This is a genomic window from Pedobacter jeongneungensis (genome assembly GCF_000633455.1).
GTDB lineage: Bacteria > Bacteroidota > Bacteroidia > Sphingobacteriales > Sphingobacteriaceae > Pedobacter > Pedobacter jeongneungensis_A.
Genome location: NZ_AYMG01000003.1, coordinates 57,672 through 173,014 on the forward strand (window position 1 = coordinate 57,672; position 115,343 = coordinate 173,014).

Sequence of the window (115,343 nt, forward strand, 5' to 3'; positions counted from 1 at the left end):
GATACCAGCAAAGCAATAGAATGTTCAATCGCACTATCGGCCGATAGTAAAGATGCAGTGAACGAAATGGTAGATAAAGCCGTGGCTGCAGGTGCAACCATACCAAACCCGGCTACAGATTATGGATTTATGTACCAGCACAGTTTTGATGACCTGGATGGCCACCATTGGGAATATGTATGGATGGATCCGAACGGCATGCCAGAGCATCAGGGGTAAGCTGTATATTAAATTATAAAGGGCAAGTAGCGGATTTTCGTGCTTGCCCTTTGATTTTCTATTTTGATACCAGCAACAGGCTGGCACCAGTAAAAGATCACTTGCGCTTAATAAATAAGAATTTTATTCCCTCTGAATTAATCAGGATTAAATTATTGTGATCTGATTTAACCATTTTATAAGCCTCCGTGCGCGGTGGTTCAATCATGGTACGCTGTGGCTTAAAATCAACAAATACATCGCTTCTCTTTTGTCGAAATCTACTAAAAGGGATGATTACACGGTTATAACCTATAAAATCGACAGTGAAATATTGGATTTTTTCAGCTTTATCCACCCGCAAACTAGTTTTCCCTTCCGACATCGAGTCTGCGGCAAAAACAATATTAAATTCTCCATCCCTTAAAGCAACCTGTACGCCATTCATCGGCGTTTTACCATCAAACGCCTGAACAAAGATATAGGTGTATTCGTAAAGCTCCTCACTGGTGGTGATTTTATAGGTAGATGAATCTTTATCCTCTAACTTAAAATAGTTCAGGTAAAGATGATCATTATCCATTCTAAATGATCCCTCACCATACTTGTCGCTCACATGGCCAGTTGATTGATCTCTGAAACCCGAGCCATTAAAAGTCAGTGTCCGTGTGCCAGCATCTACGCCCGCGGAATAAACGTAAGTGCCTTTTATTTGGGCAAATGAGATTCCTGTCGTTAAAAACAGGATAACAGTAAGCATATATCTGTTGAGCATATTACCTTTTTATGATTTTAATAAGAATGTGCTGAATTTGACCTTAGCCTCTCGCTAAAACAGTTTCTTATTGCGAGAATTTAATCTTCTTAAAGTAGGCTTTCTTAATTTCAATCAGTATCACGCCATTGGCGCCTCTGGCGCCATATATTGCTGTTGCTTTTGCATCTTTTAAAATTTCTATTTTCTCGATCCAATCAGGCGATAGTTCATTCATCCTTAAAGCATCAAGTATACAGCCTTTTTTACCAGCATAAACATAATAAAGTGGTGTTTGATCTAGCGAAATTGTCGAGATACCTCCCAGCATTATCCTGCGCTCCGCAATTAACTTAACCACAATTTTGTCATTGATGTAAGTCTCTACCTTAGAAAAACCCGGCAAATTAAAGATGAACTTATTAAGCATGTCCTTATCATTCAAGCTGAGTTCAAATCTACCGTTTGAGTCTGTTATGGCCAGCACTTTTTCATCTCCCTTTATTCTGATCTCCACACCATTTAAGGGATTTCCTTTTAAATTATCCACTACTTTACCTGCGATAATGGTTTTTAAAGGAGGCAGGTTGTTTGCTTCTTCAACGGATAAGGACAAAGATTTAGGATGTTGCTCGCTGGGCACTACAACTGGTTTTAAATTTTGCGCCTGGGCTTGGCTAATTATAGATGCGCCTAAAGCAAACGGCACCAGCCAGTGCCAGCTAAGCCTTGGAGAAGGCAAAACAAGCTCCCGGTTTAGCTGACTGGCCAATACCCGCCCACATATATTGTCATTTTTATTTTTGAAGAACTGAATTAGTTCCTTATCGGATTTAGCTGATAGATCAAGAATGTTTTTATTACAACTGCTACAATGATGGTTTCCATCTGCTCGCTCAATCTCACTCCATTGCTTTGTACAGGGATTGGTTAATACTAATTGTAGACTTTTCATGCTTTAGGTTTTAGAGAAGATGCAATAGCATATAATATTCCATAACACTGCCTTATTATGTAATCGAAATTTATAACTAATTAAACACAATTTTCAACAGAAAAAACAATCCCCTTGTCACACTAAGATTTTTTCTGTGTCTTTTATCAATATGAATAAAGCCATACTTTTTGCAACCCTTTTATGCGCTTCCATCACTCAGAGTATTTGGGCGCAACAAACCGTAAACCTGATCACCACGGATGTAGATCATTTCTGGCAGGCTTACGATAAAATCAATGCCACTAAAGATACGAGTGCACAGTACGCGTATCTTAATAAGTTGTTTCTGGAGCAAGCTACACCCGGCCAAAAGGCAATGATACAGGCAAGGAATTATACCCCCAAAGATTATCTGAATGCCATTACCCAAAAGCAAACTTATTTTAATTCCATCCGCTCCAATACGTTAAAGGCAAAAGATTATGCAGCCGCCATTGCGAAAAAAATCGACAGGCTGAAACAACTTTATCCTGGTTTAAAACCGGCAGAAATCTATTTCACGGTAGGTGCTTTTAGAAGCGGCGGAACCACTACGGGTAAAATGGTACTGATTGGAAGTGAAATTGCCATGGCTAGCGAGCATCTTGACAATTTGGTTTTCACCAACGTTCACGAATATGTACATACCCAGCAAAAAACAAACATCGGCGATAATTTATTGGCGCAATGTGTAATGGAAGGGGTTGCCGAATTTGTTTCCGAAAAAGTGATGGCCATTCCTTCTACCCTTCCTGCGCTTACCTATGGAAAAGCACATACCGAAAGCATTAAGCAGGTGTTTGCCCTTCAAATGTTCAATACCGGAAATGGATTTTGGTTATATAGTAATGCAGAAAACCAATTTGGTGTAAGGGATCTTGGATATTATGTAGGTTATGCCATTGCCGACCAATATTATACAAAAGCAACAGATAAGGTTAAAGCGATTAGCGACATGATTGAACTCGACTATAACAATACGAAAGCCCTGGCTGCCTATGTAGATCAGTCAGGTTATTTCAATCGAACGGTCAAGCAATTAAACGACGAATATGAAAAGAACCGTCCACTTGTGGTTAGTGCCACACCCGAAAAATCGGCAGATTCAGGTGATACTTTGAACTATAAATTTAAAGTCATTTTTTCAAAACCTATGGATAAACGCTTCAGAAACTTTGATTTTGGGCCTTTGGGTAAAGATAACGCCATGTTTATTAAAAACTTTATTGGATTTTCGGCAGATGGCATCACTGCCGAATTCGAAGTTCAGTTAAAACCGAACAGACAATATCAGCTAGTACTTGGAGAAAGTTTCAGGGATTTGAATGGTGCAGGGATCAAACCTTACCTGATTGATTTTAAAACCGGGGAAAAATAGTTTCCCCAACAGACGCTACACCATTATATGAATTCATTTAGACCACTACAAACAACAGGTATTGGCAATAAAATCAGTAAGGAAGCGGGTTTTTAATTGTTAAAATCAATAACTTAGTTTTATAATCTATACATATGAAACTCGTAATCACCTTATTACTTTTTGTGGCCGCTTTTGCTTGCCAGGCCCAAACCTCAAAAGAACTTATCGGAAAATGGAAGCTTGTAAAACAGACCAAAGATGGTGTGGTAACTACACCAACTGATGTTTACCAGGTTTTTGAGGAGGGCGGAGTATTTCAGGGCATCAATGGCAATAGTTCCCGCAAAGGAAAATGGAAATTATCAGCCGATAACAAAAAACTAACCGTTAAAATCAGTATTATTTCTATTGCTTTTACGGTAGATTATTTCGACAGTAAAAAGAGGACGATTAGTAGCGACCAAACAGGTACTTTAGAATATGAAAAAGTAGAGTAACCTTGCCAGCGCTCAGAATAAACTTCCCGCCCAGCCTAAAACAAAAAAAGCGAATAACTTTCGTTATTCGCTTTAAAGCTCCCTCTGCTGGGCTCGAACCAGCGACCCTCTGATTAACAGTCAGATGCTCTAACCAGCTGAGCTAAGAAGGAGTGCTGGTTGTTTCCTAAAACGTGATAATATATACTTTTCAGTAAACTTTATCCTTGTTCGTTTTGGGAGTGCAATATTAGCGCTTTTAAATTATTTATGCAAAAAATAAATCAAATATTATTTAAGAAAATGTTCCTCCGTTTAAGACGGAAGAACATCTCTTTATTTTCAAACTGAATATCAGATTGTTATAAATTTCTATTTAACAATCCAGGGCGCCAGGTTAATATCATCTACACCGTTATACTGGCGTTGCAATGCCACTTTAAGGTTATCGCCATTAGTCGTTCTTTCGATGGTGGTGTACTGAAAACGTTTCGGGATTCTTTGGCTGTTACCTGTACCCGGCCCCACTTGGAAAGCAGGGATACCTGTTCTGCGGTACTGGTAGTAGGCTTCGAAACCTGAATTACGGAAATAAGCCAGGTATTTTTGGGTAAGGATCTGTTTTAAACCATCAGCTGTATTACCAGCATATTTAACCGCAGCCTGTGCATAATAATCGCTTTCGAACGAGAAATTGATATTATAAGTCTCGAACTCGCCAAGCTTGCCATCCTTTTTAAGGAAGGTAACTACATTACTTCCATCTTTAATGCCATAAAAGGCGATAGAAGCCTGAATGCCTTTTTTATACCAGCTTTCGGCATCGCCATTGGCCCAACCACGGTTAATACCTTCGGCTTTGATGAAACACAATTCCGGGTAAGAAATAATGAAAGTATTTTCGGCGGTATAACCACTGTAATACCTGTAGCGACCAATAAGCGAATACAAACCTTTCTGTACTTTATCCAACATCACGCCCTGATCTTCGCCCGAGCTTGCACCAACAAAATTGCGGTAATCGGTAATGGCATATCCGTTAGCTTCAGCTATTCCCCTTGCCGGTTCAGCCACCATGTAAGCGCGAGGATCTTTCAGGCCAGAAAGCGTATTTAAATAAGTTCCCGCCATGTTATAACGCAAAGCATCATTACCAAAATTGTCCTTATTGTTAGGGTATTTGTTAAAACTTTCGTTGTACACAAACTGAAGGTTATCAGCCATGCTGTCCATTACAGGGTATTTGGTAGGATTATCCAATACGGCAGCAAACTGTTGTTTCACCTGCAAATCAGCATCATCAACCCTGCTGCTTAAATGGATCAACACCCTTAATTTAAAGGTATTGATCACTTTTTGCCAGGCCACCAAGTCGTTTTTAAGGTAAATATCACCCTTTAGCTCTTTATTGCCCGCAGCAATTAAAGTGCTCAGGTTTTGATTAGCTTCTTCTAACCACACCAACGATTGCTTAAAAACATCTTTTTGGGTATCGTATTTTGGCGTAAGGTTGGCTACACCTTTCAGAGCCTCCGTCATAGGGATATCGCCAACCTTTAAACTCATTTTCACAAAGAAATAAGCTTTAAAGAATTTGGCCAGGGCCAGGTAAGGTTTGCCTACTTCGCCACCTAAACGGTTGGCTTCTTCTTCCATTTTACCCACGTTTTTTAATGTGGTATAATCTAATGAAGCTCCTGTCCAATCGTAATTGTTGGTTGCATAATAAAAATAATTTGCCGCGGTGTACTGATTCCATCTTTCTGAACCCGAAAAAGGTGCTTCGTACATATCGTATAAAATACCATTCAGCACTAAGTTGGGTGGCACACTTTCAGCCTGATTTGGGTTTTTAAAGTTGTCTTCAAATTCTTTCTTACATCCGCCGCAAACTGCAACCATGATGAAGAGGAACAAAATTTTATATATCGTTTTCATAATCTTTTGTGCTAACGGTTAAAAAGTAACATTCAGGTTAAAGCCCACACTTCTGGTGGTTGGCGTTTGCAGGGTAGAAGTGCCTTCTCTGCCCGAATACTGATCTACATCCACATCGTTGTAGGTAGAATTAATGACGTACAGGAGGTTACGTCCCACTACCGAAATATTGGCCGAGCGGATAAAGGTTCCTTCCAACAATTTTTTAGGCAATTGATAACCAAAGGTTACTTCGCGCAATTTTGCATAAGTACGGCTCATCATCGTATTTTCTTTAGCACCGTAAAACACACCTAAATAATCCTGCAATAAAACAGGGGTATTATTTGGAGCGAAAGAAAGATCGCCATAATTGGTAATTACACCCGTAACCGGATCAAAATTAAGTTTACCGTTATTGGCAACCACTACCCCATCGCCTACCCATGTACCTTTATAGTTTGGATCGTTTACGTGGATATAATCCTGATACCTGGCTTCGCCCATTTTACCCTGGATGGTTTCGATCTGACGACCGCCCTGAAACGATTTCAACCTTACATAATCCTGCATTACGCCACCAACCTTACCATCTAACTGGAAGCTGAATGAGAAATTTTCGTACCTGAATTTATTGCCGATACTCCATACCCAGTTCGGATCTGCGTGCCCTAACAACTGGTTAACTGGTAACGAAATTGGTGTTCCGCTTGCGGTATGGATAACCTGTCCGCCTGGTGTTTTGGCCAGCACAGAACCATAAATGTTATCGATGCGGTCGCCTGTTTTGAAAAACTGATCAACCGATGTTTCACCAGGTGCCAGTTCCTTGTAAACCTGTTTATAGGTAGACCAGTTGATCATGACATCCCAACCAAATTTATCGGTCATGATAGGCGAACCTGATAAGCTCAGCTCTACCCCGCTGTTCTGTGTTTTACGACCGTTAATAGTATTTACATCATATCCGGAAGCTTGCGGAATACTTTGTTTAATAATTTTTGGCCCGTCGATGTACCTGAAATAAGTAGCCTCGAAACCTAACCTGTTTTTCAGGAATTTAAGATCGATACCCCCTTCGTAATTGGTTCTGCTTTGCGCCCTGATGTTATTCAGATCGATCAGGCTATTGGTATAATAAGCACCGGTTTGGTTGTTATAAGTCTGTCTGATGGTGTATGGAGAAGAAAGACCATAAACCGGCCCGCCGTAAGAAGAGCTGTATTCGGCACCATATCCTATCGGATAACTCTGCAATGGTGTTGCACCGATATAATCTTGTGTACCTAAACCAGGATCTTTAACATTGGCATACGATGCCCTTACTTTTGCAAAAGAGATAAACTCAGGCATTTTTACGTAATCAGAAATTACTGAGCTTAAGGAAACTGAAGGATAGAAAGCTGCATTATTCTTTGGCGGCAGCGCAGAGTTTTTATCTACCCGGCCAGTAGTATTGATGTTCAGGTATTTTTTAAAACTTAAATCGACCGAATAAAAAGCACTTAACACCAACATTTTGGAATTAAAATCGAAAGCTTTTACCGGATTTTTAGAGTTAGAGAAGTTATATACATTCGGAACGTTCAGGTAATCGGTAGTGGTAAAACTAGAGTTGTAACTGAAGTTACGGGCATTACCGCCACCAAAAGCACTGATTTCGAATAAATCGCCCACATTTTTGTTGTATTTTAAGATTAACTGCGTATTGTTTTCGAACATGCTGCGGCGGTCTTCCCTGTAATCGCCCAAACCTTCTTCACGACCGTATGGGTGAGCAGAAAAAGGCATTTTCTCTGTCCTTAGCTGATCGTATGTAGAAATCTGTGTTTTTAATAACACGTCCAGGCCTTTGCTTACATTATAGTTTAATGAGGCATAACCGTTAATATCGTTCTTTTTATGTCCGCGTAACCATTCGTACGACATAAAATAAGGATTATGATAACGTTGGTATTCTGCATAGATAGATTGGATGCCTTCTTTACCAGGCTGCCAGTAATTTTTCATATCGTCGATATTCCAGTCTGCACCGCCCCAAAGCGTCATGTTGTAAATCACACTGTTCGGACCATAGTTTACATCAGGAATATTATCAGAAAACTGACGGCTGTAATTGATATAGGTTTCGGCCCTTAACTTCGGAGTGATGTTATAAGAACCGCTTACGTTAAAGTTATTGATGTTTAACTGTGTATTTGGTATAATTCCTTTCTGGTAATTGTTAGAAATGGAAACCCTTAAATTGTACTTATCAGTTGCTGAAGATAACGCCACATTATTGGCAGAAAGTAAGCCTGTTTCGATAAAACGCTTTAAGTTATCCTTTCCACGGGCTACCCATGGTGTACCCTGGCGTACGCCATTTACTACGGGGCTATCGTATTGAGGAATTAACTGACCTTCAAATTTAGGGCCCCAGATGTCATAATCGCCATCATTTAAACCACCGCCTTTACCATCGCCAAAGGCATAAGCACTGTGTTCACCTGGTCCGTATTCGTCCTGGCTTTTTGGCAAAGCGATAAATCCCTTGTTAAACTGGGTGCTTGAGTTGAGTTCTACCGTAAAGCCTTTGTCGCTCAGTTTACCTCTTTTAGTGGTAATTAATAAAGCACCGTTATAAGCCTGGTAACCGTAAAGTGCAGCAGCAGCTGGGCCCTTAAGCACCGTATAGGTATCAATATCATCAGGATTGATGTTCCAGGTATCCGAATTGATCGGCACCCCATCTACCACCACCAGGTTTACATCATTTCCACGCAGGTAAAGTGATGAACGGCCCAAAAGTTCGGATGATACACCCACAGTTAAACCTGCAACTTTACCTACTAAACCGTTTACGGGGTTGGCTTCTCTGGCTTTTACCAGATCGGCACCTTTAACCTCCTGAATGGCATAACCCAGGTTCCGTTTTTCTTTACGGATACCGAGGGCGGTAACCACCACTTCGTTCAGGTTTTTGGAATCTGTTTTTAAGGTGATGTTCAGGTTTGCACCAGTAACCTGCACTTCTTGTGATAGAAAGCCGATTGAACTTACTACCAGTATTTCGCCTGTTTTGGCATCGAGGGTAAAACGGCCTGATAAATCGGTAGAAGTGGCTTTTTTGGTGCCTTTTATCAATACACTTACACCGGGAATCGGCTGCTGTGCATCATCTTTAACCATACCGGCTATTTTTGTTTGCGCCCATGTAAAACAGGGCGTGAGGCATAATAACAATAAAGCTATCATGCACATCTTCATCTTGTAGAGATGTTTCATTTATCTATAAAATTTTTATGGTTTATAGATGCAATGATAAGATGTACATGTTAGCCTAATGCCAACTTTTAGTTAACAAAACAGCCTATTTTTGTTTAGTATTTGTTAACACAATATTTTCTTAATACTTTCTGCTGCATAACCGGCGCTTGCAGTCATTCCTTTACCGCCAATAGCCGTACGGATATGGATGCAATCATCCAGATCGTAGGTAACAATGTGTTTGGTAGGGTGCTGAGGATAAAATCCAGCCCAGGTAGTTTGCAGTTTACGCACGTCGAAATCAACAATGCGGGCAGCTTCTTCCAGCATGAGTTCGTTAATATGGGTACTTAAATCAAAACCCAGATCATCAAAATGGTTTACATCAGCATATACGTGCGAATCGCCGATAATGATGGTATTATCTGCTGCTTTTTTAAACAGGATATGGATACCCCATTTTTTAAGTTCCTCGTAATGTTCGGGTGTTTTTATACTTTTAAACGAAGGACAATAGTGCTCAAAACTTTCATAACGGCGGGTAGTTAAACCGGTTAAAATATTGCCTTCTAATTTTACATCAGGCATTGGGATGCTGCGCATCATCTGTAATTTGCTCACCACAATGCCACTTTCGCTAAAAAGTTCGGGATACAGCAATTTAAACTCATAACCATTGCAGATGATTGCTTTCTCCGCAGTAAAAACTTCGGTTTTGTTTTTCAGCCCTACTTCTACACCTGTTCCTTTGCTCTCGCATGCGGTAACCGGACTATTATATTTAAGGGTGTATTTTTCAAATTTCGTTTGCATAAACTGATGCAAGCGGTGGATCATTTGATCAGGTGCAACGCTGATTTCCTGCGGGAAAAATATAGCTTCTTTGGCGTAAGAAGATTTAATTGCAGGGTATTTTTTTAAAACAGCTTGCTGATTAAGCAATTCTGTGGTATAACCGATGGTATCGTAATGTGCTTTCAACTCGTGGATCAGGGTACATTCATCATCATCTGAAGCAATGTACACGCTGCCGTTCTGCTGTACAGAAATATCAAATTCCTGCTGGATGGATTTATAAATTTCCAAACCAGCCACACCATACTCAAACCATTCGGCTTCCATGCCCGATGGCACCACCTGACCAAAGTTACGTACCGTAGCACCTACGGGAAAATTGTCTTTTTCGAGCTGCAATACCGATTTACCTAAAAGTAGGGCATGATAAGCGTGGAAAGTACCTAAAATACCTCCGCCAACTACAATAAGATCGAAATGTTTATTCATGTTTATTTATTTTTTGTATGAGATACTTTAAATGGCACCTTCACCGATGTTAATATATTTTAAAAATTATCCGTCATCCGATAGCTATCGGGTTGGGAATGACGAAACTGTTTATAAAAGCCACCTCAACTTCGTTACCATTAACAAATTCCAAATAAAAAAGTCGTCATTGTGAAGAGGAACGACGAAGCAATCATTCATGCTCTACGACCACAATAAAGATTGCTTCGTCGGCTGAAAAAGCCTTCTCGCAATGACGATAAATCTAGGATCATCACGTCCCCAACCTTTAACCATATAAGTAATGTAAGACACATATAAGCCTTAATTGCCCTTATATGTCTTAAATGGTAAAATGACAGCAGATATAAACCCATGCTTATTTCTCTGTCAAAACCAAGCCCTCCGCTTTCTGTAGCTTTTTATTTGTAACCAATGTTTTCCTCCTGAAATAAATTAGTGAGAGCACACTGCAAACCCCACCAATTAATGGAACCGCAAACAAACACTGTTTAAAGAAATGCATCCAGCTGATGTCGGTTTCTCCGAACTCGTGGAGCATCAAAACTGAAAAACTACCTACATAACCTATAGAATCGGCCACATACATAATAAAACCAATATTACTTTTGTAGTGGAAATTGGCAATCATCCGTTCAAAGAAAATCGCATTATACGGAATATAGGCCATGTATAGTCCCATCCCCAATAAAGCCATCCAGGTAATTGGTCCCAAATACCCCCGGTCAAAAAAGAAAGTACTTACACCGATCAACAGGCAACCCGCAATAATCATGATATGGATCACAGTAAAGGCTTTGAGGTTATCTTTAATCAGGATTAAAAGCCCCATCATCACCAGTACCACCACCGAAATCAGCGTGTCAATCTGGGTATAAATGTGGTTGTTATGAATCCCCAGGCCATTCCAGATTTCTACCTCAAAATTATCGCGCATATCGCGGATACAGGTTAGCAATACATAAATGATAATGGTAAGAATGATACCTGGCAAAAATGTGGTGATAAAAGCCTTCCGCTGTTTTGCATCCATCGGTACCCGCTTGGTTCGCAATGCCTGATCTTCTTTTGAAGGCGGCGGGATTACTTCCAAACAGAAAACAAACAGCAGCAGGGCAGGCAAAAATACAAGGCCAGTTAAAAAAGGCATCCAATAATCGCTCACCGATGCAAACAACATCAGGGAGCGGGCCACCGTTTTAACAAAACCCGAAGCAAAAATTAAACTGATGGACATTAACGCGCCCATAAACTCCGTTGTTTTCCTGCCTTCGAGGTAACTGAACACCAAACCCCAGATCATGCCCAATGGAAAGCCGTTAAGAAAGAGGAATACAATATTGTAAGGAGCAGGTATCAGTGCAAAACCGAGCAGCGCAAGCCACGAAAAAAGAATCAGAAAAATGATACTCCTGGCGCGGTTGCTTTTCCCAGATTCGGAAATAAAACGGATACCATAAAACTTACTAAGGGTATAGCCCACCATTTGTGCAATAACCAGCCAAACCTTATAATCGATGTGCAGAAATTCCTGATGCTCGAAAGTAGCAGATGCAAAGGCTTTCCTAAACGCATACATACTGGTGTAACAACCAAAGGCCGCAACCCCACCAATTACTGTAACCAACCAATAGGGCCAGTGCAATGCTTTTTTGCGGGCAAGATGAAGCAAACTCATTACACTATTGGGTTATTAATTTTAAATCCCCCTGCTATATTGTTGCTGGATGTTAATTTACCTAACACGATTAACCTGATTTCCATAATTACTAATATTAAAAAACAATAGTAAACAATGTTTATTATTTGTAAACAAATGATATATTATCAAATTGTTAAATCTGCCAGGCCTTGACCGCTTATTTGCTAAATGCTTCTGACACTGGTTTTCCTCTCCAGCTTTGCGGTTGTTGCAGTCCCATTAGCCAGGCAAGTGTGGCTGCAGTATCGTAAGTAATGATAACATCTTTTAATTCGTGGTTTTTGCGTACACCAGGACCAGAAATAATCCATGGAATCTGCACTTCATCAAGCGATTTACCTCCATGACCTTTACCCGTTCCCCCGTGATCAGCAGTTACTAAAATAATGGTTTCATCGGCAATACCTGCATCATTAACTGCTTTTACAATTTTACCAATGCGCTGATCTACCAGTTCTAATTGTTTGTAATAGGCTGGAGTACGGTGACCGATGGAATGCCCGGTACCATCAGGCTCATCTAAATGAAGAAAGGTAAAAAAGGGTTTTTCCTTTTTAATAATTGCCGCTGCCGTGTCGGTACAAAAATCATCTTTTTCTTTTCCGTCAACGATAATGCTCACCGCTTCTTTTTCGAACAGGTAACCAATGCCATTCCAGCTGTAAATAATTGCGGTTTTAGCGGTCTTTTTCTGATCTCTGATTACACTGAATATTGTGGGGAATATGCCGTAAGAAGTTTTGGTTACTGAAGGGATTTCGGGCACCTTGCTATCCCATTCGGTATAACCATGTTCGGTTGGGCCGGCGCCCATTAATAAAGAAGCCCAGTTAACCGCACTTGATGAGGGCAGTACGCAACGTGCCTTATCGGTCCATGAGCCATTGGCCATTAAAGCTTTAAGGTTAGGCATATTGGCTTGCTGCAGGGCATAGCCCCCAAAGCCATCGCAACCGATCAGGATTACATGTTTAATTTTTTTTGGCTGTGCCTGTGTGCACACAGCAATGCAAAGCAGTAAAATGGTGCTTTTAAGAAATTTGTTCATATTTATAATTTGCCTGCTAATATAGGCTTGGTTTATAAAGATGAAGATAAAAATTTGTTAAGTATAAATAAACTTTGTTTACTAAATTGTTACTCGAAAAAATAAATCACCAGCATCAATGCCTTGGTATCGCCAATGTTAACAGGAGTATGCGAAAGTCTTCCGTCAAAAAGCATGGAATCGCCTTTTTCGAGTATCACTTTCTTTTTCGCAAACTGGTATTCTACCCTGCCTTCAATCATGTACTTAAACTCAAAAGCTTCGGTTTTTACCATCGGGCGATGTGAATTTACTTCAAGCTCGAGCAGCACAAAATCGGCAGTAGAAAACTTGATGTTTTTGGTTAAAATACGCGAGTAATTAAAGCCAACGGCTTGTTCTTTTTCGAATTTCTGATAATTGTCTTTTCGCTTTACGAGTACGGGGGCATCTTTTTTATGAAAATTGATGTCTTTAAAAAAGCTGTTTAAATCAATCTCCAGGCTTTTAATAATATCCATCAATACCATAAGTGATGGGATGGTTCTGCTGTTTTCAATCTGAGAAATAAGGCCTTTACTTACTTCTGCCTTATCTGCAAGTTCCTGAACGGTGATGCCAAGTTCTTTACGTCTTTCTTTAATTTTACCGCTTATCTGTAAAAGAATTTCTTCCTGCATTGTTAAAATAGAGATTAATACTGCTAATGTATTATTTTATTCCTGTATTCTAAATGAAACATCATATTAGTTACACCTCACCTTGTTTAAGGAAGTGGATTTACCTGAAATAGTGCATCCTTCTCCAAATGGAGAAGGAAAGCACAGACTTTGCATTTAACCCAGCTGTTAAGCATGAGTTTAAGAAAATCGAAAGGATAAACTAGCGGTAATGGCCATGTACCCAATGGCGGCCGCCATGAGGGCCAACAACATAATAACCGGGTACCCAGTGGGCACGTGGCGCACGTGCACTCACTACGCATGCACTAAAATTTAACGCCAAAACCAATAAGAGCAACGCATTTACAATCTTTTTCATAACCTAACCTTTTAAGTAAAAAATAAATCAAGCTTTACGCTGTGTGTATAATTTGGACAGGAGGAGAATAGGAAAGGTTTAATCAGTTATTTAAGAAAGATTTTCGGTGTTTCATGGCTTCTATGGCTATCATTCGACTCCGCTACCATTGAATCCAATAACATGCCCGTCATTCCCGCGCAGGCAGGAATCTTAAAGGGCCAACATTAAGATGAAGCTGTATCATAAGTTGTAGTTCACTTCGAATTTGTCACGTTGAGCTTCCCGATAAAAAATCGGGACAAGTAGTCGAAACGCTTTGTAAGGCACTTAAAACAAGTCCTTCGACAAGGTCAGGACAACAATTCTATCTTTATGATACAAACCTCATGACGATTCCTCGCAGCCTATCATTTCTCCTAAAATCCCAGGTCATTTATCTTCATGAAATCAATACACCTTCATCATTTGAAAATGAAAGCTGGTATTTCATCGGTAGCCGTAGTCCTTCTTTCCGTTACAAGTTCGCACTCGTGCCTCGCTTACGGGCTTTTCACTACAATAAGGTTTATAGTTTACAGCTTTTGCAGTAAATAAAATTATTACTATGGGTACTCACCGCTAAACAAAAAACGGCCTGACCTTTATCAGGCCAGACCGTTATATATTTATTTAAAAAAAGATTAGAAGCTATATCTCAATCCCAATTGCATCTGATAACGTGATGCAAAGAAATCTTTTGAATAAGAGGTTACATCTTTTTGAGCAAAGGTATAAACCGGATAAGCTGTTGGTGTACCTGCCGTTTGAACTTTGATACCCACACTGGCCATAGAGTTATAAGTATTAGGAGAAAAATACTGAATTCCCCAATCTTTATTCACCAAATTGGTCAGGTTAATGATATCGTAAGTTAAAGTTAAAACATGTGGATGTTTTCCTCTTGCCACCTGAATATCCTGAGAGAAACGGAAATCAGCCTGAACATTCCAAGGAGTACGTGCACCATTACGCTCTGTAAAATCGCCACGACGGGTACTTAGGTATTTATCACCGTTGATATAGTTATCAAAAGCTGCAGCCTGTGCAATTCCATCTGGTGTATTAGCAAAGAATTTCTGTGTTTCGCCTACAGCTGGCACATACATTAAACTTACTGTTTGTCCGGTGCCGTTGATTCTGGTGTTCACTAAGCCCAATGAGTATGGCGAACCCGACTGACCGCTGAAGAACAACGAGAAGTTAGATACATATTTACCATTTTTGGCCCAATCTAACCTGTAATTGATGGTCGAGATAATCCTGTTGCGGATATCAAAGTTAGAATAAGCCAAACCTGGGTTATTTGGATTAAGCGCCTGATTTAACTGCCAGTTAGACTCCATCGAGTTACGGATACCATTGGCAATATCTTTCGATCTTCCGTAGGTATAAGCCACCATCATATCTAAGCCGATAGGAAGTGATTTACTTACCTGTGCTGTTAAACTGTATTTGTATCCTTTATCTGTATTTGATAAAAGGTAGGCATTGGTATATAAAGGATTAATTTTGGTACCTGAATAAATTGGCATCTGTTTCTGTGTATCATAAACCATGTATTTTGGATTATCTACATAGTTGATCTGTTGAAACTGCACATCTTTGATCACCTGGCTAAAAATTCCCTCAACTGTAAATTTCCACTGGTCATCAGTTTTATAGTCGAAAGCTAAATTACTTCTCCATGCTTTTGGCATTTTAAAGTTATTGTCAACTAAATCTACCTGCGTAGCGCCACTTGCATCTTTAACATTTACGCCCTGGTTAGCTACATAACCTGCTTCGCCATTACCAGTTAAAGCATCTTTAATCGGATCGGAACCCGCAGCTGGTTTCACGATTTTAGTCGGATCTGTACTTGTATAAACGTACGATTTATCGAAAGCACCATAGTTTACACCATTATTGTAATAAGCATAACCGATCCATGCAAAAGGAACACGACTGGTAAATAAACCGGTACCACCACGCATAACCAAACTTTGGTTACCCAATACATCGAAGTTAAAACCAACACGAGGAGAAATCTGGATTTTGTTCAGGAATTTTCCGGTAATTGATGATGGCTGCGTGTAGGTATAAGTTGTACCATAGTTGGGATCAACAGGAGAGTTTGTTGTTTTTGAACTCAATGATGGCATATCTGGCAAGTTTGCCATATCAAAACGTAAACCCGGTGTTAATTTAAAACGGTCGCCAATGCGGATTTCATCCTGACCGTAAACACTGTACATGTTCACATTAAATTCTGCAGTTGGGTTGGCAATAATGTTATCGCGGCTGTTATCATCATAGTTGTAGCTGGTACGCACCCTGTTTGGCTGGTTAGCCAGGAAATCGGCAATACTGCTATAAGCCACACGGCCATTCCATGAATTTACAAAACCGTAGTTGATTTTATAAAATTCGTTATGTGTACCAACGGTAAAAGTATGGTTACCGGTGCTGTAAGTAAAGTTATCGGTAAATTCGAAAGTGTTCTGTTTCATGTTGAAGATACTGGCCTCACGGTCTGTACCTAAAAACAATGTTCCACCGTTTGAAGCAATCTCAATCTGTGGCAAAGCCGGATTAGAAAGCGGATCACGGTAATCGTGAACGGTAGAATAACCTACAATTAAGTTGTTGGTAGCTGAATTACCAAAACGGGTTTTCAGATCGGCAACAGTTGAAGTTTGGTTGTTGTTCTGTTTGAAATCGATACCGCCAAACCTGAAGTTAGACTGATCTCTTTCTAAGTTTGTTGCTTTCGAAATAATGGTGTTATTTCTGATGGTTAACTGGGTGCTTTCGCTGATGTTCCAATCTAAACGGTTAAAGAATTTGTTAGATTGTGAATAGATATTGTAATCACCGAACGAACCTGCATCAACACCATAAGCATTTTTCATGCGATCTGAAATCTGTTGTGCTTCTGCCAAAGTGAGCAATTTCATATCTGATGATCCTGCTCCTAAAATTACCGGATCCTGACGGCGGGTAATCTCCTCATTAGTGAAGAAGAACAATTTATCTTTAATAATCGGGAAACCTACACGGAAACCAGTTTGATAATCGTGAAAAGCAGAAGGCTCTTTGCTGTTATCGCCAATTTTGTTTCTCCCGATCAGCGAAGCGTTACGGCCATAACCATAAACCGATCCCACTACTTCGTTGGTACCACCACGTGTAACCGCGTTGATGCTGCCACCTAAAAAGTTACCCACTTTAACATCGTAAGGAGAAAGTAACACAGTAACATCCTGGATCGCATCAAGCGAAACCGGGTTAGTACGTGTACTGCTTCCAGGCATGCCCGAACTTCCGCTCTGGCCACCTAATGAAGGACTGAAACCAATGGCATCATTATTAATCGCACCATCGATAGTTACGTTATTGTACCTGAAGTTGGTACCACCAAAGGTATTATCTTTACTGCCCTGAGGTGTTACACGGGTAACGTCCTGTAAGCTGCGGTTCATGGTTGGTAAGGTTTTAATCTGACCTTCACCAATGCTTGTACCTGCACCAGATTTTGTTCCGCCTTTTTGGCCTTTAACACTTACTTCTGCCAACTGGTTGCCCTGCTCCTGAAGATCGATATCGAGTTTTACGTCATTACCAAGGGTTAAATAAATATTTTCTTTTACTACCGGACTATAACCAACAAAGGTTACGGTAATTTTGTATGGTCCGCCCGGGTTTAAGTTACCAATGCGGTAAAGGCCGTTTTCGTTTGACGAACCTTTAGAAACTGTACCGGTAGGAACGTGCACCATAACGATGGTTGCACCTGGGATGATACCTTTGTTATCCTTAATCTTTCCATTAATGCTAGATGTTGTAACCTGTGCCTGAGCAAATGTGACCAGGAGCACAAAAATACTTACTAGGGATAGTATACGTGATTTCATTTTCTGTTATTTTATTTTGGTACAAAACAACAGCCTTAATGTTAATTCAATATTAAGAGCAGATTAAGTTTAACCTTGAATTAACACTATGAAAATGAGAATTAAATAATAGGAAAACAATTCCTTAACAGCCTTTCTGAGGCCGGAATATGATGAAGAGCGATATGCTCAAATATCAAACTGAAAGATGAAGATTTGATGAAGATTTGATGAAGATTTAAAACAGTCCGAAGTCTTTAGTCTGAAGTCCATAGTCGATAACCGATTTAAAAAATTACCAATGAACAATTTTCAATTGGCAGTTTCTATATCTGCTAACCAACAAACAAATGACCGATGAACAACTGAACCAATAAACCTATCTATTATCTTTGCTCCATGACAATAAGATTAGCCGTTACAAAAGATATCCCTCAAATTATGCAGCTTGTAAAGAAGGTTGTACCCTTAATGCGTGCCGCCGGAAATTTCCAGTGGGGAGATGATTATCCAAATCCTGAAGTTTTTGCCAGGGATATTACTATCGGTCAGTTATGGGTAGCAGAATTGGAAAATCAGATAGTCGGGGTTTCGGCTATTACCAACGATCAGGATCCTGAATATGAAGATGCCGGTTGGGACATTACTGAAAAAGCGATTGTTACACACCGTTTGGCTGTAGATCCCGATTGCCAGGGCAAAGGCATTGCCAAAGCCTTAATGCAACAGGCAGAGGTGGTTGCCAAAGCAAATGGCATCAACATTTTGAGGGTAGATACAAATAGCGAGAATAAAGCCACTCAGGCGCTTTTCCCTAAATTAGGTTATACTTTTAGTGGCGAAATTGGTTTGGCCAAACGCCCTGGATTGCGGTTTTTCTGCTATGAAAAGCTATTATAAAATTACACCCTAAGCAAACCGCGGAAAGCCCTTGCGGCATAATATGATTGTGCACCGTTATGGTAAACAAATACATGATCATAACGGCGATCGCCAAATAAGGCACCGCCATGTTTTCTGATTGCGGACGGGGTAACTAACCAGCTTGAAGTTTTAGTATCGAATTTTCCGAGTTGTTGTAAATAACGGTATTGTTCTTCTGTTAACAGTTCGATCCCCATTGCAGCGGCCATATCAACCGCATTATTTTCGGGCTGGTGTTCTTTTCTCGATTCAAGCCCTTCACGATCGTAACAAACACTTCTGCGGCCTTTAGGGCTTTCGGCCGAGCAATCGTAAAAAATATATTCATCAGTAGCTTCATCATACTCCACCACATCAGGTTCGCCGCCGCTAATTTCCATTTCATCAAGCACCCACAATTTTTCTGGTTTGGCTGTTAACCTTTCCTGTACTTTATTCCATTCTAAAGTTTTGTGCCGGTTTATGTTTTGCTCGAAACGGAGTTTTAAAATATGGAGCAGATCTGATGTTTGTACTGCGGATAGTTCTTTTTTATTTGTTTTGCTCATATTGGTATTAAATTTATTGCCACGTTTTTGAAAAATATCAATTTTTATTTGGAGCGCAATGCCTGTTCAACACATTAAATGTCTTCCCGTTTTCCGCTTTTACGCTTCGCTTACTCATACCTCGTTGCTGCAGGGTAACGCTTCAACCGGGGCTAATTGGCCAAAACAGCTTTCCATTTTTGAGGTTGCAGGGTGCACAAACCCTTATTTTTAAACCCGACAGCAGCGGCAGCCTCCGATTTTTTCTATCGGAGCTATAGCGAATGGCGGGACTCAAAACCGCCAAGAACCACAAACCATCCATTTCCCAATAAAAAAATTAACCATGTAAGGAATATAAGGGGCACATAAGCTTATATTTCTTTAAAAGTCCACCCCCTAAATCAAACTTATTTTTTAAACTGAATTAATGTATCATCAATCAAATGTGCTATCGATAGAAAATTATTGGCTAATGATATAATTTCATTTTGAAAATCATTCACATCGCATTTTACCCAACCCTCCATTAAAGTTAGCGGACCAAACTTTACACTCACATTTGACCATTGCTGTTCAAAAACCTTAAAATCAGCTCTGAAGGCATCTGCAAACTGCCTGCTTTGTATTGCGTAACCTTTAAGGTGCCGCAGTTTAAATGCATGGATGTTATAATAAATCTTTTGTTCTTTAATTATGTCATCATTTACCCAAATGGAAAAAAATATCCTTGATTTGGCGGTTAAAGGATCTTGCTCCTCACTCGCCCACGATTTTTTATAGAGTTTTAAAAATACCGAATACATAATCACTCCAACAGCGGCCTCGATTTCTTTTTCGCGAAGCAGTTTTTGATCCAGCTGATCGGCTGCTTTTTGAAATTTTGCTAAGTAAGATGCAGTATCCATATTGTTGTTTTGGAATAAATTTAGCAAAAATTTGGAGCAGACTGATTCCATTACATTTATTGTGCAATCAGATGTTACCATCTGACTGTAGTCTAATTCACAAAATGGAAATTAATTAAATAGAAATGCAATGGTGTCAGATGGTAACATCTAACACCACAAATAAAACTAATCATCCAATCCTTTACCACTCAAAATCTTTGGCATATATTTCTCCACCCTTGCTTCGCGGGTTTTCGATTGTTTCGGTGCCGAAAAATGTAAAAGGTATCCCCTTTGCCTTCCAGGAGTTAAGGCCTCAAAAGCTGCTTTTAGATCTGGAATATGATCCAGTTTATTTTGGAACTCAGCAGGAATACTGTATTCCGTTGTTTTTTTCAGTTCTACTTTTAATCCTGCCTTTTCTACCTCGATGGCCTGCAAAATGAAGGACTTTAAGGTTGCTTTCATTTCTACAATCTGTAATGCATTGGTAAAACGGATCTGCCTTGCCGATTGCACGTTTTCCGTTTGCTGAATCAAGATACCTTCGCGATCTTTTAATAAAGCACCTTTGAAGAATAAAAAGGCACAATATTCTTTAAAATCGTGGATTAAAACAATGTTGTTTCCATCCAACGTATAACACGGGCAACCCCATTTTAACTCTTCGGTTAGTCCACAATCAAGTGCAATCGCTCTTAATAAATTTACTGCTTCCTGCCATTTTTTGGCTTTATTAAAATAAAAATCAACTTTAGGGTTCATCATATTATAGATTAGTTGAAACAATTTTTCTTTCTGCAGGCCTGAAATACCACGAAAGCACTATTAATACCAACAATAACATCGGCCCGAAATATCCCGAAAAGCTATGGTCAGCTACCGCAATATGCGAAAAAACAGCACCAGACATCGCAAAGAAAAAACCTGCATAAGCCCATTCTTTTAGTAAAGTAAATTTAGGAATAAGGATAGCAATAACACCTAAAACTTTCCAGATGCCCAATAAAGTGAGGAAATAGATCGGATAGCCCAATTGGGTAAAAAGCGCTACCTCTCCTTTTACTTTTAATAACTGCACAATGCCTGTAGACAGCATGCCCAGGGAAAGCCAAACCGTGGCGATCCAATAGATAATTTTGTTTCTCTTTGTCATGATCTGTTATTTTAATTGACTTACAATATTTTCCAAACGGTTATGTGCCATATTAATACCCTGAGCAAAAGGTAAGGCCAGGATCTGATCCCTTAAACCGACCGATTTGTATATCACGTGCATGGTGAGTTTGCTCCTGTCATCCGTCAGTTTTTCGAAGGTTAAAAATTCAAGCTGGGCGGCAAAAGGCGTATTTTCCATTTCAAATGTCCGTGTAATTTTCTCTTCAGGCACAAATTCGTGGATTACACCACTGGCTACAAAGGCTACATTTCCTTTGTTATCTGAAGTTTCGAAAGCGTAACTACCATGTTTTTTATTTTCGAGTTTAAGTACCTTAGTGCCCATCCATTGTGCTACAATTTCGGGCTCTACATAAGCTTTAAATAGCAATTCAACAGGAAGATCAAACTCCCTCGTAATTACGATTTCCTGTTTGCCATTTTCGGCATCAATTTTTGTTTTCTGCTCCATTTGGTTCTATTTGGTTGGTTTATAATTTTTCATAATATCTTCCAGTTTGTTAAACCGATCATCCCACATCTGGCGGAAAGGTTCGATAAAATCAGCTATTTCTTTCATCTTTTTGGCATTGGTATGGTAATGCACTTCCCTCCCGTTCTGTTTCTGCTCCAGCAATTCGCACTCGGTCAGGATCTGCAGGTGTTTGGAAACTGTTGGTCTGGCGGTATCGAAATTGGCCGCTATAGCACCAGCTGTCATCGATTGTGTGGCTACCAACACCAATATGGCCCTACGTGTTGGGTCGGCAATGGCCTGAAATACATCTCTTCTTAAATTCATTATGTAGCTATTTGACTACAAATATAAATGTAGTCATTTAACTACGCAAATTTTTAGGAAGTTTTTTTTAATCGATTAAATTATAGATACGTCATTTCGGCCGTAACCTGTCCCAACTATTCGGGACTGCACTCCAGTCGAGATGACGACCTGACTTTGAAAGCAGTGGAAAAATTTTATAAAAAAAGTGATCTGTTAAAAAACAGCCTATGAGAGTTTTGATGTTTCGCTATTGAATACAACAAAGGATCAGCCGAATTTATCAATCATATAAGAAATATAAGGCCATGTAAGCTTATATGCACCTTCAATGCCTTATATGGTAAGCCTCTCATTTGGAAAGCAGTGGAAAAATTTTATAAAAAAAGTGGTCTGTTAAAAAAACAGACCACCAGAGTTTTGATGTTTCCGTCCGTGGAGACACGGACCGAGGCTTGAAGTAATAAGTTTGTATTATTTAAAATCCGGTATTGGGAATAAATATCCACCGAACAGGATGTACGACCACAACAGCGTCCAGAAGATGTTGAAAATCTGAGCGGTTACAAAAGTAAATGCCGGCCGGCCTCCTTGTAATTTAACGAGTGACGAAAACTTAGCTTCCATACCGATAGAAATAAAAGCAATAGCGAACCATACGGTACGCAAGCCATTTAATCTTGGCGCAACACTTTTTGCAGTTGCAGGCGATAATAAGAAAGAGAACACCAATGATGCGGCAACAAATCCCAATACAAATTTCGGAAAACGCTCCCATACAATTTTAAGTCCGGGGCTTTTAGCTTTAGGCAAAACTTCGCCAGCTTCTCCTTTTGGTTTTTTATAGGCCCACCATATTGCAATAAAAAATGCCGCGACACCGATAAATACATTCTGAGAGAATTTCGCAATTACACCAGCTTTAACAGCAATCGGTCCAACCAAATCGCCTGCAGCGGTAACCGTTGCAGTGGTATCTAACGTTCCGCCCAACCAGGCGCCGCCAATTACTTCGGGGATGTGAAAATACCTTACCGCCCAGGGTTGGATGATCATCATCGGGATGGCCATAATCAACACCAATGTGGTCACGTAAGATAGTTTACGTTTGTCGCCATTAATTGCCCCTGCTGCAACAATAGCTGCAGAAACACCACAGATGGATACAGCAGAGGCTAAAATCACACCAAATTCATCATCTACTTTTAATTTACGGCTTAGCCATAATGAGAAAAACCAAACGGCCGTTACTACGATAACCGCCTGTACAATTCCCGGCAAACCTGCTTTGATCAAATCGGCTGACAAAATCGTGGTTCCTAAAATTACGAGGCCGGTTTTAATATAAAATTCAGATCGTACGGCTTCTTTTAACCATTCGGGCAGTTTTACCACGTTACCCAACAGGATACCGATCAACAAAGCAAAAACCACATATTCCAGTCCGAAATAAGATACGTTTTTGTTGCCGCCAATAATAAAGGAGATGATTGCAAAAAAGTAGATCAGCGAAAAACCGGCAGCAAACCTGGCTACATTACCACCCGAAAGGCCGATGGCTATGGATGCAAGCGCCAGAAAAACCGCTCCTGTTTCTAAAATGAGTAATAAATTTGAGCCTGAAAGAATTTTACCAAACAAATCTTCCGAAGTAGCCCATTTATAAGCGGGTAAAGTAATTGTTGTACCGTTATTGGTTAAATAAAGTACTGTGGCAATAATAATTGTTCCTAAAATTACCGCCCACCAATCTTCGGTAAGCGATTGTAAAAATGTTTTTTTGTCGGGCGTTATCCCTGCATCTGTTAAAGCTCCTGTAGTTCCCGAAGCATTGTTTTGTGTTGACATCGTTTTTTATTTGTGGTTATCTGATTTTTATGTTGAAAATATCTTTTAATACTCTTTTGCCGGCATTGTAGCCGCACATTCCGTGTACGCCACCTCCCGGCGGAGTTGATGAAGAGCAGATGTACAATCCCTTGGCGGAGGTTTTATATGGCGACCACCTTAAAGCCGGACGGGTAAATAATTGTCCGAGATCTAATATGCCCCCGTTAATATCGCCGCCGATATAGTTGCGGTTATGCGCTTCCATCTGTTCGGTATTCATGGTATGTTTGGCCAAAATCCGATCTTTAAATCCAGGGGCAAATCTTTCTACCTGGTTTTCGATTATGGCTGTCATATCCTGTTTTGAACCATTGGGAACGTGGCAGTAAGCCCATGCTGTTTGTTTCCCTTCAGGTGCACGCGAAGGGTCGAACAAACTCTGCTGTGCAAGCAATACAAAAGGCTTTTCTGAGTGTTGGCCTTTACTGGTCATCAGTTCGCCTGCGGCTATTTCTTCGAAAGTATTGCCTAAATGTATGGTACCCGCGCCCCTGCACTCTTCAGCGGTAAACGGAATAGGCCCATCTAATGCCCAATCTACCTTAAAAACGCCCATACCGTAACGGTAACGTTCGAGCTGCCATTTGTAAATATTGGAGAATTTATGCCCTGCGATTTGTAATAGTTGTTTTGGGGTAACATCAAAAAGCACCGCATGGGCAGAAGGCAATTGATCTAAGGAGCTAACAAAAGTCCCTGTTTCGATTTTTCCTCCAAGCGATTTAAAATAACCCGCCAATGCCCCAGCAATAAATTTTGACCCGCCTTTGGGTATCGGCCAGCCTTTAAGGTGCCCGGTGGCCATCAATACCAAACCAATGGCCGTGGTGCTTAAATTGCTTAGCGGTTGTATGGCATGTGCAGCCATTCCGGCAAAAAGTCCGCGGGCGTGTTGTTCTTTAAAACGTTTAACAAAACCTATTGCACTGCTCAATGCTTTCAGACCAAAACCCGCCATCGCCAATGGATGTTTGGGGAAACGTAATGGCCCTAACGCATCTTCATCGATCAGTGGCCATGCCGCCGTAATGTTTTCCATCAACGAAGTATAAGTTTTAGCATCGGCCCCCAAATATTCAGCGGTTTTCTGGATAGAATGATCTAGTATCGCGGCAGTTCCATCATCAAAAGGATGTGCTGCGGCCAAAACGGGTTGCAGGTACTCCAATCCAAAATCTGCCAGGGGCAAAGTTTTAAAAAACGGCGAAGCCAGTGCCATCGGGTGGATGGCCGAACAAACATCATGTGTAAAGCCGGGCAAAGTGAGTTCGGCAGAGCTTAATCCGCCCCCGATCACATCTTTGCCTTCTATAATTAAAACGGAAAGTCCTTGTTGCTGCAAAAGGATGGCCGCAGCCAGTCCATTTGGACCCGACCCTACTACAATTGCATCATAATCCCGTTTTTCTGGTTTCATCTGGTTATTTTATGGTTTCCGGTTTAAATAAAACGGTTCCGTCGTTTTTAATCTGCCATGCAGTAATGGGATTCATGTGGTACCCCCCAAGGTTTGCGCCACGGGCCTCTACCAATTGTGTCAAAGTTGGCTGTAAATAGCCGGTTTCATCAGTAACGCGGCTTAATATTTCAGTTGCCTCACCTTTCCAGTCCCACAGATACCTGAAATAAGTATGTGCTTTACTCAGTACAGGTTCCTGTAAATTGGCTAACTGCCATGTTTTTCCGGCATCGGTGCTTACCTCTACTTTTTCTACCTTTCCCCTGCCGCTCCAGGCAATTCCACGTATTTCTACCCAGCCTTTATTAACCTTTTGGGGATAAGATGGATAAGTGATAATGGAACGCGCATCCAACTCAAAGCTAAACATTCTGATTTTATCTTTTACAGGGTAAGTATATTTTGACGTTTCTTCCCTGGTCATGTAGGGCTCTTCCGAAAGTTCGATGCGCCTTAACCATTTGATATTCATGTTACCTTCAAAACCGGGCAAAAGTAACCTGATGGGATAACCCTGTTCTGGACGTATGGCTTCACCGTTCTGTGCGTAAACAATCATGGCGTCATCCCAGGCTTTTGCGATAGGGATGGTACGGGTCATTACGGCAGCATCCGAACCTTCAGCCAGAAACCATTTGGCTTTATCGCTGATGCCTACTTCATTAAATATTGTAGAGAGCATTACACCTGTCCACTCGCTTTGACTGGTGAGCCCAAGAATATCCTGAGGGGTCATTTCGGCTTTTCCGGTACGAAAATTACCGGCGCATTCGATAAAACAGGTACGGGTAACGGATGGAAACCTTTTAATGTCGGCAAGGGTAAATTTCATCGGATTTTCGACCAGGCCGTGAATGAGCAATTCATGTTTTGCAGGATCAATGCTTGGAATGCCTGCATGGTGGCGTTCGAAATGCAGATCGGCCGGAGTAATCGTACTATGCATATCCTGCAAAGGTGTGCGCGAAGAAATATCGGAAGCTTTGCGTACGGGTTGCTCAAATGGAGAGCGTTTCCCCAGCGGACCAGGCCCGGGACCAACGATTTTAGTTGGATCATCTGTAATTTCAGGAATAATCGGCTTTTCATTCGGTATTTCATCAGCAAATAAAGATTGTACAGGTAAAACTGCAGCAGCAATTACCCCTCCCAATAAAGTTCGCCGGCTGATTTTGCCTGTTGCTCTTTTCTGATCTTTGTTTCCGAGTTTTTTCATTATTTTATTTCAGGTCCTCCTTTACGATCGTCCATAATAAATAGTTTTTCCGCCGGCATTACCACTTTGTACAGGTTTTTGGCATCGAGTACCACATCTGCTTTTATAATTTTGTTGGCATTGAGCAGATAGGCCGTTATGCTGTATACTTCATCGTTGCTTAAAGAACCCGGAAGATTGTAAGGCATGGCACGGCGCATATAATCGAATAAAGTAGTGGCATATGGCCAGTAATTACCAATGGTTTTCGGTTTACTGGTGGCCGACGTATCGCCAACCAAAGCATTTCCAGGAAGTTTGACACCCGGTTTTTCGGTACCATCCACACCATGGCACATCGCACATTTTTGAGCGTAAAGTACCCTGCCTTTTTTCACATCCCCCTGCCCTGCGGGCAAGCCTTTCCCATCGGGACGAACATCAATATCCCATGCTGCAATTTCCTGAGCGGTAGCCGGTCGGCCAAAACCAAATTTAGCCGGCCGCTTTAAGCTATCCGTTAATGGCAATTGAACCTGAATGGGTACAAATGCCGTTTTTAGCGACATCAATAACAACACGACAGGACATGCGAATATGAGTACCGTTTTTTTGTTCATTTCATCAATATTTACCTGCGCTCAAAGTGCTTTTTGGCAATACATATTGTCGGTCGTAACGATCGAGCACCACATAAATCGAATCTTTTCGCTCATTGATGCCCGAAAGGATAACCCTCGAACCATCCGTCGTATCGTATTTCAGTACCATGCGATGGCGTTTTACTTCTCTTGGTTTTTCTTCAAATTCGCGGTCCCTGCGGGTAGACCAGGCGGCTTTATCGATCATTTTATTTTCATCTCCGATATGTTGCCATGCCATTTTACTGATCCAGTTATCTTCTTTTGGTTTTGATGCTGCGGCCTTATCGGATCCTTTACGTCCGCCCCTTAAAGCCATCACGTTTTTATCCTGCAGGTAAAGCACTTGATCTACGGTATCGGCATAATAATGAAATGCCCTTTGACCCCCGGCAACACCGCTAATTTCGAAAGTACGCTGGATATCCCGCATTGGGCTACCACCACCATTTGATGGATCGATAAGCGCCGGACGGTTAATTTTGAAGGTTAAAGTTGTCCAGTTTTCAAAAGTAGCTTCCTGCCACCTGGTCGAATCAAGCGGATTAAATGGAATCACTTCACCGTTGATTTTAAATTCACTTACGTGGTAATTTCCCCTTAATTTTTTAACGCCGGCGGTTGCAGGCTGTTTGTAAGGATCGTATTTAAAATTGATCACCTCGGTGTAGGTAAGTACACCAAAAAAGATCACAAAGGTGAGTACTTTTAGCGTGATGCGGGTGTATTTAAGCCATGGTTTTCTAAAATCGGGGTAAATTCTAAACGGTACGGTATAACGTTCGAGAATGAGCAGGTTGTATAATTTAGGAAAATCATCGGCAGCGATAAATAACCCTAACAGCACAAAATAAAATGCGTAAACGTGTACACCACCATCGTAGGCATAATTTACAAAAGTGATATCGCCTAGCGCAGCCGCTAAAAGTATAGCACCAAATGTGCTGGTTTTCCGGAAGAAAAGCATAGCACCGGCAACAATTTCGACCACGCCACCAAAAACCTGGTACCAGGGAACCACACCCACCGAAAGCCAGTATATTTTTTGTGCGGTAAAATCGCCAAAATTACTATTGAGCAAACCCAGTGAGGGGTAAGGCATCTGTGTAGGGAAAAGTTTGGTGAATCCGAAACCGATAATCCCAATGCCGGCACGGTAACGCACCACCACCCTGATCCAATAATAAAGGATATGATAAGATTTGCGCTTGCGATCGAAGGCCGTCCAGATTACTGCTCCTATAAGGGCAAATACCAGTGCGATGCCCCAATCTACATAATCAGCCAGGAAACTTCTTTTTGGTGGCAAAGCTGCGCCATTGTCGTTTTTCGCTTCAGCTTTTTTGGTGCTAGCATTTTCTGTTTTATTCTTTTTGACACCCTCTTTTTTGTCAGTTTCATCACCCGATGGCGAATCGGTAATATCACGCGAACGCTGTCCGCCAAAAAGTGATAAAAAGCTGGGCTGGAAACGGGCGATATCGTATAAATCCCGGTAATGTGGCCGAGACCAATCCAAGGTAAATACGTTTTTATACCAATTGGCCGAAAATGGGATAGACATGGCGAGGAAGAAAATAAACAGCAGGCGGAAGCCAAATTTCTTTTGCCACGACCATGGCTTTTTAGCTGCAGCCTGTTGCGCTGTTACCTCGTTCTCTATATCCTGTTGTTTTATTTCAGACATAACATTAAGCTTTTTATAGTTTAAGTGCTTTGCGGCGGCTAAGCTTTAACGGATATTTTTTATCGATTTTGTTCAGTACCACGTAAATCGAGTCGCGGTGCTGATTGGTACCCGAAAGGATTACAGTGACGCTATCAGGGCGGCTATAATTTAACCGCAACTGTTCGCCCTTGTAGTGTGGATTTTTGTTATCCAACAGCAATACATGGTTTACAGAATCGATGGTGTAACTGTAATAATGCCTTCCTGCGGTACCGGCCAGTTCATAATCGCGGTCTTTATCATTTTTAAATACCTGTTCGTAATTTGCAGAATCAACAATTACTTTCCGATCGGAACGCACGCTGATGGTGGCCCATTTTTCAAATACCACATCTTTCCAACGGATCGAATCTGCAGCAGCATAAGGTAAAACCCGGCCATTGATTCTGAATTCGCTTACATTGTAAATTCCCGCAGCTTTGGCCAAGCCTTTGGTACGCGGAAACTGATAAGGATCGTGATGAAAACCCGAATAGGTTTTAAAACCATAGAGGAAAACAAAAAAGAAAATAACGAGTGTTTTAAGTACCAGGCGCAGAGTTTTTGTTTTACCCACAAAAAGGGGTTTAAAACTGTTGGGTGCTGTTGGTCGCTCTAACGATACGAGGTTATAAATCCTTTGCGCATCAAACCACAATACAAAAAGTGCAAAAGTAACCAGGTAAGTGGCATATACAAATTCGCCGCCTTCGTAAGCCAGGTTAGATATAAACACATTTCCGGTAAATACGAGGATAATTGCTGCACCGATGGTAGCTGTTTTGCGGAAGAACAAGAATAATCCTGCAAGAATTTCTATTCCACCCAAAAATGTTTCGTAAGAAGGTACAATGCCTAAACTCATCGAAAATATTTTCCAGTCGGTAAAATCGCCATAACTGGTATTTAAATTACTGATGGATGGAAAAGGGGCCTGCAAAGGAAAAAACTTGATAAAGCCGTATCCGATGATGCCAATGGCCAAACGGTAACGCACCACCACCCTTAACCAGTAATAAAACTGGTTGTAATCGATATCTTTATATTTCGATTTACCCCAGGCTACCGCGCCAATTATTGCAATTATTGTAACAATGATCCAATTGATAAAACTATCAGCACCAGGCAGGAACTTTGCAGATAAACGCGTAAGGTTAAAAATATCGCCATAGCTGATGTGAAACCAGTTAAAACCAAAAACAATTTTAAAAAAATCGACACTTAAAGGAATGGCCTGAAGGATAAAAAAGAGAAAAAAGAACCTGAATATCAGCTTTTCCCTATCTGTCCAAACAGGCGGCGATGGTATATTCGTGTTACTCATTGCTTTATTTTTAAGTTATTGATTTGAAGCGGTATTGCCCGGTTTGCGTAGTTCTTTAATTACCTGCCTTTTGGCCAGGTCGTATTTCTGACCTGCACCGAGGAAGAAAAAAGGTCCGTTTGAAGCCGTAAAATCTTCGCGGTTGTTTACCACATGTTTTTCGCCACTGTTTACGATGGTGTTATAATCGTAAATGGCTACAAAAGAATGTCCGAGCACCTGAAGGGTATCGCGCTGTACCAGAACGGCTGTAGCTTCATTTAAGCCAATACCGATTAAATCTGGTGCCTTACGGATAAAATCGACCAGATCGAACTGGCGGTTACGCACCAATAAATGCTGATCGATTGCTGAGTTTTTAAGGAAACCCAATCCTTGTGTATGATCGCCCACTAAGATTTGTGCGCCTTTGGTATCGCCCCTCCATAAAAAAGAACCAATAATACTTGCACCGGCCGAACTGCCTGCAATTACACCTCCCCTGTTCAGCACATCAATAAAAGCCTGATGGGTAAGGGTGTTGAGGTAAGAATCGGCGATGCGCCACTGGCGACCACCTTCAAAGTAAACTGCGGTTGCATTTTTTAACGGAGCAATAAATTTCTCACTGTTGGCTTCCTTAAAATCGCTGGTATGAAAAAGGGTTACATTTTTAATCCCGGTTTGACGTTTTACCTCTTCTACCCCTTTTTTATCATAGGCTGCCGAATCGCCCGATGCGGTGGTAACCACCACCAATACGGCTTTATCTTTACCTCCGGCCAGTTCGGTAAATTTCTCCCAGATATCGCGTTGCGAACCCACATTACCACCGATGATCAAAAGACTGCCTTTTTCGGGACCATGCCTGGTATCAGATTTTTTGACGGTAATCGGTGATGATTGAGCAAATGCCGAATAACCAAAAACGGTTAGGACTAAAAGAAAAATACTTAGTTTTTTCATGATCAATATTTTAATAACCAGGGTTACGGTTTGGTCCTGCCAATTGCGGATCAACCAATGTTTCGTTATAAGGAATCGGGAAAAGATAAAGGTGTTTATCAGGCAGGGCCAGCACAGTTTGCGCACGGTCTGTACGTACCAGGTTAAACCAGCGGTCGGCTTCGAAAGGGAATTCTACCTGACGTTCTTTTTCGAGTGCCAGTAAAATCTCACTTAAAGTGGCTGATGTTGTCGCACCAAGTCCTGCACGGCTACGCACTGCATTTAAATCTGTTTGTGCGCTGTTTGTACCGACCAGGTTACCTTGCTGCGCCCTCGCTTCTGAACGGATAAGGTATAATTCTGCCATACGGATAACATAAGCAGGGTCGGTACCCAATGGATTGCGGTAATATAATTTTCCATACCATAAATTACCCGGAGGCGCGGTTTGTGAAATTAAAGTATTGCGGTTTCCACCAATGGTTGGGTTATTTAATAAAGCAACCAAAACATCATTCGGCGACCACTCTCTACGTCCGCCCAAAACCGGCGGCAACCACCAGTTGCTGTGTCCGTTGGTATTTGAGGTGGTATAAGCCAGTTCGAGTACCGATTCGTTTGTAGCGACCGCATTATTGGCAAAAAACGCACTGTACGGTGCTACGAGCGAATAATTGGCATTATCGTTGATTACCGATGTGGCAAATTGCTCAGCCAGTGCCCAGTTTTTTTGGTACAGATAAAATCTGGCTTTAAGTGCCTGCACTGTACGTAAACTTACCCGGTTACGGCTTACGGCTGTTGGCACCAAAGTTTCGGCAGCATTTAAATCTTTTAGCACCTGTGCATAGGTATCTGCCAAACTGCTGCGTGGAATATCGCTGTTATCTGATGAATTATTGGTCGGTTTTAAGATCAGCTGCACACCACCCCAGCCACGAGCCAGGTCGAAATAAGCCAAAGCACGCACGAAATAAGCTTCGCCCAGATATTGGTTTTTTAGTGTGGTGGTCAATAAGGGATCGCTAACAGTTGGTACCTTATCAATGATATAATTGGCCTGTGATATGGTTTTGTAAATAGCCGTCCAGGCCGACTGCAAATAACCATTGGTAGCAGAAGTAAGGTGTTTGGTAATTTCATTGGGATCAGACTGCGAACCCGACCATTGGATATCTCCGGCAGATAAATAAGAAAGCGCCGGGAAGTTTGAGCCATAATAACTGTTGGCCGCCAAAAGGTTAAATAAACCATTTACGGCAGTAGCCGCAGTACCGGCATTGATGATGGCCTGATCCTGATCTACCTGCAACTGGGGCTGTACCTCCAGAAACTTTTTGCAGGAAGTGAACAGGGTAATGACTGCGAATATGTATATAACTTTTTTCATGATTAATTATTCGGTTTAAAAAGTAATGTTTGCACCTATCTGGAAAGTACGTGGCACAGGTGGCGTACCCAAGTCGTAACCGAGTACAGTAGCCGACGAAGACACATTGATCTCCGGATCCGGACCTTTGTATTTAGTCCATAACCAAAGGTTTGACCCACTTGCATATATCCTTACAGAAGCCATTTTCGCTTTTTTGATAAAATCTTTAGGGAGGTTATAACCAAGGGTTACATTGCTCAGGCGAAGGAAAGATCCATCCTCAATATTACGGCTGGTTGGGCTTAAGGTATAATTCTGTCCGTAAGCGGTTAGCCTCGGCATATTGGTAATATCGCCCGGTTTCTGCCAGCGGTCTAACTGGTACACATCCATGGCCCTGTTGGCATCGCGGGTACCGCCACCTTCAAGAAAATAGTTGTTATTGTTATAAACCTTGTTGCCATACACAAAATTGAAGAACACCGATAAATCGAAACCTTTATAACTGAGGTTATTGGTTAAACCACCGTTAAATTTCGGCAATGCATTTCCTACCGGAACTATATCGTTTGCATTGATTACGCCATTATGATCGGCATCTTCGTACACGGCATTTCCGGTCTGTGGATCAACGTAAAGCTGGTTATACACATAAAAAGTATACATCGATAAACCTTGCACCATACGTTCGGCTGCATAAGCGGCAACCACAGGCGTAGGCAGTTTTTCTATTTTATTGATGTTGCGCGAAATATTGAAATTGGTACTCCATTTAAACGCACCATCCAGGTTAACACTGCTGATGTTCAGTTCCAATCCTTTATTGCTCATTTCACCGGCATTGGTAAGGATAGATGAAAATCCTTTACTTGAGGCCAATGGCAGGTTAAGCAACAGGTTGCTGGTATATTTATCATAAACATCACCACTTAAAGTCAACCTGTCTTTTAAGAAACTTAAATCAAAACCAATATTGGCCTGACGGGTGCTTTCCCATTTCAGATCAGGATTAGCCAACTGCGAAGGCACTGTACCCGGATTGTTCTGATAGTTGGCGCCAGCGCCCCATAAACCGCGTGAAGCAAAATCGTTGATCCCGTTCTGATTTCCGGTTACGCCGATACTTCCGCGGAGTTTTAAGTCAGAAATTACAGCAACATCTTTTAAGAAGTTTTCCTGTTTAACACGCCATGCCAAACCTGCCGAAGGGAAATATCCCCATTGGTGGTTGGCACCAAAACGCGAAGAACCATCACCACGGATACTGAAAACCGCATAATATTTCCCGCCGTAATTATAATTTAATCGAGCGAAAAATGAAGATAGCCTGTATTGTGTTTCTGAAGCGGATGAAGTGGTATTGGCTGCAGAGGCAATCTGCTGAAACGAATCGTTAGGGAAATTGGTTCCCTGTGCCAGGGTTTGGTTGGAAATTGAGCCTTGTAACGAGTTACCGATTAAAGCACCAAAAGTATGTTTACCGGTAACGTGGTTATAATTTAATGTTTGTTCGTTCGTCCAGATGGTGTTATTGCTTACACTTGAGGTACCAAGATTTTTGTTTGCAATACCCAGGTTGGTTAAACTGTTCCAGTACTGGAATTCGTTGTATTGGTTATAATCAACACTCCAGCTGGTTTTAAACGTTAAATCTTTGGTAATATTTACCTCGCCATATAGGTTACTGATCAACCTGTTACTGGTGCTGTTCATGTTGGTATTGTTCAGCAAAACATCAAGGTTATCAAACCCCGCCCATTTGCCCGGTGTCCCGTCTGCATTTACCTCCGGCAGATAGGTGGGCGTATGCAAAGCCGATTGTAAAATCCCACCCTGTGGACCATCGCCCACACGTGCATTGGTGCGGTAAGTTTGGGTAAGGATATTACTGGTTCCGATTTTTACATAATCGTTGATTTTCTGATCAATATTTACCTTGAAACTTCCTCTTCTAAAATCGTTTGTTTTAAGGGTAGCTTCCTGTTTATTTAAACCGCCACCAATATAATAAGTGGTTTTATCGTTACCACCTGAAACAGAAATATCATAGTTCTGCAAAAGTCCGGTGCGGAAGGCTTTACTTAAACGATCGTAGGTATTTTGATCCTGTGGCAAACCACGTGGCGCCGGCGAAGCGGTTGGATTATCGGTTATTGCCCTAAAAGGCTGGAACCTGTAAGTAGTAGCCGGACTTGTTCCATTCGCAGCAGCAATTGCGATGGCATCTGCATTTGAGTTGCGGTAAAACTCGTTGATTAGTTCGGCATGTTGTGGTCCGGTAACCAGATCCCACAATTTTGGTGCTTTTGCCCAACCCACATAAGCACTTAAACTTACTTTTGGCGCCGTATTGTATTTACCGCGTTTGGTGGTAATCAGGATTACCCCATTGGCTGCACGTGCACCATAAATAGCCGTTGCATCGGCATCTTTTAAAACGGTAACACTTTCTATATCATCCGGACTGATATCAGACAGTGGGTTATTCGCTTGTCCCTGAGTGGTAATTTTTTGTAAAGATCCGCTATTTACATAAACACCGTCAATTACATATAAAGGATCATTACTGGCATTGATTGAAGTTGTACCACGGATCCGGATAAACATTCCATCGCCCGGAACACCTGTAGAAGTACTTACCTGCAAACCCGGCGCTTTACCCTGTAGCTGTTCGGCAAGGGTAGCAGTTGGTTTAGCCCTTACTTCATCAACTGCAATGGTAGAAACCGAACCGGTTAAGGATTTTCTGGTTTGGGTGCCATAACCAACCACCACTACATCATTTAACTGACTATTTACTTCTTTCAACCTAATAGTAGTGGGACTGGTACTTACTACGATTTCTTTGGTTTCGTAACCTACAGAGCTCAGTATTAAGGTATAGGGTAATTTCTGACCGGTTACAAAAACAAATTTCCCATCTCCATCGGTCGAAACCACGTGTGTAACGCCTTTAATGCGAACTACAACACCGGGTAATGGCTCTTTGGTTAGCGAATCGATTACTGTACCTGCCAGCTTCGAATTGATGAGTGGCGGTGGTTCAACCTGGGCAAAAATTTTGAGGGGCACGGTCAGCACAGTAAAGAGCAAAATAAGGCTGGCCAATAAGAATGGTTTTTTCTTATGGAGAAATATTTCCATATTTAACGGGTTTTATGTTAATGATTCAATTCATTGGATAAAGCTGGATGGGTATCAGTGCGTGATTGGCGTTACAGAACTGATATTCCGTGATAACCGGCGAGGCTTCCTTGCCGGTTCTTTTTTGGGCAATAATTTCAACACATATTTAAGGGGGATTGGTGGTCAGGTTTTTAAGGCGTCATAGGTTTAACCCATAACAATTCAGGGAAAATCAAAATCAACAACAGCACATATTCCCATGGAAATAGACATTTAAAGCAGCGAGTTTAAGATTAATATCAGAGATAGAGGATGTTTGGGGTATTGTTATTGCATTCATGATGAGCGCAAACATATTGATAAATATTTAATCTACAAAATCCATAGACTAACTATTAATAATATTACACAAGTTATCTTATTGAATGTGAGGGAATCCCTTGCAGTTTTTTTAAAATCTGCAAGGTTAGGGAAATGGTTCGTGACGACACGAGACTGGAGTTGATATTATCTTTCATTTACAGGATGGCTGATCACAAATTTACACTAAGTGTAGCCTTTGAAAATATTTTTGTATCCACTTTTACGGGTCATAAACCAATGCAAAAATATAGCTCCTGATTAATTCTTCCTGATGAAAACAACCAGAAGCTTGTGTTAATTGAATGAGCTCATATATTTTGTTGATTTTGGTAAAATAAGCGTCTTTTAACGGTAAAACAATCAGATCGCCACTACCAAAAAAATCATATTTGAAAAGAAAAAACAGGTCGGCATAACGCTCCAGTAAAAATGTATCCTTAAAGAAAATCACATCCATTTTTAATAGGTCGCTACGCTTAATAAAATTGTTGCTATCGGACACAGAAAAAGCCGGCTATGCCTCGAAATTGAAAACGTTTTCATCTCATTCATTGATGTAAAATACAAAATAGAATGATGCCTGCAGAAAATCTACTTTAAGCTTCGGTACTTTATTATTCTTCAATTTAATTGGTTCAAAGTCATAACATATCATCAGCTAACTAAAACGTTTTAAATCATCTAAAAAGACCTATTTTAATCCTAACAAAATATTTACTTTACCATAATTTTTATACTTTTGATATTAACAATAAACTTTAACGCCTTCATCCATGATCAAAAATTTCACCGCAATTCTATCCGTATTTTTTACATTTATAATCGCATTTCCAGCCTGTTCTCAACGCAAACCGTCGGTTCAGCAGGATATCTCATTATTGCTATCTGTAGTACAAAATAATTTAAAAGAACAGTATTTCGATAAAAAGAAAGCCAATTATCTGGCCGAAAAGATACAGGAGATGGAGCGCGAGAAATTATTTGAAGGCGTATCAGCTGAGGTTGCAGCCAAGATGATAACAAACATGCTCCGTAAAGAAACAAGTGATAAACACTTTAATGTTATTGCTTACACCATCAAGCCACAAGCTGAGGTTAAGCAGGCCCAAAATCAACAACCTTTTACGGCAGGCATCACCAGCGTAAAAATATTGAAAAATGATATTGGTTATATTAAATGGGATGCCTGTATTGCGGGCGAAGCGGCATTTAAAAAAATACGGAGCGCATTGGACGCTGTAGCAGGTTGTAAGCAGATTATTTTTGATATCACGGAAAACCCAGGGGGAGATGGAGCCAGCAGTGCTTTTATCAATCAATTTTTTTACGCATCAAAAGATTATCAAACGCTTTTAATAAAAAAATGTACAGGCGAAGCCAACTGGCATCAGAGTGAAGTGATATTTAACTATTCACAAGGTCCAAAATTCTTTGATACCCCTTTATATATCATTACCTCTGATAAAACTTTTTCGGCAGCCGAATATTTCGCTTTTACTGCCAAGGAAATGAAAAGGGCAACCATTTTAGGAAAAACCACTGCAGGAGGGGGAAATCCGGGTAATAGTATGAGTATTTCTTTGCAAAATTCTGATACCGTTTTTTGGATGTTTACGCCTAACTGCCAAATTACAACCCGTGCCGGACACTCGCTGGAAGGTGTTGGTGTTAAACCCGATGTAGAACTTACAAGTAACAACTGGGTTAATGAAACGGTTGATTATGTATTGAAACAGAACGGGGCCAATTAAACAATGATATAAAAAATAGAAGTTTTAGAGGATCGCCAAAAAAATTACTGAGGCTAAACAAGACTACCAAAGCATATAATTTTAAAGATTCTGAATCAGTTTATTAAGTATGGTAAAGAAAAAGAAGGCTACCATAACACCCAATGCGAATTTCAGGGTCGATTTATAACTTTTTCCAGATAGATTGAACGAACCATCTTCATTTTCACCTTTTTTCGAAAATTTCAATCCATAGAAATGAAACAAATAAACAGCGAACATGACGATGAAAACTAATAGCCAGGATTTGGGTTTCTCTATTTTAAAATGCAACAGATCATGGCTAAATATATTGATAATCCCCAGGCAGGAAAAAATAGTAAGGATATAAACTAAAGTAGAGACAGCGGAGGCAACAATATGTGTTTTATTATTATAGCCATCCTTTTTTAGAAAGTAGTTAAAAAAAGTTTGATATAATAATTCAAGTTTCGATTTGAGCATTATTAATATTTTCTAGTGATTAACCTGCTAAAATTCTGTCTACTCCGGTCAAACAAAAATTCCACATCTTTTACTGTAATCTTTGAAGCTACTGTTGCCGGGCTCTCCGATATGAAATCGTGACAAACTTTTCACCCAGCGTAAGTCTTAAACAAAAAAACCACAACTTTCGTTGTGGTTTTTGAAGCTCCCTCTGCTGGGCTCGAACCAGCGACCCTCTGATTAACAGTCAGATGCTCTAACCAGCTGAGCTAAGAAGGAGTGCTGGTTGTTTCCTAAAACGTGGTTATTTATGCTTTACAACACACATACCCTTGTTCGTTTTGGGAATGCAATATTAGGGCTTTTAAATTATTTATGCAATATTTGCAGTGAAAAAATTTAGAAAAAAAATTAATACAAAGATATGAGCCTGATAATCATAGGTACTGTAGCTTTTGATGCTATTGAAACTCCTTTCGGAAAAACAGATAAAATTGTAGGTGGGGCAGCAACATACGCCAGTTTAGCCGCATCTTACTTTTATAATAAAGCAAAAATTGTAGCAGTTGTAGGTGATGACTTTCATCAGTCAGACATCGATACCTTCACCAACCACGGAATCGACACCGAAGGATTACAGATTAAAGCAGGAGAAAAATCATTTTTCTGGTCGGGGAAATACCACAACGACATGAACAGCCGTGATACTTTAATTACGGAATTAAACGTTTTGGAAAACTTCGACCCGATTATCCCGGAAAGCTACCAGGACTGCGAATACCTGATGTTGGGCAACTTAACCCCACAGGTACAGCAAACCGTAATTAAACGCCTTAAAAACCGCCCGAAATTGATCGTAATGGATACCATGAACTTCTGGATGGACATTATGATGGACGATTTATTGGAAACCATTAAAATGGTGGATGTATTAACCATTAACGACGCAGAAGCCCGTCAGTTATCAGGCGAATATTCATTAGTTAAAGCGGCTAAAAAAATACTGGCCATGGGACCAAAATATTTGATCATTAAAAAAGGCGAGCATGGTGCATTATTGTTCCACGAAGATCAGATTTTCTCTGCTCCGGCATTACCTTTAGCTGAAGTATTCGATCCAACAGGTGCCGGCGACACCTTTGCAGGTGGTTTTATCGGTTATATGGCTAAAGTGGGTACCATTAACTTCAATAACATGAAAAATGCAATCATTTATGGTTCTGCATTGGCATCGTTTTGTGTAGAAAAATTCGGAACGGAAAAGTTATTAAACTTAACTGAAGAAGAAGTTGCCGCAAGGATCCAGCAATTTGTAAACTTAAGTGCGTTTACGATAGAATCATAGCCAATTGTCATCCTGAGCCTGTCGAAGGACATTAAATAATGTTTTTGGGAAGGCTACACATAATTATTATAACAAACCGCAGGTTTAGAGATGAATTTCTTATCAACCTGCGGTTTTTTGTTTTCTAGGCCCGTCATTGCTAGGAGGCTTTTTCAGCCGAGGAAGCAATCTTACAACGATCGCTACCAGCATGTGCATTAAGATTGCTTCGTGCCTCGCAATGACGACTTTTTTTTCTGACGACTTATCTATTAAAACCCTACAGCCGCAGGCTGCCTGTTCCTTAAATTAATCACCGTTCTGCTAATTACAGGCTGCAATGCAATCAGAATAATCGATAACAGACAAAGTACCGCAATCCATTCATAATAGCTTACACAGAACTGCAGAAAGGTTTGTTTCTGTACTGCTTTGTTGAGCAAGCCAATTGCTGCTTTACCAGCTTCGTCGCGGGGCATTCCCCTACTGCTTAATGCCGATTGATACATTTTTAGCCTATCCGGCAGGTTAAAATCAAGCAAAGTCAGGCTGCTCCGTAAATCATCATTATGTTTCCCTTTAAAGTATAACTGGTAAAAATTAATAAAGGCTAAACTCAGGCTAAAGGTCGAAAAACGAACAAAAATACCGACAGAAGATGCCGACTGGCTCATATTTTCCGGCACCGACGACATGATAAACATTACAATCGGCGACATCACCATTCCAGCACCAACCCCTTGCATAAATAAAGGCAGGTAAAAATTTTCTGTTCCGGCTTCACTGGCGAATAAGTGACACATCCATAAGAAAAACACAAAAAGAAACCCGAAACCTGTTACCCACAATACCCTTAAATGTTTCTGGCGGATGAGAAAGCGGATTGCAATGACAGAACCTACGATCACCCCGGCGATATTAAAAATCATGATTTCGTTGGCATGTAACGAATCCATACCCAAAACCGTAATAAAATAAGAAGAAGTTAAGCTGAAAGCGCCTCGGATGATATACAGGATCACCAAAAAGACAATCCCAATTGCAAAATTCCTCGATTTAAATACGCTCAAATCAACAGCTGGTCTTTTTAAGGTTTTTTGCCTCACAATCGAAACCAGAAACAGGAATAAAATGGCACAAATGGAATACACAATACGCTTATCATCCAGCCAATCGTATTCCTGCCCATAAACCAACACATAAGCAATGAGTACCAACATGGTTGAGAAAAGTACAAAACTCATCCAATCTATTTTATACAGTGGTGTTTTCCGCAAAATATGTATCCTGTTCATTACACTGAAAAGTAAAATGGCGCTTGGCAAAAAACAAAATATAATGGCCTTATAAACCACATTATATTCATAGTTTTCTACAATGGGAACCGAAAACAAAGCAGTAATGGGCGATACGCAAAGGATCATCCCATAAAATATGGTGTAACCTGTTTCTTTCGCATGCTCCGATTTTAAACGGCTAAAGAGCAGGTTGAGCGAAATACTGGTTAATCCGCAGTTTACAATGCCCTGCAAAAACCGCAAGGTAAAAATCAACCAGATTTCTCGGGTATGATAACACCAATAAGCAATCAGGATTTCAAGTACAATACAGATCAACAGGTAATCTTTGGTGACTACCCTTGCAAAAAAACGTCGCTCCACCACTGCAAAACTGGCTACCGCGGCATAAAACATCAGTAAAGAAAACTGAACGTCGGAAGCACTTGCTCCATAATAACCTGCCGCAGCAGTACCATCGGCTGTTGATAATGCAAAAAGCAATACCGATGATAAAAGCACTGCAAAAATGCTCAGTACTACCAGCCACTCGGGTACCCTTGCTTTAAATATGGGCAATTGATCAGTCATTTTTTTTCACTTTAACAACGGCGCTCATTCCGGCACTTAACAGGTCGATACCTTTATCCTGTTTATCCAAACGGATACGCACAGGAATACGCTGTGCAATTTTTACAAAATTTCCGGTCGAATTATCGGGTGGCAATAATGAAAACCGTGAACCTGTTGCACCAGATAGCGATTCGATTTCACCTTGAAACGATTGCCCGGGGAAAGCATCTACTTCAACATTTACCTTTTCACCAACATGCATTTTGGCAATTTGCGTTTCCTTAAAATTGGCCACCACCCATTTTCCAGCGCTGCGGTCTACCAAATAGGCGATCGTTTGGCCGGTTTGAACCAATTGCCCTACCTGTATCGTTCTTCTACCCATTTTACCATCGTAGGGTGCCACAATAACCGTGTAAGAGGTATTCAGGTTATTTCTTTTCACTACGGCTTCTCTCCTTTTTATTTCAGATTCAAGTACATTACTTTGCACTTTAATATCATTCGTTCTCGATATAGCCGTTGCATAATCTTCTTTGGCCGCCTGGTATTCGGCCTGTGCCACCTGCAATAAACTTTCGATTGTTTCCAACTGTTGTCGGGTAGCCGATTCTGCATCGAACAGTTTTTTATAGCGGTTATATTCCGTTTGTTGTTTCCAGAGTTTCGCTTTTGCGGCGGCAATTTTAGCTTCGGCAACCAAAGCGGTACTTTGGGCAGTTTTAATATTACTTTGTTGTACCGAAACCTGTGCTTTGGCATTTAACAACGAAGCCGAAGCCTCATCCTGTTGAACGGTATAGTCGTCGTCATCGATCAGCACCAGCGTATCGCCCTTTTTCACTTCCTGGTTTTCTTCAAACTTTACGGCTTTAATATAACCGCTTACCCTTGCTGTTACCGGGTTAATGTATTCATCTACCTGCGCATCGTTGGTTTCTTCATATTTCATATAACCGAAAAGGGTTTTCCCACCCCATATCATCAGTACCACTAAAACGATGAGCGCTATTACGGTGGTAATCCTGCTAATGATTTTATCGGCTTTACTTTGTTTTTGTGTGTTCATTTTATAAGTTTCCTACGGCTTTTTGTAATTGATAGTATTGTATTTTAGCATTCACTTTTGCTGTGGTTAATTCGAATCTCGATTGCAGCAACAGGGTTTCGGCATCCAACAGATCGGTTAAAAGCGACAACTGATTGAAATAAGTATTCTGCACTATGCGGTAACTTTCTGTAGCCTGTTTAATATTTTCCTCAGCCAATGTGATGCGTTGCACCGATTCTTTATATCGGATATAATTTTCCTGCACTTCCTGACGGATATGATCCTTTACATCCTCATCTTCTACCTCCTGTTGGTGCACTTTAATTTCTGCCTCTTTTACTTTATGCTGATTGGTGTACCAGGATGAAATCGGGATTTTAAGCTTTAACCCCACCATACCTGTACTGTAAAGCGAAAGTGCATAAGGATAAAACTGGATCTGCGGATAGGCAAATGCATATTCACCAAAGAAACCCAAAGAAGGCATCACGTTCGATTTTACATTTTTGAGTTTCAGCTTAGCCAGCGCCTGTTCCTTTTCTGAAATCTGGATTTTGTAAGAAGATGTTTTGGCATCGTTAAAATATTCATCAGCCTGCTTTAATGCAATGGCATCCGTTTCCTGATCAGATATTTGCGGATTTAAAGGCGCATCATCTGCCCTGCCGATTAAAATATTGAGTTTTTGTTTGGCTATTCTGATGCTATTTTCAATTTCGGTGAGTAGCATTCGCTGTTTAGACAGGCGTAATTCGGCCCTCAACACATCACTTTTTAATATCGTACCATTTTTATAGAGCTGGTTAATTTCGGCAAGCTGCTTTTCGCGGTCGCGGATATCCTGTTCCAACAAGCCACGATAGGAAATATTGCGGAATACATCATAAAAATAAACCGCCGCCACATAATGGATTTCCTGTTTGCTCTGTCCTTTTTGTATCCTGCTCAATTCACTTTCTACTTTCGAAGCGTTAATTTCAGTATTGGTTTTTCCGCCATTGTAAATATTGAAATAAGCATCAGCACTGGCTTTATAATAAGTTGGTGCAACCGGAAACTGACTAGGCGCATGGAACAATCCATTTTCATAAATGGGTAATGGAAAAACATGCGCATAAAGTCCTTCAGCAGCGATCTCTGGCAATCTTTCAGCCTTGCTCACTTTTACATGCGCATCGGCAGCCTGCACGCTAAGTCCCTGCACCTGAATCTTCTTGTTGTTACTATCAGCCAGTGCCCAAACCTGGTTAATGGTGAAATTGCTTTGATCGGGAACTGCTTGTGCATATACAAAAATTGATGATAAAAGAAAGGGCATGCACACCCGAAACGTTCTTTTACACTTTAAAAAAATCATATCTGTTAATTAATGATGCAAATTTCGCTACAGATTTGTTACTTTGTTTTATCTAAACTGACATATATTTATTCAAACCAGCCAAATGATAAAAGTTAGCAACGAAGACCTTTTATTTGCAATCGACGAAAAACCAGAAACCATGTATGTTTGGCATAGCAGGTTTGAAGACCGATTTCAAGACCATAAGCATTTAAAAGGACAGCTTACCTATGTAGAGGGCGGCATTATTTTTCTATACACCAAAGAGAAATCTTATTTTCTGCCCGCCCGGCATTACGTTTGGATCCCGGCCGGGGTTGAGCATCATCTGCAACACCGTTACCATGCTGCCATTGTGCGGAATATTTATTTTGATACGGCTACAGATGATGAAAACCCGTTTTACAAACAGATTGGTATTTATCCGGTAAATAACCTTTTATTAGAGATGTTCCTCTTTTCGGAGCGCTGGAATGGAAATATCACACCCAAAACGCATGAATACGATTTTTTAAATACGCTTAAAAACATTCTTCCTGTGGTAAGTGAACATCCGCTGCCGATTGCGCTCCCCACTACTGAAAATATGCGGCTAAGACCTGTATTGAGACATATTGTAGATGGGCTAGCCGATGATGGCATGAGTTTGGAAAGTGTGGGCAAGGCCATGGGCTTTAGTGAACGTACACTCTCGAGGTTATTTCAATCTGCTTTGGATACCTCTTTTTTCCAGTACCTGAAACTGGCCCGGATGATTAAAGCAATGGAAAAATTACTGGAAAGCGATGCCACCATTAGCGAAGTGGCCTACCAGGTAGGTTACAATAGCATTTCTTCTTTCAGCAATACATTTTATAAAATGGTAGGTAAAAGGCCGTCAGAATTTAAGGAGCTAAAACAATCTACCCTTACTAAAATGAACCTGGTTTAACCAACTTAGCAATTGGCGTAAATTTCTCAAAAACCGCTTCGGTATGCGGTGCATCGGGCAATTCGTCGGTGAGGTCCTGCCCGGCCCAATGTTCGTAATGTTTGCCATTGCGCCATAACCTGCTATCGGTCATATCATAAATCAGCCCTTTGTAAGCCACCCAGATCTGAGGTTTATCCTGTCCGTTGCGTAAGGCAAGCTGCTGTTTGGTATAAGCGGGTAAATCCATTGAGTTAATTTCGCGTTGAAGATAAAGAAAAGGTTTTTAACCATATAAGAAATAAGCTCATGTTTTCTACAATGGCATATATGGTGTAAAATGAGCTATTTTTTTGGAGCTCGCAACCTCTGCATAACAATATGTTTCTTCCCGTTTTACGCTTGTACGCTTCGCTTCGTGCCTTGTTGCTGTCCCGAAACTTCGGGATAACGCTTCAACCGGCGCCAGGTGGCCAAAACAGTGTTTTATTTTTAGGGTTTGCAGGGTGCAGAAACCATTGTTAATAAACCCGATTGGAGTGGTAGCTGCCGGCTTCACGCCGGCACTACAAACGAAAAGCGGGGCTGCAGCCCCCGAAGAATTACTGCACACCCATTTTCAAAAAAAAAAATTATTTTAAGCTATGCTTTTACTTCCTTTAGCCTTAAAAACCTCATACAAATAAACATTCATCAACAACAAACCCATTAAATAAAAATGATCTTCGAAAGGGATACTGCCCACCCTAAAACCTATATTTTCTTTGTTATTGTATATCACTACAGGAATAGCGGTTAAAAAACCATTTACAACGTAAAAAGGAATAAGCGAAACTAAATAAGCCCTGTAAAATTTGTACATAAACCTGAATTTTGCATTTATATATTCTACATAAGCCAGTACAACAAGCAAAAAGCCAAAATTGATCAGTGTATACCAATGGCTATAACCAAAAAATAGCATGGCCACGCATAAGCCGAGAAATAAATTACTTAAGGCCAGACTATATTTTTGCAGGTTATTTTTCGGGAAGTATGCGTTTAAACACTCGTAAATAAACACACAAGCGTAAGGAACGGTTAAAAAGAACAGGATTTCTTCTAAAGGCAGTCCCATTAAATTTATGCCAATTAAATAATCGGGATTAAACGACCAAACGTTGAGTTTGGTAAAGAGGATGTCCCAGATTAAAAACACCACACCAGTAATTAATATCGCTGGGAATATAAATTTCCATTTGCTAAAGAAATGTACCTTTTTATCAAACGATAAAACCAATGGAAAAAAAATTACGGCAAGATTAATGAGTAAATAGGTATAGTGCATTTTAGAGGTATTTCTTTAAAATTTTAATTTCTACTGGGGTACATTTTTTACTGTCGATCATAAATTTGGCTACGTTTTTAACCAGTTCATCGTCGGCAAGACCAAAATTTTCATTTTGATAATGTTTAACAATTTCCTTTTTATCTACTGCGAGATCTTTACTAAACCCTAAAAAAGCAGGGGTATAAAATTCGATTGAAAAGCGCATAAACCGGATTTCCATATTTTCTTTATCCATATCTATAGCCTTTTGCATCGTTTTAAGCGACCGGCTTACATATTTGATCTTGTTGTATGGATTCCAGGAGTGTTTTGCCTTCAACGCTTCTAAAGTGCCCGTGTAACCCGTAATTAACGCAGTTTTGTTGGGCAGTTTATTTAGCTTGGTAAATAAAGAATCGGTTAGTTTTGAGTTTTCTACCGCTTTAACCATATTGGTTTTCAGCACCGCAATTTCCTGGGTAGATAGCTGGGCGTAAGTGATATTGCTTGCTGCAAACAGCAGAAAAAATATAATGCGTAGTTTGATCATGTTTGGGCGCAAAGGTAAGAAAAGCTTAGCGCATTTGTTGTCACCGTCATCCTGAGCGTAGCGAAGGATCTCCAACCGATGAAACACTGAACGCTCAAACTACGCTACTTGCAAAAATATAGGCTCATTTAAGCAAATGCTAACGCAAAATAGATTCTTCACTGCGTTCAGAATAACAGAATATAGTTCTATTCTTTCCTCTCTCTGTCATCCTGAGTGCAACGAAGGATCCCTGACCGATGAAACACAGAACCAAAATTACACTCCCGATCAAGGTAAAATATTCATTTAAATTCTCGCTTGCTCAAAAGAGATCCTTCGCTGCGCTCAGGATGACAAAGACTTAGAAAAAAATATTTATTTTTAATAATGGATCACAACTACTTCGTCTATATCTTAACCAATAAGAATAAAACTGTGGTTTACACCGGAGTAACAAACAACTTAGAAGCAAGACTAAGACAACATATCGAAAACAAAGAAAATAAATTTGCCTTTACTTATAATACAACTGCCATTATCTTGTTTACTACGAACGATTTCAATATATTGAAAATGCAATTGAGCGTGAAAAAGAAATTAAAGGCTGGACAAGGGCAAAAAAGAATGTCTTAATAGAACTTGCTAATAAAAACTGGGATTTTCTTAATGATGCAATTGCTGAAGAATAGCACTTGATAATATTTTTTTGCCTTTACTGTCATCCTGAGCGCAGCGAAGGATCTCCAACCGATGAAACACAGCCCCCTCAAAACCCACACTTACCATCAATGCCGATGATTCATTTGCCAGTGCTAATACAAAACGGATTCTTCTTCCTCTACTGTCATCCTGAGCGCAGCGAAGGATCTCCAACCGATAAAACACAGCCCCCTCAAAACCCAGACTTACCATCAATACCGGTGATTCATTTTAGCCAATGCTAATACAAAACAGATTCTTCATTGCATTCAGAATGACAAATTCTTCTTCCTCCAATGTCATCCTGAGCGCAGTGAAGGATCCCCAACCAATGAAACACAGCCCTCTCAAAACCCAGACTTACCATCAATGCCGGTGATTCATTTTAGCCAGTGCTAATACAAAACAGATTCTTCATTGCATTCAGAATGACAAATTCTTCTTCCTCCACTGTCATCCTGAGCGCAGCGAAGGATCTCCAACCGATGAAACACAGCCCCCTCAAAACCCAGACTTACCATCAATGCCGGTGATTCATTTTAGCCAGTGCTAATACAAAACAGATTCTTCTTCCTCCACTGTCATCCTGAGCGCAGCGAAGGATCTCCAACCGATAAGATACTTAACCCAAAATTACACCTCGATCTAACCAATACTGTATTGAGGATTGTGCTCCTATTGGGCAGATTCTTCACTGCGTTCAGAATGACAAAGCCCTTTGAATGACAAAAAACAAAAACAAAACGCAATAAATTTCCTTTATTTACAAAATGGATAAAAAACCCAGGGTAACCGTTATTGGCGCCGGTTTTGCAGGCTTGGCTGCAGCTGCTTTACTGGCGCAGGATGGCTGTGAAGTTACTGTTATCGAAAAAAATGAAATGGCTGGCGGCCGTGCCCGGACATGGGAAAAAGATGGTTTTCTCTTCGATATGGGCCCAAGCTGGTACTGGATGCCCGATGTTTTCGAAAACTATTACCAACTCTTTAACAAAACAACAGCCGATTTTTATGAGCTTAAAAGGTTAAGTCCTTCTTACCGCATTTACTTTGGTAAAGATGATGCGATTGATGTGCCTACAACACGAGCTGATTTATATTCACTATTCGAACAAGTGGAACCCGGCAGCAGTAAAAACCTGCAATCTTTTCTCGATCAGGCAAAGTACAAGTACGATGTAGGCATGAACGAATATGTTTTCAAGCCCTCACACAGTGTAATGGAGTACTTCGACCCACGATTGGCTGTTAGCGGAATAAAACTGCAGCTTTTGGGCAATATGAGAAAACATGTACATCAATTATTTAAAAATGACCGGTTAAGGAAATTATTGGAATTCCCTGTTTTATTTTTAGGCGCCACACCTCAAAATACGCCAGCGTTGTATAGTTTAATGAACTATGCCGATCTAATTCTGGGTACCTGGTACCCAATGGGCGGTATGCATAAAATTGTAAACGCTATGCAAAAAATAGCTGAAGAGCAGGGCGTAAAATTTATCTTCAATACCGAAGTAAACAAAATAGTGGTTAAAAACGATATCGCTGAAGAGGTAATTACCAATAATGGCCGCTTTAAAAGCGACTTTTTTGTAGGCAATGCCGATTATCACCATATAGACCAACACCTTTTTGATGCGCCTTACCGCAATTACAACGAAAAATACTGGGATACCAGAACCATGGCCCCCTCCTGCCTGTTATTTTATATAGGCTTAAATAAGAAGCTCGACAATATTTTACACCACAATCTTTTCTTCGACGAGAATTTTGACCAACACGCTGAAGAAATCTACACCGATCCGCAGTGGCCAACAAAACCATTATTTTATGCTTGCTGTCCTTCGGTTACCGATCCGGGCGTAGCACCGGAGGGTTGCGAAAATCTTTTCTTTTTGGTTCCGCTTGCACCCGATTTAAAAGATAGCGAAAGCAAAAGGGAAGAATATTTTAATTTATTGGTAAACCGCTTCAAAAATTTAACAGGAAACGACATTAGTGATAACATTCTGTTTAAACGGAGTTATGCCATGAACGATTTTGTTGAGGATTACCATGCCTTTAAAGGAAATGCGTATGGATTAGCAAACACTTTGAAACAGACGGCCTTTTTAAAACCGAAGATGAAAAGTAAAGTAACAAATTTTTTATATACCGGACAATTAACCGTTCCAGGCCCCGGAGTGCCCCCTGCAATCATATCCGGGCAAGTGGTAGCAAAAGAAATAAAAAAAAAGTTAAAAAAAGCTTGACAAATTTAAAATTTCCCTTATCTTTATAACCACAAAACAAAAACACTGCAATTAAGCTTCAAAACACATAATCGTTCGGGGTTTGCATTTGTTTCGAAATAAGAGAGAAGGCGAATTGTTGAAAGAAAAAATAAGAATCAACTAACCAAATATATGATAAGCAAAAAGGCCTGAAGTTTCAGGCCTTTTGCTTTTTAGGGTATTTTGAGCACAGAATCCTGAATTTTTAACTAAGACTATAAATTACTGCCATAAATTAGTAGACCCGATAAAGTGGAAAGCCCACAGTGAGGAACGAAGCGAGGACTTGAAACGATAGCGGGAACACCCTAACCCAAGAACTACCGAACATTACTCTCTAAAAAATAATATTCTGCTATTTCACGACTCTTAATTTGAATCACAGCTGGAAAGATTGGTAGAATATTCATTGAAGATAATTTTGATGAGGCGTGCTTTAAGATTCCCGCCTGCGCGAGAATGACGCAACTCAAAAAATAACATCCAAAAAAAGGCCCAGATAAAATCTGAGCCCCTAGTTTTTCGATGGATGTATCTTAAGCCATTTCAGTACTGGCAATTTCTTTCGAATATGTTTTTAAATATTTTTTCAAGATTCCTCTGGCTACGTGGATACGTGTTTTTACCGTTCCGATTGGAATTTCTAACATATCGGCAATTTCATGGTATTTGTACCCTTCAAAATAGCGGATAAACGGTACATAATATTCTTCTGGCAATTGTGATAGGGCTTTATCAATATCGCCCAATACAAATTTACTCTCTGCCTGATTTTTAGTAGCGCTATATGAAAGGTTTGCAGAAGAAATATCTTCGCTTTGAGTAATTAAAGTATTGGTTTTTACTAAACGACGGTAGTTATTAATGAAAGTATTTTTCATAATGGTAAACAACCAGCCTTTCAGGTTCGTACCTTCCTTAAACTTATTATAATAAGTAATTGCTTTAAGCATGGTGTCTTGAACCAAATCATTTGCGTCTTCTGCGTCTTTAGTGAAATTTAAAGCATAAGATCTAAGTGATACCGAGTGATGATTAACCAGATGATTGAATTCAAATTTTGTCATGATATTTAGCTTTAGGTAGATTAAAACAAATTGTTGCTTATTCTATTAAACCTAAACAAACTTAGTACCAAAAATTTCTGGCACGGTGCCAAAAGCGTAAAACTATGCTACAGCAACTTTTCGTCACAGAATATTTACTTCTCGCTCTAAAGTGACTCCAAAAGTAGACTTCACACTGTCTATAATCTGTTCAGAAAAGTGATAGACTTCCGTGCCAGTTGCGCCGCCATGGTTAACTAAAACCAAAGCCTGGTTTTTCCAGGTGCCGGTATTACCTACAATTTTGCCTTTCCAGCCACATTGCTCAATTAGCCAGCCTGCTGCCAGTTTAATTTTATGATCTGCTGTAGGGTAATGCACCACATCGGGATGTTTGGCCACAACATCCGCAAACTCATGTTTGTCAATCACCGGATTTTTAAAAAAACTACCGGCATTGCCAATGGTTGATGGATCGGGCAATTTACTTACCCGGATATGCGATACCGCTGCAGAAACATCGGCAATGTTTGGATTTTCAATTCCCCTGGCCTGAAGTTCGGTTTCAATCGCACCATAAGAGGTATTAATCTTTGCCGCTGAAGATAAGCGGAAAGTAACCGAAGTAATAATGTACTGCCCTTTTAATTCACCTTTAAAAATACTTTCGCGGTAGCCAAAGCGGCAATCGGCATAAGTAAAAGTTTTAATTTTTCCCGTTTTGATTTCAAATGCGGCACAACTTTCAAAAACATCTTTCAGTTCTACGCCATATGCACCAATATTCTGTATAGGCGATGCACCCACCGTACCCGGAATTAGACTTAAATTCTCTATACCAGCAAAACCATGGTCAACACAATAGTTTACTAAATCATTCCAAACCTCACCTGCTCCCGCTGTTACATATACTTTATCTTCAATAATTTCAGATTTGATGCCTTTAATACTGATCTTGATGATCAGGCCATTGTAGTCTTGAGTGAACAACACATTACTCCCACCACCTATAATGAATAGCTTTTGAGATCTCACCACTTCATCCAGAAAAAGCGCTCTTAAATCATCCTCAGAAAATATTTCGGCAAAATAACTGGCCTTAACATCGATACCAAAGGAGTTGTATGGTTTTAACGAAATATTTTCCTGAATTTGAAGCATGCTGATTTTGTATTATGCTGCAAAAGTAAGAAATAATAGGTAGAGTAATTTAAGGATGTAGCGTTTGCTCCACAATTAATTTAAGGGGAAATTATTCTACAATCTTTGTAATTTCTTTATCAAATTTGAAATTTTTAATTACTGGCTGTGGCGCTTCTATTTTCACGCCAGAAAGTTTCCAGCCGACAAAAGTGGGTTTGGTTTTGGCAAGTTCCAGCAAACGGTACCTTTCTTTAGTCAATTGCGCACTGATTAAACCTACGCTATCTGATTCTGCCTGACTTAAATGTTCGATTTCACTTTCCAATCGGGCTAAAGTGGCATCCAGTTCATTTCCTTTTTTTATGCTATCGCCGTAAGCTTTTGGAGAAATGTTATAAAGGCTATCGAGTTTTGCATTCTCAAAGTCGAGTTTTTGCCCGCTTTTTTCGTACCCAGATTCTACGAGCGCAATTGCGCGATCTTGATCTGTCTTTGTTTTCTTACGGCATGATGTAATTGCCACTAATGATAAAAGTAAAGAGTAATAATAGATTTTTCTCATGGCATAAGTTTAATATACGAGCACAAGCACCTTGCCAGGAATAATTATTAAACACAATTCATTCAACCATTATTATTTCTTTTCTTCATCAATTTTCTTTTTAACTGCTTTTCCCTCCTTACTGTTTTTTAAACGGTTTGAGAGTGCTCCGTATAATTCCATTGGCGAACTAAAATCAAACGCCTTGAAAAAACCAGGGATATTGGCAAAACGTATAAAGTTGCCCACTTCGCTAAGTGCCACTGGCGAATCGGCATTTTGCTTAACGAAAGTTAACAGCTTCCGGTCTCTAAGTGCCTGCATGGCATCTTTTAATTGCTGAAGGTAAATTCCGCCTTCTATTATTTTTGCCGACTGCAAATTATAAGGGTTTTCGATATCCAATTTGATATCTTCAAGATAAATTGTTTTCAAATTAGCACTACCACCCACAAACCAAAGCTTCTGCTTTATTTTTGATTTTACTTCCTCTAAAGTGATATCCCCGCGTTCATCAAGAAAAATGAAACCGTCTCTTAATAAGTTGCCTTCTAAATCAGATGTTGCAGAAAGAAGAAAACGATTACCTTCCATTGGCCTCACCAAAAACAAATCTGGTTTTCCTGCAACCGGCGCAAGGCTAACCAGATAAGCAAATTTTGAATTTTTAGGCTTTTGAACGATCCCTTCTACAGTGAATTTGATGGTTTGTGCGTGCAGTGAGCCTACAAATAGTAGTGCAAAGCAAAAAATAAGTTTTCTCATCAGCTTTATATTTACAATATAAATATAAAACTAATTAGTTAGTTAAAAAATATATTAATCATTTTTTATTAAGTTTTTCCTTACAAATAGTAACCCAAAAGCTTTTCCTCTTTCCTTTCCCCTATTTTTATGATGGATTTTATGCGCTTTCCGCACAGCCTGTAAATAAGTATTATTGCTTTTGAAGGTTTTAAACCTGCGGTGCACAAACCAATCGTGCACCACAAAATAAACCATACCGTATAAAGAAATGCCCAAACCGATAAAAAACCTGTAACCCAAATCATCCCGATCGATATACATTAAAAACAAAGAGAGCGCAGCAAACAGTAATGCAAAAACATCATTCCACTCGAAAAATGATTTTGCCTTTTGGTGATGGCTTTTATGCAGAAACCACAGCGGACCATGGAATAAATACTTGTGTATAAACCACGACAAACACTCCATCACAACGACGGTAAATAATACAGTTAAAACATTAAAGAATAATGACAAGATTTCTAAATGATTGGTTTGTAAAGATATATAAACAGCCGAAGAATTAAAAATGAGTCATAGAATTGTAAGCTTAATGCGCTTTTCAACAAACATTTCATGACAAATCATTTTTTAGCACTATTTTTGACTAAAATATTAAAAAAGTCAGAAAGTAGAAAAGTAAAATGATTGTAGCCGATAAAAAGAGAGAGCAGATTATTGATGGTGCGATAAAACGCTTTATCCATTTTGGAATTGGTAAAACCACGATGAATGATATTGCAGAAGATCTTTCCGTTTCCAAACCATCGCTTTATTATTATTTCCCGGATAAAAAACATTTAATTATAGGCGTAATAGAAAGGGTATTCCACGATTTTTTTGAACTAATCAAAAAGAAATACAATCCCGATCTTCCTTTGGAAGAAATTCTTTTTAGCACTATAGACGTTAGAAATACCTTTTTCCAAAAATATTACATGTTGAGGATTACAGAAGGTATCCCTGATTTATTAAATGATGATGTAATAAAAGGTAAACTGCATGCGCTTAAAAGCTCTGAAAAAGAATTCTTTGCAGAAATTTTTAGCCGCGCAAAAGAAAAAGGAGAGATAGAGCATGAGGATACTTTCCACGTTGCCGAACTTTATCTGGAAAGTTTGATGGGCCTTTGTACTATGTGTATAATGGAAACTGGCAAGGACCTTTTCCCGGATAAAAAAGCATTTAATAAAATGACGCTGAAGCAAAAAAACCTCACCACCATATTTGTAAGAGGTTTAAGATGCGCAGATTGAAATAAAAACTTAAAATAGATAAGAACCCAAAAACAAAAAACAATACATTATGCTTAGAGTAAAATTGGTAAAATTAATGCTCCTACTACTAATCGGCTCGGTTTTACCACAGCTGGTAGTTGCACAGCAGCAGGTTACCTTAAAAGATGCGCTGACCTATGCGCTCCAAAACAATACTAAAGTCCGGAATGCGAAACTGGATATTGAAGGCGGAAGATATAAGGTAGAGGAAGTAAGGGCACAGGCTTTACCTCAGCTTACAGGAAATGTAGGCTTAACCTACAATCCTATTATTGGCCAATTGGTTGCTAATTTCGGCGGACAAACACAGGCGATCAAATTAGGTCAGAACTGGAATTCAACTGCAGGTGTTCAACTTTCGCAACAGTTATTTAACCAACAGGTTTTTACCGGTTTACAGGCTGCAAGATCGAGCGAAGAGTATTATAACCTTACTTCGCAATTAACGGAAGAGCAGATTATCGAACTGGTTGCCAACAATTACTATCAGGTTTTGGTAAACAGACAACAGCTTAACGTAATCGACACTAATATTAAAAATGTGAAGATTGTAGAGAAAATTGTTTCGAATCAGTTTAAAAATGGTTTGGCCAGAAAAATCGACGTTGACCGTATCAATGTTAATTTAACTAACCTCACTACACAACGTGAACAAACCATCAACGCGATTACACAGTTGGAAAACCAACTGAAGTTTTCGATGGGTATGCCGGTTTCTACACCAATTAACCTGCCTGCTACCGAATTAACAGAGGTAACTACACTGCCTGTATTTACAGATTCTATCGATCTGGCCAACAGAACAGAGGTTAAGCTTTTGAACAATCAGGATAAACTTTTATCACTGCAAAGAAAAGCTTACGTTGCCGAATACTATCCATCACTGGCTTTAACGGGTAATTATACGTATTCAAGCCAAAGTGATAGTTTCGATTTCTTAAAATCTAATGCTGCTGCAATCGGATATGGTGCATCAGCGGTTGGGCTAACTTTAAAAGTGCCAATTTTTAATGGATTTTTAACACGTTCAAAAATCCGTCAGGCAGATGTGAACATTAAAAAAGCACAGGAAAGCAGAAAAGAATCTGTAAACTCTTTAAATCTGGCTTACGAGAATGCTAAAATACAGTTGCGCAACAACCTTAACACCATTAAATCGCAACGTAAAAATGCTGATTTAGCTCAGGAAATTTACAAAAGCACACAGAACAACTATAACAATGGCTTGGCCTCTTTAACCGATCTTCTGGATACAGAAAATGCACTTACATCGGCACAGAACAGCTATACGCAGGCTTTATTGAATTACAAGATAGCCGAAATACAATTAATAAAATCAAACGGAAATATTAAATCGCTAGTACAATAGAAATGAAAAGAGTAATTACCATAATTATCGTAGTTGTTGTTGCCCTTGGTGCAATAGCTTATGTTTTAAGCAACAATAAAAAGAAGAATGAAGAGAAAACTGCTTTCATTGCTAAAGGTGGTGGTGCTGTTGCCGTTCGTGTTGCTGAAGTAGAGAGAAAAGCTGTGAATTTAGATTTTGCGGCTAACGGAAACTTTGTTCCAAAGCAAGAACTAAATTTCTTATCAGAAAATGCAGGTCGTGTTACCGCCATTAATGTTGATGAAGGTGACCGCGTGAGCAAAGGTCAGGTTTTGGCACGTGTTGATGCAGAAATTATCAATACGGATAGAGAAACTGCTGAAGCTACTTACCAGAATGCGGTAAGAGACGAGGCCAGGTACCAAAGCTCATTCCAAACTGGTGGTGTTACGCAACAACAGTTAGATCAGGCTAAATTGACTACCAGAAATGCTAAACTTCGTTTACAGGCTTCGCAAAGAAAATTAAGTGATGCAAACATTAAATCGCCAATTAACGGTATCGTAAATAAAAGATACATTGAGGTTGGTGCATTTGTAACCGCACAAGGTACCCAGTTATTCGAATTGGTTGACGTTTCTAAATTAAAACTGAAAGTTAACGTAAACGAATCGCAGGTTGCCAACCTTAAAATCGGAGATCAGATTGAAATTAAATCATCTGTTTTCCCGACTGATAATTTCTCTGGAAAGGTAACTTTCATTGCTGCTAAAGCTGATGGAACTTTAAACTTCCCGATTGAAATTGAGGTAGACAACAGCCATAAAAACACCTTAAAAGCGGGTATGTACGGAACAGCAATATTCAAATTCCCTAAACAGGCACCAAGCATCATTATTCCACGTACTTCTTTTGTGGGTAGTGTAAGCAGCAACCAGGTTTTTGTGTTGGATAAAGCTAACAATACTTCTAAAATCCGCAATGTTGTGGCTGGTCGTATTTTGGGCGACAATGTTGAAATTCTTGATGGATTAAAAGAAGGTGAAACTGTAATCATCAGTGGACAGATTAACTTAACTGAAGGTGCTCCGGTGAGTATCGTAAAATAAGTTAAAGGAATTTAGTCGGCTTTTAAAAACGCGATACGCCAATCGCAAAACGCAATACTAATTAAAATGAAGATAACAGATATATCTATAAAAAGGCCTTCGCTGGTGATTGTGGTGTTTACCGCACTTACTTTGCTGGGGCTATTAAGTTACTTTTCGTTGGGTTATGAATTACTTCCAAAATTCTCTAACAACGTAGTATCTATTTCGACCATCTACCCTGGTGCTTCACCAAATGAGGTTGAAAATACCGTAACCAAAAAGATTGAGGACGCGGTATCATCGATGGAAAACATCAAAAAGATCAACTCTGTATCGTTTGAGAGTTTATCAACCGTTACCATCACCTTAACTGATGCAGCTAACATCGATATCTCCTTAAATGATGCACAAAGAAAGGTAAATGCCATTCTTTCTGACTTACCAGAGGATGTTAAAACACCATCATTAAGTAAATTCTCACTTGATGATTTACCGGTAATCACCATGTCTGCTTCGGCAAATATGGATGATATTACCTTTTATGACCTGATCGACAAACGTATTGCCCCGGTAATTTCGAGGGTAAGCGGTATTGCACAGGTTAACCTGGTAGGTGGTTCAGAGCGTGAAATTCAGGTTTCATTAGATGCTGATAAATTACAAGGATATAACCTTTCAGTTCCTCAGGTTCAGCAATTAATTCTCTCTTCTAACCTGGATTTCCCTACCGGAAGTGTTAAAACTCAAAACCAGGATGTATTGATCCGTTTATCGGGTAAATACAGAAGTATGGAAGAGTTGAGAAATCTGGCTTTAACAACATCAAAAGATGGAGCACAGATCCGTTTAGGTGATGTAGCTGATGTTCAGGATTCGCAAAAAGAAACCGAAAAACTGGCCCGTATCGATCGTAAAGCATCTATCGCTATTCAGATCATTAAACAAAGTGATGCGAATGCGGTAGAGGTAAGTAAAGGTGTACACGCCATTATCGCTAAACTTAAAAATGAATACGCAGCCAACAAGCTTGATATCAGAATTGTTAACGATAGCTCAATTTTTACCTTAGAATCTGCAGATGCGGTAATCCACGATTTGATCCTTGCGGTTATTTTGGTGGCCTTCGTAATGCTTTTCTTCCTGCACAGTTTACGTAATGCGTTAATTGTAATGGTATCTATTCCGGTTTCGTTAATTGCTACGTTTATCGGGATCAGCTTATTCGGCTTTACTTTAAACTTAATGTCGCTATTGGGGCTATCACTCGTGGTAGGTATCCTTGTGGATGATGCGATTGTGGTACTGGAGAATATCCAGCGACACATGGAGATGGGTAAAAACAAAGTAAGGGCAGCATCTGATGCGACAAGAGAGATCGGTTTTACGGTTGTATCCATTACTTTCGTAATTGTGGTAGTGTTCTTCCCTATTGCGGTAAGTACCGGTTTGGTTTCGAACATCCTTCGTCAGTTCTGTATTGTGGTAATTATTGCAACACTACTTTCATTAGTGGCTTCATTTACCATTGTTCCATTGATCTTCTCACGTTTTGGTAAGTTAGAACACATCGAAGGCAAAAATATATTTGGCCGTTTTATCCTTTGGTTCGAAAAACAGTTAAAGAAATTTACCCTTTGGATTACCAGCATTTTAACATGGTCTTTAAACCATAAAGCACTTACTTTGGTTGCCGTTGTGGTGATGTTTTTAAGTTCATGCGGATTATTGGTGGGTGGTTTTATCGGTTCTGAGTTCTTCCCTAAATCAGATAAAGGCGAGTTCTTAGTACAGTTGGAGTTACCGAAAGATGCTTCACTAGAACAAACCAACTTCTTAACACAAAAAGCAGAAGCTTATTTAGATAAACAACCAGAAATTACCCAGTTAATTACTACTGTTGGTCAATCGACAGGTGATTTTGGTGGTACGCAGGCAACAGCCTACAAATCGGAAATCAACGTAAAACTTGTTGAGCGTGATGAGCGTAAGGGTGTTTCTTCAGATATTTTCGCCACTAAAATGAGTCGTGCACTGGCAAAAGAATTAGTTGGTGCAAAAGTAAAAACCGTTCCGATCAGTATTTTGGGTATTGCAGAAAATGCACCGATCCAGTTGGTGGTAATGGGGTCTGATTTAGATAGTGCTTTGAAATACGCTGAAGGTGCGCAAAAAGTGCTTGCTTCTATTCCTGGTGCTACCGAGATTAAATTATCGGTAGAGAAAGGTACACCTGAGATTAACGTTCAGGTGGATCGTGATAAGATGTCGGCTGTTGGCTTAACATTACAAACGGTGGGTTCTACCATGCAAACAGCGTTTGCGGGTAATACCGATGGTAAATATAGAAAAGGTGAGTACGAGTACGATATCAATATCCAGTACCAGAACTTTAACCGCCAGAACATTGACGACGTACGTAACCTGATTTTTGTAAACGCTGATGGTAAACAGATTAAATTATCACAGTTTGCAACGATTACAGAAGGTTCAGGACCAAGTCAGTTAGAGCGTTTAAATAAATCTACTTCAGTATCTGTTAAGGCACAATCAATCGGTAGACCAACAGGAACCGTGGTTGCTGAGTTCCAGGCAAAACTGGAAGAAATGCAAAAAAATGGTAAGCTAAAAGCACCAGTTGGCGTAAGTTATAGCTGGGCGGGTGATCAGGAGAACCAGAGCGAAGGTTTTGGTACTTTGGGTATTGCCTTATTGGCCTCTATCATTTTGGTGTACTTAATCATGGTTGCCCTTTACGATAGCTTTATTTATCCATTGGTGGTAATGTTCTCGCTTCCGTTAGCGGTAATTGGGGCATTATTAGCACTGGCTTTAACCAACAACTCAATCGGTATCTTCACCATTTTAGGTTTGATTATGTTGATGGGTCTGGTAGCGAAAAACGCGATTATCCTGGTCGATTTTACCAACCACTTAAAGGCTGAAGGTAAAGAAACCAAAGAAGCACTTGTATTGGCCAACCATGCACGTTTAAGACCAATTTTAATGACAACCATCGCCATGGTATTCGGTATGCTTCCAATTGCATTGGCAAGTGGTGCAGGTGCTGAATGGAAAAATGGTTTGGCATGGGTTATCGTAGGTGGATTAACCAGTTCGTTATTCTTAACCTTAATTGTGGTACCGGTAGTGTACTTAATATTCGATAGAATGTTAGAGCGCTTTGGTTTCAACAAAAAAGGAAAAACCATTGACGAATTAATGGAAGAGCCATACGATCATAAAGATGTAAATGAATACGATTTAGATCACGGACATTAATCAACATCCATATTAACAATCAATTAGCCCCGACCCAAAATCGGGGCTTTTTTATGGAATTATTTTTAAAAATCACTAGCCATGGTTCGTATTTCCACAAGCAATGTCATTAAGTTAAGCCGCGCGGTTGTCAATCTGAGCGTAGTCGAAGACTTATAAAGGATGATCAATTTAAAGTAGATGCCCTTCGACTACGCTACCATTGACGTTATTTTGTAATTATTTATTAATGAGCATTTTACGGAACTATACATTTCCCGTCCAGCCAGGCCAAAGCACCACATCTCCGTTCTACTTAAATCCGGCCTAACAAATTTTTCGGGCTCTACTGACCCTGCCACCCTACTGGCTTTGAAAGAAAAATTTTCAGCCGGCATTTTTTGTTTTTTCATCAGTATTTATGTTTTTAATGGTATTCAAGCTAGCTTCGCTGGTCTTTTTGATGCCAAAAAGAAAGAGCCCTTCGGCGGCGGCGAGCCGAGGCAAGAATGTGCAGTGGGCAGAAAATAATCAATTGAATACGTCATTTATATCGATTTTTATGAAATAAATTATCCCTCGGGGTGACAACGATTTTTGATTTTCCTCTTAATTTAACAACATTGCTCCACAGACCACTTATTTTTGCGACGGAGAGCTCAGATAACACGGAGAATTATATCTAAGTTCTACCTTCAATAAATCTTATTTACCAAATAACCCTACGCCATGGTTTGTGTCTCCACGAACCATTTCAATTTTTACCATAGAGAACTCAGAAAACGCGGAAAAGTATACTTAAATTACTTGCTTTTGCCCCTGCGCAGATAATTCTACAATGCTGTATTCAAACAAATTATGCACTCACATTGTATATTAGGGATATGTTCAAAATCATTCTTAGCCTATTCCTGATCTGTTCTACCCTTCTTGTAAAAGCTCAGCATCCACCTGTTTTTGCTGCCATGAGTACCGATTCGAGTTTTATTAAACTTTGCAATTTGGATATCACCTTAGTAAAATACAGCTATAAACCCAACGGCGTAAAGTTTTTGGTGGTACATGATAATGAAGATACTGGTGTAAAGGCTGGTTTTGATTATATCCGTTGGTACGGCGGTGAACTGATCGACAGTCAGTACGGAGCGGTGAGGGATTATTATTTCAGCTATATGGACGACCAGTATCGTATTGATCCCAATGCGATATATACCGAAGTGGGTGTAAATACAAGGTTAAAAAAAGACCGGTTTAGCTCTAACGAAGTTGAAAAAGCAATACTAAGCGCTGGTAAACAGATCGTCGATTTTTACGACCCAAAAGCTACAGGTTATTTTTTAACGCTTCATAATAATGCTGATGGTGGTTTTGGCATCTCATCTTATTTGCCAGGTTATGACCTAGCCAGCACAGCTGATTCTGTTTACATCAACTTCCAGATGGATGGCGACGATCTGATTTACGTAACTGAGCCAAGATTGTTCACGAGCTTAAAAAAAGCAAATGTAAATGTAATCCTGCAATCTAAATTCGCCACCAACGATGGCTCGCTTTCAGTTTATGCCATGCAAAATAATATACCTTATATCAATGTTGAAGTACAGCATGGTCATCAGGAAGAAAATTTTAGACTGATAGAACTCGCAGTAGCTGCACTCAAGGAACATGGAATAATCAGGAAAGAATAGATAAGACATTGAAGAAAATTTAAGCTTATTATTCTATCGGTTGGTGTTTTAATGACCAAAATAAATTAAGACATACTTAGCATCTTAAAATTTGGAAATGAACATACAGTGGTTCTTGGAGGTTTGCAGTCCCGCTTTTCATTACTTCCGATGAAACCTGTGAGACAAGCAAGCATACCAAAAACTAATAAACAACAATGCTTAAATCGGAATCATTACAATCGGGTTTAGGAACTGGGGTTCTGCACCCTGCAAACCTTAAAAATAAAACACTGTATTGGCCACCTAGCCCCGGTTGAAGCGGTACCCTGTAGCAACGAGGTACGAGGAAGCAAAGCGTACAAGCGTAAAACGGGAAGAAATTTATTTTTTTGTACTGACCTTGCGCTTCAAATGATCAATATATTTTTAAGGAATGAAATCTTAGTTTATAGCTTTTATTTTCGTGACCAAAAAAGTAATGAGCAGACCAAAAACAGAAATAATCCCGAAAGAATAACGTAAACTCGATAATTGCGAAACATAACCAATTAAAGGCGGACCAAACAGGAAAGCAAAATACCCGATACTCGAAACCATGGTAATGGCCTTACCTGCAGGCACTTTTTTATTGTTACCTGCAATACTATAAACCATGGGTACGATGCTGGAAACCCCCAGACCGATAAGCATAAAACCAAAAATAGCGACAATAATATTTGGGAATATTACGGCCAATGCCATACCAATTGATATAATGGCCCCGCTGATTTGCAACAGGTTTTTCCGCCCGAATTTACTGATCAGATAAACACCTAAAAACCTTCCGCTGGCCATCATGAACATAAATGAAGCATAACCGATAATAGCCTTATTATGGGGCAATTTCACTACATCTTCAAAGTAAATGGCGCTCCAATCGAACATCGTTCCTTCGGTGGCCATACTGCAAAAAGCGATAACTCCCAACAATACTAAAATACCTTGTGGCATGGTAAAGAATTTTGTTTTCTCTACAGGCACATCAGGTTTATTATAATTCAATAATTTTTTTGAGCTAAATGCCACATTGGTTAAGGATATTAAGGCGATAATCCAAAAATGGGTGTACATCCCTAATTTTAAATTCACCATCCCCAGTGCAATTAATGCCCCTGTTAAATTCCCAATGCTCCAGGCCCCATGGAAAGAACTCATAATTGGCTTGCCATAATAATTTTCGCCAGCAACACCCTGCGTATTTAAGGCGATATTACAAAGATTACCAGTAATGCCAAACAGCACCAAAAAAGCAGCCAATTGCCAGCCAGTGCTTGCTAAGGCCAAAAAAGTTAAAGCAATTGCATATAATGGAGCAGTTGCCCTGAGCATTTTTTTACTACCAAAATGTGTGGTGAGTTTTGCAGAAAAAAACATGGTAATGATCTGCCCTGCAGGCAATGCAAAAAGAATAGATCCTAATTCTGCATCATTTAAACCCATCGAAGCTTTAAAAGTGGGTATTCTACTAGCCCAACTTGCAAAACAGACCCCCTGCATAAAGTAAAAGGCTGATATGGCTAAACGGACTTGTTTTGGAGAGCTTTGTGCTAATACAGGCTTATTTTCTTGGTTAACTAAAATTTCCTTGTCTTGCGTACTTTCTTCCAAAATTGATGTTTTAAATAATAGATTAAGCTGCAAAGTTCCTTAAATCTATTGGAAATACCGACTATTTTTTGATTTTATATTAAAATATTTGCAATGATTAGGGTTAAAATGTTAAATTTTCCATTTTTCCTGTTCGTAAGCACTGTCCCAAAACATCCATTCGAGCCGGGTTGCCATTTCAAAAGCAACTAACATTTTCTCCTGGGTTTCGGCATTAGCCTCTGCTGCCAATTGGTTGGTAATGCCGATTGCTTTTTCTACCGCAGTAGCAAACTCTGCTCCGGCATACATATCAATCCATCTTTTATAGGGATTTTGATCTCCTGTTTGTTGTGCGAAAATATAATCCCCAACAGCTTTATAAATCCAGAAACAAGGCAAAACAGCTGCCGCAGCAACTTCAACATTGGCATAAGCCGCCTGACTAAGGATATAATTGGTATACAAAAGTGTAGCAGGTGAAGGCTCCACTTTATTTGGTAAACCAAATTCTACAAAATAACTTTCGTGTAAACTCCGCTCGGCAAAAATTGCCCCTGTAGAAAACCCGGCGAAAGCCATAACCAGTTCTGCATCCTGCATACGGCCACTAATTGTGCTTAGCGTTCTACCAAATTCTAAAAGGTAATAGGCATCCTGTGCTAAATAGAAGATAAACTTTTCTTTAGGCAAGGTACCATTGCTCAGCTCCGTATTAAAGGGCATGGTTAAAATTTTGTTATAGATGGGTTTAACCCGTTCCCAGGCCTGTTTGCTCCATTTCATTGTACAATTAATTTTAGGGGATTAAAAAAATGATTTAAAGGTCCGTTGCCTTGCCCTGTTTTTACTTCGCTGCCAGCTTGTAAAGCATTACTGATATAGTTTTTTGCATTTTTAATTGCAGATAATAAATTGTTGCCCTTCGCCATTTCGGCAGCTATAGCTGATGATAAAGTACAGCCCGTTCCATGCAGGTTTTTGGAAGAAATAAAGGCACTTTCTAAAACCACCGGAATTTCAGCACCAGAAATGAGCACATCGTAAATAATCGGTCCAGCCAAATGACCACCTTTTACCAAAACTGCTTTTGCGCCTTTTCCGACAATTTTCTTGCCTGCCGCTATCATATCATCGAGGTTATGGATTTCTTGTCCCGAAAGAATTATGGCCTCATCTATATTTGGGGTAACCAGGCTTACCATCGGGAACAATTTTTCGATCAATTGGTTAACGGTATCGGGTTCGATTAAGCGGTGACCACTGGTGGCCACCATTACCGGATCTAAAATAACAGGAACGGATTGATTGTAAGCTTTTAGTTCTTTTTCAATTACCTGTACCACTTCAGCACGGTTAATCATTCCGATTTTAATGGCTACGGGCAATATATCTTCGAGTACGGCTTGCAATTGATCTTTAATCATTTCGTCAGGAATACCATGTACCGACCTCACTCCCATTGTATTTTGTGCGGTTACCGCAGTAATGACAGAAGTACCAAAGCAGCCCAAAGCAGAAAAGGTTTTTAGATCGGCCTGGATACCAGCCCCACCTCCACTATCAGAACCGGCTATGGTTAATACATTAATATAATTCATAAAAAAGACTACGTTTTGTGATATAACTTCAGGAGTCTTCAAATGCAGAATGCATGATATGCAAATGTGCAGACAAACTAATTTTCCTACGCCGGCATTATCCGGATCAGGTTCATTTGAGGTTGATGACTGGAGGGTTTTAAGGCTGAAGGACATTACCCTCTACCTTTTTACCTTCTACCTTTGACCTCAAAATGGGTATATTCTCAGCCAACGATTTGAAGGCACCCCTAAAGTTTTATTTTATAGTGCAATATAAGGCTTAAATTTTGATTCCTTCAGGAAAAAGGAAAATGAGAGATCTTTTAAATAAACCATGAGCTGGAGGTAACTAATAGATTTCTCCATTTCGCTACCGATGAAAAACCGGCAAGCTTCAGTTGAAATGACGAAAGTTGCTAAAACAAAAAAATCCCGGTATAAATACCGGGATTTTTTTTTATACGTGTAACTCAATAAGAAGATACTGAAACAAGTTCAGCATGACGGCAATTGTTAAATATGTATCGCCCTGTTATCAGTTGCAGCAAGAGCTGCTTCTTTTAATGCTTCGGTATACGTTGGGTGAGCGTGGCAGGTACGTGCAATATCTTCAGCAGATGCGCGGAATTCCATGGCAATAACTGCTTCAGCAATCATATCAGCAGCACGTGGCCCGATCATGTGTACGCCTAAAACTTCATCAGTAGCAGCATCAGCCAAAACTTTAATGAAACCATCGGTATCCATACTCGCTTTCGCACGTCCGCTGGCTTTGAACGGGAACGAACCTGCTTTATATTTTACGCCTTTTTCCTTCAATTGCTCTTCGGTTAAACCTACAGAAGCAACTTCTGGCCAGGTATAAACCACACCAGGGATTAAGTTATAATTGATATGTGGTTTTTGGCCGGCAATGGTTTCGGCAACATAAGTACCTTCATCCTCTGCTTTGTGCGCCAACATGGCTCCTGTTATAACATCACCAATGGCATAAACACCTTTAACCGAAGTTTCTAAATGCTCGTTAACCGGAATTTTTTTACCTCTTTCTTCTACGGTGATTCCGATTTTATCTAAACCTAAACCTTCGCTATAGGCGGTACGGCCAACAGCTACGATACAGTAATCAGCTTCTAAAGAAATGGTTTCGCCTTTTGGTGTTTCAGCAGTAACGGTTACGGTTTTACCTTTCGTGGTAGCGCCGGTAACTTTATGGCCCATGTAAAACTCCATGCCTAACGTTTTCTTTAAAACACGTTGAAGTTCTTTACCCAAACCAGCATCCATAGTGCCGATGATAGATGGTAAAAACTCTACAACAGAAACTTTTGTACCTAAACGGGCATAAACCGAACCTAATTCCAGGCCGATTACACCACCACCGATAACCACCATCGTTTTTGGTACTTCTTTAATATTTAAAGCTTCGGTTGAAGTAATGATGCGTTTTTTATCGATAGGTAAAAATGGTAAAGCTGTTGGTTTAGAACCTGTAGCAATGATTACGTTTTTAGCAGACAAAGTTTCGGTAGAACCATCAGCTTTGGTTACCAGGATGGTATTTTTATCTACAAAAGAACCCACACCTTCGAAAGAATCGATTTTGTTTTTCTTGAACAAATAAGTGATACCAGCTGTATTTTGAGCAACAACATCGTCTTTACGAGCGATCATTTGTTTCATATCAACTTTTAAATCTTTTAAGTTGATACCGTGAGTAGTAAATGTATGGGCAGCGTTGTGGAAATGCTCTGAAGAATCTAACAAAGCCTTAGATGGGATACAGCCTACATTTAAGCAAGTACCTCCAAAAGTTTTATATTTTTCTACTACTGCAGTTTTTAAACCTAACTGAGCACAACGGATTGCGCCTACATAACCGCCCGGCCCTGAACCGATAACAACGACATCGTATTGCATAATTTCTTGATAATTTTAATTAGCCAAATGTAGGGAAAAAAGGCGGAAAGCTGAAAGCGAATGGCTAATTGAAATGGTTCGGTATTTCATAATCAATGGCTGAAGATCAATAAAATGGCTTATTAAAGCCCAAAAGTCCATTGGTTTGATGAGCGTACAAAACATTTTACTTTCAGCGTATAAAATGTTCTGATAAACTCAAACCAAATGGACTAAAGAGACTGTTTTGGAGTTGGGAGATTGGCGTTTGGAGCCAATATCCAGTTTAAACAACTAACCGATTGACCAATAAATAATGAACCAACCTACAAACTTAATGACGCCGATGCGCTTAAAATTGCTCCGCTTGATGTGCCTTCTCTTTTTAATTCTCCATCTACATAAATCTGTGCTTTTAGCGTAGAGCTAGCATTAACCCCTGTTGCATTGGCAGCAATGTTTAATGAAAGTGTGCCTGCAGGTACGGTAATTTCCTGACTGGCCCAGGTAGATCCGCTTAAGCTTGTAGCAGTTGTAATCTGCGAATCGTAGCCATAAACTACTGTACTGATGTTACTTCCAGCTGAGGCTTCAAGTTTAAATACCACCTTGTGCGAACTTTTTGAAGGAGTTTCTGCATCGTCTTTTTTACATGACATTAAACCCGTAAATAAAACCAGCGCAAAGAAAGAAAGTACAAATGTTTTAATTTTGATGTTTTTCATAATTAGATTTTAAAAAATAGAACTGCAAATAAACAAATGCGCGTTTTGCTGTGCAATAACCAGAAAACACCATTTTTTTCTACCTGATTTCAGGTATATTCTGACTTTAATTTCTGGTTAATAGATAAAGCATGCATTTTTAGTTTTAATGAGAAATTACATCATCCTACTTTTATCCCTGATTTTTTGTTATTTAAATGGTAAAGCACAGTTGCGGCCAGTTGATCAAAAATATACTGATAGCCTGAGCAAGATTTTACAGGCCAATGCATCTGACAGCATAAAAGCTGAAACAGCTTTTAAATTATGCAATTTTTGGTCGGAAATAGATAGTAATAAAGCTGTTCCTTATTTAAACACGGGAAGATCATGGAGCAAAGCATATCCATTGCTAATGGCTAAATCATATTGGTACGAATCTTTAATTTATCTCTACAAGGATTATCCTAAAACAGAAAGATTACTTATCAAAGCCGATTCTTTATTGAATAAATTTAATATAAAAGAAATTTATCGGATAAGATCAATGATTTGGCATAACTATGCTTTGATACAACAACATAAAGATGATTTGAAAACCACACTTGATGTACTGATTAACCGTGTTTTACCACTTTCTAAAAAAGCTGGTCATAAGGAACTTCTGGGTACAGAATATGTTTCTATCGGTACCATACTGATGAACATTGGTCAATACGAAAAAGCAAAGCCATATCTGCAACAGGGCTTAAATGCTTTAAAAGACGCTACTCCCGATAAATATTACCTGCTCGTTAATGTTTATAACACCATATCTGAAAATTATTACCATTTAAAGCATTACAGCGAAACTAAAAAATACCTCGATCTTGCAAAAATAGTACTGGATAAGTCGGACCATGTTAGAACAGGTTACTCAATGGCAATATTCTGGCTCGATTACTATAAAAGCACCACCCGTTATTTCATCAATACAAAGCAAGAAAACCTGGCTTTAACAGATGCTGATAAAGCGATTAAACTGGCTGAACAATTGAACGATAATTACACGCTCCAGGAAATTGTATTTGAGAAATACCGGATCCTCTTCGATCAGAAAAAATTTGTTGAAGCAAAAAAAACACTATTACAGATTGTTAATCAGCCAGAAATTAACACACTCGCCACCAATAAACTGCGCTTAACCGAAGCGCTTTCGGAAGTCAATTACGAATTAGGCAATCTTCAGGAAGCCTACCAATTGCTCAAAAAAAGCAAATTGCTTAAAGATAGCCTGAACGAAAATAAAACCAAAGAAGATATTAATGCGCTGGAGATTAAATATAAAAATGCTGAAAACCAGAAAAAGATTGCCCATTTAAATGCAGAAAAGAAACAGCACGCCGTAATTATCAAAAACAATAAAACCACTACCATGCTATTGATCGCTGCGTCATTTTTCCTCCTGGTGATTATTATTCTTTTGTTCTTCTACTTTAACGGTTATAAAAAACTGGCCGCACAAAGGGCGATTAACTACAGGCAAAAAGTAGCCGATTTACAACAGAAACAACAGTTAGAAATTAGCAGGGCAATGCTTAACGCCGAAGAAAAAGAAAGAAATAGGATAGCTCAGGACCTGCATGATGGACTTGGCGGTATGCTATCGGGTTTGAAAATAAATCTCTCCAACTGGGCCAAACACCGGAAAATGCAATTACATGATGTAGAATTACAACGGATTGTTACCCAGTTAGACAGTTCAGTTACCGAGCTAAGGCACATTGCAAGAAACATGATGCCTCAGACTTTATTAAAATTCGGACTGGAAACGGCATTAAAAGATTTGGCAGAATCTGCGATGAGTCACGAGCTGCATGTAGATTTCCAGGCATTAAATATCTCTAAAAACATAGCGCTCGAAGAACAAATCATCATCTACCGGATTGTACAGGAAATTTTAACAAATGCCTTAAAACATGCCGGTGCCACAGAAATCGTTTTGCAATGCAGCGAAAACGAAAACCACTTTTACATCACCATAGAAGATAATGGAATCGGTTTTGATACCTCAACCTACACAAAAGGAATGGGTATAGAAAACATCAAAAACAGGGTAGCCTACCTGAAAGGCAAATTTGAAATCGATTCTCAGTCCGGGAATGGAACTACCGTAAATATCGAAATCCCCATTAATTATGAACAATAAGATTAAACTTGCCGTTGTAGATGATCACCCGATTGTGATCCAGGGAATTGTATCCTTAATTAACAACCTTGGTAATATGGATGTGGTGGGCAGTTTCCAATCGGGCGGTGAATTGATTGCCTTTTTAAATGATCATGAGCTCGACATTGTATTACTCGATATCATGCTGCCCGATATTAATGGTATTGAACTATGCGCACAGGTAAAAAAACTATCACCAGCAACTGCAGTTATTGCCATTAGCAACCATACCGAACGGAGCATTATTATGCAGATTTTACAGAATGGGGCTAGCGGGTACATCTTAAAAAATGCCTCGGTAGAAGAATTAAAAAACTGCATCGAAACAGCGCTTAACGGAGAACTGGCCTTTAGTAAAGAGGTGATAGAAATCATTGCTAAACCATCAATAAATGATTTAAAAGGCCGACCAAAATTTACCAAACGCGAAAATGAGATTCTTCGTTTAATTGCCCAGGGAAAAACCACCGCAGGTATAGCCGACGAACTTTTTCTGAGTCCGCTTACGGTAGAAACCCACCGCCGAAACATGATGCAGAAACTTGATGTTAAAAATGCTATCGAGCTGATTAATATTGCTACCGAGCAGTTGCTGATTTAGTTTGGCGCTGAGGGTTGATTATTCTATTAACCATGAATTAATGAACCATTGACTAATGAACAACTGAACTAATATACCTCTTGCCCGAAAGTAAGCAGATTGCTATCCGGATCGAGCATGGCAAATTCTTTCTGCCCCCAGGGTTTGGTTTGCAAACTTCCTGCCGGATGAATGCTTTGTTTAGTATCCAACATCGATTGGTACAGCCCGTCTATATCATTGGTACGAATGTAAACCTGTCCGTAGTTTTCTTTGGGATCGAGTGCTTCGAATAAAAAAAAGTGAATCTGTACCTGGTCTTTTTGTACCATCAGATATTCATTGAAATCGGCACCTCCAATGTCTTTAAAACCCAACTGATTTACGTAAAAGTTTCTGGTAACTGCTTTATTCCGCATGGGCAGTTTCGGGTTGATTTCTGTAAGCATATTTTTTTTATTTCAAAGATGAGGTATTTTCTCAAAAGCAGCACTTGATCGAAATCAGGAAATTCAATAATTTGCCCTAACCCTGCTTAGTGTTTCGGGCGCTATTTTAAGGTAAGAAGCAATCATTTTAACAGGAAAAACCTGTACAATAAACGGTTTGGCATTTTTAATGTAATTATATTTTTGGGCAGGACTTAATGCATTATCGAAAAGATAGGTCCGGTGATTAGTTTGGTCAAAAATCCTAGTGAGGTTTAAGAAAGATTGCGACCTGGCAATCAACTCATGCAGGTTACTTAAACTCAATTCTACAACCTCAGCATCCTCAAATGCCTTAATTGTTGTGTCCGATGGTTTTTGATCTATCAAACTTGGGTGATTATACATCCATTCTTTGGGCAAGTGCAAATCAATGATTATTTCAGTTGTATCATCAACCTGAAATTGAAAGAAAGATCCAGATAAGATGAAATAAACAGATTGACAAACCTCACCTTGTCGCAATAACAGATCATTTTTCTTGAATATTTTTCGCTGAATTTTTTCTTCAAAAAGAAGCAGATCATGGGATGAAAATGATCCGACACGGGCTAAAATTTCCTGAGCTGACATCATATAAAATTCAATTATTTCAGCAGATAGGCCATACAAGTTATTGATTTGCGATTTTTCTGGTGATTAAATAGGCAACAATCAAATTAGGGATCCAGCACAGCCAGGCAACAACCAGATAGGCTTTTGAAAAATCGCCATAAAACATGGTCAAAACCGGAAGCCAAATCCTTAATGTTACCGCAGCAAAACAAGCCGCATAACTGTAAACCATCATTTTTTGATGTTTTTCAATTTCGGCATTTTTAATATATAAATAAGCTTTTAGGGTAGTGTAAAACCAAATGATGCCTAAACAAATAAATCCCGCGGAAGAAACCCATCCACCTGTCGCAAAAAAACCAATATAAATACCCGCTAATGCGCTAAGCAGTACAGCAACGACATAAACTTTACCCAGTTTTCGGTGTAATGCCATACGCCTGTTTCTCATTTTCGGACTAAATTGTGTCCAACCAATAAATAAAGCGACTCCCCCTAAGATGATGTGCGTATAAAAACCAATGTTCCAAAAAGTATTGCTTAACAACTCAACCGATTTTGAATTTAACAATCCAAATTTTCTATCGATCAAAAAGTAAATCATTGGATAAAGTCCAATCAGCAATGCGAAGGTTGCAAATAAAATCCATAATCCTTTTTTTACCATGAGAAAGTTTGATTGCTTTCCACTAATCTAGTTAATTTTCAAGAACTAAATCAATTCCTTTTGCAGCATAAATTCTTTGGCATTGGCAAAACTAAGAAATAGCTCATCAGCGATTTTTAGTTTTTGATGTGCACGCACATTGTTCTGTATAGCGTAACAGGTAATGCCTGCAGCCATCGCAGATTTAACACCATTCAGAGTGTCTTCAAAAACAATACACTCTTCTTTCGCTATACCTAAGCGTTCCACGCAAAGATTATAACTTTCAGGATCGGGTTTTGATTTACTTACATCTGTACGGGTAATAAACAAACTAAAATACTTCGCCAAACCATTGCGCTCAAAAACAGCTTCAACATCAATTTTAGGACTGGCCGTAACCACCGCAAGCGTAAATCCTTTTTCGTAAGCAAACTGCACAAATTCTAAGGCATAAGGCATTAACTGAATATCGGTTGTTCTAAAGCCATCAAAAGTTATTTTTTCTCTTCTATCAACAAAGCGATCTAAATCTTCAGGAATTTTATATCGGTCTATAATTGTTTTTGCATTTTTCGGCAAGGGGATTCCTGCATAATTACTTAGCCAGTCTTTAAAATCAATGGTTACACCATACTCACCCAAAAATGTATTCCAACAATCGAAATGAAATTTCTCTGAATCAATTAATGTACCGTCTAAATCGAAAAGCAATGCTTTTATTTTACTCATTATAAATTTTAAATTGGAATTAGCTTAAGGAATAACCTCAAATAAAAAAAACTGCTGAACCTGCGATTTCGCAAAATTATTATCTACACAAAATATTAAAGAATAATGCCCGTTCGCAAGTTTTGGCCCAAAAGTTACCCCTTCAAAATTATCGATATGCCTGTTTAAAGTATCAAAATCGAAAAGTAGTTTTTTGGTTAAAGGCTTCGGTGGATTCTTTACAAAAGATGCATTATCAATTTCATTTTCGGCACCGTTCAGATCAACCAAATAGAGTTTTAAAAAAGTATGGTCATCGTGCCCTTTTGCCCAGGCCCTTTCCATTACCAATAGCGTATGGTTGTTAACCGCTAATATTTCTGAAATGCCATTGATATTCCAGTCGTTATCTACACTAGGTTTCACAGGTAAATCTCCCAGATTATAGGCATATTGGGCAATATTTCTTTTGGTCTTTGCATCGAACTTTAAAATCCGCGTTAAAGCCTTATCATAACCAAAAGAAGATTGTGGGCCATCCTGATATAAGGGTTCTTCTAAACTGGCATATAAAGTTTTGTAATGATCGGCATAGGTTAATCCTTCGAACAATGCATTTTTCCGTGGACCGCTCTCCGTTTTTGTAAAATGAAAACCTTTTGGCAGCGGAATGGTATCTAAAAATTTTCCGGTGGTAGAAATAAAAGTTAAACTGGGTTGAACGATTGTGGTATCACCATTTTTAAACAATCTTTCACCTTCGCTGCTCCAGATTAATTGTTTGATAATTGGATTATAACGGACCGATTCGCCATCAGGTTTTACACTTTTATCGGTACCATATTTGGGATACTGTTTTCCATTTTCCTGCAAGAAACAGGTAACACCTGTTATCCGAACGGTATCAATTTTATTTGTTTTGAGATCGATCTGAGCGGTGTAAATCCTTGCCGGACTGAATTGCGATGGATCATCACTGATCAGATAATACCGGTTTTGAGCTGCATCATAATCAATCCCCGATAAACCACCCACCACCGTATTTTGAAAATTTAAGTTTAAAGGCATCACGTATTCATGCAGAAATTTAACCGACGAAATACTGGTTTCTACTTGCTTAACCGCCGCATATTTGGTTACCGAGCAGGAGGAGAGTACAATAGCAAAAAGAGCATAAACAAAGAAGAATTGGCGTATGGGTTTCAAATCGAAATGTTTAGGTTGCAAAAATATGTTTTTTTGATGCAACAATTGATAGTTTTTGCCACGGAGACTCAGATTAGCACGGAATAATCTAATCCCAGATATGTCACTAGCTGCAAAAAATGTCTCCGTGTCAATCCGTGAATCTGTGGCTAAAAAAACAGTCGGATGGCAACATCCGACTGCACATTTATAATTTTTGCCACGGAGACTCAGATTAGCACGGAATAATCTAATCCTGGATATGGCATTAATTACGAAAAATATCTCCGTGTCAATCCGTGTATGCGTGGCTAAAAAAACACTCGGATGGCAACATCCGACTGCACATTTATAATTTTTGCCACCGAGGCTCAGATTAGCACGGAGTAATCTAATCCTGTATATGGCATTAATTACGAAAAACATCTCCGTGTCAATCCGTGTATCAGTGGCTAAAAAAAGTCTGATGGCAACATCCGACTGCACATTTATATCTTCTAACCTTAATCATCTTAACTCCTTAATGATAAAAACAAACTCATCAATTAAGGCATTGACTACAAAAACATCTCCGTGTCAATCCGTGAATCTGTGGCTAAAAAAACAGTCAGATGGCAACATCCGACTGCACATTTATAATTTTTGCCACGGAGGCTCAGATTAGCACGGAGTAATCTAATCCTGGATATGTCAATAGCTGCAAAAAATGTCTCCGTGTCAATCCGTGAATCTGTGGCTAAAAAAAGTCTGATGGCAACATCCGACTGCACTCTTATAGTTTTTACTACGGAGGCTCAGATTAGCACGGAATAATCCAATCCTGGATATGGCATTAATTACGAAAAACATCTCCGTGTCAATCCGTGTATCCGTGGCTAAAAAAACATTCGGATGGGAACATCCGACTGCACATTTATAGTTTTAGCCACGGAGACTCAGATTAGCACGGAATAATCTAATCCCAGATATGTCACTAGCTGCAAAAAAATATCTCTGTGTCAATCCGTGAATCAGTGGCTAAAAAAACAGTCGGATGGCAACATCCGACTGCACATTTATAATTTTTGCCACGGAGGCTCAGATTAGCACGGAATAATCCAATCCTGGATATGGCATTAATTACGAAAAATATCTCCGTGTCCATCCGTGTATCCGTGGCTAAAAAAACATTCGGATGGGAACATCCGACTGCACATTTATAGTTTTTGCCACGGAGACTCAGATTAGCACGGAATAATCTAATCCCAGATATGTCACTAGCTGCAAAAAAATATCTCTGTGTCAATCCGTGAATCAGTGGCTAAAAAAACAGTCGGATGGCAACATCCGACTGCACATTTATAATTTTTGCCACGGAGGCTCAGATTAGCACGGAGTAATCTAATCCTGGATATGGCATTAATTACGAAAAATATCTCCGTGTCAATCCGTGTATGCGTGGCTAAAAAAACACTCGGATGGCAACATCCGACTGCACATTTATAGTTTTTGTCACCGAGGCTCAGATTAGCACGGAGTAATCTAATCCTGTATATGGCATTAATTACGAAAAACATCTCCGTGTCCATCCGTGTATCCGTGGCTAAAAAAACAGTCGGATGGGAACATCCGACTGCACAACTAAATATCTAAAATAATTAAAAGATTAGGATTAAAACACCTTACCGATTACGCGGTAAGTAATATTCGTTCCGTCTACAATTTCTTCATAGTACACATCATCAGGCGAAACAAAATATTTTTCATTTTTAATGGTCACCTCTCTGCATCCTTCTGGCAATTGGTTAATAATATCACCTATATTATGCGTATCAACCGGACCATCCGTTGTATTTAAAACCCCATCTTTTCCAGCCACAACATATACCGTTTTACCATCGGCATTCTCTTTTTGAGTGTAATAAACACCTTTATATTCGTAATAATCAACCCCGTTAATGGTCACCTGATTTGCATCTGATGGTAAATTCGGAACTTCAGCACCCACTGGTGGGGTTACTACTTCGTATTGATCATTATTTTGTTGATAAAACAATCCACCAGAATAATAAAATTGGTTCGGACCATAATAAAATGGATAATAACCATAAGGCAATACACCAATCCTGAAACCTAAAAACGGCCTGTAAAAATTATAATAACTGTAATAAGGTCTATAATATGGTCTTCCAAAACCAGGTCTGTAACCATAACCCGGTCTGCCATATCCCGGACGGTAACCTGGCCTGTTATAACCATAACTTGGTCTGCCTGAACGGATACCGGGAGAAAAACTGCCTCTGCTCGGCGCGCGCATAGATGGCTGACGAGAAATGGAACCGCCACCTCTTGATGAGCCAATTGAGCCCGATCTGCCTCCGCCGAAAGAACCTCCACCACCTCCGCTCCTGCTTGGCCGCTGTGCAGAAACACTTTCGATACTCAAGGTTGCAATCATCGCTGCTGCAGCGAAAACAACCAATCCTTTATTTAATAACCTATTCATTTTTTTGTGTTTAATTCGATTATCTATATGACGGTTAAAATTCTTAAAAGATTATCCCTTAACAGGATTTAACTAAATTTTGATAAAGTGATGACGAAGAAAGTGTTATAAATAGCAGTTTTTTTCACATCAGGCTTCTGACCTCAGTCTTCCGACTTTCGGACTACGCCATTATCCATCACACATCTTCCATTATACATCTTTAACAAACCTTTTACGGGCTATTTTTTCTAATCAATCTCTAATCACCTATATTTAAATTTTATTCCTAAAAACTAAAATAAATGAATCTTCAAAGAATTTTCGGTCTTCTGTTTTGTCTGTTTATTTCAAATGAATTACTTGCCCAGCAAACAGATTCGGCTTATGTGAGAGAAAATTACACCAAAATAGAACGCCAGATCCCCATGCGTGATGGGGTTAAGTTATTCACTTCCATTTACATACCCAAAAATCAATCCAAAAAATATCCATTTTTAATAAACCGTACTCCTTACACCGTTGCCCCTTATGGAGAAGATAAATACAAACTGAGCCTGGGTAATTTCCCTGCAATGATGCGAGAAGGATTTATTTTTGTTTACCAGGATGTACGTGGCCGCTGGATGAGCGAAGGAACCTTTGCCGATATCCGCCCCCAGGTAGTGGGCAAAAAAGGCAAAACAGCCATCGATGAGAGTACAGATACTTACGACACCATCGACTGGCTGGTTAAAAATGTAAAAGGCAATAACGGTAATGCCGGGATTTATGGCATTTCGTACCCGGGTTTTTATTCTACAACTTCGCTGCCTAATGCACATCCGGCCTTGAAAGCTGTATCGCCACAAGCACCAGTTACCGATTGGTTTTTAGGGGATGATTTTCACCACCGTGGAACTTTATTTTTAATGGATGCCTTCAGTTTTATGGGCAGTTTTGGCGTTCCACGTCCTAAACCCATCACCCCTGATAAAGGCCCCAAAGGTTTTCAGTTCCCTATTCAGGACAATTACCGTTTTTATTTAGAAGCAGGATCTGTTAAAAACCTAAAAGACCGTTATTTTGCAGACAGCATTAAATTCTGGAACGATTTATTTAAACATCCAAATTTAGATACCTTCTGGAAATCGCGTTTAATTACCCCACATTTAACCAATGTAAAACCAGCGGTGATGGTGGTAGGAGGTTTTTTTGATGCAGAAGATGCTTATGGTACTTTTGCCACCTATAAAGCCATTGAAAAACAGAATCCTGGCGCTAATAATATCCTCGTAGCTGGTCCATGGTTTCATGGAGGCTGGGTACGCAGTGATGGTTCTTTTCTTGGCGACATCAACTTTGGCAAAACCACCAGTATCGATTATCAGCAACAGTACGAATTGCCCTTCTTTAAACATTATTTAAAAGGTGAAGGCGATTTTAATGCATCAGAAGCCAATATTTTTGTTACCGGTAGTAACGAATGGAAAAAATTCAACACCTGGCCACCACAAGATGTAGAAACAAAAAACCTGTATTTACAACCCAACGGAAAACTGGCTTTCGAAAAAGTGGGCAGAACTGATAGCTGGGACGAATATGTAAGCGATCCGAATAATCCCGTTCCTTATCAGGATGGTATCCAGGCCAAACGTACCCGCGAATATATGATCGACGATCAACGTTTTGCCGCCCGTCGCCCGGATGTAAAAACATACCAAACTGATGCTTTAACAGAAGATATTACGCTAACCGGCCCAGTACTGGCCAATCTTGTGGTTTCTACTACCGGAACAGATGCCGATTATGTTGTAAAACTGATTGATGTTTATCCCGAAGATGCTCCAAACCCGGTACCGAACCCAAAAAACTTAATCATGGGCGGTTACGAAATGTTGGTTCGTGGCGAGATTATGCGCGGCAAATACCGCAACAGTTTCGAAAAACCCGAGGCTTTTGTTCCCGGAACCATTACAAATGTAAATTATCCTTTGCCAGATGTTGCGCACACCTTCAAAAAAGGGCATAAGATTATGATCCAGATTCAAAACTCCTGGTTCCCTTTAGCTGATCGCAATCCGCAGAAATTTATGGATATTTATCAGGCAGAACCGCAGGATTTTCAAAAAGCAACACACAAAATTTACCACGATGTGCACAACAGCTCGTTCATTACCGTTTCGGTGTTAAAATAAAATGTTAAGCGCGTCGTTATGCGGTTCGTCATTCCCAACTTGATTAGGAATCTTAATGCATTACGATTCCCGCCTGCGCGGGAATGACGCCTAACATTAAAAACAAATTCTTAGCTTATTATTCTTAAAAAATGAAATACTTTAAACTCATCATCATCCTGCTTTCCGCCTCTTCGGCCTTTGCTCAAAGCGATGCAGGATACCCAAAAACAAACTACACTAAAAAAGAAGTGTACATCCCCATGCGTGATGGCACCAAACTTTTTACGGCCATTTATACCCCAAAAGATGCGGCAAAGGATAAAAAATATCCGATGATTATGCAACGCACCTGTTATAGTGTAGCTCCATATGGTGAAGATAAATTCCCTGCACGTTTAGGCCCATCCGAACTGATGATGAAAGAAGGTTATATCGTGGTGATGCAGGATGTACGCGGCCGCTGGAAAAGCGAAGGTACGTGGACCAATATGACACCCGTAATCGACAATAAAAAAACAAAGAAAGATGTGGATGAAGGTTCAGATACTTACGACACCATTGATTGGTTGGTTAAAAATGTGGCCAATAACAATGGTAAGGTGGGTCAGTGGGGTATTTCTTATCCTGGATTTTATACCGCAGCCGGAATTTTAAGCAATCATCCTGCACTAAAAGCATCATCGCCGCAGGCACCAATTTCTGATTTCTTTTTTGATGATTTCCACCACAATGGTTCATTCTTACAAAGCTACTTTTTTACCTTTCCGGTATTTGGCGTTCAGAAAACAGATACCACTTCAAAAGCCTGGTACAATAATCAAATGATTTTGCCAAAAACAAAAGATGGCTATCAGTTTGCTTTAGACCTTGGTCCTTTAACCAATGCCGATAAATATTATAAAAATAATTTCTTCTGGCAGGAAACTGTTAACCATCCAAACTACGATGAGTTTTGGCAAAAACGCGGATTGTTAAAACACTACAATACCGTTAAACCAGCCGTAATGTTGGTGGGGGGCTGGTACGATGCAGAAGATTTATCAGGACCATTAAACATTTATAAAACCATCGAAAAGAAAAACCCAAATGCTTACAATACCATCGTTATGGGACCATTCGGACATGGCAGATGGAGCCGCGAAACTGGTCACACCATGCACAGCAATGTTTATTTTGGCGATAGCATCGCTACTTTTTACCAAAAAGAAATCGAAGCGAAATTTTTTAACCATTTCTTAAAAGGTAATGGAGATAAAAACTCTGGCCTGCCAGAAGCTTACATGTTCGATACTGGTAAAAAACAATGGGAAACCTTTAGCAAATGGCCAACAGAAAAAGCCAGCAAACAAAAATTATATCTGGGTGCCGATGGTAAATTGAGCATGACTGCCCCATCAGCTGCTGGCTCAGTAAATTACATCAGCGATCCTTTAAAACCAGTTCCATATACAGAAGATTTAACCACTACCTTAGGTTTTACCCCGCACAATTACATGAGCGAAGATCAGCGTTTTGCTGGCAGAAGACCAGACGTTTTGGTATATCAAACCGAGGTATTGGACAACGACATTACTTTGGGCGGCGAAATCATGTCGCACCTTAAAATTGCCACTACCGGTACCGATGCCGATTTTATTGTAAAACTGATCGATGTATATCCAGCTGATGAGCCCAATAACCCTTATATGCCAAATAAGAACATTACCCTGAGCAATTACTGGCAAATGGTACGCTCAGAAGTGATGCCGGCCCGTTTCCGCAACAGTTTTGAAAAACCAGAGGCTTTGGTAGCCAATCAAAAAACAGATGTAAACTTTCAATTGCAGGACGTATTGCATACCTTTAAAAAAGGACACAGGATTATGATTCAGGTGCAGAGTACAGCTTTTCCGTTATTTGCCCGTAATCCACAGAAATTTGTAGAAAACCCTTATAAAGCAACTGAAGCAGACTATATTAAAGCTACACAAACGGTATTTAACGATAGCTTTATCGAAGTTGACGTGATAAAATAGCAAATCGTCATTGCAAGGCACGAAGCAATCTTACAACTGTGGGTTATAGCGATCGCATTAGGATTGCTTCGTGCCTCGCAATAACGCAATATTATAAAAACCCCAAAGCCTCGGTTCGTGTCTCCACGAACCGAAAGCATGGTCAACCAATAAACAAATGAAAAAACTATTTATTCTTTTCGCACTTGCCTTCAGTATTCCTGCTGCGCAGGCGCAGATGCTGGGCAAAAACCAGGTAAACTCCAGGGCCGATAGCCTCCGTGGAACACTTAGCCCTTTACGTACCTGCTACGACATTAACTATTACCACTTAGACGTAAAAATCGATATCGATCAGAAATCCATCGCCGGAAGCAACGAATTTGCTTTTACAGCTACACAGGATTTTAATAAACTACAGTTCGATCTTTTCGATAACCTCAAAGTAGAAAAAGTAGTGTACAAGGGCACTGATTTACCTTTCACAAGGGAATATAATGCTGTTTTTGTAACCTTCCCCAAAGCAGTTAAAAGAGGAAGTAAAGATAAATTCACGGTTTTTTACTCAGGTAACCCGACCGTGGCTAAAACTCCACCATGGGATGGTGGTTTTATTTTCAAAAAAGATGCTGCTGGCAATCCATTTGTTTCTGTAGCCTGCCAGGGGCTTGGCGCCAGCGTATGGTGGCCAAATAAAGATCACCAGAGCGATGAGGTAGACAGCATGTTGATCAGCATCAGCATACCAAATACTTTGCAGGAAATATCTAATGGAAGATTAAGAAATACTGTTGATCAGGCCGGTGGTTACAAACAATATAACTGGTTTGTAAGCAACCCCATCAATAATTATGACGTAACCTTTTACATTGGTAAATATGCTCACTGGCAAGACAGTTATGATGGCGAAAACGGAAAACTGAGTATAGATTATTGGGCATTACAAACCGACAGTGCCAAAGCCCGCCCGCACTGGGATGCCGATGTTAAACCCATGCTAAAATGTTTTGAGTACTGGTTCGGTCCTTACCCCTGGTATAAAGATGGCTACAAACTGGTTGAAGCGCCGCATTTAGGAATGGAGCATCAAAGTGCCGTTGCTTATGGCAACCAGTTTAAACAAGGTTATTTAGGTAGAGATTTAAGTGGCACCGGCCATGGTTTAAAATGGGATTTCATTACCATCCACGAAAGCGGGCACGAATGGTTTGGCAATAACATCACTTCAAAAGATATTGGCGACATGTGGGTGCACGAAGGTTTTACCAATTACTCTGAAGTATTGTTTACCGAGTGTACCGAGAACAAAGCGGCTGCCGATGAATATGTAATCGGATTACAGAAAATCATCCGCAACGACATCCCTGTAATTGGTCCTTATGGTGTAAACAAAGAAGGTTCGGGCGATATGTACCCTAAAGCTGCAAATCTGATCAGCATCATCCGTCAGCTCATTAATAACGACGAGAAATTCAGGCAGATCCTCCGCGGATTGAATAAAACTTTTTATCATCAAACCGTAACCACCGCACAGATCGAAAATTACATTGCCAAACAAAGCGGTTTAAAATTAGATAAGATTTTTGATCAGTATTTACGTTATACTAAAATACCGGTTCTGGAATATAAAATCGATAACGGCAACTTATCTTACCGTTGGGTAACCGATGTTAAAGGTTTCGATATGCCAGTACGCGTAACCCTAAAAACTGGCGCCTATACTTTAATTAAACCAACAAACGATTGGAAAACCATAAAAGTTGATACCAGTATAAATGCTGATAACTTTAAAAAAGATCCGCTGTTTTATATCAATATGAAAAAAGTATAATATTTTAATCTGTTTACCAGGCATCTGCAACGATAATTTTCAATTTGTGCAACTTTTCCGAAAAACAACCGTCTTATAAGAAAAGCTCATTATTCATCTAAAAAATAAAATCTATCACTATGAAAAAAGTATTTGCAATATTATTGGCATCATTAACACTAACCGCTGGCATTAACGCAATTGCAAAAGACGGTACCCGCATCATTGCATCAAGCAAAAAAAACGATGACCGCGATGTTAAAAACTTTAACGGCATTGCTTCAGCAGGCCCTATTAATGTAATTGTAACCTTAGGCAATACTGAAAGCTGCCGTTTAGAAGGAGATGCAGAGGCACTTGCTTCAATTATTACCGAAGTAAAAGGCAATGTTTTGGTTATCCGTCCAAAAACAAGTATTACCAGCTGGTCTAGAAAATACGAAAGCAAAAAAATCACTGCTTATGTTACCGCAAAAGAACTGGCCAGCTTAACTGTAAGTGGCGATGGCAACCTAACCGTTAACGGAAAAATCAGCACGGGTAGCCTAACTACAACCGTAAGCGGTTCTGGTAACATCAAAGCAACCGCCAATGTAGACGATTATAGTGGTGTAATTAGTGGTTCAGGCGCCATAAACATCACTGGTGGGGCCGATCGTGCCAAAGTGGTGATCAGCAGTTCGGGTACATTTGCGGGTAAATCTTTTTCAACAAAAACATTAACCAGTACCATCAGTGGTTCGGGAACCGTAAATATTGCCGTTAGCGAAAGCATCAGAGCTGTAATCAGCGGATCAGGAAGCGTAAATTATTCTGGCAACCCAACTGTTGATAAAACCGTTATCGGTTCAGGTGGTGTGAGAAAAGTATAAATCAGATTCATCATCAGATAAAGAATGCTCCGGAGAAATTCGGGGCATTTTTTTTAATATCCCTTTAGCTTATACGCGTGATTTGAAAAGCAGGTTCAGTGCAACTATTAATGTCCGTCCCGCTATCATTTCAAGTCCTCATCCCGATGAAGGATCGGGCTTCCGGGCTTTCCATTCCTATCGGGTTTAGTAACAATGGTTCGTGCCCTGCAAACCCTAAAAATGAATTACTGTGCTGCCCACCTAGCCCCGGTTGAAGCGGTACCCTGCAACGACCGAGGAACGAGGATTGAAGCGTACAACGGGAAGAAACTTATTGTGATGCACAAACCCAGCGCTCCAAAAAACAGATTTATTTTATGATATGGAAATGAGCGTGCAATAGTTCCTGACGGTATCCGGCCCTGCTTTCCATTACTTCCGATGAAGGATCGGAACCATTGCAATCAGGTTTAGGAACAGAGATTCGTGCCCTGCAAACCCTAAAAACGAATTACTGCTTTGCCCACCTAGCCCCGGTTGAAGCGGTACCCTGCAACGACCGAGACACGAGGATTGAAGCGTACAAGCGTAAAACGGGAAGAAACTTATTGTGATGCACAAACCCAGCGCTCCAAAAAACAGATTTATTTTATGATATGGAAATGAGCGTACAATAGTTCCTGGTGGTATCCGGCCCTGCTTTCCATTACTTCCGATGAAGGATCGGGCTTCCGGGCTTTCCATTCCTATCGGGTTTAGTAACAATGGTTTCTGCGCCCTGCAAACCCTAAAAACGAATTACTGCGCTGCCCACCTAGCCCCGGTTGAAGCGGTACCCTGCAGCGACCGAGGAACGAGGAAGCGAAGCGTACAAGTGTAAAACGGGAAGAAACTTATTGTTGTGCACAAACCATGCGCTCCAAAAAACAGATTTATTTTATATATAAAGAAATTCAATTTAATATGCCTTCAGTTTTCATTCATTTGTATATTTAAACCGGCTTAATATACATCAGCCAGTAACAAGCATACAAATCATGAGTTTATTCAACATATTTAAAAAGAAAAACACTGTAGAAGAAAATGAACAATTAACAGAAAATGATCCATTGGAGAATTTTCCAGAGCTGCTTAGCGCCAAGCTTTTATTCATTGAAAAACCAAACCTCGATAGTAATCAACTTTTAGCCGGGGTAAAAAAACACTTTGCAAACGTTGAGCATTCTTTCTCAGAAAACACCTTTATTTTCTCATTCCCCGATCATACCATTCAGCTGGCTGATGCAATAATTCCGGCACAATGCACCATCATGATACCTGATCAAGGCAAATCTGAAGTCGAACTTCCAGAGGCCGCTTTTCAACAAAACTGGCATTGGCCTGAAGCCAATCAGATTGCGAAAAACTGCACGTACGAAATATTGGTAACAGATTTCATGTCGAGAACACTACCCTACAAAGAAAGGCTGAATTTATTTATGGATTTCTTGGTGCTGGTTATCAAGGTAATCGGACCAAACGCGGTTTACTCTTCTCCGGCACAGAAAATTTTAAACCCACAAAACATCATCAGCATTTGGGATACCGACAAAATACAAACCTTAAATGCAATTTGTAATGTAAGGCTTTACAACATTAGCAGTACCCCTAATGATAAAGAATTGTTAATGGATACCATCGGACTTCATACCATTGGGTTGCCAGATTTTCAAATTCGGTTCTCAGCAGCAAATGAAAATGAAATGGCAAATTTATTATGGACATACGCCTACTATGCTTATGAATACGGTGATGTGATATTAGATGGAAATACACTCGAAGGGCTAAAAGCGGGTTCAAAATGGAAATGTGAAAAACAAATTTCGCTTGTCGGGCCAGAAAGAATCGTAATAAATATAACTCCAGATTAATTATCTTCGTTTACCTACACCTTCCATATGAAAAAAATAGTATTAGCTGTTTTATTGATCAGCATGATCAATTTCGCCTATGCGCAGGATCCAATGCTCGATAAAAAATACCGCCCGGTAGTTACCAGCTTTATCAACGCTGTTAAAAGCGGAAATATAGAAAAGCTGAGTAGCAAAATCAAGTACCCATTAAACCGGACCTACCCTATTCCTCCTATTAAAAATAAACAGGAATTTGTAAAGCGGTACAAAGAAGTTTTTGATGATAATTTAACCAAAAAGATCATTAACTCTAAATTAGAAACCGATTGGAATGATGTTGGCTGGCGCGGCATTATGTTATTAAACGGCGAATTATGGCTTGATACTGATGGTAAATTAATTGCCGTTAACCATCAATCGAGGTTGGAGGCCAAAGAACAAGCTAGATTGATAAACGTTGATAAAAGCAGTCTTCACCCCTCAATCAGCAATTTTGCACAACCGGTTCTTGTTTTCGAAACGGCCCAGTACCGGATCAGGATTGATGACCTTGGTAATTACAATTACCGCTATGCCTCATGGCCCATAAAAAGTAAAATGAGCGATAAGCCCAAACTTGTTTTAAGCAATGGAAAATTAACGCCCGATGGCAGTGGCGGAAACCATAATTACCAGTTTAAAAGTGGCGATTATTTATATACCTGTTTCATCACCGTAATGGGCGAAAAAGGTACTCCTCCTGCACAATTGGTGATTAGTAAAGCTGGAAAAGAAATATTATCACAACCTGCGAAAAAAATCGTTCCTTAATTACAATAGATGCTTACCGAAACACTAAAAAAACTTTTTAACCGGGATCTTACCAAACTGAAAGCCGAAATCGAAGCTTACCAAAACGAGGCCAATTTATGGCGGATAAATTGCGATATTGCAAATTCGGCTGGGAACCTTTGCCTCCACCTCATCGGTAACCTAAATACGTATATTGGTGCAACCTTAGGTGGTACCAATTATATCCGTAACCGCGAACTCGAATTTTCATTAAAAGATATCCCGAAACAAGAGCTCATTAAAATTATTGAAGCAACCATAATCATTGTTAGCGAAAGTTTAGATCGGGTAAGCAATGAACAGATAAATGGCGAATATCCGCTACTAGTATTTGAAGAAAAAACTTCTACTGAATTTTTCCTCGTTCACCTCACTACACATTTAACTTATCACCTGGGGCAGATTAATTACCACAGAAGGTTGCTGGATGCTTAAATAGATCCGTCATTGCGAACAGAAGCGTAGGACCGAGCGTAAGAGTGAAGCAATCTTTCATATTAGTGATCTTTGCTATAAAGATTGCTTCCACAAAAATCGGGGCAGGCTGTTGGCTGAAAAAGCATTCTCTGTGTCTCCCATGTTTCTGTGGCAATCAATTATCCCCAAAACAAAAAAGGAGGCTTAAGCCTCCTTCAATATCTTTTAAAACTGAACCCCGATTAACCACATATTTTCGATGTAGTTAATTTTTTGGCTTGCCTTATCGTATTCATCCCAGCCCGTGGTGTGCACATTGGTTAAATTGGTTGCCCCAAACTTGGTGGTATTCTGAAGGTAAACATTTTTCCAAACATAAAACTTAAGACCGATTTTAGCCGAAACGCCATAGCCAGAAATATTCCAGTGGTTGTTTCTGCCCAGGCCAAACAAACGTACATCAGAACGTGGCACCATAATTCCACCGCCTAAACCAGTTTCTAAGGTTAATGAAGTGTTTCCCCCCGGTGCTACCCAGATATCATCATAACGCTCCACCTCGATATTGGCGTAGTTAAAGCCGTCAGTATGCTCATAAGTAAGCATGCTTTCTTTAACATTTATGCTTTGACCGTTATAATCACCAGCCAATGCTCCGGTAGGAACATTTTCAGGGGTAATATTAGGCCCGATATGCCCGGTAATGGCCACTGTTTGTGGAATATCCATCACATATTTCATGTGGTCCCAACCAATAGAGATGCTGTAATTATCTTTGATAAAATATCCTACACGGATATTATACTGTGGCACGGTGATCAATCCCGGGTTTAAATAATCCCAGCTTAATTTTGATTGTCTATCATGCGCAACCACATCTTTAAGGGTAAAATCATAATTCGGTCCTTGAAACCTGATATCGCTTTTACCATACCAGGAACTGTTATAACCCCAGTGAAAAAAGAAATCGCCCTTACGCGAAAAGTTTCTTTTGTGCTCAGGATTAAATAAGCTTTTTGAAGTTGGTGTATGGTCTGTTGTAGCCGTTTGAATCTCTTGTGCCTGCATCCGCTTGCCAAACAAGAGTGCTAAAAATAGAATGGTAAATCTTTTCACGCGGCAAATTGAGCAAAAAGACCAGTCATTTACAACATCTTTAACATTTGCTAAGCTTTATGACACAAAAAATGACTTTAAATCATTAAAACCTCGTATAAACAGCCAGCTGTATAATGTTATTAATCGTATTGTGGGTTAAGCCATGAGAAGCCTGGTTCATATATCCCGCCTCCAGATCGAACTTTTTCGAAAAGCGGTATCCCACAGCAAGATAGGCCCTGTTCTGATCAAAAACACTGTTGTTGATTTTGCTCTTATTTTGAAGATTTAAAAAAATCTCATTCTGCAAGGCCACAAACGCGCCCTTCGTAAAAGCAGGCTGTGTTTTTTGTAGCGGCTGGATCAACCTGAAAAAATAACGGAACCTTTGCGAAAACACATCTTCACCTGTTCTGCCGATAAAACGTTGTTCAACCCTGAACCTATGACTGGCAAATACCGAACTGATTTTATGATTATAAATATACTGTTCGAAAATACGGTGCTCGTGATGGGTAAGGTCGGCAGCTCCGGCAACTTCAGTATGAGTAGTTTGCCATAAATAACCCAGGGCAACATTACTTTTATCATTAATGAAATATTGCAGCGCAGGCCTTACCAAAGTATTGCGCACATAGCCCCAATCATCGGCAGAACGGATCTGAAGATCGAATTGTAATCCCCACTTATCATTAAACTTGGTATTGTTTAAAAACATAAACCAACCCGAATTATGGTATTGGGTTTGCGCATATAGCTTTCCTGATGCCATGATGAGAACCATCGCGGCAGATAATAATATTTTTTTCATAAAAAGATAAACCGGTTTTATCTGTGTGTCGCTAAATTAGCAGAAATATTGCAAAATAAGGAAAGTTTAGTCCTAAGTCTATAGTCTGCGGTCCTTAGTCCGAAATACAAATAACTACATCCCACTTAGTGGTCTTCGTGTCTTGGTGTCTTCGTGGTTAAATTAGTCCGGAGTCGCAAGACGGAGAACCGATGTGCAATTTTTCTATAAAACCCTTCTCTGTACTCCTCCGTGTAAAACTCTGCGACCTCTGTGGTTAACAACATAATCTCTTTGCGTTCTTTGCGAAAAACTTCGCACCCTTTGCGGTTAAAAACAAATTTCATTTAACGTTAAACAATTAAAAATATATCTTCGTTAAAGATTTGGGCATTAAGGCATTTTTAAGAACCTTAAAACTGCCCTTATTTAACATTACAAAACGTAAAAAAGAACAAAAATGATTATCGAACCTAGAATGAGGGGCTTTATCTGTTTAACCGCACACCCTGATGGTTGCGCTCAAAACGTAAAGAATCAAATTGAATATGTAAAATCTAAAGGAGCTATAGATGGTCCTAAAAAAGTACTGGTAATTGGTGCTTCAACCGGTTTCGGTTTAGCTTCGCGTATTGCTGCTGCTTATGGATCTGGTGCTTCTACAATTGGCGTATTTTTCGAAAAAGCTCCTTCTGAAGGCAAAACTGCATCACCAGGTTGGTATAATAGTGCAGCTTTTGAAAAAGAAGCTCATGCTGCTGGTTTATATGCAAAAAGCATTAACGGTGATGCCTTCTCAAAAGAAATCAAAGAAAAAACAATTGAACTGATCAAAGCTGATCTTGGTCAGGTTGATTTAGTGATCTATAGCCTGGCTTCTCCGGTAAGGAAACATCCTGATACCGAAGTATTGCACCGCTCTACATTGAAACCTATCGGAAGTACTTATACCAACAAAACTGTTGATTTCCACACCGGTAATGTATCTGAAATTTCTATCGAACCAGCAACCGAAGAGGATATTGCCAATACCGTTGCGGTAATGGGTGGCGAAGATTGGTCGATGTGGATTGATGCCTTAAAAGCAGAAAACCTGCTTGCTGATGGCGCAACCACTGTGGCTTATTCTTATATCGGCCCTGCTTTAACCGAACCAGTGTACCGCAAAGGAACCATTGGTAGGGCTAAAGATGATTTAGAAGCAACAGCTTTCACAATCAGTGATAAATTAAAAGATATTGATGGCAAAGCTTATGTATCGGTTAACAAAGCATTGGTTACCCAGGCAAGTTCTGCTATTCCGGTAATTCCATTATACATCTCATTATTGTATAAAGTGATGAAAGCAGAAGGTGTTCACGAAGGCACTATTGAGCAGATCCAACGTTTATATGCAGATCGTTTATACAGCGGCAATCCTGTTCCTGTTGATGAAAAGGGAAGAATCAGGATAGACGATTGGGAAATGCGTGAAGATATCCAGGCTAAAGTTGCAGCGCTCTGGAAAGAAGCCACTACCGAAACTTTACCTGCAATAGGTGATTTACCAGGTTACAGATCTGATTTCTTAAGCTTGTTCGGTTTCGAAATTGATAAAGTAGATTATCAAAAAGATGCCCAGGAAGTAGTAGAAATTGAAGGTTTGGTAAACTAATAACATCATTACCACGAGATGTCGTCATTTCGACTGTAGCGCAGCGGAATGGAGAAATCTATAAGTTAATTACAAACGGCTGGCCTTAAAGCTGGCCGTTTTTATTCCCCAATAAAATGAATTTCGATTTACAGCCCACATTAGAAAACGATTTAATTAAGGTAGTTCCTTTAAAAGGATCTGATTTCGAAGCACTTTTTGCAGTAGCTTCCGATCCGTTAATCTGGGAACAACACCCCAACAAAGACCGTTACAAGAGAGAAGTTTTCGAAAATTTCTTTAAGGGTGCAATGGAATCGAAAGGAGCTTTTATTGTATATGAAAAAGAAACCAACAAAATTGTAGGCAGTTCCAGATATTATGAGCTCGACGAGGTAGGCAGTTCGGTTGCGGTTGGCTATACCTTTGTTGCACGCGAATTTTGGGGCAAAGGACACAACCGGGCTTTAAAAACACTAATGCTTGATTATGCCTTTCAATTTGTAGATAAAGTAATCTTGCACATTGGCGCAACGAATTTCCGTTCCCAAAAAGCATCAGAAAAACTGGGTGCCATTAAAATTTCCGAAATCGAAGTAGCTTACTATGGTGAACCGGTAAAATGGAATTTCGTTTACCAGATCGATAAAGCGACTTGGGTAGCATAAAGTATTTATAACCACAGATCTTATCACTTTTAAAGACACATATTATTCGTTTTATCATCCTGAGCGTAGTCGAAGTACCTATATAAGTAATTAAAGAAATAATATCCACAGAACAAACTGGGCAATTAATGCACCTTAAAGTTTTAACCACAGATTTACACAGATAAACACAGATGTTTATTTTCATATCTGTGTTCACCCTTTTCATCTGTGGTAAAAATAATAGCGGAACAATTGCCACGGAGACACAGAAACCACGGAGTATTGTATCGCTTATATCTGATTCGTTACGTCATCCTGAGCGTAGTCGAAGGATCTATCCCTAATGTTCCTTTACAAAGAACAAACCGGGAAACGAATGCAGCTTAAAGTTTTAACCACAGATTTGCACAGATAAACACAGATGTTAATTTTCTTATCTGTGTTCATCCTTTTCATCTGTGGTAAAAATAATAGAGAAACAATTGTCACGGAGACACAGAAACCACAGAGTATTGTATCGCTTATATCCCATTCGTCAGGTCATCCTGAGCATAGTCGAAGGACCTATAACAAGTAATTAAAGAAATAATATCCACAGAACAAACTGGGCAATTAATGCACCTTAAAGTTTTAACCACAGATTTGCACAGATAAACACAGATGTTAATTTTCTTATCTATGTTCATCCATTTCATCTGTGGTAAAAATAATAGAGAAACAATTGCCACGGAGACACAGAAACACGGAGTATTGAATCGCTTATATCCAATTCGTCAGGTCATCCTGAGCGGAGTCGAAGGATCTATCTGCGCCTCCGTGGCAAACATTATCCATAATGACAAGAGCATAACCGAATAAAATCGTGTTTATGCTTTAGTATTGTTATCTTTGTATAATTCTCCATTCCACTCACCTTTCAAAAACAAAACAATTAGATAAAATATGGCTAAATCTCAGGCAACATACAGTAAAAAAGAGAACGAAAAAAAACGATTAAAAAAGAAAAACGACAAACAAGAGAAAAAAGAAGAGCGCCAGGCAAATGCTAAAAAAGGCTTATCTCTTGAAGACATGATGGCTTACGTTGATGAAAACGGAAACATCTCCTCTACTCCACCAGATCCGAAGAAAAAGAAAGTGATTAACACTGAAGATATTCAGATCGGTATCTCAAGACAAGAAGACATCATCGATGAAAATCCTGTTAAAAAAGGAACAGTTACATTCTTTAACGACAGCAAAGGTTACGGTTTCATTAAAAACACCGAAACTCAGGATAGTATTTTCGTTCACGCAAACGGTTTGATCACCCAGATTAAAGAAGGTGATAAAGTTACGTTCGAAGTAGAAATGGGTCAAAAAGGACCAACTGCTGTTAAAGTATCAAAGGTTTAAACAACCACAATTCAATTCTTTTTGCAATTCCTGATTGCAAAGCATGATTAAAATTCTGCAGAAAATTCTGCTGCGCTAGGTTTTATAACCATATATAATTCCGTCTATTTAAGCATAAAACCTTGCGCATAATTTTATTCATCATACTTATTTTCTGAAAATTCTATTAAGAAAATAAATAATCTCCATCAATTTCTATCATGTGCAGTAGCCCAAAAAATTTAAAATGGGTAACTTATATTTCCTTGGCCTATTTTTCTACTTTTCTTCAGGATGGCAATGCTTAATTTATCTTACTGAAAGTAAATCATATAGGATTATTATGTAACGAAATTGTAGCTTTTATCTGGCGGCTATCGTTTATGAAAATAAAAAATTTATAATCCCGGTGTGGAATTTGTATAAGGTTTACATCATTATAGTACACACAAAGAAAAATACATTATGAAAAAGTTAATAGCATTTGCACTGGTTGCATTTTTAGGATTATCAACAGCGATGGCCCAACAAGTAGATTTACGTAGAAAAATTAATGTAAGCGGAACCGCCGAAACTGAAGTTACCCCCGATATTATCTACATCGGCATTTCACTTAAAGAGTATTTAAACGGAAAGAAAAAAACAGACATTACCGAACTTGAAAAACAATTATTTGCCGCAGTACAAAAAGCAGGCATTGCAAAAGAAAATTTAACCATAAGCAATTTAAGCAGCTGGAATTATGAAACAGAGAAAAAGAAAAACCCCGATTTTTTAGCAAGCAAACAATACCGTTTAAAAGTTAGCGACCTGAATAAGTTCAACGCAATATTAGAATCTATCGATGCCAAAGGAATTGCAAATACCAACATCGAAAGCTACGATTATTCTAAAATTGAGAGCTTAAAAAAAGACCTTAAAATTAAAGCTTTATTAGCCGCAAAAGAGAAGGCAGCATACATGGTTGAGGCTTTAGGCGATAAATTGGGTAGTGTAATTGAAATCCAGGATGGTGGAGACAATGTAATACAACCGGTTTACAGAAATTTCGCAATGAAAGCTGAAATGGCCGATGCTGCCGGAGCTCCAGAAATTGATTTCAAAAAAATTAAACTGAATTTTACAGTAAATGCCATTTTCGAGATCAAATAAGAATTTTAACACTTAATTTAATCCTTTTTAAAACCTACCAGAACATTTTGGTAGGTTTTTTGTTAGGTAGAGGTCGAACACTAAAAAATTAGATATTATGAAAAAATTCATCTACACGTTAGCCTTGATTTTCTCTTTAGGCATTAGTTTTAATTCAGCTCAGGCAGCTGATAAACCTGCGAAAAACCCTACAGAATTAACTGCAGAACAAGCAGTGAAACTGGAAAAAATTAAAACCCGTGTTGAAGAAATCAGAGACATGGATAAATCGAACTTAACCAGAGCAGAGCGTAAAGCTTTACGCAGCGAGTTAAGAGAATTAAAAGGCCAGGCCCGTGCAGTTTCTGGAGGTGTTTACCTTTCAGTTGGTGCAATTATCATCATCATTTTATTATTGATCTTGATTTTATAATCAGAAAAAACTCATCTATCTATAAAAACAAAAAGCTTTGCAGTAATGCAAAGCTTTTTTTATGCCTCACCCTTTTCAATGGGTAGAGAATATGTAGTATCTGTGCTTTCCCTCTCCTGCAGGAGAGGGATGCAAAGGCAGAAAAGCCGCAGTTTCTTTAACAGGGTGAGGTTAGTCAATCATATCAAAGCCTGTATACTTCACTAAAGCCTCCGGAATTTTAATTCCATCCTCAGTTTGGTAATTCTCTAAAATTGAAGCCACAATCCTTGGTAAAGCCAATGCACTTCCGTTTAAAGAGTGTGCCAGTTGTGCCTTGCCTTCTTTTCCTTTAAAACGCAGTTTTAAACGGTTACTCTGGTAAGTTTCGAAATTTGATACAGAAGAAACTTCCAGCCAACGCTCTTGCGCAGCACTCCAAACCTCCATATCATAAGTCATGGCAGAGGTAAAGCCCATATCGCCACCACATAAACGCAATACGCGATAATGTAACCCAAGCTCCTTCAAAAGAGACTGAACGTATAAACTCATATCTTCCAAAGTTTCATAAGATTGATCAGGATGGGTAATCTGTACCACCTCAACCTTATCAAACTGATGTAAACGGTTTAAACCACGTACGTGCGCACCATATGAGCCTGCTTCTCTACGGAAACAAGGTGTATAAGCTGTGTTTTTAATCGGTAAATCTTCTTCCTTAACAATTACATCGCGGTATAAATTGGTTACCGGAACCTCGGCAGTTGGGATTAAATATAAATCATCAACCGTTGAGTGGTACATCTGTCCTTCTTTATCTGGCAACTGCCCCGTACCAAAACCCGATGCCGCATTAACCAAATGAGGTACCTGCATTTCTTTATAACCAGCTGCAGTAGCGTGATCTAAAAAGAAATTGATCAATGCACGTTGTAACCTTGCTCCTTTTCCTTTATACACAGGAAAGCCTGCACCTGTAATTTTTACGCCAAGTTCGAAATCAATGATATCGTATTTAGCGGCCAGTTCCCAATGCGGTAAAGCTTTGCTGGGTAATTGAGCAGGTTCACCATGCGTTAAAACAATTTCGTTATCTTCTGCTGTAGAACCCTGTTTTACCAAATGATATGGCAGATTCGGCAACTGAACAATCAAGTTATGCTGAGCAGTTTCCAGCTCATTTAATTTATCGCTCAGGTTTTTAATATTTTCTTTATGAGAAGCGGTTTGTGCTTTAATGGCATCTGCCTCTTCTTTTTTACCCGTACGCATTAAATCGCCAATTTGTTTGGCAGCTGCATTTGCTTCAGCAGAAATATTATCCAGCGAAGTTTGAGTGGAACGGCGGTCTTCATCAATTTTAATGATTTCATCTACCAGTTCTGGTTGTTTAAAATTACGGATACTTAAACGTTCTAAAACTTTCTCTCTATTTTCGCGGATATAGTTAACTTGCAGCATTATTTAATTTTTTAAGCAAAGATAATAATTAAGTCGTCATTGCGAACGCAGTGCGGCAATCTCTCCATAAAAAGATTGCTTCGTCGTTCCTCCTCGCAATGACGGACACAGAAAAATATGGATGGCAAACTATTTCTCGTACCAACGCCCATAGGCAATTTGGAGGATATGACCTTTAGGGCAATCCGGATATTAAAAGAATGCGATTTGATTCTCGCCGAAGATACCCGCACCAGTGCCCCAATGCTCAAGCATTTTGGCATTGATAAAAGGGTTTTTTCGCACCATCAGCACAACGAACATAAAGCAACTTCAGAGATCATTAAGTTTTTACATGAAGGACAGAAAATTGCCCTAATATCTGATGCTGGTACACCTGCCATCTCCGATCCGGGTTTCTTTTTGGTGCGCGAAGCGATTAAAAATGATATTGCGGTAGAATGTTTACCAGGCGCCACTGCTTTTGTACCAGCATTGGTAAATTCGGGCCTACCTGCCGATGCATTTTGTTTTGAAGGCTTTTTGCCCGTTAAAAAAGGCAGACAAACCAAGTTTAAAAAGTTAGCTGAAGAAGACCGCACCATTATACTTTACGAAAGTCCGCACCGTTTATTAAAAACCTTAGAAGAATTTGCACAATATTTGGGTGCAGACAGGCAGGCATCAGTAAGCAGAGAACTTACCAAGATGTTCGAAGAAACCGTAAGAGGCACTTTGGTAGAAATAAAATCACATTTTGAAAACAATACATTAAAAGGAGAATTTGTAATTTGCATAGCGGGGAAACCCAATGTTAAAAACAAAAACAAGTATGAGGATGCTGAAGAATAGTACCAGAATATAAAAACACATCAATTTAAAAAATATTATGACTAGTATAGATAGATTTTTAAGTGACGAACAAGACCCTAAAGCGGTTGAAAAAGTTATTGGAAAATTAAACGACCTGTTAACTACCGGTGAAGAGCTTTTATATTTAGCGGTACAGAAAAAACCCGCAGTAAATTTAATGCCGGATAGTATCGCGATTTCTAACAAACGCATTTTTTATTGCGAGCCGGGTAATTTAGGCCTAACCATGAATTTTAAAGATATTTCATGGAAAAACATTAAAGAAGTCTCGTTCAAAGAAGATTTTTTCACCTCTAAGTTCATCTGTGTACCACAGAGCGGTGAAAATATTGTAACAGAATACATCCCAAAAGCACAGGCTCGTAAATTGCACCAGGCCGCAAACCAGCAGTTAGAAGAATATAAAGAGATTCTCCGTCAGCAAAAATTGGAAGAAAATCGTGCAACTGCCTCTCCTATCAATTTAAATGCGCAGCCTTTAGCCGAAATTCCTGCTTATGAGCCAGCTCCCGAACCTGAGCCAGTACAACCTCTTATTCAGCTAGCTGAAGTGGTAGAAGAGCCAGAAGATGAAACCACTTTAAAATTACGGAAGCTTAAAACTTTGTACGATAAACACTTGATTACGCAAGAGGAGTATGAAGCGAAGAAAGCCGATATTTTAGATAGTTTGTAAGTAATACTGTCATGCTGAGGCAATGCTTGTCCCGATCTATTTCGGGAAAGCATCCCTAACATAATTGCACTGTACTTACAATAACAAAAACAAGGTCAGTTCTTTGTCGCTTAGAGATTCTTCCTGCGTCAGAATGACAAGTAATTTTATATGAAATCTAAACAAACCTACCTCCTCGCCCTCTTAAGTGCATTTTTACTTTGGCTGGCCTGGCCGCCGATGCCCTTTACCACCCCGTTATTATTAATTGGTTTAGTACCCCTTTTTATTGCTTTTGATGCCATTGCCAGCCATACAGCTAAAAAACAGGGCAAACGGATTTTCTTGACAGCAGGTTTGACCTTTTTGGTTTGGAACACCGCATCAACCTATTGGGTGTACAATGCAATAAGTGCATATAACACAGGTTTTATTGGAACTATAGTATCTTTTTTTGTTTCTCTAATCCCTTATGGTTTGGGTGCACTGTTAATGACTTTTGCTTTCTGGTTATATTACCGCCTGGGTAAATATGTCAACAAAAAGATTGCTTATCTGGGTTTAATTGCATTTTACATTGCTTTAGAATACTTACAACAAACCTGGGATTTAGCTTTCCCCTGGATGACTTTGGGTAATGGTTTAGCCGGAATGCACCAATTGGCACAATGGTATGATTATACCGGAATTTACGGTGGTTCATTATGGATTTTGACCAGTAATATTTTAGCTTTCGAGGCCTATAAAAGACTGAAATCACAAACGGGTTACTTAAGGTTCAGAACTTTGGGCGTTTGGATTTTGGTGGTGATTATCCCAATAGGCATTTCATTAATCAAATACTTTAATGCTGAGCAAAAAGGAACCCCAAGCAATGTAGTGGTGGTTCAGCCTAATATCGATCCTTATCAAAAACTGGAAAATATTCCTCCTGCAGAGCAGATCCGTATTCTAACCCATTTATCAGATTCTATCGGACAACCCAATACCGAGTATTTTATCTGGCCGGAAACGGCAATTCCTAATTATGCAGATGAAGATAGAATTAGAAGCAATAATGATTTCATTAACCTACAAAGCTTTTTATCAAAATATAAAAACGGAACGTTAATTACCGGTATTGAAAGCATTAAGACTTATCAGGATAAAAAAACCATCACTGCAAAATTTGATAATCAAAGCGGTATTTATTTTGATAATTTCAATACTGCCATGCAGGTCGAAAATTCTGCAAATGTTCAATTCTACCATAAATCGAAATTGGTACCTGGGGTAGAAAAAATGCCTTTCCCAAAAGTGTTTTCATTTTTAGATGGTGTTTTTGCACAATTAGGTGGAACTGTAGGTGGATGGGGCTGGCAAGATAAACCAAGTGTGCTTTATGCACAAAGTGGTATTGGTGTTGCGCCGGTAGTTTGTTATGAAAGTTTATGGGGAGATTGGATCGGCGAACAGGTTAAAGATGGCGCACAGTTTATTGCCATTATCACGAATGATGGCTGGTGGGGAAATACTTCGGGAAAAGACCAGCACATGATGTACGCCAAGCTTAGGGCCATAGAAAGCCATCGCGATGTAGCACGATCAGCCAATACCGGAATTTCTTGCTTCATTAATCAACGCGGAGATGTAACACAAAGCACCAAATGGTGGATAAGAACTGCCTTGAAAGCAAACATCAACCTAAACGACGAGATTACTTTTTATGTAAAAAACGGAGACATTATTGCCAGAATATTCAGTGTTTTAGCGGTAATTTTAGCTTTAATTATTCCTTATAGAAAATGGGTAAAAAAGTAAAATCCTTCACCTTATTACTGCTTATTTTCAGCAGCGTATATGTCAATGCTCAGGTTTACCTTAGCAACCTGAATAAGCAGGCAAACGAAATGATTACCGCGGTAAAAAAAAGAGATTATAAAACCTTGTTAACCTTTACGCACCCTAAAGTTGTAAACGCGATGGGCGGAAATGAAAAGGCCGCGGCAACACTAAAAGCCTCTATGAAAGCCCTGGAAGATCAAAATGTAATCTTCACGAAAGTAGAAATTGGTTCAGTAACCCAAAATCTGGTGAATGGTAAAACCATTCAATGCATCATTCCACAGCTTGTAGAGATACAAATGGGGGCCAAGAAAGCTAAAGCAAAAAATTATTTATTCGGAATTTCATACAATGGGGGTAAAAACTGGTATTTCTTAGATACTGCACCACTTAAAGGTGATATCAGAAAGCTAATTCCTGAAGCCAGTAAAGATATTATTATTCCAAAATCAGAAACCAGCTATAATTGATTAAGATGAAACAATTTAAAAATATTAGATGGTCTTTTTTGGTATTGATGTTAACCCTGAATTTTGGTTGCGATCAGATTTCAAAAAAAATTGTCCGTAACGAAATCAGCGATTATGAACATATCAGCATCATAAAAGACCGTTTCACACTGCTAAAAGTAGAAAATACCGGCGCTTTTTTAAGTTTGGGCGATCAAATGCCCTATATTTTCAGACTGATCATTTTAACAGGCTTACCACTCTTATTTTTAGGTTATGGACTGTACTTCTTATTTTTTAAAAAGAACCTCCCCAGCACCATGCAAATTGCCTTATGTTTCTTAATCGGCGGTGGCATTGGTAATCTGTATGATCGGATTGTACATGGATCGGTTACTGATTTTATGCACATGGATTTTTACATCTTTCAAACCGGTGTTTTTAATTTTGCAGATATTTCAATCATGATCGGAATTGGTATATTGCTTATCCAATCCATTAAAAGCAAAACGGTTACACAAGAAACAGATTAGGAATAGTTAATTCGCAATAGACTAATTAAAAATACAAAATACATGTATTAAACATACATATTTGTATTTTTTGTATTATATTTATCCATGTAATCCTCAATTACAGTCTATTACGATCTAAACTAAAAACCTAAACTATGAAAACCCTATTTAAAAAAGCTGCTTTGATCGCATTGCTATCAGCAGTTATCATCTCGTGTACGAAAAAAAATGATATTCCGGCCGAACCGGAAATCCAGACTACTCAAAATCAAAAAGTTCTTGCTTACATCAAAAATCTGGGATTTACAGATGCGCAGATTGTAGAAAGTGGCGATAACTATGTAGTTGACGGCGATATTGTATTTAGTAAAAAAATGGAAGTTCCGGCTGATTATGGAAAAGCGATAACAGAGCAATATTATAATGGTTATATTGTAACCAACAGCACCAACATCCGCGTCAAAGTCGATCCTTCGATAACCAGCATGACCAGCGAAATCAATTCTGCGATCAACCAATGGAATACGGTGCCAAATTCCAAACTAAAATTTGTAATCACAACTGGTACAGTATATGATATCCTGATCAAAGTGGATAATACAATCGGCGGTTCTACCTGTGGACAAGCTTATCTGTCAACATCAAACGGTAAAGCCGGCAATACCGTTTGGATCAATCAGGCCCTGATCCAAAACAATTCTTTAGCACAGCGCACCAGAACCATCACACATGAGTTTGGTCATACCATTTCATTTAAGCACACCAACCAATCTACAACAACCAATGTTCCTGGCGTTGGAGGAACTGATGCACAATCACTAATGAACGGTGGACAATGTGGAAGTGGCGCTACTGTTTTATCAGCAAAAGATAAACAGGCTACCGCAGTATTGTACCCTTTGTAATTAAAAAATCAGATAAATAACCTAAAAAGATCGTAATGTAACTGAAGCTGTTTCTTTGAGACAGCTTCTTTTTTTGTGCTTTAAATAAGAATCAAAAAATAATTTAACATCAGGATTTCTTAACAAAGAATTGCACCATTTAAACAAACATATATTTATCTTTAGGTGTTAAACAATCTAAAAACAACCAAAAATAAAATCCAATCATGAAAAGAAATGCAACGGCCGTATGGCAAGGTTCTATTAAAGAAGGTCAAGGTAACATTACTACACAAAGCACTACTTTAAACAATACTCAATACTCTTTTAATTCACGTTTTGCTGAAGGTGTAGGAACAAACCCTGAAGAGTTAATTGCTGCTGCACATGCAGGCTGTTTCACCATGAAATTATCGGCCAATTTAGCTGAAGCTGGTTTTACGGCTACCAAATTAGAAACCAAATGCGAAATCAACCTTGATCCATCAAAAGGAGAAATTGTTGAATCGCACTTAACTTTAACAGCTTCTGTACCTGATTTAACACAAGAAAAATTTGATGAACTGGTAGCAGATGCAGAAAAAAACTGTCCGATTTCTAAATTATTGAATACAACCATTACAGTTGATGCTACTTTAGCATAAAGCATTTTTGTCATGCTGAGGCACGAAGCATCTGTATAATAGCTGTAGATGCTCCGTGCCTCTGTTTGATAGTTTTTTAGTTAGCAGTTCACATTTTGAACAATTAACCGTTTAACCAATAAGTAAACAGTTTTCAATTGGCAATTGGCAATTCACAATTTAACAATCTCAACAATTAAACAATCAAAACAACTTTCAAACCTTCCAACATTACAACCTCAAAACCTAAGCCATATACTTCCCTACAATTGGCATTCTTCTGCCCATACCAAATGCTTTAGGCGACACCCTTAAAATAGGCGGTGTTTGATAACGTTTAAACTCGGCAATGTTAACCATTTTCAGAATCCGTTTCACTAAGGCTTCATCGTAGCCCTGGGCAATAATTGCTTTCGAGCCTTGTTTCTTTTCGATGTGCTGGTATAATATTTTATCGAGAATTTCATATTCCGGTAAAGAATCAGAATCTTTCTGATCAGGCCTCAATTCTGCCGAAGGTGGTTTAACAATAGTATTCACCGGAATAATTTCCCTTTCCTTATTGATGTACCTGGCCAGCTCAAAAACCTGCATTTTGTATACATCTCCAATTACCCCAATTGCACCGCACATATCGCCATACAAAGTGCCATAACCTACTGCACATTCACTTTTGTTTGAGGTATTGAGTAAAATATAACCAAACTTATTGCTCATGGCCATATTAATGATCCCCCGGATTCGGGCCTGAATATTTTCTTCAGCAAGGTTGAAAGGTAAACCTTTAAAAGCTGGCGCTAAAATATGGTCAAAAGCTTCGGCAACTTCTTTAATCGGCACAATTTCGTGCATACAACCGATATTATTCACCAGATCCAAAGCATCCTGAACCGAGTGATCGGACGAAAATTTTGAAGGCATTAAAACTGCCATTACGTTTTCTGCCCCTAAAGCGCGACAAGCCAAAGCGCAAACTACCGCAGAATCAATTCCACCAGATAAACCTAAAACTGCTTTGCTGAAACCGGATTTTCGGAAATAATCTTTGATCCCTAAAATCAATGCATCGTGAATCTGCTCGATATCTGTCAGCCTTTCCGATTTCGGATATTTATTACGCACACTTTCAACCTCTTCTAAATCAAAGACCTGAAGATCTTCTTCAAAATATTTCATTTCGGCTTTCATTTCGCCATCGGCATCAAAAACCAGCGAACCGCCGTCGAAAATAATTTCTGTTTGTGCACCCACCTGGTTTACATAAAATACCGGAAGCTTATATTTCTTTGCATTATCGGCCAGTACCTGTATGCGCTCATCATCGTGGGTATAAGAGAACGGAGAAGCAGCAATATTGATCATTACATCAGGCTGCTCTTTAATCAGCTCATCCATTGGATTTGACACATACAGCGGGTTATCATTGATATTCCAAAGGTCTTCACAAATGGTTAATGCAATCTTTTTCCCTTGAAATTCGATACAGCTAAACTGAGTAGCCGGTTCAAAATAACGGTACTCATCAAACACATCGTAGGTAGGTAAAAGTGCTTTTTTAACTACGGCCTTAACTTTTCCGGCTTCGATAAAATAAGCCGCATTAAATAAATCTTTCCCCTGCAATACCTCATTCTTCACCGGTAAACCAACAATACAGGCTATATCGGTACAATGCTTTGCAATCTCTTCAACAGCATTTTCGCAGAGTACGATAAACTCTTCAAACTCTAAAAAATCTCTTGGCGGATAACCGCAAATGGCCAGCTCTGCAAATACAACAAGATCAGCCCCTTTTGCTTTCGCCAATTGGATGTTCTCGGTTATTTTTTGGGTATTGGCCTCAAAGTTTCCGATATGGTAATTGAGTTGTGCCAGCGCTATTTTCATTTTTGTAGTAGATTTTAAGAGTATCGGGTATTAGGTACTGAGTATTAAGACAAATGTCACTATTAAAAGAATACGCCGAAATTAAGTGCTAAATAATGGTTTTTAACATTTCTGCCTTTATCACTTACAATATTGGTAAAGCCATTGTTAAAGGTTAAACCGGCCACTATGCTGGTATTTCCGGAAATATCAAATTCACCACCACCACCAATAATTAATCCTGCACGATAAAGTTTAATATTATCAGATACATTTAAATTGTCACCTACAACTGATCCATCAGTTACAGCATCCTGCTTAGCACTAATGTTAAATGAATTAGACAATCCAAACTGACCATACCAACGTTTTCCATCAGCCTTTATGGTTTTTAATTTAACAGTTAATGGCAGATCTACATATTGCAGTTTATATTTTAAATCGTAAGCTTTTGGAATAGAGCCACCTGTATAATATGGCTCGGCATTTACTTCTGTACTTTTGCCATTTATAGAAGTAATGGTCAATGCGGTAGCAAAACTATAATTTGGAGCAAAGTTAAAATCACCGATTAATCCATAAGAAAATCCCAAAGCTATTCCATCGGTTTTGCCCTGCTCGGGTTTAATCCAGCCAAAAGTTGGCGTAGCAGTTAAACCTAATCTGAAGCCGTAATTGGTTAAAGAAGAATTTTGCGCCCATGCGCCGAAACTTAAAAGAGATAAAATTAAAATGGCCGATATTCTTTTCATGCTATAGCTGTTTATATATTTGTTCTACATGACATATAACGTAAAACACTGGCAAATTTATCTAATTTTTCTTTTTGCCATGGCATTTATTTCCTGCAGGCAAAATAACCGGCCTGATGTAAGTGAAATACAGGTGGATATCAAGATCGAAAGATTTGATAACGAGCTATTTGCAGGTAAAAAGAAAAACATTACAGAAGTCAATCAACAGCTTAGCTCCAAATATGGCGTATTTTATGATGATTTTATCCACCGGATATTAGATAGTAAATATTCAAATACCGAGTCGCTGGCCAATTTGTACCGCGACCAGGCTTATACCGATTTAACCAAAGAAGTGGATAGCGTTTTTCCAAATCTGAAAGCTCAGGAAGCAGGCTTAAATGAAACTTTTAAATACATTAAATACTATTATCCAAAGGCTAAAATTCCGAAGTTTATTGCTTTTGCTTCCGGTTTTGCTTACCAGATGCCAGTTGGCGACAATTACCTGGGCATTGGTTTAGATATGTTCCTTGGCAAAGACAGTAAATTTTACAAAGCCATTGTACAAAGTGTTCCATTATACCTCTCTCGGAGATTTGCCCCCGAATATATTGTACCACGAGTAGCAGAAACCTATGCCCATGAAGAACTTTTTACCGAACCCGACGAAAACAGGACACTTTTATCTAAAATGATCTTTCAGGGAAAAATATTGTACTTTCTTGATCAGGTTTTACCCGAAAATGTAGGTGATTCTACCAAAATAGGCTACACGCAGCAGCAATTGGATTGGGCACAAAATTTTGAGGGCGACATTTGGGCATATTTTTTGGAGAACAACTTTTTGTATGAAACCGATTATCAAAAGATTCAGGTATTTTTATCTGAAGGACCTTTTACACCGGGTTTAGGGGAAAACAGAGATTCGGCACCAAAATTGGGTATATGGATGGGTTGGCAAATTGTAAGAAAATATATGGCAGCGCATCCTGACGTTACTTTGCAAAAATTAATGGCAGATAATGATGCGCAGAAAATATTAAATCAATCGAAGTATAAACCGAAACAAAAAAAATAATTTGCAGTTTCGAGTGATCAGTTTACAGTTGCAAACCAAAAACAATTTAACAATACAACAGTTAAGCAATAAAATCGATCGGTTAAACTTTAAAAAGTAATCATCCTAAATTAAATCTATGAGAGTTGGCATTGTATTATCAGGCGGAGGCATCAGGGGAATCGCACATTTAGGTGTTTTAAAAGCCTTTAGCAATTTGGGCATTACCTTTAGCCACATTAGCGGAACTAGTGCCGGCGCCATAGCCGGAGCTTTTTTTGCGGCTGGCATAGATCCCGAAGAAGGTTTGAATATTTTCCTTAAAACCAAACTCTGGCGTTTCGTTCGCCCGGCAGTAGGTTCTTTGGGACTGATCAATATTGAGAATACCGCTTTAATTTTAAAAGAATATTTCCCTGACGATACCATTGAAAAACTAAAAATACCTTTAACCATTGCTGCCGTAAATTTTAGCGAAGGCCGTCTGGTATATTTCACCAAAGGACCGCTAATCAGAGCGGTACATGCTTCCAGCTGTATCCCAGGGATCTTTAAACCCATTATGATCGATGGTCAGATGTATGTAGATGGTGGTATTTTAAATAATTTCCCTGTCGAACCTTTAATGGAAGATTGTGATTTTATTATTGGCTCATCTTGTAATCACCTTAAACCTGTAGATAAAATTACGGGTATTACCAATTTAATGGGCCGGGCAGGCATAATGTCAATCAATCATGATATGGAAAGGAAGGCGAAATTCTGTAATGTACTTATCGAACCGAAAGGTTTAGGCGCAATTAGCACCTTTGATATGAAACGAGCCGAGGATATTTATTGGCTGGCACATGAAGAGGCATTGATTACAATTAAGAATAGCCCTACAATTTCTGAACTGATCACAAAACCCTAATCCAGTTTTATTAAAATTAATTTGATAAAAAGTAATATTAATAATACATTGTCATATTAAAAAATGATAAAATTATCAGGTGTAATAAATACACTTATGCAATAAAAATATTACATTTCTTTTGGTGATGACATAATTATGTTTTACTTTAGGATTATACTCTGCTGATGCAGAGGAAAATATCCTAAATGTCTATCTATGTTTATCAACCTGATTATTCTCTTCCAGAGAAGAAGAATTCCTGTTTTTACGATCTTCTAACTTGATTTTCTCAGTCAAACAGATCATTAATTTTTACCTAAAAACCTAAAACATGAAATTCTTAAAATTAAATAAAACCCTCTTTACCGCGCTTGCATTATTCGCCTGTAAAAAGGAAAAACCAACAGAAAATGCAGATCTGCAAAAACCTGAAACATCTGCTGTTAATCCCCTTGGCAACATCCAGATCTGTACAGAAAGATCTTTAGATGGCATTACACCCAGAGGTGCTGTTTTGAAAACAAAAAAATGGACACCTGGAACCACACTTAAAGTTAGTTTAAATGGTAGTACCGCAGCCATCAGGGCTAAAGTAATCCAATTTGCAAAAGCATGGGAAACCTATGCGAATATCAAATTTAACTTCGTAACCAATGATAATACCGCAACCATTAGGGTAAGTTTCGTTAGTGGAGATGGATCCTGGTCTTACATTGGAAAAGATGCCAATTCAATTTCGTCTGCCAATGCGACCATGAACTTTGGTTGGTTAACTTCAACTACTGCTGATTCGGAATATAGCCGTGTGGTGATTCACGAATTTGGCCACGCTTTGGGCATGATCCATGAGCATCAGCATCCATTGGTTGCCATTCCATGGGATAAACCAGCTGTATATGCGTATTACGCTGCCGCGCCAAATTACTGGAGTCAGGCTGATGTAGATAATAACTTATTTGCAAAATACAGTACTACTCAAACAAACTATAGCGCTTACGATAAAAATTCGATTATGCACTATTCGGTGCCAAACGAATTAACCATAGGCGATTATGAAGTGGGGTGGAACACTGTTTTATCACCTACTGATAAAACGTTTATTGCTTCAGTATATCCATTTTAAAAAATGAAACAGGCTACACCTTATGAATAAATCACCGGGTGTAGCTTGTTTTTAACCACCCAAAACATCATCAGCTCAAAACCTTTATTACGCAGACTCTTAAATAAAGTTTCATTTCCTTTTGCATTACTGCAAATACTCCTCATAAAAAGAAGATAAAATCTTATCATTCAAAATCCTGATTTCACCTACTTATAAGAAATTCTGTCTTTTATATTCAAATTTTTGATGCACAAGGAATATTTTATCGATCAACATCAAAAATTTCTTAGTGAAATAAATTCCTCAATAATTTTTCAGGAAACAATAAAAATAATGCGTTAGAATAAAGAGAACAAACACGAATGCATTTAAAATAATACAATTTGTAAACATAAAAATACATACTAAATCGGTGTAAAAAACACACTTTGTAATAAAAAAATTACATTTTTATTGACATTAATGTAATATTATTTTACCTTAGGTCTTGATCTCCTGACAATCAGGAGATTTTTAACCTAAACGTCTATCTATGTTTTTTTACCTGATTATTCTCTTCCAGAGAAGAAGAATTCCTGTTTTTACGATCTTCTAACTTGATTTTCTCAGTCAAACAGATCATTAATTTTTACCTAAAAAACCTAAAACATGAAATTCTTAAAACTAAATAAAAATTTACTTGCTGCTTTTGCATTAACAACCGTATTATTCGCTTGTAAAAAGGAAAAACCAACAGAAATAGTACCAGATAAACCCGAATTAAGCAGTGCAGGCAAACTGGAAAATATTCATATGTGTACTGCTGAATTATTTTCGCATGGGGGGGTAACCCCAAGAGCCGCTCTTTTAAAGTCAACCAAATGGCAACCCGGAACCGTGATAACAGTGAGTTTGAATACGACTGGCTCTACTGAAATGGTGAGGAACAAAGTGATTCAATATGCCAAAGAGTGGGAAAAATATGCCAACATTAAATTTAAGTTTGTAGCTAATGATGATGATGATGCAACCATTAGGGTAAGCTTTGATTCTGGGCCTACTGACGGATCTTGGTCTAACCTTGGTACGGATGCTGAGGATGTGTATAGGGGTTCAACAATGAACTTTGGTTGGTTCACAGATGCTACACCCGATTTGGAATTTAGCCGTACTACATTACACGAATTTGGCCATGCTTTAGGTTTAGTTCACGAGCAAAGCCATCCATTGGTAGATATCCCATGGGATAAACCTGCTGTTTATGCTTATTGTGCCGCACCGCCAAATAATTGGACCAAGGCAGAGGTTGATTATAATTTCTTTTATAAATATAGCAAATCGCAAACCAATTATAGCAAATACGATCCGCTTTCTATTATGCACTATCCTGTTTCAAATAAACTCACCATCGGTGATTATGAAGTGGGAAAAAATAATGTATTATCTGATACCGATAAAGCATTTATTGCTACGGCATATCCTCTTAAAAAATAAATAGTTACACATAGTGGTTTAATTCACCACTATGTGTATTTTGCTTTGTATAAACCAAAAACAAATATGCGGATCACCTTGCGGATTTTCTTTTTTAAATATTGCTTAACCTGTTTAATTCTTATTCTATTTTATAAAACTTCATCAGCACAAAACGTTCCGCATAAATGGGAAATAAAGCCTTATGCTGGTTTTCAGCAATCGCGTTTTGATTGGTCTATTGCAGGCAATGCCCAGGGAACAAACCCTAATGTACTATCAGAACTGATCTGGAAAAACCTTAAAGGACCAAGCTATGGTTTGGATATTAAGTACAACATTACCAATAAACTCAGTGTAAAGATTGCAAACCAATATAGCAACGTTACCAGGGGCGAGGCAGAAGATACCGATTATGCAGATGATAACAGACAAGGCGCTTTTTATTTTGATCTGCTCAATGCCAATAAAGGCTATTTGTATAATGTTGATTTTCAACTTGATTATCAACTTTTAAAGCTGGGAAAATTCAACATTAATCCGGTTATTGGGATTTCATATAACCAACAAAAATTTCACCTGCTCGAAAGCGCAAGTAATCCGGCAAGCAATGGACTAAACTCCACTTACGAAGCCAGATATAAAGGTTTTGACTTCGGTGGGACTTTTGTTTTTAAAACAGATGCATTTAGCATTGGTGCTACCGTTTTAGGAGGATTTTACACCTATTCTGCAAAGGCCAACTGGAATTTAATTCCAGATTTTGCCAAACCTGTAAGTTTTACACACAAAGCCAACTCTTTCGCACTAAACGGCGACATTAACTTATCGGTACCGCTAAATAAAAGTTTAAGTGTAGAAGCTGATTATAAAATTAATAACATCAATACTTATTCTGGAGTCGACAAAGCTTATTTTAACGACCGTAATACGGAAGAAACACAATTTAATGGCGCAAATTTTAGAAAAAATGCAGTATTTTTGGGGTTAAAGTTTAGCTTTTAAAAAAACAAGACTACAGCGTCCTTTATTGTTTTAAAGCAACCAAACGTTCGCCTTCTAAAACCGGAATGGCTTCACAAATATTCAATTGTAAGCAAAAAACAACATCTTCCTCGATATTCAATTGTGCAAGCCGATGACTATGAGAAGATTTGTGCAGGTATCTCCGCAGATCATCTTTAGCTAACAGGTATAAATCCTCCGCAGCCACGCTAGAATCATCAAAATGTTCGAAATTTTGACGGAGTTTGTTCACAACAGCGCCTGCAAATAAAGTATCTTCTAAATTAAACTGATCTTTCCAACCGGCACACAATAAAAGCACATTTTTATCCTGGCTTTTCAAATAAGAACAAAGTGAATCTAAATTAAGGAATGATCCGATTATAACCTGATAAGCTCTTTTTTGTGCCAAATGCAAAGCTTTGGTACCATTGGTTGTAGTAAGGACAACCGTTTTTCCCCCAACTTTTTCTTTGGTGTATGAAAAGGGAGAATTACCAAAATCATATCCTGTTACTACTTCTCCGTTTCTTTCTGCAGCCAATAAAAATCCACTGTCGCGATAATTTAAACAATCTTCTACATTGGCAACCGGAATTATTGCTTCAGCACCATTATCTATACCATAAGTAATAGATGATGTAGCTCTTAAGATATCGATCACCACTACAATGCTTTCTTCGATATCATATAAATCGATGAGCGCAGGGGTTAAACAAACTTCTATTTTTTTTGACATTTGAGGAGTATTGAGATGTGAGATATGAGTATTGAGATGTGAGATTTTAGTCGTAAAGCCGTCTCAAATCTCACATCTACTGTCTCAAATCTTATTTATAAAAAGGAAACTTAACCACTTTGGCTTTAATTGGCGTATTGCGGATCAAGATAAAAACTTCAGTTCCTTCTTTGGTGAAATCTTTTGCAATGTAACCCATACCGATTGCTTTTTGTAACGATGGTGCCTGGGTTCCAGAGGTTACTTTACCGATGATATTTCCTTCAGCATCAGCAATTTGGTAATCATGACGTGGAATACCACGATCTATCATTTCGAAACCTACCAATTTCTTTTGGATACCGGCCTCTTTTTGTGCCAGTAATGCTTCAGAGTTGGTAAATGATTTAGAAAATTTGGTGATCCAACCTAAACCAGCTTCAATTGGCGACGTGGTATCATCAATATCATTTCCGTATAAACAGAAACCCATTTCTAAGCGTAAAGTATCGCGGGCACCTAAACCAATTGGCTGAATGTTGTGTGGTGCACCAGCTTCAAAAATGGCATCCCAGATCTGATCAGCATATTGATTTTCGAAATAAATCTCAAAACCACCAGCTCCGGTATAACCTGTTGCAGAAATCACCACATTATCAATACCGGCGAAAGTACCTTTAACAAAAGTATAATATTCCATTGATGCCAGGTCAACATCAGTTAAGCTTTGCAAAGCATCGGCTGCTTTTGGTCCCTGGATAGCTAAAAGAGAAGTTTGATCAGAAATATTGTGCATTTCCACACCTTCGGTATTAAACTGCTGAATCCAGTTCCAATCTTTTTCGATGTTTGATGCATTTACCACCAACATGTAGGTTTTATCGTCTATTTTATAAACCAAAAGGTCATCTACAATACCACCGTCTTGATTTGGCAAGCACGAATACTGAACTTTTCCATCGTATAATTTAGAAGCATCGTTACTGGTTACACGTTGGATAAGATCCAATGCTTTCTCACCTTTCAAGATAAATTCGCCCATGTGGCTCACATCAAAAACACCCACACCATTGCGAACAGTTGCATGTTCTGCATTAATACCTTCGTAAGTAACAGGCATATTGTAACCTGCAAATGGAACCATTTTAGCGCCTAAAGCGATGTGTTTTTCTGTTAATGCGGTGTTTTTCATCCGTGAATTTTATTTTTTATGATAATGAAGCAGTTTTTAGTTTGTTTATCAACTTATTAGGCTGCAAATTACAATGCTTCCTGATTATTCTTCGCGGGCAAAACTACTAAGAAAAAGGCAAAATTTTGAGGTTAATTTTAAGGGAGTTTTTTAGGCTGAAATCCGTTTAACTAAGTCATTATTGTCCCGCGGAATCTTGATTTCGGGCGTAGTCGGGGAATCTATAAGTTGTATCAGATTTCTCCATTTCGCTTCGCTCCAGTCGAAATGACGAAAAATATATCTACGCGCTCACCAGCTCCTCGTAAATCTTTAGCATTTTACTGGATATCAAATGAACACCGTGATCATTCTCTACTGTTTTACGGGCGTTCTCCCCTATTTCCATCCACCGTTTAGGGTTGATGATACACTGCAAAATCGAACGGTAAAATTCATCTGCCGAATCGGCGATTAAAATATCGTGTCCGTGTTTACAATTAATTCCTTCAGCAGCGGTAGTGGTAGCAATAATGCATTTTTTCATGGCCATGCCTTCAATAATCTTCACCCGCATACCGGTACCGGAAATTAAGGGGACAATCATAATGGCTTTGGAATTCATAAACTCTACTGCATCAAAAACCTCCCCTTCTACAATCAGGTTTTCCGAATCATATTCGAAGAAGTGTTTCTGCATATTTTTTCCGGCAATATAAAAACGGAGGTCTTTGTTCAGCTTTTCGATATCGGGCCAGATATCATCCAAAAACCATTCTAATCCTTCCTGGTTAGGCCGCCAGTCCATTGCTCCCAAATGAAAAAGCGTAGGGAAACTGGTTTTAGTTTTATCCACTTTGTATTTCTCCAAATCAATGGCCACTGGAAAAACCGACATTGGCACTTCACAACCAAACCTCAATATGCTTTGCCTATCTGGTTCGCTGATGGCAAAAATCTGATGAAAACGGTTAATCTGATCGGTTTCGTAAGCTTTGAGCCTTTGCGCTAAAAAGGCGAGGTATTTACGGCGAATGAGAAACTTTTCTGAGTGGGAAAGGCGCTCCCAAAGCGTAAATTCGATATTATGTGCCCTGTAAATTAGTTTGGCATTGCTGTTTGCTTTTACCACATCTAAATACGGGACCACAAAAAGCCCTTCGAACTGGATAATATCGAAAACATTTTCGCGCAATAGATTTTCTAACTGCCGCGCTGCATCTTCACTGTAATAGCGCGATACGTTATAAGATTCGTTAGTAAAAATGTTAAAAAATGCCGACCATACATTTACATCGGTATCTAAATCGTAGGTATGGTATTTAATCTGTTCAAAAATGGGATCATAAATATCTTCAATATCGATACGGCCTTTTGTGGGGTTAAGACTAAACAAAGTAATATCTGCGCCAAGCTGCAGCAAGCCTTTTATGGTATTATAAACCACAATGGGATAACCACTATTTGGCGGGAAGGGAATCCGCTTAGTAATCAACAGAATTTTCACAATGTTGTGAAATTACGAAATTTTAGGCGTTTTTTGAAAACAGATCTAACTGCGGGTCGCTTACATTAAAAGTTTTGCGGTGAAAAGGTGATAATCCGATTTCAATAACCGCTCTGCGGTGCGCGGTTGTTGGATAACCTTTATTTTGCTGCCAGTTATAATGTGGATAATCGATATGCAGATTGGTCATATATTCATCGCGATGCGTTTTGGCTAATATGGAAGCTGCAGCGATATTTAAATATTTTCCATCACCTTTAACGATGCAGCTATGAGGAATCTGCGGATAGGTTTTAAAACGGTTTCCATCAATAACAAGGTATTGAGGTTGGGTATGCAATTTCTCAATTGCCCTGTGCATGGCCAGAAAGGAAGCGTTTAAAATATTGATGCGGTCTATTTCTTCATGATCGCAGGAGGCCACTGCCCAGGCCAAAGCTTGCTGTTCGATAATTGGCCTTAATATGGCCCGTTGATCGTGTGATAACTGTTTGGAATCATTTAAACCTTCCAGCACAAAACCTTTAGGCAAGATTACCGCCGCTGCAAAAACAGGTCCGGCGAGGCAACCTCTCCCAGCTTCATCACATCCAGCCTCTAATAATTCTTCCTGATAGCAGTTTAACAACATGTTGCAAATTTACTGAAATAGAGGTACTAAGAAAATTATTTTGTTCAACATCTTTTAAACATTAATTTTAGGAATAAACATCATCATGCATAGACTTAAATTAACCCTTATCTTCTGTTTGTTATGTGCTGCAGGTTTTGCACAGAAGAAAAAACAGGGTAAAATGTCGCCTCTAATAACGCCACCAACCATAGCAGATTATGCTGTTTTAGAAAAGCGTATGGCCTGCATGTACCGGAACAAATATTCTCCTGTGGAGAGATTAAAGTTTTTTCCCTTTAACCAACATAAAACGGTAATGCTGATCTCTTTTGAACCACCAGAGTTAAGGGCCGAGATCATTTATACCGATACTACCAAAGCTCAGATCAATACCTCGGTTGAGGAAGAAGTTTACCCTACACTACTGGAAGAAAAACAAAAATTAGATTTAACAAGATTAAAAGAAAAGAAGATTTTATCAGCTTTGGAGATGGATAAACTTACCGATATACTCTATAACTTTGGCTATACCTCTACCAAAAGCTATAAAGGATTACTGATAGCAGAATCAGATGGATATAGATGTTATGAACCGCGAAATGCAATTGTATTTTTAGATGAAAATGGTTTGATTGCAGAATATATAGAGATCTGTTTTAAATGCCATAGAAGGAAAGAGAGTTCGGAGAAAATAAAGATGGGAGAATTTTGCGATGACAAATACGATTTGCTCAGAAAATACTTCCGTGCTACGGGTATTAAATATGGCACAGCCAAACGCACATAACAATTTAAGCTATGAAATACAATGAAACCCTTGCTCTCCGCGTAGCCGAATGCCTGATGCACATACAAGATGTAGAGGAAAAAGAAATGTTCAGTGGCCTCGTTTTTATGGTGAATGGCAAAATGTGTATCGGTGTTTCTAAAGAAAGTATGATGGTGAGGCTCGATCCTGACGAACTGGAAAAATTATCAGATAAAGATGGATGGCAGCAGATGGTGATGGGCGGCAGGCCCATGAGAGGTTATATTTCGGTTTCAGAAGATGTTTTAAGCCGCAATGATGAACTCAATTTTTGGGTTAACCTTGCCCTGGCCTTTAATCCTTTTGCAAAAGCATCCAAAAAGAAATAAACAAGCACACAAAGCCTTAGCACCACCAAGCTTGTAAAACTAGCAAGAGCCATTTTTTTTGATTAATTTTATACTTCTAATCAAATATTATGAAAAAACGGGCTGCTGTAGCGGTATTTCTGCTAGGTATTTCATTTACGGTTTTAGCTCAGGTTAAAAAAACTGCAACACAAACATCAACAGCAAAAGAAGCAAATACACAACAATCAAGAACACAAGCTCCTGAAGGGCATTACTGTGATTATTGCAAATTAAATTACCCGGAATCTCACTTTCCTTGCATCATGAAATCTATTAAAGGTAAACTGGATGTGACCACTGGTGAAGTAAGTTTCGTTGCAGGGCAACCTATTGGCGGCATTGTGGTAAAAGGCGGTAAAAACCCCGGAGGCAATACCCTAAATTTAGTTACCAACCAAAACGGAGAAATAGAATTTAATAATGCCAATGCCGGAAATTATAAATTTACCATTTCCGTACCTTCAACTAATCCGAATTCGAGGGTAGCCGGTTCGCCTATTGGAGGTATCATTGTGAAAGGTGGTAAAAACCCAGGAGGAAGTTCAATTACTCTGATCACCAACGAAAACGGAGAAATAGAACTGAATAACCTTCCTGCAGGATTGTATAAATTCACTACCCTGGGTGCTTCGGAAACTGAAAAAAGTAATCCCTTGTATAAATCTAGTTATTCGGAAAAGACGAACGCCTTGTATCAAAACTAAATTCGTTAAATTTACGCTACATTCCATTTTTGGCACTATTATGGAATCTTTCAAGTCTGTGCATCTTTAAATTGTTACACATTTAAAACACACATTATGAAACGTTTAAATTTAATATTGAGCCTTGCATTTTTATCGATCGGGTTTCAATCTTTTGCGCAAACCAATAAGGAAACTACAGTGAAAATTGTAGCGGATAAGAATTATACTTTTGTTGCCAATACAGCCATGCCAATGGCCAATAACGATATTAGCAGGGTATTGAGTATGATGCCTGGCGCACAGGGTGGTTCTACAATCAACCTAACGGGATCTCAATACGATGTGAGGGTTACCAAAGATAGCGTAGTTGCCTTTTTGCCTTATTATGGAAGATCGTATTCTGCACCTTTAGATCCGAGCGAGGGTGGGATTAAATTCACCTCAAAAGATTTTACTTACACAGAATCGAAGAACAAAAAAGGGGCTTATACCATCCAGATTAACACTAAAGATGTGAAAAGGGAAAACTACCGCTTCACCATAAATATTTCGACCAATGGTTATGCTCAATTAACTGCCAGCAG

Annotated in this window: 102 protein-coding genes, 2 tRNA genes and 1 riboswitch (2 of these 105 cut by a window edge); of the genes, 45 read left to right on the forward strand and 59 right to left on the reverse strand. The window is 39.2% G+C overall.

Going from position 1 to position 115,343, the window contains the following annotated elements:
* On the forward strand, positions 1 to 219 hold the 3' portion of the coding sequence (locus tag U859_RS0103210) for a VOC family protein (protein WP_025141995.1). Its footprint begins 195 nt before the window's first position; the window shows 219 of its 414 coding nt (coding positions 196-414); its start codon lies beyond the left edge, outside the window; it ends in the stop codon at positions 217 to 219.
* Between the two features lie 97 nt (positions 220 to 316).
* Here U859_RS0103210 and U859_RS0103215 read toward each other — a convergent pair whose 3' ends face one another.
* Positions 317 to 973, reverse strand: coding sequence for a hypothetical protein (locus U859_RS0103215; RefSeq protein ID WP_162799846.1), 657 nt, complete (start codon positions 971 to 973; stop codon positions 317 to 319).
* A 67-nt stretch (positions 974 to 1,040) separates the two neighbouring features.
* Complete coding sequence (locus U859_RS32155; RefSeq protein ID WP_025141997.1) at positions 1,041 to 1,907, reverse strand: carboxypeptidase-like regulatory domain-containing protein; 867 nt, start codon at positions 1,905 to 1,907, stop codon at positions 1,041 to 1,043.
* Between the two features lie 151 nt (positions 1,908 to 2,058).
* On the opposite strand from U859_RS32155, the gene U859_RS0103225 reads away from it, so the two are divergent.
* Together U859_RS0103225 and U859_RS0103230 are read left to right on the forward strand one after the other, a co-directional pair.
* Positions 2,059 to 3,306 carry an Ig-like domain-containing protein gene (locus tag U859_RS0103225; protein WP_025141998.1) on the forward strand — a complete coding sequence of 416 codons (1,248 nt, stop codon included), beginning with the start codon at positions 2,059 to 2,061 and terminating at the stop codon, positions 3,304 to 3,306.
* Between the two features lie 134 nt (positions 3,307 to 3,440).
* Positions 3,441 to 3,785 (forward strand): lipocalin-like domain-containing protein, encoded by a 345-nt coding sequence (locus U859_RS0103230; protein ID WP_025141999.1) that lies wholly within the window; start codon positions 3,441 to 3,443, stop codon positions 3,783 to 3,785.
* Between the two features lie 78 nt (positions 3,786 to 3,863).
* Here the strand turns inward: U859_RS0103230 and U859_RS0103235 are convergent.
* The 9 genes from U859_RS0103235 to U859_RS0103275 all read right to left on the reverse strand — a co-directional run bounded on the left by U859_RS0103235 (position 3,864) and on the right by U859_RS0103275 (position 17,919).
* Positions 3,864 to 3,937 (reverse strand) — tRNA-Asn (locus U859_RS0103235).
* 199 nt (positions 3,938 to 4,136) lie between these two features.
* On the reverse strand, positions 4,137 to 5,702 hold the full coding sequence (locus U859_RS0103240) for a SusD/RagB family nutrient-binding outer membrane lipoprotein (protein WP_025142000.1): 1,566 nt from the start codon (positions 5,700 to 5,702) through the stop codon (positions 4,137 to 4,139).
* Positions 5,703 to 5,720: 18 nt separating this feature from the next.
* Positions 5,721 to 8,948 carry a SusC/RagA family TonB-linked outer membrane protein gene (locus tag U859_RS0103245; RefSeq protein ID WP_084153008.1) on the reverse strand — a complete coding sequence of 1,076 codons (3,228 nt, stop codon included), beginning with the start codon at positions 8,946 to 8,948 and terminating at the stop codon, positions 5,721 to 5,723.
* A 105-nt stretch (positions 8,949 to 9,053) separates the two neighbouring features.
* Positions 9,054 to 10,214 (reverse strand): TIGR03364 family FAD-dependent oxidoreductase, encoded by a 1,161-nt coding sequence (locus U859_RS0103250; protein ID WP_025142002.1) that lies wholly within the window; start codon positions 10,212 to 10,214, stop codon positions 9,054 to 9,056.
* A gap of 379 nt (positions 10,215 to 10,593) precedes the next feature.
* On the reverse strand, positions 10,594 to 11,913 hold the full coding sequence (locus tag U859_RS0103255) for a DUF5690 family protein (RefSeq protein WP_025142003.1): 1,320 nt from the start codon (positions 11,911 to 11,913) through the stop codon (positions 10,594 to 10,596).
* 181 nt (positions 11,914 to 12,094) lie between these two features.
* Positions 12,095 to 12,985: an alkaline phosphatase gene (locus U859_RS0103260; RefSeq protein WP_025142004.1), complete on the reverse strand. Its 891-nt coding sequence runs from the start codon at positions 12,983 to 12,985 to the stop codon at positions 12,095 to 12,097.
* A gap of 89 nt (positions 12,986 to 13,074) precedes the next feature.
* A complete protein-coding gene (locus U859_RS0103265) occupies positions 13,075 to 13,644 on the reverse strand; it encodes a helix-turn-helix domain-containing protein (protein ID WP_029985414.1) in 570 nt (189 codons plus the stop codon).
* A gap of 202 nt (positions 13,645 to 13,846) precedes the next feature.
* On the reverse strand, positions 13,847 to 14,005 hold the full coding sequence (locus U859_RS32160; protein ID WP_205314364.1) for a hypothetical protein: 159 nt from the start codon (positions 14,003 to 14,005) through the stop codon (positions 13,847 to 13,849).
* 662 nt (positions 14,006 to 14,667) lie between these two features.
* Entirely contained in the window at positions 14,668 to 17,919 is a 3,252-nt protein-coding gene (locus tag U859_RS0103275) for a TonB-dependent receptor (RefSeq protein WP_025142005.1), read from the reverse strand.
* A 378-nt stretch (positions 17,920 to 18,297) separates the two neighbouring features.
* Here U859_RS0103275 and U859_RS0103280 point away from each other — a divergent pair, with 378 nt between their 5' ends.
* The gene (locus tag U859_RS0103280; protein WP_025142006.1) at positions 18,298 to 18,798 is read left to right on the forward strand and encodes a GNAT family N-acetyltransferase; all 501 of its coding nucleotides are present in this window, start codon (positions 18,298 to 18,300) and stop codon (positions 18,796 to 18,798) included.
* 2 nt (positions 18,799 to 18,800) lie between these two features.
* Here U859_RS0103280 and U859_RS0103285 read toward each other — a convergent pair whose 3' ends face one another.
* The 16 genes from U859_RS0103285 to U859_RS0103360 all read right to left on the reverse strand — a co-directional run bounded on the left by U859_RS0103285 (position 18,801) and on the right by U859_RS0103360 (position 36,640).
* Positions 18,801 to 19,370 carry a DUF4256 domain-containing protein gene (locus tag U859_RS0103285; protein WP_025142007.1) on the reverse strand — a complete coding sequence of 190 codons (570 nt, stop codon included), beginning with the start codon at positions 19,368 to 19,370 and terminating at the stop codon, positions 18,801 to 18,803.
* A gap of 389 nt (positions 19,371 to 19,759) precedes the next feature.
* Positions 19,760 to 20,257 (reverse strand): hypothetical protein, encoded by a 498-nt coding sequence (locus U859_RS0103290; RefSeq protein WP_025142008.1) that lies wholly within the window; start codon positions 20,255 to 20,257, stop codon positions 19,760 to 19,762.
* Between the two features lie 168 nt (positions 20,258 to 20,425).
* Positions 20,426 to 21,007 carry a YdeI/OmpD-associated family protein gene (locus tag U859_RS0103295; protein ID WP_316931553.1) on the reverse strand — a complete coding sequence of 194 codons (582 nt, stop codon included), beginning with the start codon at positions 21,005 to 21,007 and terminating at the stop codon, positions 20,426 to 20,428.
* A gap of 1 nt (position 21,008) precedes the next feature.
* Positions 21,009 to 21,395: a DoxX family protein gene (locus U859_RS0103300; protein ID WP_025142010.1), complete on the reverse strand. Its 387-nt coding sequence runs from the start codon at positions 21,393 to 21,395 to the stop codon at positions 21,009 to 21,011.
* Positions 21,396 to 21,401: 6 nt separating this feature from the next.
* Positions 21,402 to 21,869, reverse strand: coding sequence for an SRPBCC domain-containing protein (locus tag U859_RS0103305; protein ID WP_025142011.1), 468 nt, complete (start codon positions 21,867 to 21,869; stop codon positions 21,402 to 21,404).
* A gap of 6 nt (positions 21,870 to 21,875) precedes the next feature.
* Positions 21,876 to 22,199 carry an ArsR/SmtB family transcription factor gene (locus tag U859_RS0103310; protein ID WP_025142012.1) on the reverse strand — a complete coding sequence of 108 codons (324 nt, stop codon included), beginning with the start codon at positions 22,197 to 22,199 and terminating at the stop codon, positions 21,876 to 21,878.
* Positions 22,200 to 22,652: 453 nt separating this feature from the next.
* Positions 22,653 to 24,026: a YeiH family protein gene (locus U859_RS0103315; protein ID WP_051584642.1), complete on the reverse strand. Its 1,374-nt coding sequence runs from the start codon at positions 24,024 to 24,026 to the stop codon at positions 22,653 to 22,655.
* Between the two features lie 16 nt (positions 24,027 to 24,042).
* Complete coding sequence (locus U859_RS0103320; protein ID WP_025142014.1) at positions 24,043 to 25,485, reverse strand: phytoene desaturase family protein; 1,443 nt, start codon at positions 25,483 to 25,485, stop codon at positions 24,043 to 24,045.
* 4 nt (positions 25,486 to 25,489) lie between these two features.
* Complete coding sequence (gene soxC, locus U859_RS0103325; protein WP_025142015.1) at positions 25,490 to 26,743, reverse strand: sulfite dehydrogenase; 1,254 nt, start codon at positions 26,741 to 26,743, stop codon at positions 25,490 to 25,492.
* Entirely contained in the window at positions 26,743 to 27,342 is a 600-nt protein-coding gene (locus tag U859_RS0103330; RefSeq protein WP_025142016.1) for a c-type cytochrome, read from the reverse strand. Before U859_RS0103330 ends, soxC begins: the two co-directional genes overlap by 1 nt.
* 4 nt (positions 27,343 to 27,346) lie before the next feature.
* Positions 27,347 to 29,050 (reverse strand): hypothetical protein, encoded by a 1,704-nt coding sequence (locus U859_RS0103335; protein WP_025142017.1) that lies wholly within the window; start codon positions 29,048 to 29,050, stop codon positions 27,347 to 27,349.
* A gap of 13 nt (positions 29,051 to 29,063) precedes the next feature.
* Positions 29,064 to 30,395 carry a hypothetical protein gene (locus tag U859_RS0103340; protein WP_025142018.1) on the reverse strand — a complete coding sequence of 444 codons (1,332 nt, stop codon included), beginning with the start codon at positions 30,393 to 30,395 and terminating at the stop codon, positions 29,064 to 29,066.
* Between the two features lie 15 nt (positions 30,396 to 30,410).
* On the reverse strand, positions 30,411 to 31,340 hold the full coding sequence (locus U859_RS0103345; protein WP_025142019.1) for a cyanophycinase: 930 nt from the start codon (positions 31,338 to 31,340) through the stop codon (positions 30,411 to 30,413).
* Between the two features lie 10 nt (positions 31,341 to 31,350).
* A complete protein-coding gene (locus U859_RS0103350) occupies positions 31,351 to 32,712 on the reverse strand; it encodes a RagB/SusD family nutrient uptake outer membrane protein (RefSeq protein WP_025142020.1) in 1,362 nt (453 codons plus the stop codon).
* Positions 32,713 to 32,727: 15 nt separating this feature from the next.
* Entirely contained in the window at positions 32,728 to 35,838 is a 3,111-nt protein-coding gene (locus U859_RS0103355) for a SusC/RagA family TonB-linked outer membrane protein (RefSeq protein ID WP_025142021.1), read from the reverse strand.
* Between the two features lie 565 nt (positions 35,839 to 36,403).
* Entirely contained in the window at positions 36,404 to 36,640 is a 237-nt protein-coding gene (locus tag U859_RS0103360) for a hypothetical protein (RefSeq protein WP_025142022.1), read from the reverse strand.
* Between the two features lie 316 nt (positions 36,641 to 36,956).
* Between U859_RS0103360 and U859_RS0103365 the strand changes: the two genes are divergently transcribed.
* Complete coding sequence (locus U859_RS0103365; protein WP_025142023.1) at positions 36,957 to 37,934, forward strand: S41 family peptidase; 978 nt, start codon at positions 36,957 to 36,959, stop codon at positions 37,932 to 37,934.
* Positions 37,935 to 38,604: 670 nt separating this feature from the next.
* Here U859_RS0103365 and U859_RS0103375 read toward each other — a convergent pair.
* Positions 38,605 to 38,678, reverse strand: a tRNA-Asn gene (locus U859_RS0103375).
* Between the two features lie 145 nt (positions 38,679 to 38,823).
* Between U859_RS0103375 and U859_RS0103380 the strand changes: the two genes are divergently transcribed.
* Positions 38,824 to 39,744, forward strand: coding sequence for a PfkB family carbohydrate kinase (locus U859_RS0103380; protein WP_025142025.1), 921 nt, complete (start codon positions 38,824 to 38,826; stop codon positions 39,742 to 39,744).
* A 251-nt stretch (positions 39,745 to 39,995) separates the two neighbouring features.
* Here the strand turns inward: U859_RS0103380 and U859_RS0103385 are convergent, their stop codons facing one another.
* From U859_RS0103385 to U859_RS0103395, 3 genes are read right to left on the reverse strand one after another with little or no spacing between them, the layout of a single operon-like run.
* Complete coding sequence (locus U859_RS0103385; protein WP_025142026.1) at positions 39,996 to 41,591, reverse strand: MFS transporter; 1,596 nt, start codon at positions 41,589 to 41,591, stop codon at positions 39,996 to 39,998.
* Entirely contained in the window at positions 41,584 to 42,642 is a 1,059-nt protein-coding gene (locus U859_RS0103390) for an HlyD family secretion protein (protein ID WP_025142027.1), read from the reverse strand. Before U859_RS0103390 ends, U859_RS0103385 begins: the two co-directional genes overlap by 8 nt.
* A gap of 1 nt (position 42,643) precedes the next feature.
* On the reverse strand, positions 42,644 to 43,942 hold the full coding sequence (locus U859_RS0103395; protein ID WP_029985417.1) for a TolC family protein: 1,299 nt from the start codon (positions 43,940 to 43,942) through the stop codon (positions 42,644 to 42,646).
* A gap of 124 nt (positions 43,943 to 44,066) precedes the next feature.
* Here U859_RS0103395 and U859_RS0103400 point away from each other — a divergent pair, with 124 nt between their 5' ends.
* Complete coding sequence (locus U859_RS0103400; RefSeq protein WP_025142029.1) at positions 44,067 to 44,894, forward strand: helix-turn-helix domain-containing protein; 828 nt, start codon at positions 44,067 to 44,069, stop codon at positions 44,892 to 44,894.
* On the opposite strand, the gene U859_RS0103405 is transcribed toward U859_RS0103400, so the two are convergent.
* The 3 genes from U859_RS0103405 to U859_RS0103420 all read right to left on the reverse strand — a co-directional run bounded on the left by U859_RS0103405 (position 44,875) and on the right by U859_RS0103420 (position 46,732).
* Complete coding sequence (locus U859_RS0103405) at positions 44,875 to 45,123, reverse strand: cytochrome b5 domain-containing protein (RefSeq protein ID WP_025142030.1); 249 nt, start codon at positions 45,121 to 45,123, stop codon at positions 44,875 to 44,877. The genes U859_RS0103400 and U859_RS0103405 overlap by 20 nt on opposite strands.
* Before the next feature lie 387 nt (positions 45,124 to 45,510).
* The gene (locus tag U859_RS0103415) at positions 45,511 to 46,200 is read right to left on the reverse strand and encodes a lycopene cyclase domain-containing protein (RefSeq protein ID WP_025142031.1); all 690 of its coding nucleotides are present in this window, start codon (positions 46,198 to 46,200) and stop codon (positions 45,511 to 45,513) included.
* Position 46,201: 1 nt separating this feature from the next.
* A complete protein-coding gene (locus U859_RS0103420; protein WP_025142032.1) occupies positions 46,202 to 46,732 on the reverse strand; it encodes a hypothetical protein in 531 nt (176 codons plus the stop codon).
* Positions 46,733 to 47,101: 369 nt separating this feature from the next.
* Between U859_RS0103420 and U859_RS30250 the strand changes: the two genes are divergently transcribed.
* Together U859_RS30250 and U859_RS0103435 are read left to right on the forward strand one after the other, a co-directional pair.
* Positions 47,102 to 47,347: a GIY-YIG nuclease family protein gene (locus U859_RS30250; protein WP_240183003.1), complete on the forward strand. Its 246-nt coding sequence runs from the start codon at positions 47,102 to 47,104 to the stop codon at positions 47,345 to 47,347.
* An 836-nt stretch (positions 47,348 to 48,183) separates the two neighbouring features.
* Positions 48,184 to 49,665, forward strand: coding sequence for a phytoene desaturase family protein (locus U859_RS0103435; RefSeq protein WP_025142034.1), 1,482 nt, complete (start codon positions 48,184 to 48,186; stop codon positions 49,663 to 49,665).
* Positions 49,666 to 50,222: 557 nt separating this feature from the next.
* On the opposite strand, the gene U859_RS0103440 is transcribed toward U859_RS0103435, so the two are convergent.
* From U859_RS0103440 to U859_RS0103460, 5 genes are all read right to left on the reverse strand, one after another.
* Positions 50,223 to 50,753: an RNA polymerase sigma factor gene (locus U859_RS0103440; protein WP_025142035.1), complete on the reverse strand. Its 531-nt coding sequence runs from the start codon at positions 50,751 to 50,753 to the stop codon at positions 50,223 to 50,225.
* A 123-nt stretch (positions 50,754 to 50,876) separates the two neighbouring features.
* Positions 50,877 to 51,893: a UDP-N-acetylmuramate dehydrogenase gene (gene murB / locus U859_RS0103445; RefSeq protein WP_025142036.1), complete on the reverse strand. Its 1,017-nt coding sequence runs from the start codon at positions 51,891 to 51,893 to the stop codon at positions 50,877 to 50,879.
* A gap of 91 nt (positions 51,894 to 51,984) precedes the next feature.
* Positions 51,985 to 52,437, reverse strand: coding sequence for a hypothetical protein (locus tag U859_RS0103450; RefSeq protein WP_025142037.1), 453 nt, complete (start codon positions 52,435 to 52,437; stop codon positions 51,985 to 51,987).
* Positions 52,438 to 52,509: 72 nt separating this feature from the next.
* Positions 52,510 to 53,181, reverse strand: a complete 672-nt coding sequence (locus U859_RS0103455; protein ID WP_025142038.1) for a hypothetical protein — start codon at positions 53,179 to 53,181, stop codon at positions 52,510 to 52,512.
* Positions 53,182 to 53,235: 54 nt separating this feature from the next.
* Entirely contained in the window at positions 53,236 to 53,679 is a 444-nt protein-coding gene (locus U859_RS0103460; protein WP_025142039.1) for a sterol desaturase family protein, read from the reverse strand.
* Between the two features lie 167 nt (positions 53,680 to 53,846).
* Between U859_RS0103460 and U859_RS0103465 the strand changes: the two genes are divergently transcribed.
* The 6 genes from U859_RS0103465 to U859_RS0103490 all read left to right on the forward strand — a co-directional run bounded on the left by U859_RS0103465 (position 53,847) and on the right by U859_RS0103490 (position 61,846).
* The gene (locus U859_RS0103465; protein ID WP_025142040.1) at positions 53,847 to 54,458 is read left to right on the forward strand and encodes a TetR/AcrR family transcriptional regulator; all 612 of its coding nucleotides are present in this window, start codon (positions 53,847 to 53,849) and stop codon (positions 54,456 to 54,458) included.
* Between the two features lie 76 nt (positions 54,459 to 54,534).
* Positions 54,535 to 55,848, forward strand: coding sequence for a TolC family protein (locus U859_RS0103470; RefSeq protein ID WP_240183004.1), 1,314 nt, complete (start codon positions 54,535 to 54,537; stop codon positions 55,846 to 55,848).
* A 2-nt stretch (positions 55,849 to 55,850) separates the two neighbouring features.
* On the forward strand, positions 55,851 to 56,918 hold the full coding sequence (locus U859_RS0103475; protein ID WP_025142042.1) for an efflux RND transporter periplasmic adaptor subunit: 1,068 nt from the start codon (positions 55,851 to 55,853) through the stop codon (positions 56,916 to 56,918).
* Positions 56,919 to 56,984: 66 nt separating this feature from the next.
* Positions 56,985 to 60,179, forward strand: coding sequence for an efflux RND transporter permease subunit (locus U859_RS0103480; protein WP_025142043.1), 3,195 nt, complete (start codon positions 56,985 to 56,987; stop codon positions 60,177 to 60,179).
* Between the two features lie 351 nt (positions 60,180 to 60,530).
* Positions 60,531 to 60,689 carry a hypothetical protein gene (locus U859_RS31915; protein WP_162799847.1) on the forward strand — a complete coding sequence of 53 codons (159 nt, stop codon included), beginning with the start codon at positions 60,531 to 60,533 and terminating at the stop codon, positions 60,687 to 60,689.
* A gap of 353 nt (positions 60,690 to 61,042) precedes the next feature.
* Positions 61,043 to 61,846 (forward strand): hypothetical protein, encoded by an 804-nt coding sequence (locus U859_RS0103490; protein WP_025142044.1) that lies wholly within the window; start codon positions 61,043 to 61,045, stop codon positions 61,844 to 61,846.
* A gap of 423 nt (positions 61,847 to 62,269) precedes the next feature.
* Here U859_RS0103490 and U859_RS0103495 read toward each other — a convergent pair whose 3' ends face one another.
* The 5 genes from U859_RS0103495 to U859_RS0103515 all read right to left on the reverse strand — a co-directional run bounded on the left by U859_RS0103495 (position 62,270) and on the right by U859_RS0103515 (position 67,661).
* Positions 62,270 to 63,475: an MFS transporter gene (locus U859_RS0103495; protein ID WP_025142045.1), complete on the reverse strand. Its 1,206-nt coding sequence runs from the start codon at positions 63,473 to 63,475 to the stop codon at positions 62,270 to 62,272.
* 111 nt (positions 63,476 to 63,586) lie between these two features.
* A complete protein-coding gene (locus tag U859_RS0103500; RefSeq protein ID WP_025142046.1) occupies positions 63,587 to 64,240 on the reverse strand; it encodes a TenA family protein in 654 nt (217 codons plus the stop codon).
* Positions 64,237 to 65,055: a bifunctional hydroxymethylpyrimidine kinase/phosphomethylpyrimidine kinase gene (gene thiD, locus U859_RS0103505; RefSeq protein ID WP_025142047.1), complete on the reverse strand. Its 819-nt coding sequence runs from the start codon at positions 65,053 to 65,055 to the stop codon at positions 64,237 to 64,239. Before thiD ends, U859_RS0103500 begins: the two co-directional genes overlap by 4 nt.
* 66 nt (positions 65,056 to 65,121) lie before the next feature.
* Positions 65,122 to 65,297: riboswitch (TPP riboswitch) on the reverse strand.
* Positions 65,298 to 65,550: 253 nt separating this feature from the next.
* A complete protein-coding gene (gene lpdA, locus U859_RS0103510) occupies positions 65,551 to 66,957 on the reverse strand; it encodes a dihydrolipoyl dehydrogenase (protein ID WP_025142048.1) in 1,407 nt (468 codons plus the stop codon).
* Positions 66,958 to 67,262: 305 nt separating this feature from the next.
* Complete coding sequence (locus U859_RS0103515; RefSeq protein WP_025142049.1) at positions 67,263 to 67,661, reverse strand: hypothetical protein; 399 nt, start codon at positions 67,659 to 67,661, stop codon at positions 67,263 to 67,265.
* Positions 67,662 to 67,809: 148 nt separating this feature from the next.
* Between U859_RS0103515 and U859_RS0103520 the strand changes: the two genes are divergently transcribed.
* Together U859_RS0103520 and U859_RS0103525 are read left to right on the forward strand one after the other, a co-directional pair.
* Entirely contained in the window at positions 67,810 to 69,828 is a 2,019-nt protein-coding gene (locus tag U859_RS0103520; protein ID WP_025142050.1) for a sensor histidine kinase, read from the forward strand.
* The gene (locus U859_RS0103525) at positions 69,818 to 70,450 is read left to right on the forward strand and encodes a response regulator (RefSeq protein WP_029985421.1); all 633 of its coding nucleotides are present in this window, start codon (positions 69,818 to 69,820) and stop codon (positions 70,448 to 70,450) included. The genes U859_RS0103520 and U859_RS0103525 overlap by 11 nt, the downstream gene beginning before the upstream one ends.
* Positions 70,451 to 70,518: 68 nt before the next feature.
* Here U859_RS0103525 and U859_RS0103530 read toward each other — a convergent pair whose 3' ends face one another.
* From U859_RS0103530 to U859_RS0103555, 6 genes are all read right to left on the reverse strand, one after another.
* On the reverse strand, positions 70,519 to 70,878 hold the full coding sequence (locus U859_RS0103530) for a bleomycin resistance protein (protein ID WP_025142052.1): 360 nt from the start codon (positions 70,876 to 70,878) through the stop codon (positions 70,519 to 70,521).
* 63 nt (positions 70,879 to 70,941) lie between these two features.
* Positions 70,942 to 71,493 carry a Crp/Fnr family transcriptional regulator gene (locus U859_RS0103535; protein WP_205314365.1) on the reverse strand — a complete coding sequence of 184 codons (552 nt, stop codon included), beginning with the start codon at positions 71,491 to 71,493 and terminating at the stop codon, positions 70,942 to 70,944.
* A gap of 37 nt (positions 71,494 to 71,530) precedes the next feature.
* Positions 71,531 to 72,139 carry a DUF2306 domain-containing protein gene (locus U859_RS0103540; protein ID WP_025142054.1) on the reverse strand — a complete coding sequence of 203 codons (609 nt, stop codon included), beginning with the start codon at positions 72,137 to 72,139 and terminating at the stop codon, positions 71,531 to 71,533.
* Between the two features lie 45 nt (positions 72,140 to 72,184).
* Positions 72,185 to 72,850, reverse strand: coding sequence for an HAD family hydrolase (locus tag U859_RS0103545; RefSeq protein ID WP_025142055.1), 666 nt, complete (start codon positions 72,848 to 72,850; stop codon positions 72,185 to 72,187).
* 24 nt (positions 72,851 to 72,874) lie between these two features.
* A complete protein-coding gene (locus tag U859_RS0103550) occupies positions 72,875 to 74,035 on the reverse strand; it encodes an esterase-like activity of phytase family protein (RefSeq protein ID WP_025142056.1) in 1,161 nt (386 codons plus the stop codon).
* Between the two features lie 1,630 nt (positions 74,036 to 75,665).
* Positions 75,666 to 76,499 carry a DUF6515 family protein gene (locus tag U859_RS0103555; protein ID WP_025142057.1) on the reverse strand — a complete coding sequence of 278 codons (834 nt, stop codon included), beginning with the start codon at positions 76,497 to 76,499 and terminating at the stop codon, positions 75,666 to 75,668.
* A 284-nt stretch (positions 76,500 to 76,783) separates the two neighbouring features.
* Here U859_RS0103555 and U859_RS0103560 point away from each other — a divergent pair, with 284 nt between their 5' ends.
* The 7 genes from U859_RS0103560 (at position 76,784) to U859_RS0103595 (ending at position 86,453) form a co-directional block, all read left to right on the forward strand.
* Complete coding sequence (locus tag U859_RS0103560) at positions 76,784 to 78,655, forward strand: CocE/NonD family hydrolase (protein ID WP_025142058.1); 1,872 nt, start codon at positions 76,784 to 76,786, stop codon at positions 78,653 to 78,655.
* A 131-nt stretch (positions 78,656 to 78,786) separates the two neighbouring features.
* Positions 78,787 to 80,652, forward strand: coding sequence for a CocE/NonD family hydrolase (locus U859_RS0103565; protein ID WP_025142059.1), 1,866 nt, complete (start codon positions 78,787 to 78,789; stop codon positions 80,650 to 80,652).
* Between the two features lie 157 nt (positions 80,653 to 80,809).
* Positions 80,810 to 82,462, forward strand: coding sequence for a M1 family metallopeptidase (locus tag U859_RS0103570; RefSeq protein ID WP_025142060.1), 1,653 nt, complete (start codon positions 80,810 to 80,812; stop codon positions 82,460 to 82,462).
* Between the two features lie 119 nt (positions 82,463 to 82,581).
* On the forward strand, positions 82,582 to 83,313 hold the full coding sequence (locus U859_RS0103575) for a head GIN domain-containing protein (protein ID WP_025142061.1): 732 nt from the start codon (positions 82,582 to 82,584) through the stop codon (positions 83,311 to 83,313).
* A gap of 1,019 nt (positions 83,314 to 84,332) precedes the next feature.
* A complete protein-coding gene (locus U859_RS0103585) occupies positions 84,333 to 85,205 on the forward strand; it encodes a DUF4261 domain-containing protein (protein WP_025142062.1) in 873 nt (290 codons plus the stop codon).
* 27 nt (positions 85,206 to 85,232) lie between these two features.
* Complete coding sequence (locus U859_RS0103590; protein ID WP_025142063.1) at positions 85,233 to 85,997, forward strand: hypothetical protein; 765 nt, start codon at positions 85,233 to 85,235, stop codon at positions 85,995 to 85,997.
* A gap of 9 nt (positions 85,998 to 86,006) precedes the next feature.
* On the forward strand, positions 86,007 to 86,453 hold the full coding sequence (locus tag U859_RS0103595) for a DUF1572 family protein (RefSeq protein ID WP_025142064.1): 447 nt from the start codon (positions 86,007 to 86,009) through the stop codon (positions 86,451 to 86,453).
* A 207-nt stretch (positions 86,454 to 86,660) separates the two neighbouring features.
* Here U859_RS0103595 and U859_RS0103600 read toward each other — a convergent pair whose 3' ends face one another.
* Both U859_RS0103600 and U859_RS0103605 read right to left on the reverse strand, forming a co-directional pair.
* Entirely contained in the window at positions 86,661 to 87,551 is an 891-nt protein-coding gene (locus U859_RS0103600; RefSeq protein ID WP_025142065.1) for a hypothetical protein, read from the reverse strand.
* Between the two features lie 85 nt (positions 87,552 to 87,636).
* Positions 87,637 to 88,344, reverse strand: coding sequence for a DUF2490 domain-containing protein (locus U859_RS0103605; RefSeq protein ID WP_025142066.1), 708 nt, complete (start codon positions 88,342 to 88,344; stop codon positions 87,637 to 87,639).
* Between the two features lie 439 nt (positions 88,345 to 88,783).
* Here U859_RS0103605 and fabV point away from each other — a divergent pair, with 439 nt between their 5' ends.
* From fabV to U859_RS0103630, 5 genes are all read left to right on the forward strand, one after another.
* A complete protein-coding gene (fabV, locus tag U859_RS0103610) occupies positions 88,784 to 89,977 on the forward strand; it encodes an enoyl-ACP reductase FabV (RefSeq protein WP_025142067.1) in 1,194 nt (397 codons plus the stop codon).
* Between the two features lie 116 nt (positions 89,978 to 90,093).
* On the forward strand, positions 90,094 to 90,624 hold the full coding sequence (locus U859_RS0103615; protein ID WP_025142068.1) for a GNAT family N-acetyltransferase: 531 nt from the start codon (positions 90,094 to 90,096) through the stop codon (positions 90,622 to 90,624).
* A gap of 924 nt (positions 90,625 to 91,548) precedes the next feature.
* On the forward strand, positions 91,549 to 92,001 hold the full coding sequence (locus tag U859_RS0103620; protein WP_025142069.1) for a cold-shock protein: 453 nt from the start codon (positions 91,549 to 91,551) through the stop codon (positions 91,999 to 92,001).
* A gap of 444 nt (positions 92,002 to 92,445) precedes the next feature.
* Positions 92,446 to 93,132, forward strand: a complete 687-nt coding sequence (locus tag U859_RS0103625; protein ID WP_025142070.1) for an SIMPL domain-containing protein — start codon at positions 92,446 to 92,448, stop codon at positions 93,130 to 93,132.
* Between the two features lie 97 nt (positions 93,133 to 93,229).
* Complete coding sequence (locus U859_RS0103630; protein WP_025142071.1) at positions 93,230 to 93,544, forward strand: seryl-tRNA synthetase; 315 nt, start codon at positions 93,230 to 93,232, stop codon at positions 93,542 to 93,544.
* 171 nt (positions 93,545 to 93,715) lie between these two features.
* Here the strand turns inward: U859_RS0103630 and serS are convergent, their stop codons facing one another.
* Positions 93,716 to 94,987, reverse strand: a complete 1,272-nt coding sequence (serS, locus tag U859_RS0103635) for a serine--tRNA ligase (RefSeq protein ID WP_025142072.1) — start codon at positions 94,985 to 94,987, stop codon at positions 93,716 to 93,718.
* A 117-nt stretch (positions 94,988 to 95,104) separates the two neighbouring features.
* Between serS and rsmI the strand changes: the two genes are divergently transcribed.
* The 7 genes from rsmI (at position 95,105) to U859_RS0103670 (ending at position 100,810) form a co-directional block, all read left to right on the forward strand.
* Entirely contained in the window at positions 95,105 to 95,818 is a 714-nt protein-coding gene (gene rsmI, locus U859_RS0103640; RefSeq protein WP_025142073.1) for a 16S rRNA (cytidine(1402)-2'-O)-methyltransferase, read from the forward strand.
* A gap of 37 nt (positions 95,819 to 95,855) precedes the next feature.
* A complete protein-coding gene (locus U859_RS0103645; RefSeq protein WP_025142074.1) occupies positions 95,856 to 96,515 on the forward strand; it encodes a PH domain-containing protein in 660 nt (219 codons plus the stop codon).
* Positions 96,516 to 96,665: 150 nt separating this feature from the next.
* Positions 96,666 to 98,294 (forward strand): apolipoprotein N-acyltransferase, encoded by a 1,629-nt coding sequence (lnt, locus tag U859_RS0103650; RefSeq protein ID WP_025142075.1) that lies wholly within the window; start codon positions 96,666 to 96,668, stop codon positions 98,292 to 98,294.
* Positions 98,279 to 98,788 carry a hypothetical protein gene (locus U859_RS0103655; protein WP_025142076.1) on the forward strand — a complete coding sequence of 170 codons (510 nt, stop codon included), beginning with the start codon at positions 98,279 to 98,281 and terminating at the stop codon, positions 98,786 to 98,788. The genes lnt and U859_RS0103655 overlap by 16 nt, the downstream gene beginning before the upstream one ends.
* Before the next feature lie 5 nt (positions 98,789 to 98,793).
* Complete coding sequence (gene lspA, locus U859_RS0103660; protein WP_025142077.1) at positions 98,794 to 99,300, forward strand: signal peptidase II; 507 nt, start codon at positions 98,794 to 98,796, stop codon at positions 99,298 to 99,300.
* Positions 99,301 to 99,437: 137 nt separating this feature from the next.
* Positions 99,438 to 100,187, forward strand: coding sequence for a M57 family metalloprotease (locus U859_RS0103665; RefSeq protein ID WP_025142078.1), 750 nt, complete (start codon positions 99,438 to 99,440; stop codon positions 100,185 to 100,187).
* Between the two features lie 206 nt (positions 100,188 to 100,393).
* Positions 100,394 to 100,810, forward strand: coding sequence for an OsmC family protein (locus tag U859_RS0103670; RefSeq protein ID WP_025142079.1), 417 nt, complete (start codon positions 100,394 to 100,396; stop codon positions 100,808 to 100,810).
* Between the two features lie 225 nt (positions 100,811 to 101,035).
* Here U859_RS0103670 and U859_RS0103675 read toward each other — a convergent pair whose 3' ends face one another.
* Together U859_RS0103675 and U859_RS0103680 are read right to left on the reverse strand one after the other, a co-directional pair.
* Positions 101,036 to 102,676, reverse strand: coding sequence for an NAD+ synthase (locus tag U859_RS0103675; protein WP_025142080.1), 1,641 nt, complete (start codon positions 102,674 to 102,676; stop codon positions 101,036 to 101,038).
* A 62-nt stretch (positions 102,677 to 102,738) separates the two neighbouring features.
* A complete protein-coding gene (locus U859_RS0103680) occupies positions 102,739 to 103,407 on the reverse strand; it encodes a porin family protein (RefSeq protein ID WP_025142081.1) in 669 nt (222 codons plus the stop codon).
* A gap of 28 nt (positions 103,408 to 103,435) precedes the next feature.
* Between U859_RS0103680 and gldB the strand changes: the two genes are divergently transcribed.
* The 5 genes from gldB (at position 103,436) to U859_RS0103710 (ending at position 108,906) form a co-directional block, all read left to right on the forward strand.
* The gene (gene gldB / locus U859_RS0103685; protein WP_025142082.1) at positions 103,436 to 104,470 is read left to right on the forward strand and encodes a gliding motility lipoprotein GldB; all 1,035 of its coding nucleotides are present in this window, start codon (positions 103,436 to 103,438) and stop codon (positions 104,468 to 104,470) included.
* A 118-nt stretch (positions 104,471 to 104,588) separates the two neighbouring features.
* On the forward strand, positions 104,589 to 105,362 hold the full coding sequence (locus tag U859_RS0103690; RefSeq protein ID WP_025142083.1) for a patatin-like phospholipase family protein: 774 nt from the start codon (positions 104,589 to 104,591) through the stop codon (positions 105,360 to 105,362).
* A 313-nt stretch (positions 105,363 to 105,675) separates the two neighbouring features.
* Entirely contained in the window at positions 105,676 to 106,467 is a 792-nt protein-coding gene (locus U859_RS0103695; protein ID WP_025142084.1) for a M12 family metallopeptidase, read from the forward strand.
* A 630-nt stretch (positions 106,468 to 107,097) separates the two neighbouring features.
* On the forward strand, positions 107,098 to 107,922 hold the full coding sequence (locus U859_RS0103705; protein ID WP_025142085.1) for a matrixin family metalloprotease: 825 nt from the start codon (positions 107,098 to 107,100) through the stop codon (positions 107,920 to 107,922).
* 66 nt (positions 107,923 to 107,988) lie between these two features.
* A complete protein-coding gene (locus tag U859_RS0103710) occupies positions 107,989 to 108,906 on the forward strand; it encodes a hypothetical protein (protein WP_025142086.1) in 918 nt (305 codons plus the stop codon).
* Between the two features lie 22 nt (positions 108,907 to 108,928).
* On the opposite strand, the gene U859_RS0103715 is transcribed toward U859_RS0103710, so the two are convergent.
* The 4 genes from U859_RS0103715 to U859_RS0103730 all read right to left on the reverse strand — a co-directional run bounded on the left by U859_RS0103715 (position 108,929) and on the right by U859_RS0103730 (position 112,933).
* Positions 108,929 to 109,645 carry a 2-phosphosulfolactate phosphatase gene (locus tag U859_RS0103715; protein ID WP_025142087.1) on the reverse strand — a complete coding sequence of 239 codons (717 nt, stop codon included), beginning with the start codon at positions 109,643 to 109,645 and terminating at the stop codon, positions 108,929 to 108,931.
* Positions 109,646 to 109,736: 91 nt separating this feature from the next.
* Positions 109,737 to 110,816 (reverse strand): glycine cleavage system aminomethyltransferase GcvT, encoded by a 1,080-nt coding sequence (gcvT, locus tag U859_RS0103720; protein WP_025142088.1) that lies wholly within the window; start codon positions 110,814 to 110,816, stop codon positions 109,737 to 109,739.
* Between the two features lie 283 nt (positions 110,817 to 111,099).
* The gene (locus U859_RS0103725; protein ID WP_025142089.1) at positions 111,100 to 112,302 is read right to left on the reverse strand and encodes a glycosyltransferase family 4 protein; all 1,203 of its coding nucleotides are present in this window, start codon (positions 112,300 to 112,302) and stop codon (positions 111,100 to 111,102) included.
* Between the two features lie 22 nt (positions 112,303 to 112,324).
* Positions 112,325 to 112,933, reverse strand: coding sequence for a ribonuclease HII (locus U859_RS0103730; protein ID WP_025142090.1), 609 nt, complete (start codon positions 112,931 to 112,933; stop codon positions 112,325 to 112,327).
* Between the two features lie 85 nt (positions 112,934 to 113,018).
* Here U859_RS0103730 and U859_RS0103735 point away from each other — a divergent pair, with 85 nt between their 5' ends.
* From U859_RS0103735 to U859_RS0103750, 4 genes are all read left to right on the forward strand, one after another.
* Positions 113,019 to 113,702, forward strand: a complete 684-nt coding sequence (locus U859_RS0103735) for a hypothetical protein (RefSeq protein WP_025142091.1) — start codon at positions 113,019 to 113,021, stop codon at positions 113,700 to 113,702.
* Between the two features lie 11 nt (positions 113,703 to 113,713).
* Entirely contained in the window at positions 113,714 to 114,052 is a 339-nt protein-coding gene (locus U859_RS0103740) for a TfoX/Sxy family protein (protein ID WP_025142092.1), read from the forward strand.
* A gap of 89 nt (positions 114,053 to 114,141) precedes the next feature.
* Entirely contained in the window at positions 114,142 to 114,777 is a 636-nt protein-coding gene (locus U859_RS0103745; protein WP_025142093.1) for a hypothetical protein, read from the forward strand.
* Between the two features lie 96 nt (positions 114,778 to 114,873).
* On the forward strand, positions 114,874 to 115,343 hold the 5' portion of the coding sequence (locus tag U859_RS0103750) for a DUF4251 domain-containing protein (RefSeq protein ID WP_025142094.1). 61 nt of this gene lie beyond the right edge of the window; the window shows 470 of its 531 coding nt (coding positions 1-470); the start codon lies at positions 114,874 to 114,876; its stop codon lies off the right edge, out of view.

Excerpts from the sequence above, each read along its gene's own strand:
- U859_RS0103215 (WP_162799846.1), bottom strand. The coding sequence starts at position 973 with ATGCTCAACAGATATATGCTTACTGTTATCCTGTTTTTAACGACAGGA.
- U859_RS32155 (WP_025141997.1), bottom strand. The coding sequence starts at position 1,907 with ATGAAAAGTCTACAATTAGTATTAACCAATCCCTGTACAAAGCAATGG.
- U859_RS0103225 (WP_025141998.1), top strand. The coding sequence starts at position 2,059 with ATGAATAAAGCCATACTTTTTGCAACCCTTTTATGCGCTTCCATCACT.
- U859_RS0103230 (WP_025141999.1), top strand. The coding sequence starts at position 3,441 with ATGAAACTCGTAATCACCTTATTACTTTTTGTGGCCGCTTTTGCTTGC.
- U859_RS0103240 (WP_025142000.1), bottom strand. The coding sequence starts at position 5,702 with ATGAAAACGATATATAAAATTTTGTTCCTCTTCATCATGGTTGCAGTT.
- U859_RS0103245 (WP_084153008.1), bottom strand. The coding sequence starts at position 8,948 with ATGAAACATCTCTACAAGATGAAGATGTGCATGATAGCTTTATTGTTA.
- U859_RS0103250 (WP_025142002.1), bottom strand. The coding sequence starts at position 10,214 with ATGAATAAACATTTCGATCTTATTGTAGTTGGCGGAGGTATTTTAGGT.
- U859_RS0103255 (WP_025142003.1), bottom strand. The coding sequence starts at position 11,913 with ATGAGTTTGCTTCATCTTGCCCGCAAAAAAGCATTGCACTGGCCCTAT.
- U859_RS0103260 (WP_025142004.1), bottom strand. The coding sequence starts at position 12,985 with ATGAACAAATTTCTTAAAAGCACCATTTTACTGCTTTGCATTGCTGTG.
- U859_RS0103265 (WP_029985414.1), bottom strand. The coding sequence starts at position 13,644 with ATGCAGGAAGAAATTCTTTTACAGATAAGCGGTAAAATTAAAGAAAGA.
- U859_RS32160 (WP_205314364.1), bottom strand. The coding sequence starts at position 14,005 with ATGAAAAAGATTGTAAATGCGTTGCTCTTATTGGTTTTGGCGTTAAAT.
- U859_RS0103275 (WP_025142005.1), bottom strand. The coding sequence starts at position 17,919 with ATGAAATCACGTATACTATCCCTAGTAAGTATTTTTGTGCTCCTGGTC.
- U859_RS0103280 (WP_025142006.1), top strand. The coding sequence starts at position 18,298 with ATGACAATAAGATTAGCCGTTACAAAAGATATCCCTCAAATTATGCAG.
- U859_RS0103285 (WP_025142007.1), bottom strand. The coding sequence starts at position 19,370 with ATGAGCAAAACAAATAAAAAAGAACTATCCGCAGTACAAACATCAGAT.
- U859_RS0103290 (WP_025142008.1), bottom strand. The coding sequence starts at position 20,257 with ATGGATACTGCATCTTACTTAGCAAAATTTCAAAAAGCAGCCGATCAG.
- U859_RS0103295 (WP_316931553.1), bottom strand. The coding sequence starts at position 21,007 with ATGATGAACCCTAAAGTTGATTTTTATTTTAATAAAGCCAAAAAATGG.
- U859_RS0103300 (WP_025142010.1), bottom strand. The coding sequence starts at position 21,395 with ATGACAAAGAGAAACAAAATTATCTATTGGATCGCCACGGTTTGGCTT.
- U859_RS0103305 (WP_025142011.1), bottom strand. The coding sequence starts at position 21,869 with ATGGAGCAGAAAACAAAAATTGATGCCGAAAATGGCAAACAGGAAATC.
- U859_RS0103310 (WP_025142012.1), bottom strand. The coding sequence starts at position 22,199 with ATGAATTTAAGAAGAGATGTATTTCAGGCCATTGCCGACCCAACACGT.
- U859_RS0103315 (WP_051584642.1), bottom strand. The coding sequence starts at position 24,026 with ATGTCAACACAAAACAATGCTTCGGGAACTACAGGAGCTTTAACAGAT.
- U859_RS0103320 (WP_025142014.1), bottom strand. The coding sequence starts at position 25,485 with ATGAAACCAGAAAAACGGGATTATGATGCAATTGTAGTAGGGTCGGGT.
- soxC (WP_025142015.1), bottom strand. The coding sequence starts at position 26,743 with ATGAAAAAACTCGGAAACAAAGATCAGAAAAGAGCAACAGGCAAAATC.
- U859_RS0103330 (WP_025142016.1), bottom strand. The coding sequence starts at position 27,342 with ATGAACAAAAAAACGGTACTCATATTCGCATGTCCTGTCGTGTTGTTA.
- U859_RS0103335 (WP_025142017.1), bottom strand. The coding sequence starts at position 29,050 with ATGTCTGAAATAAAACAACAGGATATAGAGAACGAGGTAACAGCGCAA.
- U859_RS0103340 (WP_025142018.1), bottom strand. The coding sequence starts at position 30,395 with ATGAGTAACACGAATATACCATCGCCGCCTGTTTGGACAGATAGGGAA.
- U859_RS0103345 (WP_025142019.1), bottom strand. The coding sequence starts at position 31,340 with ATGAAAAAACTAAGTATTTTTCTTTTAGTCCTAACCGTTTTTGGTTAT.
- U859_RS0103350 (WP_025142020.1), bottom strand. The coding sequence starts at position 32,712 with ATGAAAAAAGTTATATACATATTCGCAGTCATTACCCTGTTCACTTCC.
- U859_RS0103355 (WP_025142021.1), bottom strand. The coding sequence starts at position 35,838 with ATGGAAATATTTCTCCATAAGAAAAAACCATTCTTATTGGCCAGCCTT.
- U859_RS0103360 (WP_025142022.1), bottom strand. The coding sequence starts at position 36,640 with ATGGATGTGATTTTCTTTAAGGATACATTTTTACTGGAGCGTTATGCC.
- U859_RS0103365 (WP_025142023.1), top strand. The coding sequence starts at position 36,957 with ATGATCAAAAATTTCACCGCAATTCTATCCGTATTTTTTACATTTATA.
- U859_RS0103380 (WP_025142025.1), top strand. The coding sequence starts at position 38,824 with ATGAGCCTGATAATCATAGGTACTGTAGCTTTTGATGCTATTGAAACT.
- U859_RS0103385 (WP_025142026.1), bottom strand. The coding sequence starts at position 41,591 with ATGACTGATCAATTGCCCATATTTAAAGCAAGGGTACCCGAGTGGCTG.
- U859_RS0103390 (WP_025142027.1), bottom strand. The coding sequence starts at position 42,642 with ATGAACACACAAAAACAAAGTAAAGCCGATAAAATCATTAGCAGGATT.
- U859_RS0103395 (WP_029985417.1), bottom strand. The coding sequence starts at position 43,942 with ATGCCCTTTCTTTTATCATCAATTTTTGTATATGCACAAGCAGTTCCC.
- U859_RS0103400 (WP_025142029.1), top strand. The coding sequence starts at position 44,067 with ATGATAAAAGTTAGCAACGAAGACCTTTTATTTGCAATCGACGAAAAA.
- U859_RS0103405 (WP_025142030.1), bottom strand. The coding sequence starts at position 45,123 with ATGGATTTACCCGCTTATACCAAACAGCAGCTTGCCTTACGCAACGGA.
- U859_RS0103415 (WP_025142031.1), bottom strand. The coding sequence starts at position 46,200 with ATGCACTATACCTATTTACTCATTAATCTTGCCGTAATTTTTTTTCCA.
- U859_RS0103420 (WP_025142032.1), bottom strand. The coding sequence starts at position 46,732 with ATGATCAAACTACGCATTATATTTTTTCTGCTGTTTGCAGCAAGCAAT.
- U859_RS30250 (WP_240183003.1), top strand. The coding sequence starts at position 47,102 with ATGGATCACAACTACTTCGTCTATATCTTAACCAATAAGAATAAAACT.
- U859_RS0103435 (WP_025142034.1), top strand. The coding sequence starts at position 48,184 with ATGGATAAAAAACCCAGGGTAACCGTTATTGGCGCCGGTTTTGCAGGC.
- U859_RS0103440 (WP_025142035.1), bottom strand. The coding sequence starts at position 50,753 with ATGACAAAATTTGAATTCAATCATCTGGTTAATCATCACTCGGTATCA.
- murB (WP_025142036.1), bottom strand. The coding sequence starts at position 51,893 with ATGCTTCAAATTCAGGAAAATATTTCGTTAAAACCATACAACTCCTTT.
- U859_RS0103450 (WP_025142037.1), bottom strand. The coding sequence starts at position 52,437 with ATGAGAAAAATCTATTATTACTCTTTACTTTTATCATTAGTGGCAATT.
- U859_RS0103455 (WP_025142038.1), bottom strand. The coding sequence starts at position 53,181 with ATGAGAAAACTTATTTTTTGCTTTGCACTACTATTTGTAGGCTCACTG.
- U859_RS0103465 (WP_025142040.1), top strand. The coding sequence starts at position 53,847 with ATGATTGTAGCCGATAAAAAGAGAGAGCAGATTATTGATGGTGCGATA.
- U859_RS0103470 (WP_240183004.1), top strand. The coding sequence starts at position 54,535 with ATGCTCCTACTACTAATCGGCTCGGTTTTACCACAGCTGGTAGTTGCA.
- U859_RS0103475 (WP_025142042.1), top strand. The coding sequence starts at position 55,851 with ATGAAAAGAGTAATTACCATAATTATCGTAGTTGTTGTTGCCCTTGGT.
- U859_RS0103480 (WP_025142043.1), top strand. The coding sequence starts at position 56,985 with ATGAAGATAACAGATATATCTATAAAAAGGCCTTCGCTGGTGATTGTG.
- U859_RS0103490 (WP_025142044.1), top strand. The coding sequence starts at position 61,043 with ATGTTCAAAATCATTCTTAGCCTATTCCTGATCTGTTCTACCCTTCTT.
- U859_RS0103500 (WP_025142046.1), bottom strand. The coding sequence starts at position 64,240 with ATGAAATGGAGCAAACAGGCCTGGGAACGGGTTAAACCCATCTATAAC.
- thiD (WP_025142047.1), bottom strand. The coding sequence starts at position 65,055 with ATGAATTATATTAATGTATTAACCATAGCCGGTTCTGATAGTGGAGGT.
- lpdA (WP_025142048.1), bottom strand. The coding sequence starts at position 66,957 with ATGCAATACGATGTCGTTGTTATCGGTTCAGGGCCGGGCGGTTATGTA.
- U859_RS0103515 (WP_025142049.1), bottom strand. The coding sequence starts at position 67,661 with ATGAAAAACATCAAAATTAAAACATTTGTACTTTCTTTCTTTGCGCTG.
- U859_RS0103520 (WP_025142050.1), top strand. The coding sequence starts at position 67,810 with ATGAGAAATTACATCATCCTACTTTTATCCCTGATTTTTTGTTATTTA.
- U859_RS0103525 (WP_029985421.1), top strand. The coding sequence starts at position 69,818 with ATGAACAATAAGATTAAACTTGCCGTTGTAGATGATCACCCGATTGTG.
- U859_RS0103530 (WP_025142052.1), bottom strand. The coding sequence starts at position 70,878 with ATGCTTACAGAAATCAACCCGAAACTGCCCATGCGGAATAAAGCAGTT.
- U859_RS0103535 (WP_205314365.1), bottom strand. The coding sequence starts at position 71,493 with ATGATGTCAGCTCAGGAAATTTTAGCCCGTGTCGGATCATTTTCATCC.
- U859_RS0103540 (WP_025142054.1), bottom strand. The coding sequence starts at position 72,139 with ATGGTAAAAAAAGGATTATGGATTTTATTTGCAACCTTCGCATTGCTG.
- U859_RS0103545 (WP_025142055.1), bottom strand. The coding sequence starts at position 72,850 with ATGAGTAAAATAAAAGCATTGCTTTTCGATTTAGACGGTACATTAATT.
- U859_RS0103555 (WP_025142057.1), bottom strand. The coding sequence starts at position 76,499 with ATGAATAGGTTATTAAATAAAGGATTGGTTGTTTTCGCTGCAGCAGCG.
- U859_RS0103560 (WP_025142058.1), top strand. The coding sequence starts at position 76,784 with ATGAATCTTCAAAGAATTTTCGGTCTTCTGTTTTGTCTGTTTATTTCA.
- U859_RS0103565 (WP_025142059.1), top strand. The coding sequence starts at position 78,787 with ATGAAATACTTTAAACTCATCATCATCCTGCTTTCCGCCTCTTCGGCC.
- U859_RS0103570 (WP_025142060.1), top strand. The coding sequence starts at position 80,810 with ATGAAAAAACTATTTATTCTTTTCGCACTTGCCTTCAGTATTCCTGCT.
- U859_RS0103575 (WP_025142061.1), top strand. The coding sequence starts at position 82,582 with ATGAAAAAAGTATTTGCAATATTATTGGCATCATTAACACTAACCGCT.
- U859_RS0103585 (WP_025142062.1), top strand. The coding sequence starts at position 84,333 with ATGAGTTTATTCAACATATTTAAAAAGAAAAACACTGTAGAAGAAAAT.
- U859_RS0103590 (WP_025142063.1), top strand. The coding sequence starts at position 85,233 with ATGAAAAAAATAGTATTAGCTGTTTTATTGATCAGCATGATCAATTTC.
- U859_RS0103595 (WP_025142064.1), top strand. The coding sequence starts at position 86,007 with ATGCTTACCGAAACACTAAAAAAACTTTTTAACCGGGATCTTACCAAA.
- U859_RS0103605 (WP_025142066.1), bottom strand. The coding sequence starts at position 88,344 with ATGAAAAAAATATTATTATCTGCCGCGATGGTTCTCATCATGGCATCA.
- fabV (WP_025142067.1), top strand. The coding sequence starts at position 88,784 with ATGATTATCGAACCTAGAATGAGGGGCTTTATCTGTTTAACCGCACAC.
- U859_RS0103615 (WP_025142068.1), top strand. The coding sequence starts at position 90,094 with ATGAATTTCGATTTACAGCCCACATTAGAAAACGATTTAATTAAGGTA.
- U859_RS0103620 (WP_025142069.1), top strand. The coding sequence starts at position 91,549 with ATGGCTAAATCTCAGGCAACATACAGTAAAAAAGAGAACGAAAAAAAA.
- U859_RS0103625 (WP_025142070.1), top strand. The coding sequence starts at position 92,446 with ATGAAAAAGTTAATAGCATTTGCACTGGTTGCATTTTTAGGATTATCA.
- U859_RS0103630 (WP_025142071.1), top strand. The coding sequence starts at position 93,230 with ATGAAAAAATTCATCTACACGTTAGCCTTGATTTTCTCTTTAGGCATT.
- serS (WP_025142072.1), bottom strand. The coding sequence starts at position 94,987 with ATGCTGCAAGTTAACTATATCCGCGAAAATAGAGAGAAAGTTTTAGAA.
- rsmI (WP_025142073.1), top strand. The coding sequence starts at position 95,105 with ATGGATGGCAAACTATTTCTCGTACCAACGCCCATAGGCAATTTGGAG.
- U859_RS0103645 (WP_025142074.1), top strand. The coding sequence starts at position 95,856 with ATGACTAGTATAGATAGATTTTTAAGTGACGAACAAGACCCTAAAGCG.
- lnt (WP_025142075.1), top strand. The coding sequence starts at position 96,666 with ATGAAATCTAAACAAACCTACCTCCTCGCCCTCTTAAGTGCATTTTTA.
- U859_RS0103655 (WP_025142076.1), top strand. The coding sequence starts at position 98,279 with ATGGGTAAAAAAGTAAAATCCTTCACCTTATTACTGCTTATTTTCAGC.
- lspA (WP_025142077.1), top strand. The coding sequence starts at position 98,794 with ATGAAACAATTTAAAAATATTAGATGGTCTTTTTTGGTATTGATGTTA.
- U859_RS0103665 (WP_025142078.1), top strand. The coding sequence starts at position 99,438 with ATGAAAACCCTATTTAAAAAAGCTGCTTTGATCGCATTGCTATCAGCA.
- U859_RS0103670 (WP_025142079.1), top strand. The coding sequence starts at position 100,394 with ATGAAAAGAAATGCAACGGCCGTATGGCAAGGTTCTATTAAAGAAGGT.
- U859_RS0103675 (WP_025142080.1), bottom strand. The coding sequence starts at position 102,676 with ATGAAAATAGCGCTGGCACAACTCAATTACCATATCGGAAACTTTGAG.
- U859_RS0103680 (WP_025142081.1), bottom strand. The coding sequence starts at position 103,407 with ATGAAAAGAATATCGGCCATTTTAATTTTATCTCTTTTAAGTTTCGGC.
- gldB (WP_025142082.1), top strand. The coding sequence starts at position 103,436 with ATGACATATAACGTAAAACACTGGCAAATTTATCTAATTTTTCTTTTT.
- U859_RS0103690 (WP_025142083.1), top strand. The coding sequence starts at position 104,589 with ATGAGAGTTGGCATTGTATTATCAGGCGGAGGCATCAGGGGAATCGCA.
- U859_RS0103695 (WP_025142084.1), top strand. The coding sequence starts at position 105,676 with ATGAAATTCTTAAAATTAAATAAAACCCTCTTTACCGCGCTTGCATTA.
- U859_RS0103705 (WP_025142085.1), top strand. The coding sequence starts at position 107,098 with ATGAAATTCTTAAAACTAAATAAAAATTTACTTGCTGCTTTTGCATTA.
- U859_RS0103710 (WP_025142086.1), top strand. The coding sequence starts at position 107,989 with ATGCGGATCACCTTGCGGATTTTCTTTTTTAAATATTGCTTAACCTGT.
- U859_RS0103715 (WP_025142087.1), bottom strand. The coding sequence starts at position 109,645 with ATGTCAAAAAAAATAGAAGTTTGTTTAACCCCTGCGCTCATCGATTTA.
- gcvT (WP_025142088.1), bottom strand. The coding sequence starts at position 110,816 with ATGAAAAACACCGCATTAACAGAAAAACACATCGCTTTAGGCGCTAAA.
- U859_RS0103730 (WP_025142090.1), bottom strand. The coding sequence starts at position 112,933 with ATGTTGTTAAACTGCTATCAGGAAGAATTATTAGAGGCTGGATGTGAT.
- U859_RS0103735 (WP_025142091.1), top strand. The coding sequence starts at position 113,019 with ATGCATAGACTTAAATTAACCCTTATCTTCTGTTTGTTATGTGCTGCA.
- U859_RS0103740 (WP_025142092.1), top strand. The coding sequence starts at position 113,714 with ATGAAATACAATGAAACCCTTGCTCTCCGCGTAGCCGAATGCCTGATG.
- U859_RS0103745 (WP_025142093.1), top strand. The coding sequence starts at position 114,142 with ATGAAAAAACGGGCTGCTGTAGCGGTATTTCTGCTAGGTATTTCATTT.